Raw genomic sequence first — 115343 nt, 5'->3', positions numbered from 1 at the left:
GCGCTCGGCGAGCGCGGCGAGCACGGCAGCCGGCTCGACGGTCCGCTCGCCGCAGGACACGACGTCCGCGACGGGCTCCAGCGCGCGGCGCAGTTCGATCGGCGCTGCCTCGCAGGTCAGCAACAGAGGGCGGACCGCACCGCCGAACAGGCGAGCGTCCGGGTCGAGGTCGAGCCGGCCACTGACGACCGCGACCGGTGGGATCGGTGCGAGCCCGGCCGCGACGCGGATCTCCTGGCGCGCTGCCGGGACGGGCACCGGCCCGTAGTCCTCGGTCCGAACCGTGCCGGCGCCGACGAGCACCACATCGGCCAGCCAGCGCAGGGCGCGGAACACGCGGAGATCTGCCGGGCCACCGAGATCGCCCGACCGACCGTCGATCTCGATGGCCCCGTCGACGGAGGCCACGAAGTTGGACCGTATGTGCGGGATCCCCGCCGTCAGCTCGGGCAGCCCGTAGACGATATCGAGATCAACTTCGGTGGAGCCGGGCGCACTGGCGGGATATGCGTGCGCGTTCCTGGACGAGTCAGGAGGAACAGAAACGTCCGTGGACAGAAGAACGCGCATCTCCACGACTCTATCGGCCGCCGGCCGCCGGCCGCCGCGCCGACGCGGCTGACCCGCAACGGCGATCGACTCGGCCGGCCGCGCCGCGCACCTGCCGCGGACGGCAACCGCCGCGGTCGCCCGGGCGCCTGCCAGGATGGCACCGTGAACACGTACGTGGCGCTCCTGATCGGTGTTCTGCTCGTCAGCCTCGCCGGGCTCGCCCTGCTCTACCGCGGCCTGACCCGGGCGGCGGACCGCCGCCGGACCGGCCGCTGATCGGACCGGCGGGGATGGCCGGACCAGCGGGCCTGGCTGGAGCGGCGGGCCTGGTCAGTGCGCTGGCAGCAGCCGGACCACGACGACGGACTCGCCCTCCAGCTCGACCCGGCCCGGCATGTACGTGAACCCGGGGCTGGAGGCCGCCGGGGCGTCGAACGGCACCCCCTCCACGGGAACCGACTGCCGGTGCGCCGCGAGATTGCACACCACGGCGACGTCACCGGCTCCGGAGAGCCGGCGCAGCACGAACCAGCGTGCCTGCTCGTCGTACGAGCAGCTGACCGAGGCCAGCGCCGGGTCGCTGAGCTGGGGCAGCCGGCGGCGCAGGCTGATCAGACGGCGGTGCCAGTCGAACAGCGAGGCGTGGTCGGGCAGGTCCCGCTCGCTCCAGTCCAGCCGGGAGCGCTCGAACGTCGCCGGGTCCTGCGGGTCAGGGACGTCGTCGGGTCCCCAGCCGTGCGCGGCGAACTCCCCGCGCCGCCCGTTGCGCACGGCCTCGGCGAGCCGGGGGTCGGTGTGGTCGGTGAAGTACTGCCAGGGCGTGGTCGCGCCCCACTCCTCGCCCATGAACAGCATCGGCGTGAACGGCGCCGTCAGCAGCAGCGCGGCACCGATCCGCAGCTGGCCGGCGCTCAGCGTCGCCGGAGCGCGGTCCCCGGTCGCCCGGTTGCCGACCTGGTCGTGGTTCTGCAGGAACGTGACGAACCGGTAGGCGGGTGTCCGGGGCGGCACGGGACGTCCGTGGGAGCGGCCGCGAAACGTCGAGTAGCCGCCGTCGTGCACGAACGCCGACGTCAGGGCCTTGCTGAGGGTGTCGAACGAGCCGAAATCGCCGTAGTAGCCCTGCCGTTCCCCGGACAGCGCGGCCCACAGCGCGTGGTGGATGTCGTCGGCCCACTGCCCGTCCAGCCCGTGCCCGCCGGCTTCCGGAGCAGTGATCATCCGTGGATCGTTCATGTCGGACTCGGCCACCGCGAACAGCGGGCGGCGCTGTTGGGTGCCCAGCCGGTGCACCGCGTCGGAGATCTCCTCCAGCAGGTGCCGGGCCCGGTTGTCGACGAAGGCGTGCACGGCGTCGAGCCGCAGGCCGTCGCAGTGGTAGTCCCGCAACCAGGCGAGGGCGCTGTCGATGACGAACGCGCGCACCTCGTCCGACCCGGGGGTGTCCAGGTTCACCGCCGGGCCCCACGGGGTGCTGTACCGGTCGGTGAAGTAGGGCCCGAAGCGGCCGAGGTAGTTTCCGTCCGGGCCGAGGTGGTTGTAGACCACGTCCATGATCACGCCGAGGCCGCGGTGATGGGCGGCGTCCACGAAACGCTTCAGCCCGTCCGGCCCCCCGTACGGCTCGTGCACGGCGAACAGGCCGACCCCGTCGTAGCCCCAGCCGTGCCGTCCCGGGAAGGCGTTCACCGGCAGCAGCTCGACCAGGTCGACCCCCAGGTCCACCAGGTGGTCGAGGCGCTCGATGGCCGCGTCGAAGGTTCCCTGCGGCGTGAACGTACCGACGTGCAGCTCGTAGAGCACGCTGCCGGACAGCGGAACGCCGTGCCAGTGGACGTCCGTCCACGGGAAGCGGGCATGGTCGACGAACCGGGAGCGGCCGTGCACCCCGTGCGGCTGCCAGGCGGAGCGGGGGTCGGGCAGCTCCTCGCCGCCGTCGACGAGGTAGGCGTAGTCGGCTCCGTGCCGGGCCGACGGCACCTCGACGGACCACCAGCCGCCGTCGGTGCCGGTCATCTCGTGCACGGTGTCCTGCCCGGAGCCGGCGCTGGTCTCGCCGTCCGCGATGACCAGGCTGACCGTCTTCGCGGCGGGTGCCCACACCCGGAAGGAAGTCATGTTTCCTGTCTACCGGTAGCAGCTCGTCCCGGAACGTTCTTCGGCCCGGGTCTGGTGCCGGAGTACCCGCCGGCCTGCACACGGCGGGCACCCCCGCGGGGCCGCCGGCGGCACGGCGGCACTCTCAGGGGGTGCGGATCAGCAGGCTGACGGGGAAGTCGCGCAGCAGCCGCAGGACGTAGGCCGTCCCCCCGTCGTGCCGTCGGCCGGTCAGGACGTCGGCCCAGCGGCCCTCGGGAAGGGTCACGGTCGTGTCGCGCCAGCCGCCGCCGCGCCGCAGGCCCAGAACGAGCCGCGGCACCACCGTCACCACCGACTCGGTGCGGCAGAAGGCGACGACGTGCTCGGCGGCCGAACCGGAGGCCCACAGCGGCCGGTAGGTACCCTGCTCCCCGAACCACTCCGGGTGGTCCCGCCGTACCCGCAGCGACCGCGCCACCACGAGCAGCTTCGCCGCGCCGGAGTCGTCGAGCACCGGCGGGCGCCGCGGCGCCGCCAGCTCCGAGCCGGGCTCCACCCCGAGCTCGGTGAGCATCTTCGCCCGCTCGCCGAAGTTGACCGGCCGGCGGTTGTCCGGGTCGACCAGGGAGTGATCCCACAGCTCCTGCCCCTGGTAGACGTCGGGGACGCCGGGCATCGTGAGCTGCAGCAGCTTCTGCGCCAGGCTGTTCTGCCGGCCGAGCTCGACCAGGGTGGCCACGTAGGTGTCCAGCGCGCCGACGAACTCCTCGTCCTCCAGCGCGCTCTCGATGTAGTTGGTCAGCGCCGCCTCGTAGGCGGGATCGGTGTCCGCCCAGGTCGTGAAGAGCTTCGCCTCCCGCACGGCCTTGACCATGTACTGACTGACCCGCTCGGCCGAGATCGGCCAGGCGCCCACCAGGGTCTGCGCCAGCAGGTACATCGTGACCGGGTCGGGCCAGCCCGCCTCCGGGTCGGCGTGCCGCTCACCGAGCCGGGTCAGCCGGCGCAGGATGTCGGCCCAGCCGCGCGGGTCCTCCGACAGCACGGCGAGCCGGGCCCGGACGTCCTCGGAGCGCTTGGTGTCATGCGTGGACAGTGTGGTCATGGTCAGCGGCCATGCCCGCTGGGTGGTGATGTTGGCTTCGTGGAACTCGTTGACGGCGCTGCGGGGATGGCCCGTCGGGTAGGCCGGGAAGTCACCCGGGGCACCGCCGACCTCGTTGAGCGCGACCATCGGCACGTACCGGTAGAAGGCGGTGTCCTCGATGCCCTTGGCCATCACCGGCCCGCAGGTCTGCTGGAAGCGCACCACGAACTCGGACGGACCGGCGAGGGCGAGGTCCTCGATCAGGTCGATCTCGCTGGCCCGGCCCGGCAGCGCGAGCCGGGCCTGCTCGCACGCGCGGACGACGTGGCCGCGGGCCTCCAGGCTGGGTGTCCCGTCCGGCCGGATGTAGGCGCGGTACACCTCGAAGGCGGCGAGCACCTCGCGCAGCGCCTCGCGCAGGCCAGCCCGGGTGAGGTCGGCCCGGTCGCGCCGGGCCTCGGCCAGTGCCAGCCCGGTCAGGCGGTCGACCTCGGGTCGCAGGACGGTGGTGAGGACGTCCATCTTCGCCGCCCGGGCGACCGGCGCGAAGTCGGGCGACCGCCCGCTGACCTCGGTGTAAAGGGCGGCCATCGGGCGGGCGGACACCGGGTCCAGGAAGAGCCGGGTGATCCGGTTCAGCGTCTCGTAGCCGGTGGTGCCGTCGCAGGCCCAGCTGTCGGGCAGGGCCTCCTCGCGTTCGATGATCTTCTCGACGATCGTCCACACGCCCCCGGTGGCGTCCGCGAGCTGGCGCAGGTACTCCTCCGGGTCGGCCAGGCCGTCCGGGTGGTCGATGCGCAGCCCCTCCAGGTTGCCGGAGCGGACCTGCTCGATCAGCAGCCGGTGGGTGGCGGCGAAGACGTCCGGGTCCTCCTGGCGCAGGCCGGCCAGCGACGGGATGTCGAAGAAACGGCGGTAGTTCAGCTCCGTCCCGCCGACGCGCCACCAGCACAGGCGGTAGTACTGCGCGTCCAGGGTGGCCGCGACGTCGGCCGGGTCGGCGGTGCCCGCGGCGACCGGAAGCACGTGGTCGTAGTAGACGATCACCCACTCGCCGTCCTCGTCCTGCTCGACGGTGATCTCGTCGGCGGCGAGGCTGTCCGCGAGGGACTGGCCGAGCAGGGGCAGCAGCACCCGCCCCGGGTTGTCCGGGGAGTCCCAGTCGATGTCGAACCAGGAGGCGTAGGGGGAGTCCGGCCCTTCACGCAGCACGGACCACCAGGCGGTGTTCGTCGTGCCGGGGGCCAGCACGGCCATGTGGTTGGGCACGACGTCCACGACGATGCCGAGCCCGGCGCGCCGGGCCGCGGCCACCAGCCGGCGCAGGCCGCCGAGACCGCCGAGCTCCGGGCTGATCTGGCTGTGGTCGACGACGTCGTAGCCGTGCGTCGACCCGGGCGCCGCCTCCAGGATGGGAGACAGGTACAGGTGGGAGACCCCGAGCCCCGCCAGGTATGGAATGATCACGGCGGCGTCGGTGAACGAGAACTCCAGGTGCAGCTGGAGCCGGTAGGTCCCGCTCGGGACGACCCGGAGCTCGCCGCCGCCCAGCTCCTCCCGGCCCGCGCCCGGGGCGCCCTCCCGGCGGCGGTCGGCAGGCGGGTGGCGGTCGGGGCCGCCGGGCCGGTCAGCTGACACGGCGCAGCACGAGGGTGGCGCGGGCATCGACCTCGAGCGGGTCCTCGGCCTTGATCAACCGCTCGACGTCGATGGCGCCGAGCTCGGTGCCACCGAGCATCGCCGCGATCTCGGCGCTGGACGAGCGCGTGTCCACGATGATCTCCCAGGTGGTGCCGAAGTTGGCCGGTGGTGCCAGGAACCGGATCGGTTCGTGGTGGGCGTTGAAGAACAGCAGGAAGGAGTCGTCGACGATCGCCTCGCCGAGCGTGTTGGGGTCCGGGATGCCGTGCCCGTTGAGATAACAGCCGAGCGAGCGCGCCGTGCCGGACTCCCAGTCGGTGTCGGACATCTCGTTACCGTCAGGACGAAGCCAGACTATGTCCTTGGCGGCCACCTCGACGGCTTCCGCGCCGTCGGTCGACCCACCTGCGTTGTCCTCTCCACCGGCCGAGCCGCGGATCGACTCGCCCTGGAAGAACCGCCGCCGCCGGAACACCGGGTGCGCCCTGCGCAGGTGGGCGACCTGGGCGGTGAACTCGATCAGGTCGGCGTTGCGCTCGGCGTCGGACCAGTCCAGCCAGGAGATCGGGCCGTCCTGGCAGTAGGCGTTGTTGTTGCCGCCCTGGGTGCGGCCCATCTCGTCGCCCGCCACCAACATGGGCACGCCCTGCGAGAGCAGCAGGGTGGCGAGCAGGTTGCGGGCCTGGGCGTTGCGCAGCCGGTTGATCGCCGGGTTGTCGCTGGGACCCTCCACCCCGCAGTTCCAGGAGCGGTTGTCGTCCGAGCCGTCCCGGTTCTCCTCGCCGTTGGCCTCGTTGTGCTTGTCGTTGTAGGAGACGAGGTCGCGCAGGGTGAAGCCGTCGTGGGCGGTGACGAAGTTGATCGACGCGTACGGCCGCCGCCCGTCGTTCTCGTACAGGTCCGAGGAGCCGGTCAGGCGGGAGGCGAACTCGGCGATGCCGTGGTCCTGCCCACGCCAGAAGTCGCGGACGGTGTCGCGGTACTGCCCGTTCCACTCCGTCCACAGGGGTGGGAAGTTACCCACCTGGTAGCCGCCCTCGCCGAGGTCCCACGGCTCGGCGATCAGTTTGACCTGGGAGACGACCGGGTCCTGCTGGACGAGGTCGAAGAACGACGACAGCCGGTCGACGTCGTAGAACTCGCGGGCCAGGGTGGCGGCGAGGTCGAAGCGGAAGCCGTCCACATGCATCTCGGTGACCCAGTACCGCAGCGAGTCCATGATCAGCTGCAGGACGTGCGGGTGCCGCACCCGCATGCTGTTCCCGGTGCCCGTGTAGTCCATGTAGTACTGCGGATCGTCGTCGACCAGCCGGTAGTAGGCAGCGTTGTCGATGCCCCGGAAGGACAGCATCGGACCCATGTGGTTGCCCTCGGCCGTGTGGTTGTAGACAACGTCGAGGATCACCTCGATGCCGGCCTCGTGCAGGTTGCGGACCATGCCCTTGAACTCCTGCACCTGCCGCCCGTCGCCGCCCGCGGACGAGTAGCCGTTGTGCGGGGCGAGGAAGGCGATGGAGTTGTAGCCCCAGTAGTTGCGCAGGTTGCGGCTCACCAGATGCTCGTCGTGGACGAACTGGTGCACGGGCAGCAGCTCGATCGCGGTCACGCCCAGCCGGTGATAGTGATCGATCATCAGCGGGTGCGCCACGCCCGCGTAGGTGCCGCGGTACTCCTCGGGCAGGCCCTCGTGGCGCATGGTCAGGCCCCGCACGTGCGCCTCGTAGATGATCGTCTCGTTGTAGGGGCGGCGCGGGGGGCGGTCGCCGTTCCAGTCGAAGAACGGGCTGATCACCACCGACTTCATCATGTGCGGCGCGGAGTCGGCGGTGTTCACGCTCTCCGGGTCGCCGAAGTTGTAGCCGAAGACAGCCTGGTCCCAGTCGATCTCGCCGTCGACGGCCTTGGCGTACGGGTCGAGAAGAAGCTTGTTGGGGTTGCACCGATGCCCCTGTGCGGGATCATGGGGTCCGTGGACGCGGTAGCCGTACCGCTGTCCGGGCAGCACGGTGGGCAGATAGGCATGCCAGACGAAGGCGTCGCGCTCGCGCATCTCGATCCTGCGCTCGGCTCCCGAGGGGTCGAACAGACAGAGCTCCACGCGCTCGGCGACCTCCGAGAAGATCGCGAAGTTGGTACCCGACCCGTCAAAGGTGGCGCCGAGGGGATAAGGGCTGCCTGGCCAGACCTGGGACATACGCACGAAGCCTACGGCTCGGCACCCCCGCCGGGCCCGGGGGCGCGCGAAGCGCGGGCGGCTGTTGGCTGCAGCCATTGAGTTCTGATAGATCGTTGGAGTTCCGACCGCGGAGAGGTGCCATGGCGGACGAGGTCGTCTGGGTCATCGTGGCGGGTGTGCTCCTGGTCGGGGAACTGTTCACCCTGGACCTGATACTGATCATGTTCGCGCTTGCGGCGCTGGTCAGTGCGGGCCTCGCGGTCGCGGGCGCCGACCTGATCGTGCAGATCGTGGCCTTCGCCGGGGTTTCGGCCGGGCTCACCGCCGGCCTGCGCCCGGTCGCCCGCCGCCATCTGACCCGCGGCCCGCTGCTGCGGACCGGGACGGACGCGCTGGTCGGCGCCCCCGCCGTCGTCGTCGAGCGGGTCGACGGGGCGGACGGCAGGGTCCGGCTGGCCGGCGAGATCTGGTCCGCGAGACCCTTCCCGGAGGCGGAGGTACTGGACGTCGGCACCGCCGTCCGGGTGCTGCGCGTCGACGGCGCGCATGTGATCGTGCACCGTGCGGAGGGGATCCCGCCTCCCAGCGGGTAGGACGCCGCGCCGGGGAGCGGGACCTCGGCCATGACCAAGGAGTGAAGATGGGCGGAGTCATCGCCGCCGGGGTGGCGGCGCTGGTGGTCCTGATCTTCCTGATCCGGTCCGTGCGGATCGTTCCGCAGGCGCGCGCGATGGTGGTCGAGCGCCTCGGCCGCTACCACCGCACGCTGACCCCGGGCCTGGCGATCGTGGTCCCGATCGTCGACCGGATCCGGGAGCGCATCGACCTGCGCGAACAGGTGGTGAGCTTTCCGCCGCAGCCGGTCATCACCGAGGACAACCTCGTCGTGGGCATCGACACCGTCATCTACTTCCAGGTGACCGACCCGCGGGCGGCGACCTACGAGATCGCCGACTTCATCCGGGCGATCGAGCAGCTGACCGTCACCACCCTGCGCAACGTCATCGGCGGGATGAACCTGGAGGGGACCCTCACCTCCCGGGACCAGATCAACGGGCAGCTGCGTGGGGTCCTGGACGACGCGACCGGGCGGTGGGGCATCCGGGTGAACCGGGTCGAGCTCAAGGCGATCGACCCGCCGCGCTCCATCCAGGACTCGATGGAGAAGCAGATGCGCGCCGAGCGTGACCGGCGTGCCGCGATCCTGACGGCGGAGGGCGTGAAGGCCAGCGAGATCCTGCGGGCCGAAGGCGAGAAGCAGGCCGCGATCCTGCGGGCCGAAGGCCACCGGGAGGCCCAGATCCTCGCCGCCGAGGGCGAGGCCAAGGCGATCGGCACCGTGTTCGGCGCCATTCACGAGGGCGACCCGGACCAGAAGCTCCTCGCCTACCAGTACCTGCAGATGCTGCCACGGCTGGCCCAGGGGCAGGCCAGCAAGCTGTGGATCGTGCCCAGCGAACTGACCTCCGCGCTGGGCGGCCTCGCCGGGCCCGGCGGGCTGTTCGACGTCGAAGGCAGGGCCGGCCGCCAGAGCGGGCACGACGGCGACGGCGGCAGCAGCGAGCGCGGTGGTGAGCACGGCGGCGAGGGCGGAGGCGGGGACGGCGGGGGCCGGCCGGGCGGCGGTGACGGGAGCTGGCCCGCCGCTCCCGTCTGAGCCCCACCTGAAAGAACCAGTCCCTCGGTGGGGTGGGGGACACCACATGTGGCACCAGGGGAGGAGAGAGGTCTAGTCCTGGCCCGCTGGTCATGGCACGATCGACTGGTATCTGACGGGTCCGATGTGACGAGCCGCAGGGGAAGGCGTTCCTCGTCGACGGAGGTCCCGCGTGGTGGCAATGTCATCGACAGCTCGTGAGCTGTCATCCGGCTCGTCGTCCTTCGCCGTGCCGGGCAAGCTGGCGGTTCTCGCGTGCCCGCCGGCGCTGTGCCCGCACCTGGAGTTCGCCGTGTCCGGAGCCCTGACCGCCCCGGTCTCCCTGACCTGGACGGCGCAGCCGGGCGATCCCGGCTTCCTGTATGCCGGTCTGGAATGGCGCGCCGTTCCGGGGACGGCGGGCCGGCTGGCCTCCGTCCTGCGCCGGCTGGGGCATGTGACCTTCGAGACCGTCGAGGGTCCTTCCCCGGGCTGTGACGCCGAACGGTACTCGTTCACCCCCGAGCTGGGTCTGCACCGCGCCGCGATCGCCGCCAACGGGGACGTCGTGGTCGGCGAGGTCGCCCTGCTCGCCCTGCTCGAACGCGGTGAGGCGCGGGAGACCCTCTCCCGGGGCCTGCACCGCCTGCTCGGCACCGCCTGGGACGACGTCCTGGAACCGCTGCGGCGAGGGGCTCACGGCGCGCCCGTGACCTGGCTGCGGCGCACCGGGTGACGTCTCCGCACGGCTTGCTGAGCGCCCGCTCAGCTGTCTGTGGTCAAGCCCACACTGTGTTCGCGTGGGTCGGACGGGCACATACCCCCGGGGTCGTGCGTTGTGGGTTGCGCACGACGAGAGCACAACCATTCTGGGAGAACTCAGTGGCCACCGATTACGACACCCCCCGCACCACGGAACTCGAGGACTCCGAGCAGAGCCTGGAGGCCCTCAAGGCCCGGCGGGCGGACGCGGCGGCCGACCTCGGTGACGATGTCGATCCGTTCGAGACCGAGCTCGGCCTGCCCGGCGCCGACCTGTCCGGAGAGGAGCTGACCGTCCGTGTCCTGCCGCGGCAGGCGGACGAGTTCACCTGCACGAGCTGCTACCTCGTCCACCACCGCAGCCAGCTCTACGACGCCCGGCGCATGGTCTGCCGGGACTGCGCCGCCTGAAACCCGGCGCCCAGCACCACCGCGGTGCGAACCAGGCGGTACCGCGGTCTCCTGCTCCCCACCCCGGGGAGGTCAGGACGGTGTCCGCACGCCTGCCTCACGCATCCGGGCGACCGCGCGTTCGCGGTCGCCCTCGGTCAGTTCGACGAAGCGGGTGAGCGCCAGGGGGACGACGACGTCCAGCCCCTGCGCCCGCGCGTCGAGCGCGGTCTCGAGCACGCAGTAGTCACCCGCGAGGCCGACCACGACCACGCTGGCCACCGAGCCCGCGGCCAGCCGCTCGCCGAGCACCGTCGAGGACCGTGCACCCGACTGCGGGTCCCGCACGGAGAAGCCCGAGTAGCCGTCCGCGCCGTCGACGCCCTTGCGGATGACCTCCCCGGCGATCGTCACGCCGGGGTGGAAGGCTGCGCCGGGCGTGTCGCGCACGCAGTGGGGCGGCCACGGCCCGCCCTCGGTCACGAAGTGCGGCGTCGACGGGGGATGCCAGTCCTGGGTGTAGTAGACCGGGGATCCGGCCTCCGTCGCGGCCGCGATCTCGGCGTTCACCCCGTCGACGATCTCCTCTCCGCCGTCGACGTAGAGGCTGCCGCCCGCTGCCGCGAAGTCGTTCTGCATGTCGATCACCAGCAGCGCCACGCCGGGGCCGTACCGGGCATGGGCATGGGCGTCCGTGACCGTGGCGGCCCGGTCTCCAGGCCGACGCGCTCCGTGCGCGTTGGTCCGTTCCGCCGCGCCCTCCGCCGAGCTGCTTCCCACGGTGCCTCCCGACATCCACGGTGGTCACTTCGGGCCGCATGGCCACCCGGCCTGCACGGCCCGCGCCGCGGCGTGTCGTCGGGAATGCCCGCCCCTGTCCCACTGTAGGTTGCGGGCGTGCGCAGCCGCGACTACGGACCCGACATCCTGGCCCAGGCCAGGGCACGGGTACCCAGACAGCCACGGGTGGTCGAGATCGAGCCGGACCTGGTCGTCGAGGACGCTGACTCCGGGTACTGCGGGGCGGTCGTCGGCGTCGAGGCCGGCGGGGTGATGCTCGAGGACCGGAAGGGGCGCCGCCGGGTCTTTCCTCTYGCCCAGGGCGCCTTCCTGCTGGACGGCGAACGGGTCACACTCACCCGCCCCCGGCCCGCTGCCCCGTCCGCACCCCGGCGCACCGCCTCGGGCTCCCTCGCCGTGCCGGGCGCGCCCGCCCGCGTCGCGCGTGCCAGCCGCATCTACGTCGAGGGCCTGCACGATGCCGCCCTCGTCGAACGGGTCTGGGGCGACGACCTGCGGATCGAGGGTGTCGTCGTGGAGCCGCTGAACGGCGTCGACGACCTGCCCGAGATCGTCCGCGGTTTCCGGCCGCAGCCGGGGCGTCGGCTCGGCGTCCTCGTCGACCACCTCGTCCCCGGGTCCAAGGAGAGCCGGATCGCGGCCGCTGCCGCCGGGGAGCACGTCCTCGTGACCGGTCATCCCTACATCGACATCTGGCAGGCGGTGAAGCCGACCTCGGTCGGGATCCGGGCCTGGCCGCAGGTGCCGCGGGGCCAGGCCTGGAAGGAAGGCGTCTGCGCGGCCCTGGGCGTCAGCGAGCCGGCCGAGATGTGGCGCCGGGTGCTCGCGGCGGTCGACTCGTACTCCGACCTCGAACCCGGCCTGCTGAGGGCCGTCGAGGAGCTGATCGACTTCGTGACCGCAACCTGACGGAGCGTGGTGCCGGCGATCCGGGCCGGCCTGGCCGGACGTATATGGTTACGTACGGCCATTCCAGGCTCTTCGGCGCGAAGGTCGCTTCGGTCGCTGGTCGCCCCGGTCCGCTGGTCGCGTGGATCATGCGCGTGGATCCTGCGGTGCTGTGGTCTCTGGTTCGCCGAGGTCCCGACCGACGCTCCGAGACGCGGGGTCCGGTGCCTGACCGCATCCCGGCCGCCGGTGCCTGACCCGCGTCCGGGCCCGCCGGCGCCTGGACCGGCCAGGCCCGGAGGGGGGCGGAGGAGAAGCGGGGGCGCCATGCCCAGGAGCACGCCCAGGAGGGTGTCGCCCTACGCGCTGCTCGCGGCCGCGGCGGTCCTGGCCATTGCCGTGGCCGTGACCGGCATGGTGATCTGGCCCGGGGGGACCGAGTCCGACGGCGCTCGGCGGCCTGCTGCCGGGGTCACCGCGGAGGCGGACCCCCGCGCCCTGGCCGGGCGAACCGTGGTCATCGACCCCGGTCACAACGGCGGGAACAGCGCCGATCCCAGGGCCATCAACCGGCTCGTCGACGCCGGCGGTTTCCGCAAGGAATGCGACACCGTGGGTGCTGAAACCACGGACGGGTACGCGGAGCACGCCTTCACCTTCGACGTGGCGGTCCGCGCTGCCGAGGAACTGCGCGCGCGGGGCGCAACGGTGATCCTCACCCGCAACGACGACCAGGGTGTCGGGCCGTGCGTCGACGAACGGGCCCGCATCGGCAACGAGGCCGGCGCCGACGCCGTGGTGTCCCTGCATGCCGACGGTGGGCCGCCGCAGGGCAGCGGCTTCCACGTCATCGCGCCGGCGGCAAGCCCCGACGGAGGCAACGACGGCATCCTGCCGGCTTCGGGGCGGCTCGCCAACCTGCTCCGGGAGGCCTTCGGGTCGGCGACCGGTCAGCCGCCGGCCGACTACCTCGGCGAGGACGGGATCACGGTGCGGGCCGACCTGGGCGGCCTGAACCTTTCCCGCGTGCCGAAGGTCTTCCTCGAATGCGGCAACATGCGCAATCCCGGTGACGCCGCGCGGATCAGTGACCCCGCCTGGCGTCAGCAGGCGGCGGCGGGCCTCGTCCAGGGACTTGTCGCCTTTCTGACCGACGGCGGACCCCGTGACGGAGGCACCGCGCGTGCCGGCGGTGGCGGGGGCAGTTCAGGGGCCTCCGCCTCGCCCGGCAGCTGACCTGCCCGGCGGAACCCCTGCCCTCATCCGGCGCCAACTACGACAAAAGGCCGTTCCTCCATGAGGACGGCCTTCTGCGCTTTTCGCTACGGGTGGGCGATACTGGGATTGAACCAGTGACCTCTACCGTGTCAAGGTAGCGCTCTCCCACTGAGCTAATCGCCCGTAACTGGATCAGAGGCGGAGGCGGGAATCGAACCCGCGTACAGGGCTTTGCAGGCCCTTGCCTAAACCACTCGGCCACTCCGCCGTGAAAGGCCGTGATGGCTTCATCTCTGACCACACCGCTTCCGAGCGGACGACGGGATTCGAACCCGCGACCCTCACCTTGGCAAGGTGATGCTCTACCACTGAGYCACGTCCGCACGCTCCGCTGCCGCGCTCCTTGAAAGGAGTGCTCGGRCTGCCGATCGGATCGGCTTCCCGCTTGGCGGTGCAGGTAGYACTCTAGCGGACGATCGGGGCGGTCGTCGAATCTGCGCRCCGACGTGCCGGGATGTCGCCCGGATGTCGACCCTGTGTCGCTGACGCGTTGATCTGCCGGTCGCACACGGTGTCAGGCGTGTGTTTGCGCCCGGTGYGCCGGCACGGGGGGTGGCACCGGGTGCTGTCCGGCCGCCGGAGAGGGACGGGGGTCACGCCCGCGGGCGACAGGGGGTACCCGTGCGGGCGGCGTAGTCCCGTAGACGGCGGCGCGGGGGAGTCCCGCTCCGCTCCGGGTGCGCGGCGCGGCGACCTCGGGCCTCAGGCACGGTCGACGACGGCGGTACGGTGATCGGGATGATGGGCGCGAGCAGGGGCATCACGAGCGGGGGAACCACGGGCGGGGGCAGGACTGTCAGGAGCGGCGCGCATGTGTCGTCACAGCCGCGGGCGGTCGCGGTGACCGCCCCACGGAGGTTCCGGGGCCGGGAGTCCTACCTTCTGGCCGGTGGTCTGCTGGCCACCGGCGTCGTGGATGTGTCGGACGACCTCCGGGTGCTCGACCGCGGTGGCTTCTGGGGTGTTGTCCTCGACTTCGAGGGCGCGGCCCGCTGTGTCCGCTTCCGCGACGTGCGCCGCGCGCCCGACATCGCCAGCCTGGCGGCGGCTCCCTGGCAGGGCCCGCCGCACGACACCTGGGTGACGAGCCTCGACGCTGCCTCCTACATCGACGGAGTGCAGGCCGTGCGCGCGGAGATCGCCGCAGGTGAGGTCTACCAGGTGAACCTGTGTCGGCTGCTCTCGGCGCCGACAGCCACCGGAACGGGCGGAACGGACCTCGCGGGCCTGGCGGCCGTTCTGGCCGCGGGCAACCCCGCTCCCTATTCGGTGGTGTTCGACGCCCCGGAGGCCGGCCTGCGCATCGCCGGAGCCTCTCCGGAGCTGTTCCTCTCCCGGCATGGCGACCTCGTCCGCTCGGGCCCGATCAAGGGCACCGGCCGGACGGTGGCCGACCTGAGGGACAAGGACATCGCCGAGAACGTGATGATCGTCGACCTCGTCCGCAACGACCTGGGACGAGTGGCCCGGCCCGGGAGTGTCACGGTTCCGGCGCTGTGCGCGGTCGAGCGGCATCCCGGTCTGGTGCACCTGGTCTCGACGGTGCAGGCCCGGCTCGCGGCGGACGTCGGCTGGCCGGAGCTGATCGCGGCGACGTCCCCGCCGGGCTCCGTCTCGGGTGCGCCGAAGTCGAGCGCGCTGCGGATCATCAGGCGGCTGGAGCCGGTACCCCGCGGTCCGTACTGCGGCGGCATCGGCTGGGTGGACGCCGACACCGGCCGGGGCTGGCTGTCGGTGGGCATCCGGACGTTCTGGCTGGCCGACGAACGGATCTGGTTCGGGACCGGCGCCGGAATCACCTGGGGGAGCGACCCACAGGCGGAGTGGCAGGAGACGGAACTGAAGGCCAGCCGGCTGCTGTCACTGGCCTCGTCCACCCGGGACGGCCGGATCGCGCCGACGACGGCGCCGACGACCCACGGCCCCGCACGCGGCGAGGGGCGACTACGTCGTGGCAGTCCGCTGACGGCCCCGCGCCGGTGACAGCCTCTCCGCCAGCCGCCGGCAACGCGCCACTGTGACGAACGCGCGCCACTGGCGGCCGACAGCAAAGCGCCTGGTGGGGGAATCCCCACCAGGCGCCCGGGTGGACAGGAGCTGTCACGTGCCGGAAGTGCCCGCACCGGCCTGCCGGGGTCGGAGCGGTGCCGACCCCGGTGGTGTCACCGCTCGGGGCCGCCCCAGATCAACAGGGCCAGCTCGGCATCCAGGTCGATGACGTCGCTCTCCCCGCCGAGGGGTACAGCTGTGTAGGTCCGGCGAAGAAAAGCCAGTACCTCGGCCCGGGGCATTTCGAACAACGCATGGCCGGAAGGACTGGACAAGGACAGGCAGACGATCCGCCCCCCTGACTGCGCAGCGGGCCAGACCTGCACATCGCCGTCGCCGGCTGGACGTCGCACGCCGTCGCTCAGCAACTRCCGGGCGAACGTCCATTCGACGACCTCGTCGGCTCCGGTACGGAAGCCGATGCTGACCGCATAGGGGTCAGCGGGTTCGTAACGGACCGTGGCGGCGACCGGAACCGGAGCGCCACCGGGAACGACGAGCCGAAGGGCGAGTTCTGCGGTGATCGAATCGTGACGAATAGTCATCGGGCGGCCTCTCATGGTGCGTGGTGCGGGCGAGCACCCGTGTAACGAGATAGTTCCCTCTCTGAGTCCCGTTTGAAACAAGGTTATGTCAAGACAACATCCGTTACGGCGATTCGGGCGAGTTGCCCTACCCAGGAAGCCCGGCCGAAGTCCCCGAGAAGACCCGGTCGGTGTGGCCGTCGACCTTCGACCGAAGGTGGTCGAATGGTCGCCGTCCGCGTCCGACTGAGGGTTCCCCCGAGCACAATGGCCGTTCTGCCGAGGCCGTGCCACTCATAGCCTTCCCTGTCCGGACCCGTCTCAACCGCGGCGAGTCCCGGCCAACCCGCCGGTGTCCCGAGGTTCGGTCGGGGGTCAGACATGCCCGCATCCGTCCGGTGGCCACCCCCTGTCCGTTACCCGGTCGCGTCCGTGTAAGCTGAGACCAACCTCGGTGAGGACGCAACACGTCCGGTCGCTGGGGCTGGTCTGAGAGGCTTCGGGTGGCCCCGGGGTCTGGCACTGATAGGGTTCCGGTGCCAGGTCCGCAGGTCACGGGCCTGAAAGATCGCGCGGGCGTATAGCTCAGGGGTAGAGCGCTGCCTTCACACGGCAGAGGTCCGTGGTTCGAAACCACGTACGCCCACACTCGCGCATCTGCACTCTCTTCCCGTCGGGCCCACGGCCCGACGTTGTGCTTTTTTCTCGCATCTGGCGACGAATGTCGCGATTGTTCCGGTCGGGGCTTCGGCGTGATCGCGCTGTCCTTTTGTCCTGATCTGTTCTTGGCGCGGCTGTGGCGCCCATGGGGGATCGGCCGCCGCCCAATCTGTGGGTCGGTGGCACTTTGGTGGGGGTCGAGGGTCGTTGGTGATGCGGCGGGGCTGTGATCCCGGCCGCATCGAAGACCGTCGGCCGCGGTCGGGGACTGCCGATCGTGCGCCGGGCCCGCCCCGTGGTGATGCCGCCGGCCGCGGCGGGCCACCCTGGTGTGGCGTGCTGGTGGGTACCGTGGTGCCGGGACGGGAACGGCTGGTCGGTCGGTGCACCGGCGGCCGAAGATGACGGGCTCGCGGGCGCGGGAGGCGACAGCGTGGTGAGGGTGACGCACGTCGGATCAGCCCGCCGGCAGCCGGGCCGGGCACGTCCAGCGGACCCGGCCCGGTGAGCGCCACCGCCGCGCCGGACGGAACACCCCTCGACGAGCAGGCGGGTGTCGGCCATCCGGATGCGTTCCAACGGCTCTACACCCCGCACCGCATGGCCTACATCAAGGGTGAGGGGCGCTCGCCGGGCGACGAGTGTCCATTCTGTGCCATTGTCGCGCTGACCGACGAGGAAGGCCTCATCGTCGCCCGCGGAAACGCGGTCTACACAGTGCTGAATCTCTATCCCTACAATGCCGGCCACCTGATGGTCGTGCCTTACCGGCACGTCGCCGACTATGCCGAGATGACCTATGACGAGGCCGTTGAGATGGCGCTCTTCGTGCAGCATGCGTTGCGCGCGCTGCGGCTCGCCAGCGGTGCGCACGGATTCAACACCGGAATGAATCTGGGCACGGTGGCCGGCGCGGGTATCGCCGCACACGTGCACCAGCACGTGGTGCCCCGGTGGGGCGGTGACACCAACTTCATGCCCGTCATCGGGGCCACGCGGGTTCTGCCGGCGCTGCTCGGCCCCACCAGGGACCTGCTTGCCCAGGCCTGGCGCCGTACCGGAACCGACTGACAGCCGGGCGCCGCGCGCTCCGACGGTCCGGCGATCGGTCCCGGCACGGCGGGCGTCACACCGGCTCTTCGGCGACCCGGGCCACGAGGTGGTCGGGCAGCGGTTCGTAGCGGTGGTGCCGCCGGGTGAAGATCCCGGTGCCGCGGCTGACGGAACGCAGCTCCACTGCGTAACGGGTCATCTCCGCGGCGGGCACCTCGGCGTGGATCGCGGTGCGCCCCGGCCCTGACCCGGGCGGCGGCGCTTCGCCGGCCGCGCCGCCGGTACCGCCCGTCCGGCCGCCGGCGCCGTCGCTGCCCTCTCCGCCCGCGGGGGCCATTCCCACCACTCGGCCGCGGCGGGTGGAGATGTCGTTCATCACGGCTCCGACGAACTCGTCGGGAACGCTGACGTCGATCGCCAGGACCGGTTCGAGCAGGACCACCCCGGCGGCCCGCGCGGCGTCCCGAACCGCGAGCCCGCCGGCCGTCTGGAAGGCCATGTCCGAGGAATCGACGCTGTGGGACTTCCCATCGACCAGTCGCACGCGCAGATCGGTGGCCGGGAATCCGGCGGTCAGCCCCCGCTCGAGCTGAGCTCGCACGCCTTTCTCCACCGAAGGGATGAACGCCCGGGGAACTGCACCGCCGACCACCTCGTCGACGAACTCGATGCCGCTTCCGGCGGGCAGTGGTTCCACCACGATCCGGCAGACCGCGTACTGCCCGTGTCCACCGGACTGTTTCACCAGCCGCCCCAGGCCCTCGGCCGGGCCGCGCAGTGTCTCGCGCATCGGCAGCCGCAGCGGAATCTTCTCCAGGGTGACGCCGAACCGGTCGCGCAGGCGCTCGAGGACGACGTCGCCGTGGGCCTCGCCCATGCACCACAGGACGACCTGGCCGGTGTCGGGGTCCTGGACGACGGTCAGCGTCGGGTCCTCCGCGGCGAGGCGCCCGAGCGCGGCGGAGAGCTTGCTCTCGTCCGACCTGGCCTGGGTGTGCACGGCGATCGGGAGCAGCGGCTCGGGCATCGTCCAGGCGGGCAGGTACCGGGGGTCGGCCGGGTCGGAGAGTGTGTCTCCGGTCTCGGCGGTCGACAGCCGCGTGATCACACAGACGCCGCCTGCGGGGCACTCGTCGACCGAGTGCAGCGAGATCCCGACCGCCTGGGAGAGGGCACCGACCCGCTCGTCGTCATCATGGTCGGGATGGCCCGCGGCGCTCCGGCCGTGCCCGCTGACATGGACGGCCGCGTCGGGGCGCAGGGTCCCGGAGAAGACGCGGACCAGGGACATCCGGCCGATGTACGGGTCGGTGGTGGTGCGCACGATCTCGGCGACGAGCGGGCCGGACGGATCACCGACCGCAGGTGGGCAGGGGGATCCGTCCGGCCGGGTGAGGCGGGGCAGCGGGTGCTCGCTCGGCGAGGGGAATCCATGGACGAACAGGTCGAGCAACTCCGCGGTGCCCAGCCCGGGGGCCGTGGGGCGGGTGCCCCGCTCGGGCCCCGGCGGGGTGATGAGGGGGAGCACCGGGAAGAACGAACCGCCCGCGACGGCCGTCTCCAGGTCGTCCAGGAGGACCTTGGGGTCGAGTTCCGCGCCGTCGACGTAGCGTTCCAGCAGGTCCTCGTCCTCGCTTTCGGCGATCACCGTCTCCAGCAGCGCGCCGCGTGCAGCCGCGGCCGGTCCGGTGAGCTCGACCGGGCGGTCGTGCTCGTGGCGGCCGTCGGCCGAGTAGTCGATCAGGCGGCCGGTCACCAGGCCGACGAGCCGGTGGCCCGCGCCGGGTGCCTCGCCCGCGGCAAGGAGGTAGACGGGCAGGACGCCGGTCCCGAACGCCTCCTGGCACGCCAGCACCGTCGCCTCGAAGTCGGCGCGGGGATGGTCCAGCCGGGTGATGGCGATGGCCCGAGGCATGCCCACCGAGGCGCACTCGTCCCACAGCATCCGGGTCGAGCCGTCGATCCCTTCCAGCGCGCTGATGACGAACAGGGCGGCGTCCGCCGCCCGCAGGCCGGCGCGCAGTTCACCTACGAAGTCGGGATAGCCCGGCGTGTCCAGCAGGTTCACGGTCACACCACGGTGCCGCAGCGACGCGAGGATCAGGGAGACGCTTCGCTCGACGGTTTCTCCGCCGGAGGCGCTGCCCGCGCCGCCTCCGGCGGCACCGACCCCGGGCCAGGCCCCGCCGGCGGATGAGGTGTCCGCGTGCGGCCGGCCGCTGCCGCCCTTCGGGTGGTTGGTGCCCTTCGGGTGGTTGGTGCCCTTCGAGTGGTCCACCGGCGAGGGTTCCGGGGTGGGCAACGGGTCGAGACTGTCCGCTGTCCGGAGCAGGTGCTGCATCAGAGTCGTCTTGCCGGCACCGGTGTGACCGACGAGGACCACGTTGCGCACATCGCGTGACGTTGCTGACATGCCGCCTCCCAGGCAGGGGCTCTGCGGCGCCCGTGTGCATTCCGGCTCCGTTCCGGCCGGCGCGGGTCCGCCTGGCGGCCAGCACCGTCGCCGGCCGGCACCCGTGGCCCAGGGGGCGCGGGTGCCGGCCGAGGCGCTGGCACGTACCAGGAAGAGTCCCCCGATGTGACGGGGGGCACAACTCCTGCCTCGATCGTGACGAAAAATGAACGGATCGTGACGGCGGTACTGTGAGACCGCCCAACCCGGGCGGTACGCCACAGACGACGGGACGGACATGCTCGCAAGCAAGGCGCGACCCCAGCTCCAGAAGGTGCTCGATCCGTTGAGCCAGTGGGCCGCGCGGTCGTCGGTGTCGCCCGACCTGGTCACGGTGATCGGCACGATCGGTGTCGCCGGCGCCGCGCTCGGGTTCTTCACCCGCGGGGTCTTCTTCCTCGGCACCGTGGTCATCACGCTGTTCGTCTTCTCGGACCTGATGGACGGTGTGATCGCCCGCGCGCGTGGGATCTCGTCCAAGTGGGGCGCGTTCCTGGACTCGACCTCCGACCGGGTCGGTGACGGCGCGATCTTCGGCTCGCTGGTGATCTGGTACGCCGGCGACGGCGACTCGCTGCCGCTGGCCGGGGCCTCGCTGCTGTGCCTCGTCGCCGGCTCGGTGACCTCGTACGTCAAGGCCCGTGCGGAGGGGCTGGGTTTCAGCTGCAACGTCGGTTTCGCCGAGCGCGGGGAGCGGCTGCTGATCCTGCTCGTCGCGGCGGGCCTGTACGGCCTCGGGGTGCCCTACCTCCTTCCGGTGGCCCTGTGGTTCCTCGTCGGTGCCACGGTGCTCACGGTGGCCCAGCGGATCGTGCACGTACACCGCCAGTTCGTCCGCTCGGGCCGGCCGACCCTCGCGCCGCCGGCCGGCGCGCCGAGTACCGGGGCCGACGGGGAGCCGGCCGGTGGCGTGCCGTCCGACGCCGACCCGTCCGGAGCCTCGTCCGTCATGGCGTCGGCCGGTGTCGACGGCACCCACCTCGACCCGCCGTCCGTGACACCCACACCGGCCGCGTCGCCGCTGGTGTCGCCGGTGCCACGGGTCGCGCCCGGCCGCTGAGCGAGCGAGGGAACCGGCCGCCGATGGCGCTCGCTGGTCGGGTGACGCTGGTCGCCTACATCCTGGGGTGGCGGCTCGTCCGGCTGCTGCCGGAGTGGCTGGCGGCCTGGTGCTTCCGGCGCGCCGCGGACCTCGCCTGGCGCCGCCAGGGCCGCGGGGCGGTCCGGCTGCGTGCCAACCTGGCCCGGGTCGTCCCACCCGGCACCGACCTCGACGCGCTGACCCGCTCCGCGCTGCGTTCCTACGCCCGGTACTGGCTGGAGGTGTTCCGCCTCCAGGATCTGCCGGCCAGCCGCATCGTCGGCCGTATGCGAGTCCTGGACGAGGCCCGTCTGCGAGCCGCGCACGCGACCGGCCGCGGCACCGTCCTCGCACTGCCCCACATGGGGAACTGGGAGCAGGCCGGTGCCTGGTTGGTGGCGACGGGCGTTCCGTTCACCACCGTCGCCGAGCGGCTGCGGCCGGAGCAGCTGTTCGAGCGGTTCGTCCGGTTCCGCACCGCGCTCGGCATGGAGGTCATCCCACTGACCGGTGGAGAACGGCCTCCGTCCGGCCTGCTGGCCGAGCGGCTGCGCGCCGGTGGGGCGCTCTGCCTGTTGGCCGACCGCGACCTGTCCGCCGACGGCGTCACCGTCTCCTTCTTCGGCGCACCGGCGACCATGCCGCCGGGCCCGGCCGCCCTCGCACTGCGCACCGGCGCGACCCTGCTGCCGGTGACACTGTGGTTCGACGACGACGGATGGAGCGCGCGGATCCATCCCGAGGTGCCGCACACCGACATCCGGACGATGACCCAGGCGCTCGCCGACGAGTTCGCCGCGGGTATCGCGGCGCATCCGGCCGACTGGCACATGCTCCAGCGCATCTGGCGCGACTCCGGGACCGTGGGGGAGAGCCGGCTGTGAAGATCGGGCTTGCCTGCCCCTACACCTGGGACGTCCCCGGCGGGGTCCAGGCGCACGTGCGTGACCTCGCGGAGACGCTGCTGGACGCCGGGCACGACGTCTCGGTGATCACTCCGGTGGACGATGAGTCCACCCTGCCGCCCTACGCGGTGGACGCCGGGCGGGCAGTGCCGGTGCCGTACAACGGTTCGGTCGCGCGCCTGCTCATGGGCCCGGTGTCGGCCGCGCGGGTCCGGCGCTGGCTACGCGAGCACGACTTCGACGTGCTCCACGCCCACGAGCCGACAGCCCCCAGCGTCAGCCTGCTGGCCTGCATGCTCGCTGACGGCCCCCTGGTCGCCACCTTTCACACCGCCAACCCCCGCTCCCGGTTCCTCACCGCCGCCCAGAGCGCGCTGCAGCCCTCGCTGGAGAAGCTGCGCGCGCGGATCGCGGTGTCCGAGGCCGCCCGCCGCACGCTGGTGGAACATCTGGGCGCCGGCGCGATCCTGATCCCGAACGGGGTGGCGGTACGTGCCTTCGAAGGGGCCCGCGCGCTGCCCCGCTACCGGGCCGTGGTCGGCGTCGGTGACAGCGACGGCGGTGCCGAGGGCCACGGCTCCGAGGACGGAGACTCCCCGGGAGGGGACGGGCCCGTGGTCGTGTTCCTCGGCCGGATCGATGAACCCCGCAAGGGCCTTGACGTGCTGATGGCCGCCTTCCCGCTGCTGGTCGAGCAGGTGCCGGACGCGCGACTGCTGGTCGCGGGCCCCGGGGACACCGAGGCGGTGCGGTCGAGGATCGACCCGTCCCTGCTCGGGCGGGTCGACCTGATCGGCCTCGTTCCCGAGGCGGACAAGGCGGCGGTGTTCGCCTCCGGCAGCGTGTACTGCGCGCCGAACACGGGCCAGGAGAGCTTCGGCATCGTGCTGCTGGAAGCGATGGCGGCCGGCACCCCCGTGGTCGCCAGCGACATCGACGCCTTCCGGCGGGTACTGGACGACGGCCGCGCCGGTCGGCTGTTCGGGGTCGGTGAGCCGGCAGAGCTGGCAGCCAGGCTGGCCGAGCTGCTCCGCGACCCGGCGGAGCGGGCACGACTGGTCGAGCGCGGCCGTGCGGTGGTGGCGCGGTACGACTGGCGGGTCGTCGCGCAGCGCATCGTGGGCGTGTACGAGATGGTCTCCGGGGACTCCCCGGTGTCGGTCGCAGCGGACGACACCTGACCGCTGCACCGTGTCCTTCGCGTGGTAGGTCCCGGAGACGATCCGTCCACCGGGGTTGACTACGCTGCGCGAGATGACAGTCGTCGTGGTCGTGGTCGTCCTCGTGGTGGCGATAGCGACCTATCTGACCTGGCTCGCCAGCCGGCTGGACCGGTTGGCGAACCGGGTCGACGCGACGCGGGCCGGGCTGGTCGCGCAGCTCACGGCCCGGGCGGACGCCGCGCGGAGCCTTGCCCGCAGCTGCGGCCTGGATGATCTCGCCATCGCCGCGGAGCGGGCCAGAGCCGGTCACGCCACGCTGCTCGCCGAGGCGACGCTGGACGCCACCGCCGAGGATGCCGAGAACGCGCTGAGCCGGGCGCTGCGCTCGCCGGCTGTCGCCCTGGCAGTGGGACGGGCGGCCCCGGGTGACGTCCACGCCGTGGACGCGGCGGCGGCCCGGGTGGCCCTGGCCCGCCAGTTCCACAACGATGCCGTGGGCGACGTCCGCTCGCTGGCCGGGCGGCGCCTGGTGCGGCTGGTGCACCTGTCGGGACGGCGTCCGCTGCCGGCCTACTTCGAGATCGACGACGCGCCGCCGGTGCGCGAGGACGGCCCGCCCCGGCCCGAGAGCTCCGCGGAGATGCCCGGCGCCTGACCGCCGCACGCACGCCCACGCTCAGCCGCCCAGCCGGCCGACCGGGAGGGAGCTGCCCAGGTCAGGATCGGTGGTCAGGGGCGAGGGGTCAGGGCTCAGCGGTGATGCTGGCGTTGCGGGTGACGCCGCCACCGGGCCGGCCTCCGTCGTCGCCGGGCGGTCCGTCCTGGCCGGGGCCCGCGGGCACCTCCCCACGGGTGCCTGGCACCGGGCCGAGGCACAGGACGAAGTCCGTTCCGGGGCCGGTCTGCGTGTAACTGGCGGTGGTCCGCGCCCAGAGGTCACACAGAGCGTCGGACCTGCCGTCAATCCGGGTCAGGACGACGTACTGGGCGTCCGGTGACGCACACTCGACGACCGCGATGTCGTCCCCGTCCCGCCGGACGCAGTCTCCGGATCCGGCCTGGCCGGCGCCCGGCTGGCTCACCGCGACCGCCGCGATGAGGACCCCCACGACGGCGAGCGGGACGAGCAGGCCGAGCACTTCCGGCCGACGCGTCAGCGGGCGCTGCTCCGGCGGCCGCGGGGCCCGGGGCGGGCCGGGCGGCGGCAGCTTGGCGATCTTCGACCGCGAGGTGAGGTTCAGGCCGAGGACCACCGGCGTGATGAGCAGGGAGCCGATGCCCCACCAGCCCTGCCAGAGCGTCCGCGAGGTCATGGCACGCAGCAGTGCCGTGCCGCAGGTACGGCAGAACGGGCCGCGCTCCGCCAGGAACCGCATGAAGACGAGGAAGGACTGGTGGCCGCGGATCGTGACCTGAGCGGCCGGGCCGGCGCCACAGATGCGGCAGGGGGGTGCCCACCCGCCCGGCGCCGGCCCCCCGCCCGCGCCCGCCCAGCTGCCGGGGTGTGGCGATCCGGCGGAGGGGGCGGGCCAGCCAGGAGCGCCGGGACTGCCGACGTGCCCGGGCCGGCCGCCGTTCCCCGGCCACCCACCGGGGCCGTTGGACGGCGGTGGAGGCCCCGGCGGCGGCCAGCCCGGCATCGGGCCGGGGGGCGGTCCTGCCGGCTGCCTGGCGCCCGGCGGGGGCGCGGGCCAGCCGGGCCCCCCGCTTCCGCCGGGCGGGGGTCCGAAGTGACCCGGGCCGCCGGCCCCGCCCGACGCCCCGCCCGCACCTGCCCCGGTGGGACCTGGTGCACCGCCGCCCCATGGCGCGTGACCTGGACCGGGCTGGGCTCCGGGCGGCGGTGGGCCGTAGGGGCTTGTCATGATTCTCCTGGAGTGCTCCGGGTCGCGGCACGGCAGGATACTGCGCCGGCCGCCGGTTGCCTGGTCTCCAGGACGCACACGGATGCCCGGTATTCCCGCTCTGCCCTGCGGGTGTGCGGATTGCCACTGTCGGCAGCGATCGCAGTGATGCTGATGATGGGGTAGGACAGGCCCGTTCCGGCCGTACCATGGACCGGCATCCATGTCCGTCCGGGTCCGTCCGGCCCGGAACGACCGCCGGAGAGCCTGCTCCCCGCGCGGCCCGGCGCCAGACCGGTCGATCCCCGGCCACCCGGTCGATCCCCGGCCACAGGGTCCCGCCGCCACCGCGCGCGGGTCCGGTTCCGGGCACGGGCCGACGTCGTCGGTGGTCCGTCGGAACGCCGGCCGGCACCATCGCGGACCTTGTCCGGAGAACCTGTCCGTACTACCCGAAAGAGACACCACATGATGTCCGACGGCCCGACCGCTCCCGCCCCTGCCACGGGCGCTTCGCCATCCGGCCCCGTCGCACCGGGCGGCGGGGCGGAACGGCAGGCCGGCACCGGCAGGGTGAAGCGCGGCATGGCGGAGATGCTCAAGGGCGGCGTGATCATGGACGTCGTCACCGCCGAGCAGGCGCGCATCGCCGAGGACGCGGGCGCCGTCGCGGTCATGGCGCTGGAGCGGGTTCCCGCCGACATCCGCGCGCAGGGCGGCGTGTCGCGGATGAGCGATCCCGAGATGATCGCGGGGATCATCGAGGCGGTCTCGATCCCGGTCATGGCCAAGGCCAGGATCGGGCATTTCGTCGAGGCGCAGATCATCCAGGAGCTCGGCGTCGACTACATCGACGAGTCCGAGGTGCTCACCCCGGCGGATCCGCACCACCACATCGACAAGTGGGCCTTCACGGTTCCCTTCGTCTGTGGTGCCACCAACCTCGGAGAGGCGCTGCGGCGCCTCTCCGAGGGCGCGGCGATGATCCGTTCGAAGGGGGAGGCGGGCACCGGCGAGGTCTCCAACGCCGTGGTGCACATGCGCACCATCCGGGCGGAGATCGGCCGGCTGTCGGCGCTGCCGTCCGAGGAGCTGTACGCCGCCGCCAAGGAGCTGCGGGCACCGGTGGAGCTGGTCACCGAGGTCGCGCGGCTGGGTCGCCTGCCGGTCGTGCTGTTCACCGCCGGCGGCATCGCCACCCCGGCGGACGCGGCACTGATGATGCAGCTCGGCGCGGACGGCGTCTTCGTCGGCTCGGGCATCTTCAAGTCCGGGGACCCGGCGCGGCGGGCCCGGGCCATCGTCGAGGCCACGACGATGTACAACGACCCGGCGGTACTGGCCAAGGTCTCCCGCGGCCTGGGGGAGGCGATGGTCGGCATCAACGTCGGTGAGCTCCCGCCGCAGGCGCGCTTCGCCGACCGCGGCTGGTGAGCTCTCCTCGGATCGGCGTCCTGGCGCTGCAGGGCGATGTGCGTGAGCACGTGCGCGCGCTCACCGGGTCCGGCGCCGAGGCATGCGAGGTCCGCCGGGCGGCGGAGCTGGGATCATTGGACGGCCTGGTTCTGCCCGGGGGCGAGTCCACTACGATCGGTCGCCTGCTGCGTGTGTTCGACCTGCTGGATCCGCTGCGGGCGGTGGTCGCGGGTGGTCTGCCGGTGTTCGGTTCCTGCGCCGGCATGATCCTGCTCGCGCGGGACGTGATCGACGGTCGTCCTGACCAGCCGCTGATCGGTGGGCTCGATGTGGTCGTTCGCCGCAACGCGTTCGGCCGCCAGGTCGAGTCCTTCGAGACGGACCTGGCGGTGGCTGGCGTCGAGGGGCCGGCGGTGCACGCTGTCTTCATCCGGGCGCCCTGGGTAGAAAAGGCGGGGGACGGAGTGGATGTACTGGCGCGGGTCGGCGACCGTCCGGTCGCGATCCGGCAGGGCCCGCTGCTCGCCACGTCGTTCCACCCTGAACTGACGGGAGACATCCGGGTGCACCGGCTGTTCGTCCAGATCGTGCGATCCGAGCTCGGGCTCAAGAGGGGCAGGTCATGAGCGGTCACTCCAAGTGGGCGACCACCAAGCACAAGAAGGCGGTCGTTGACGCCCGCCGCGGCAAGCTGTTCGCCAAGCTGGTCAAGACCGTCGAGGTGGCGGCGAAGACCGGCGGCGGCGACCCGGCCGGTAACCCGACCCTGGCCGACGCGATCGCCAAGGCCAAGTCCCAGTCGGTGCCGAACGACAACATCGACCGGGCGATCAAGCGGGGCTCCGGCGAGCTCGCCGGCGGCGCGAACTACGAGGAGGTGACCTACGAGGCGTACGGGCCGAACGGTGTCGCGGTCCTCGTCGAGTGCCTCACCGACAACCGCAACCGGGCCGCGTCCGACGTCCGGGTGGCGATCACCCGCAACGGTGGCACCCCCGCCGACCCGGGCTCGGTGTCGTACCTGTTCAACCGCAAGGGCGTCATCCTGATCGACAAGACGCCGGAGCTGGGTGAGGACGACGTGCTGCTGGCCGTCCTCGACGCCGGTGCCGAGGAGGTGAACGACGTCGGCGAGGCCTTCGAGGTGGTCTCCGAGGCCACGGACCTGCATGCGGTCCGGGTGGCCGCGGGTGACGCCGGGCTTGCCGTCGCCTCCGCCGACCTGTCGTGGCTGCCCTCGGTGAGCGTCCCGCTGGACGCGGAGCCGGCCCGCAAGGTGCTCAAGCTCGTCGAGGCGCTGGAGGATCTGGACGACGTCCAGAACGTCTGGTTCAACGCCGACATCTCCGACGACGTCATGGAGCTCGTCTCGAGCTGAGCCCATGTCGCCGCACCCCCTCCGGGCAGGGCGCTTCGGTTCGGTGCTGCCCCGTACGGGTGCTTTGGGCGTCCGGTCGGCCGCCGCGGGCGTCCGGTCGGCGTGTCGTGGATGTCGGTGTTGCCCCGGCCACTAGGATCGAACGAATGTTCGTGACCGTGGCCGGGAGGCATCGTTGCGTGTTCTCGGGGTGGACCCGGGCCTGACCCGCTGCGGTATCGGCGTGGTTGACGGTGGCCCGGGTCGTCGGGCTGATCTGGTTGATGTCGGTGTTGTGCGCACTCCGGCGTCCGACGAGGTGGCGCAGCGGCTGCGCGCCGTCTCCGAGGGCGTGGAGGAGTGGCTGGACCGGCTGCGCCCGGATGCCGTGGCGGTGGAGAAGGTGTTCAGCCAGGCGAACGTCCGTACGGTGATGGGTACGGCCCAGGCCGGTGCCGTGGCGATTGTGGCGGCGGCCCGCCGCGGGCTGCCGATCGGCCTGTACACGCCCAGCGAGGTGAAGGCCGCCGTCACCGGCAGCGGGCGGGCGGACAAGGCACAGGTGGGCTTCATGGTGACGAGGCTTCTTGATCTTCCRGAGGCGCCGCGCCCGGCCGACGCCGCGGATGCGCTCGCGCTCGCCCTGTGCCACCTGTGGCGCGGGCCGGCACTCGCCCGGCTGCGCTCCGCGGACCCACGGCGAGCACGGGCATGACTCCGCGGAGCGTACGGGTATGACAGAGTCATGATCGCCTCGGTCAGCGGGACGGTGCAGGCGCTGTCGCCGGCGTCCGCCGTCGTCGAGGTGGGCGGGATCGGTGTGCTGGTCTGGTGCACGCCCTCGACGCTGGGTCGGCTGCGGGTCGGGGAGCGGGCACGGCTGGCTACGACCCTCGTCGTGCGCGAGACGGAGCTGACGCTCTACGGCTTCGCCGACGCGGACGAGCGGGACGTCTTCGAGATCCTGCAGGGCGCGGCGGGTGTCGGGCCGCGGCTCGCGCAGGCCGTGCTGGGTGTGCACAGTCCGGACACGGTGCGCCGGGCGGTCGCGGAGGAGGACCTGGCCACGCTGACCAAGGTCCCCGGCATCGGCCGCAAGGGCGCCCAGCGCATCGTGCTCGACCTGCGGGACCGGCTCGGCCCGCCGGCATTCCCGGTTCCGTCGGCGCGTGGCGCGGTGCCGCCCGGGGGCGGCCAGGCGCCGGCGTCCGACGCCCGGCTCGGCGGTCCGGGCGGTGAGCAGGTGCGCGATGCGCTGGTCGGCCTCGGTTACACCGCTCGTGAGGCGCAGGAGGCGGTCATCGCCGCCCGGGCCGACCTCGCCGTGGCCGGCGAGGCCGACAGCGACTCCGCGGGCGGACGGACGGCTGCCGCCGATGAGGCGACCGGCTCCGCCGGTACCGCCGCTGGTGCGGGGGCGGCGGTTGACGACCCGGCCGCCCTGCTGCGCGCGAGCCTGGCGATCCTGCGGCCGCGATGAGCGCGGTGAGCGCCGTGAGCGCGGCGGCCGGGGGCGAGAGCGACGGCAGGAGAACGAGCGCGGTGTCGCGGGAGGTGGCGTGAGCGAGGACGGCCTGATCTCGGCCACGGCCGCGCCGGAGGAGCGGGCCTTCGAAGCAGGCCTGCGCCCGCGGACGCTGGACGAGTTCGTCGGCCAGCGCAAGGTGCGCGAACAGCTCTCGATCATGCTGGAGGGCGCGCAGGGCCGCGGCCGGCCGCCGGACCACGTCCTGCTGTCCGGTCCGCCGGGACTCGGCAAGACGAGCCTGGCCATGATCGTGGCGGAGGAGCTCGGCGTCCCCCTGCGGATGACCAGCGGCCCGGCGATCGAGCGGGCGGGTGACCTGGTCGCGATCCTGACCGCGCTGACGCCCGGGGAGGTGCTCTTCCTCGACGAGATCCACCGCATCGCGCGGCCGGCGGAGGAGCTCCTCTACGCGGCGATGGAGGACTTCCGGGTGGACGTCGTCCTCGGCAAGGGCCCGGGCGCGACGGCGATCCCGCTGGACCTGGCCCCGTTCACGCTGGTCGGTGCCACCACCCGGTCAGGCCTTCTCACCGGCCCGCTGCGGGACCGCTTCGGCTTCACCGGGCACATGGACTTCTACGACGCCGACGAGCTGGCCCTGGTGCTGGCGCGCTCGGCACGGCTGCTCGGCGTGCGGCTCACCGACGACGGCGCCGTCGAGGTGGCGGGCCGTTCGCGTGGCACGCCCCGGATCGCCAACCGGCTCCTGCGCCGGGTCCGCGACTACGCCGAGGTCCGGGCCGACGGCGTCGTGTCGCGGGACGTCGCCCAGGCCGCGCTGCGCGTCTACGACGTCGATGCGCTCGGCCTGGACCGGCTCGACCGCGCGGTCCTCGACGCGCTCGTGCGCCGGTTCGGCGGTGGTCCGGTCGGTCTCGGCACCCTGGCCGTGGCGGTCGGGGAGGAGGTGGAGACCGTCGAGGACGTGTCCGAGCCGTTCCTGCTGCGCGCGGGGCTGCTGGTGCGTACCGCTCGTGGGCGGGTGRCCACCCCGGCGGCGTTCACCCATCTGGGAATGGAGCCGGTGTCGGACGCACTCGGCAGGTCACAGGCTCAGGTCGTGCTGTTCGCCGAGGAGCCGCCGCCGGTGTGAGCCGGCCCGTCGACGCGCTGGCGCACGGGCCGGCGCGACCTGAACCCACCCAGCGCGGGAACACACCGGCAGGCTGCCCGCGGTGGCTGTGACGCGGATACGTACGATCAGCCGCGACACCCAGGAGGGCAGGACGTGCAGGAACTCGCGATCTTGACGAGCGCGGCGGACAACGACGGCGGCAGCTCCATCAGTGGGCTGATCTTTCCGCTCCTCATTGTGCTGTTGATCGTTTATTTCTTCTCGACGCAGCGCCGCCGCGCGAAGGCACAGCAGCAGCAGCTCTCCCAGATCGTGCCCGGCACGCTCGTCGTGACCACTGCCGGTCTGTACGCGACCGTGGTCGAGCAGGACGGCTCCGACGTCCTCCTGGAGATCGCGCCGGATGTGGTCTGCCGGTTCGGCCGCAACGCCATCGCCCGGGTGATCAGTACTCCGGATTCCGAGAGTGAGAGCGACACCGCGGACGGCGACCATGCCGCGCCGGCCGGAACCACCCACGGCGACGCGAGCAGGGCGGCGGACGGGTCTGACGCGACTGACGAGACCGGGACGACGGGCACAGCGGGCTCTACGGGTCCGGCGAGTGACGGCGGTACCACCGGGTCCGCCGGTGACGATCCGCGCCCCGACGGTGACACCGAAGGCACGGGCGGGAATTCGAGCCCGCCGCGCAAGGAGCTCTAGACCGCCGTCCGGGCGCTGGGCGCTCGCCGTGCTCGTAACTCTCTGTGGTCCGGATCGAGGTCCGGCGCCGAGCATCCGGCGGGCGTCGGACCGCCTCTCCTCCCGCCTCGGGGCGCTGGCGGTCGGGCCCCGGGCCGGGTGAACACCGGTCGGTGCGACGGCATTCGGGGGCTCGGCGGATGCTGTGGTGCGGGCGTGGTGCCTGCCATCGTCGACCGTCACGCGCCCGTCGACGGCTGGTGGTGTCACGGCGGGCCTGTTGGAACGTACCCTCGGTGACACTCGTTCGGAATCGGTAGGCGCCGCCGGAATCGGTGACGGTGTGTGAGGAAGGACTTGGCGTTGGCACGTCGCTCGGCACGAGCCTCCGGAGGTATCTCCGTCGGCGCTCGGCTCGGGGCACTTGGTGCTCTGCTCGCCGTCCTCTACGGCCTCATGGCCCTCACCAGCACCTGGACGCCGAAACTCGGCCTCGACCTCCAGGGCGGGACGAGCGTCATTCTGACGCCCCGGTCGGTGACCGGCGGCTCGGTCGACGACTCCGCTCTCAACAAGGCCGTGGACGTCATCCGCGAGCGGGTCGACGGCCTCGGGGTGGCCGAGGCCGAGGTGCGCCGCGCGGGCGACACCATCGAGATCGCCGTCCCGGGCCGCGGGCGCAACGACGTCGTGTCGCTCGTCGGCCAGACCGCCGAGCTGCGCTTCCGCGAGGTGGCCGGGTCGGACATCGCACAGTCCGCCGCGCCGGCGACACCGGCGCCGGGCGCCACCCCCGCCCCGTCAGGGGCCCCGGCCCCGGGGGCGACGACCACTCCGGGGGGCACCGCACCGACCGGCGAGGCTCCGACTCCGGCGGCGACCGGGGCACCGACTCCGGCGGCGAGCGGGGCGCCCGCCAGCCAGCAGCCGGCCGCACTCGGCGTGCCCGGCAGCGGTTCCGGCTTCGCGGCCCAGCCCGCATCCTTCACATCCGGGTCGGACGGCGGGCCGCGGATCCAGCTCGCGGCGGCAACCGGCTCGTCCGGCACCGCGGCACCGGGTACCGCTCCAACACCGGGTACCGCTCCGGCCCCGAGCGCCGCCGTGACGGCTCCCGCGGCGCCGGCGTCTCCGGCACCAGCGGCGCCCGCCGCACCGTCCGCGGGCGGCGCGGACAGCCCACCCGCCGACGTCGCCGAGCGGTACGCGAACCTGACGTGCTCGGCCACCGGGGTGCGCAGCTCCACCGCCAGCCTGGACCGCCCGGAGGACTGGATCGCGGCCTGCGACCGCGACGGCACGACGAAGTACCTGCTGAAGCCCGCCGCCCTGGTCGGGACGGATGTCTCCTCCGCCTCGGCCGGCCTGCGCGGAGGCGGAGGCACGGCGAACGTGACGACCAACGAGTGGGCTGTCAACGTCGAGTTCACCGGCGCCGGCCAGGGCAAGTTCACCAAGCTCACCGAAGAGACCGTCGGCACCCAGGTCGCGATCGTGCTCGACGGGGTCGTCCAGTCCGCTCCGCAGACGAACGAGCGCATCGCCGGCTCGGCCGAGATCTCGGGTGACTTCACCCAGTCGGAGGCCGAGGACCTCGCCGACGTGCTGCGCTTCGGTGCACTGCCGCTGGCCTTCGAGCGCTCGCAGGCGGAGTCGGTCTCCCCGACGCTGGGCCAGGAGTCGCTGCACGGCGGCCTGCTGGCCGGCGCCATCGGCCTCGGCCTGGTGGTCATCTACTCGTTTCTCTACTACCGGGCACTCGGCGTCGTCGTGGTCACGTCGCTGGCGGCCAGCGCCGCGCTGAACTACGCGGCGGTCGTGCTGCTCGGCGACGCGATCGGCTTCACGCTGACCCTCGCCGGTATCGCCGGCCTCATCGTCTCGATCGGTGTCACGGCGGACTCGTTCGTCGTCTACTTCGAACGGATCAAGGACGAGGTCCGGGCCGGCCGCAGCATCCGCACCGCCGTCGACCGGGCCTGGCCGGCGTCCCGCCGCACCATGCTGTCCGCCGACACCGTGTCGTTCCTCGCCGCCGCGGTGCTCTACATCCTGTCGGTGGGATCGGTCCGGGGCTTCGCGTTCACACTCGGCCTGTCGACTCTCGTCGACGTTCTGATCATGTTCATCTTCACCCGCCCCCTCGTCACGGTGCTGGTGCGCCGTCCGCTGTTCAGCACCAGTCGGTTCTCCGGGCTGTCCGCATCTTCGACTGGCGGTACCGGGGCGCGTTCCGCGCGCCTGGTGAAGCGGGGGCCGGCGACTGCCGTCGGGGAGGCCGGCACCGCGCCGGGCGGCGACGGCGACCTTCCGGGCGAGGGGGATTCCGGCCCGCCGGGCTCGGTGCCCCAGCTGAGGAARCCGGCGGCGCGGCCGGGATCGGGCCGGCGTACTGCCGGGCAGAGGCGGGAGCACTGACATGTCGATGCTGGGTCGTCTCTACCGCAGCGAGTTCCACGTCGACTTCGTCGGCCGCCGGCGCGTCTGGTACGTCGTGTCCGGCGTACTGATCGCGATCTGTGTGCTGAGCATGATTGTCCGGGGCTTCACTCTCGGCATCGAGTTCTCCGGCGGGGCGGTGTTCCAGCTTCCGACCAACGGCGGCTCTGTCGAGCAGGTCGAACAGGTCCTGGCTGACAACGGGGTCGATCCCGCGGACAGCGTCGTCCAGCAGCTGGAGACGTCCGGGCAGTTCCGGGTGCAGACACCGACGCTGTCCGACCAGCAGACCGAGCAGGTGCAGAACGCCCTCGCCCAGACCTTCAACGTCGAGAACCCGGACGAGAACATCGCCGTGTCGACGGTCGGGTCGTCCTGGGGGTCGACCATCACGAACAAGGCGATCAAGGGTCTGATCGTCTTCCTGGTACTCGTGATGATCTATCTGTCGGTCCGGTTCGAGTGGAAGATGGCCGCGGCAGCGATGGCCGCCCTCGTCCATGACCTGGTGGTCACCATGGGCATCTACTCGCTCGTCGGGTTCGAGGTCAYGCCGTCCACGATCATCGCGGTCCTGACCATTCTCGGTTTCTCGCTCTACGACACGGTGGTCGTGTTCGACCGAGTACGGGAGAACACCGCCGGAATGGCGACGTCGACCCGGCGGACCTACGCGGAGGCGACGAACGACGCGCTGAACGAAACACTGGTCCGGTCGCTGAACACCTCGCTGATCGCGCTGATCCCCGTCGCCTCGCTGCTGTTCGTCGGTGCCGGCCTGCTGGGTGCGGGCACGCTGAAGGACCTCGCGCTCGCCCAGTTCGTCGGTATCGCGTCCGGCGCGTACTCCTCGCTGTTCTTCGCCACCCCGCTGCTCGTCGACCTCAAGCGGAACGAGGCGGACGTGCGCGCGCTCGATGCCCGGGTGGCCCGGGCACGGGCGAGCCGGGCCCGTTCGGAAGCCGGCCGGACCGGCCGCTCGGCGCAGGTCCGGCCAGACGAGGGCACGGCAGCCGCCTTGCAGTCGGACGATCCGGAGGCGCGGGGCTCCGGTGACGCGGTCGGGGTCGGGGGCGGGTTGCGCCCCGCGGCGGCCGGCGCCGGAAGCGCGGGTGGAGCGGGCCGGGGAACCGGATCGCTCGGCGGTTCGTCGGCTCGGCAGCGTGGCGCGAAGCCCAGACCCGGCGCAGGGCGGCGCCCCGGTGGTAAGAAGCGCTCGCGCTAGCACCCGTACCACCCCGCGGCCCGGTCCCGCGTGGCTCGCCAGAACCCGGTGGTGGTGCCCCCGGGATGGGGATCCGGCCCGGATCCGCTGTGGGTGGGCGGGGTCCGGCGGCGTAAAGCAGATCGAAGCCGGCACCACAGCGACGCGGACAGGGCCGCCCTGACGGGCGGCGACAACGAGGATCGGAGAGGCCACCACGATGACGAGCGTCGACAGCGGGCCGGAGCTGGGCACGGCCGCGGAAGTGCTCGCCGCCCACGTCCGTGACGTCCCGGACTTCCCGAAGCCCGGAGTCGTCTTCAAGGACATCACCCCACTGCTGTCCACCCCGGCGGCGTTCGGGGTGATCATCGGCGCCCTCGCGGACCTGGCCCGGGAACGGGGGGCCACCACCATCGCGGGCGTCGAGGCACGTGGGTTCCTGCTGGCTGCGCCGGTGGCCGACCGGATCGGGGCGAGCCTGGTGCCGGTGCGCAAGCAGGGCAAGCTGCCCGGGGTTACCCGGAGCGAGTCGTACGCGCTGGAGTACGGCACGGCCACCCTGGAGATTCACGAGGACGCCGTGCCTGCCGGGGAGCGGGTCCTGATCATCGACGACGTGCTCGCCACCGGCGGTACCGCGGTCGCCGCCCACAACCTGCTGCGTGGCTGCGGGGCGGATGTGCTCGGGCTCGCCGTCCTGATGGAGCTGACCTTCCTGTCAGGGCGAGACCGGACGGGTGTTCTCGACGTCACGTCGATCATGAAGCTCTGACCTTTCGTCCGGGTTGTGGCTTACGCCGCTCACGCACGGTGCTCCCAGGTCGCGTCCAGCGTCGGGCTACGGGCCCGCGCCGGTGACCGGCATGTGGCCGCGGGGTGGACTCGGCGGGGCTGCGGAAGGCAGCGGGCGGCAACAGCGTTAACCTCGACGTCAGGAGCCCTTCGCACATCCGTGCCGTGGCTCATGTGCTGAGCAGGAGCGGCCCGTGCCCGAGGCGCCGCCGGTGACCACCGGAGCTGTGCCGACGGCCGCGTCATCCGCCGGGGAGACGCGGCCGGTGCAGCCTGCCCCCGGCGGGGGCAGGCCGCCCACCGCCGGGGCGGGGGGCGCGGTCGGCGGGCGGTCCACCACAGGCGAGGTCTCCGGTCAGCTGACGGCCGGCATTCCGGCTGTCGGAACGGTCGCGGCCGGTGGTGCCGGCGGTGCCACGACCACCAACCTCGCGGCTGGTGGGCCGGCAGGCGGCTCTGCGGCGGCTGACGGCGGGCCCGAGGCGGACGACACCGACCCCGCGAGCGGGTCACCGGTGGTGCCCCGGCTCGGGCACGAGTCCCCGCCCCTGCCACGGCGGGTGCGCGGGCGGTTCGCCCGGCTCGGCACGCACCGGGCGACGCCGCCGTCCTCGCTGGACCCGGTGCTCCGCGGGCTGCTGGCGAACCATCCGCGGGCGGAGATCGGCCAGGTCCAGCGGGCGTTCGAGGTAGCCGACGCGGCGCACGCCGGCCAGGTCCGTTTCTCCGGGCACCCGTACATCACCCATCCGATCGCGGTGGCGAGCATTCTCGCCGACCTCGGCATGGACATTCCGACCCTTTGCGCGGCCCTGCTGCACGACACGCTGGAGGAGACCGACCTCCCGCCCGAGACGATCGAGGTCGAGTTCGGCCCGCAGGTGCTGCAGATCGTCGACGCGGTCAGCAAGCTGAACCGGGTCAAGGTCGGTGAGGCCGCGCAGACGGAGACCATCCGGCGGATGGTGGTCGCGATGGCCCGCGACCCCCGCGCACTGGTGGTCAAGCTGGCCGACCGGCTGCACAACATGCGGACCCTGCGGTTCCTGCCCGAGCACAAGCAGGAGCGCAAGGCGCGCGAGACGCTGGAGATCTACGCGCCGCTGGCACACCGGCTCGGCATGAACTCGCTGAAGTGGGAGCTGGAGGACCTGGCGTTCGCGGCGCTGTTCCCGAAGCGCTACGACGAGATCGTGCGTCTGGTCGCCGACCGGGCGCCCAGCCGTGACGTCTACCTGACCGAGACGTCCGCGCACGTGCAGGCGCAGCTCGCCGACGCGCGGATCAAGGCCGTGGTGACCGGCCGGCCGAAGCACTACTACTCGATCTACCAGAAGATGGTGGTCCGCGGCCGGTCCTTCGAGGACATCTACGACCTGGTGGGAATCCGCGTCCTGGTCGACTCGGTCCGGGACTGCTACGCGGCGCTGGGCACCGTCCACGCGAACTGGAAGCCGATTCCGGGCCGGTTCAAGGACTACATCGCGATGCCCAAGTACAACATGTACCAGTCGCTGCACACGACGGTCATCGGGCCCGAGGGCAAGCCGGTCGAGCTGCAGATCCGGACGCACTCGATGCACAACCGGGCCGAGTACGGCATCGCGGCGCACTGGAAGTACAAGGAGGACGGGTCGGGCGCGCGGACGTCCGGCTCCTCGCGCCGCGCTGCTGCGAAGTCCGGCGGCCCGGCCGGTGGCACCGCCCCCGACCTGCGGAACTGGCTGCGCCAGATCCTCGACTGGCAGCGGGAGACGGCAGACCCGGGGGAGTTCCTCGACAGCCTGCGCTTCGACGGCGCCGCGGACGAGGTCTTCGTCTTCACGCCGAAGGGCGACGTGATCCCGCTGCCGCTGGGTTCCACCCCGGTCGACTTCGCCTACGCGGTGCACACCGACATCGGCAACCAGTGCGTCGGGGCCCGGGTCAACGGCCGGCTCGCCGCGCTGGACACCGAGCTGGAGAACGGCGACGTGGTGGAGGTGTTCACCTCCCGAGCGCATTCCGCCGGCCCCAGCGAGGACTGGCTGATGTTCGTCCGCTCCTCGCGTGCCCGGACCAAGATCCGCCAGTGGCATGCGCGTGAGCGCCGCGAGGACGCGATCGTGGCCGGTCGGGACGCGATCGGCCGGGCGATGCGGCGCCATGGCCTGCCGCTGGCCCGGCTGATGACCGGTGACGCGCTGCTGACCCTGGCGAAGGACATGCGCTACGCGGACGTCACGGCCCTGTACGCGGCGGTCGGGGAGAACAACGTCAGCGCGCAGGCGGTGGTGAACCGACTGCTGCAGAGCCTGGGCGGCGCCGAGAGCGCCGAGGAGGACGCGGCCGAGACCGAGCTGCCGATCCGGGCCCTGCGCCGTGCCGGTGGYGATCCGGGTGTGCTGGTCACGGGCGCCTCGGACGTCTGGGTGAAGCTCGCCCGCTGCTGCACCCCGATGCCCGGCGATGACATCGCGGGCTTCGTCACCCGGGGGAAGGGTGTGTCGGTGCACCGTTCCGACTGCGTCAACCTCGACAGCCTGCGCGGCGGCCCGCACGACCGGACGGTCGCCGTCGAGTGGGCGCCGTCATCGGGTTCCGTGTTCCTTGTCGTCATCCAGGTCGAGGCGCTGGACCGGACCAGGCTGCTCTCCGACGTGACCCGGGTCCTGTCGGACCATCACGTCAACATCCTCTCCGCGTCGGTCACCACGACGCGGGAGCAGGTCGCGGTGAGCCGGTTCACCTTCGAGATGGGTGACGCCAAGCATCTCGGCCACATTCTCGACGCCGTCAGATCCACCGACGGCGTGTACGACTGTTTCCGGGTCACCTCGGACATACAGAGCTGACCGCGAGGGCGAGGGGGCACGCCGTGAATGCTGAGGCCGCGGGAGCGGGTCTTCCGGCGGGCGGCTTCTCGCCCGCGCTGGCACGGGCGGACGGCGACGTCGACTCCCGGACGGTGGCCGCCGCCCGGCAGGCGAGTATGCGCCTGGCGCATCTGGCCCGTCGGATGGCCGCGCCGCGCACCCCGCAGGTGCCCCCGGAGCTGCGGGACCTGGTCGAGGCGCACCGGGACTTCCATCCGAAGGCGGACATCGCCGCGGTGATCCGTGCCTACACGGTGGCGGACGACCTGCATGCCGGCCAGATCCGGCGCAGCGGCGACCCGTACATCAGCCATCCGCTCGCTGTCGCGGAGGTGCTCGCCGAGCTCGGTGTCGACACCACCACGCTCATCGCCGCGCTGTTGCACGACACGGTCGAGGACACCGGCTACTCGCTGGCCGCCGTGGCCGAGGAGTTCAACGGCGAGGTCGCGAACCTCGTCGACGGGGTGACCAAGCTCGACAAGATGCGGTTCGGCGAGGCCGCCGAGGCGGAGACCCTGCGCAAGCTGATCGTCGCGCTGGCCCGCGACTACCGGGTGCTCGTCATCAAGATCGCTGACCGGCTGCACAACATGCGCACGCTGGGATTCATGTCGGAGCCCAAGCAGCAGAAGATCTCGCGGGTCACCCTGGAGGTCCTGGCGCCGCTCGCGCACCGTCTCGGCGTGAGCGTGATCAAGCGGGAGCTGGAGGACCGGTCGTTCGCGGTGCTCAACCCCGAGGAGCACCGCCAGATCTCCGGGATGGTCGACGACTTCACTGCCGCGGAGCGGGCCAGCGGCGTCCTGGGCGGGATGGTCGCGCAGCTGCGCGGCGCGCTCGCCGAGGCCCGGGTCGGCGGCTCCGTGTCCATCCGGACCAGCCACATCTTCTCGATCCACAAACGGGCCCAGGAGCGCGGCCGGCCGCCCCGCGACTACAACGACATCGTCCGGGTGCTCGTCCTCGTCGACGACATCACCGACTGCTATGCGGCCCTCGGCGTCATCCACGGGATGTGGCGACCGGTACCGGGCCGGCTGCGTGACTTCGTCGCCACGCCCAAGTTCAACATGTACCAGAGCCTGCACACCAGCGTGACGGACGACGCCGGGCGCACCGTCGACATCCAGATCCGCACTCCGTCCATGCACCGCCTGGCCGAGACCGGCATCGTGGCCAAGCCGGTCGGCCCGGGCGCGGACGGCGCGCGTCTCGAAGGCCTCTCCTGGCTGCACAGCCTGCTCGACTGGCAGGTCGACACCGTCGACCCGGGCGAGTTCCTGGAATCCCTCTCCTCGGACCTCAACTCCGACGAGGTGCTGACCTTCACGCCGAAGGGCAAGATGATCGCGTTGCCGGCGCGTTCCTCACCGGTGGACGTCGCCTACGCGGTGCACACCGACGTCGGCCACCGGGCCATCGGAGCCCGGGTCAACGGCCGGCTGGTGCCGCTGCACACCCGGCTGCGCAACGGCGACGTCGTGCAGATCCTCACCTCGAATCTGCCCGGCGCGGGTCCGAGCGAGGACTGGCTGGAGTTCGTGCGGACGTCCCGCGCGCGGGTCCGGATCCGCAAGCGGTTGGCCCGCGCCCGCCGGGACGCGCAGGCTCGCGCGACCCAGGCCGGCGCTCCCGCCGTCTCCGCCGTTTCCGGTGTCTCGGGCGCTTCGTCGGGCGGGCCCGTAGCGCGGCCTGCGGGCGATGCCGGCTCCCGGGGCGGCGACCAGGTGCCCCCCGCCCGAGCGACAGGCCCGCACGGCGCAGTCGGCCGCCCGGGGGCGCCCGCGGGCATCCGCACCGGCGCGGGCGCGGCGGTAGCGCTCGCCAACGCCGCCACCGCCGGGGCTGTCGGCGGTGGCGGGGGAGCGACGTCCGGTCGACCGGCGGTTCTCGACGGCCCTCCGACCGAGGCCGGTTCCGCACCGGTCGCGGGGACGGGCGGAACTGACCAGACCGATGGGGCCGCGGAGACGGGGCCGGCCCGCGCCGGGCGCCGGGCGCGGCGCGCCGGGTCGGGAAGGCGCGAGGAACGGCCGGGCGCGGCCGGCGGCACGCGCGGACGTGAATCGGGCGGTGCTGCCGCAACGCATGCTTCCACCCGCCGCGGAACGCAGAACTGGGCGGGCTTCGCCGAGATCGGGGGCACTGACGTGCCGGTGCGTCTGGCCCGATGTTGCCTTCCGCTCCCCGGGGACACGGTGGTCGGCTTCGCGGGCAACAGCAGCGCGGTCTCCCTGCACCGCCAGGAATGCGCGAACGCCGCCGCGTCGGCGGCATCACGCGAACAGGTGACCGTACAGGGATGGACCGCTGCGGAGAGTCAGACCTTCCCCACCGAAATCGCGGTGGAGGCCTTCGACCGTTACGGATTGCTGGCAGATATCACCGAGGTCCTGTCCGACACCTCGGCCTCGGTACGGGCGGCGTCGACGTCGACGTCGGAGGACAGGGTGGCGCACGCCCGTTTCACCATCGAGGTCACCGGTCCTGACCAGCTTGACCGGGTGCTGGCAGCGGTACGGAGTGTCGGCGGGGTCTACGACTGTTACCGGGCGTGTCAGACGACGGGGTGACGTGGCGGGCGGGCGCCTGGGGATGATTTACGCGCTCCGTGTCGATTTGACCCGAAACAAGCGACCCGCCATTCCGGAACTAGTCGGGCTTGTATCTAATGTGCCACCCGCCGTCATCGGCAAAAAATCAACGGTCATGCTGGGTGTGCGATGTAGAGTATCCTGCGTAGCCATCGGTTATGGGTGGGAGTACGCGTGGGATACCTTCAGGTCATCACGAGCATCGACTCACCAGACGCCGCGGACCGTATCGGCAGAGCACTCGTCGAGCAGCGCCTTGCCGCCTGTTTCCAGGTGGTCGGGCCGATTCGGAGTACTTACCGGTGGAACGGCGAGATCGAGCAGTCCGACGAATGGCTGTGTCTCGCCAAAACAACGAGTGAGCGAGTGGCCGACCTGATCGCGGAGCTCGCCGCCGCGCACCCCTACGAGACGCCGGAGATCATCGCGACTCCGATCGTGTCCGGCCATGTCGACTATCTGGACTGGATCACCGCGGAGACCGCTCCGTCGATCCGGAGCTGATCCTCGCGGAGCCGGGCCGAGCGCGGGCTGACTCAGACCAGGGCTCGCAGCTGTTCGTCCAGATCCCGCACCGCCTGGGTGTTCTGCCAGGGGCGCAGATGTTCCCGCACACGCCGGATCCGGGTCAGCCCCAGCGAGAAGTCGGTCGCCGCGACGATGGCCAGCGACTCGGCCGCGTACTGGGTCGCCGCTTCGATCTCCCGCCGTTGGATATGGACCTCAGCGATGTCACCGAGCAGCAGGGATCGCTTCTTCGTGCCGCTGTGCGGGGAGGTCGCCCGTAGTGCCTCGGTCGCGGCGGCGTGGGCCGCTGCGGGGCGGCGCAGCCGGGTGTAGGTCGTGACCTTGATGCCGTCCAGCCGGCCGCGGTCGAAGAACTGCGTCCAGACCCGGTCGCCGTCGTCCGCGCGGTCGAACGACTCCTGGGCGCGGTCCAGGGCGGCGAGCGCGGCCCGGCCCTCGCCGCGGGCGGCCTGCTCCTCGGCCTCCCGCCCGGCGAGCCAGGCCTTCGTCATGACGGTGCTGCCGTTCGCGGCGCGGCGCTGGGCCTCGGCGAGCAGCGCGCAGGCCTGGTCGTGCCGGCCGATGCCGGCGCTGTGGTAGCTCTCGTAGCCCAGCACGCAGGCCCACAGCGCGCTGTCGTCGGCCTCCCGGGCCGCCTCGATGGCGACCCGGTAGTAGGCCAGCGCGGAGGGAACGTCGTTCATGTCGAACGCGAGCCAGCCGGCGAGCGCGGCGGTCTCCCCCGCCGTGGAGGCGAGGTCGCGGCGGGCCGGGGAACGGCCGCTGGACTCCAGGAGCTGGGTGAGCGTGCCGAGATGCCCGGTGACCCGAGGGAACAGGGCCCGGGCTGGAACGCGCTCCTCCAGGCTGTACAGCCCGGCGGTGCACCGGCTCAGCTCGTCGGTCAGCTCCGGGGTGACGGTGGTGCGCCGGCGCAGGGCGGCGGACAGCCGCTCCCACGGCGCGTTGTCGGCGCCGGCCGTGCTCAGCGGGACGACGGCGACGCCTCCGGCGGCGGCGAACAGCCGGAGGAAGCCGCGGCGCTCGACGGGAATGTCACCGGCCGGATCGGCCCCGTTCTCGGTCTGGATGAGAAGTGTGCCGGCAGGGCTGCCGATCTCCCGGGAGGCCCGCTCGGCGGGGGCGGCGCGGAGGCCGGCCAGACCGGTGCTGGGATCGTCGTCGACGAAACCGAGCTCGGCCGAGGAACGCTCGAACAGGGCGCGCAGCAGTCGTTGGTAGCGAAGACTGGGCTTTTTGTCGCCCTTTTCCCATTTGCAGATCATATTTCCGGTCACGCCGGCCTCGCGGCCCTCGTGGATGACCGAGAAGCGCCGGATCTCGCTCGCCAGACGTTCCTGGGACCAGCCGCGTTCCTCCCGTGAGGTGCGTAGCCGGACGTTCGGGGTACGGGCCACGCCGGCGGTTGCCGGTCTGCGGTCGTTCGGCTGCGTCGTCCTCGGCGAGGTATGACCCGCCGACGATCCTGCCGGGCGCTCCATCGATACCTCCGAGTCAAGCGGTTGACGTCAGGAGCTTAACCTTGCGTTAGCAAAGTCGGTGATACCCCCTGTGTGGTCCTTCGATGACAGGAAACCGACAAATCATCGTACGGACCAGACCGGACTGCTGCGGGCAGTGACGGGCGCGCGGCGCCGTCGGCCGGTCGGTGCGCGGCCATAGAGTCTCATGTCGTGAGAGCTGGTCCCCTGCCCCAAGGTCCCCGTGCGCGTGCGGGGGCCCGGCCGCTGCGGGCGTGGCAGCGCGCCGCCCTCGACATCTACCGGTCACGCGGCGCATCCGGGGGCCGCGACTTCCTCGCGGTGGCGACCCCGGGCGCCGGCAAGACGACGTTCGCCCTGGAGATCGCCGCGGAGCTGYTGACCGCCGGCGAGATCCGGGCGGTGACCGTGGTCGCGCCCACCGACCACCTCAAGCGGCAGTGGGCGGTGGCCGCGGCGGCCGCCGGGATCGACCTGGACCCGACCTTCCGCAACGCCGCAGGTGCGACCGCGTCCGACTACACCGGCGTGGCGGTCACCTACGCCCAGGTCGCCGCGCACCCGGCGCTGCATCGCATGCGTACCGCCGCGCGGCGCACCCTGGTGATCCTGGACGAGATCCACCACGCGGGAGACGCGCTCTCCTGGGGCGAGGCGGTCCGGGAGGCCTTCAGCCCGGCCGCCCGCCGGCTCGCGCTGACCGGAACGCCGTTCCGGTCGGACGTCAACCCCATCCCGTTCGTGACCTACCTGCCCGACGCGGAGGGGGTGATCCGCAGCGTCGCGGACTCGAGCTACGGCTACGCCGAGGCGTTGCGCGACGGTGTGGTCCGTCCGGTGCTCTTCCTGGCGTACTCGGGGGAGATGTCCTGGCGCACCAGCGCCGGCGCGGAGCTGAGCGCGCGGCTCGGGGAGCCGCTGAACAACGAGCAGACCGCGGCCGCCTGGCGCACCGCCCTCGACCCGCGGGGCGACTGGATGCCCGCGGTCCTGGCCGCTGCCGACACCCGGCTCTCCCAGGTCCGCCGCGGTGGCATGCCGGACGCCGGCGGGCTCGTCATCGCGACCGACCACACCAACGCCCGGGCCTACGCCGGCCTGCTGCGCCGCATCACCGGGACGTCCCCGGTCGTGGTCCTCTCCGACGACCCCACCGCCAGCACGAAGATCGCCTCGTTCCGCGAGTCCGCCGACCGGTGGATGGTCGCGGTCCGCATGGTCAGTGAGGGTGTGGACGTTCCCCGGCTGGYGGTGGGTGTCTACGCCACGTCGGCCTCGACCCCGCTGTACTTCGCCCAGGCCGTCGGCCGGTTCGTCCGCGGGCGCGGGCGCTCGGAGACGGCGTCCGTCTTCCTGCCCAGCGTGCCGTCGCTGCTCGCCCTGGCTGGTGAGATGGAGGCCCAGCGCGACCACGCGCTGAACAAGCCCCAGCGGGAGCCGGACGCCTTCGACGACGACGCGCTGCGCGAGGCGAACCGGCGGCGCGACACCCCCGACAAGCAGGACACGCTGTTCACCGCGCTCAACTCGTCCGCAGAGCTCGACCGGGTGATCTTCGACGGTGGTGAGTTCGGTACACCGGCCCAGTCCGGGTCGCTGGAGGAGGAGGACTTCCTCGGCCTGCCCGGCCTGCTCGAGCCCGACCAGGTCGCGACGCTGCTACGGCAGCGGGAGGCCGCCCAGCGCGCAGCCGCCGCACGGTCCTCGGCGGCACCCCCGGCGGCTTCGGCCGGGCCGGGTATCCCGGCGGCCAGGGCGGGCGAGGCCGCCGACGAGGCGGAGCAGCGGCCCGTCCACGAACGGATCGGTGAGCTGCGGAAGGACCTGAACAAACTGGTCGCCGCCCATCACCACCGCACCGGCAAGCCGCACGGCATGATCCACGCCGAGCTGCGCCGGGCCTGCGGCGGCCCGCCGAGTGCGCAGGCCAGCGCCGCCCAGCTGCAGGCCCGGATCGACACCGTCCGCCGCTGGGCGGGATAGCGGCGGACGGCCTCTGCGTCGGACGGTGTCCCGGTGGACGGCCTCTCGGACAGACGGGTCGTCCCAGACGGGTCGTCCCAGGCGGGTGGCGTCCCAGCCCGGCAGGGACCCTGCCGGGCTGGGACCATCCAGCGCTCTGCTGCCGACGGAGGGCGGGCGCCGGGAGGGTCAGGGCTCCTGGGTGATCTGGATCGACTGGATCTTCGCCCCGCTCGTCGGCGCACCGTCGGACCCGCCGCCGCTGACGCCCGGGGTGGTCAGCTTGTCCAGCACGTCGAGGCCCTCGGTGATGTGGCCGAAGACGGTGTAGCCGCCGGCCAGGGCGGACGCCCCCTGCTGGGAGGGGTCGGCGTAGTTGATGAAGAACTGGCTGCCGTTGCTGTCCGGCTGGCTGCTGTGCGCCATGGCCAGCACACCCCGGTTGTAGTTCACGCCCTCGGTGTTCTCGTTGGCGTAGCCGAAGCCGGGCCCTCCCGTGCCGGTCCCGGTCGGGTCGCCGCACTGCAGGACACTGATGCCGGCGTCGGCGCCGCCGGTCTGGCGGTGACAGGGGGTGTCTGTGTAGAAGCCCGCCTCGGCGAGCGTGCGCAGCGCGTTGACGGTGCAGGGGGCCTTGTCCGTGTCCAGCGTGGCCGTCATGGTGCCCTGGTCGGTGGTGATGACCATCGTGGCCGGGCTGCGGTTCACCGCCGGCGCGGCTGCGGGCAGCCCGACCTCGCGGGAAGGCGCCTCACCGGAGGCCGTGTAGACGCAGTCACCCACCTTGCTCGTCTCGCCGGCCGGCAGGGCCGGGGCGGCCGACGCGTTCGGGGCGGACTCGGGGGTGGCTGTGACCTCGTCGTCGTCCGATCCGGCGGTGACAAGGAGCAGCGCCGTGACCGACGCCACGATGGCCACCAGGACCACCGCGGCGACCACGCTCAGCCGGCGTCGTCGTCGCTCCACGGCCCGTTGCCGGCGCTCCGCCTGTCGTGCCATCCGCGCGGCGGCCAGTTCACGCGCCCGCCGTTCCCTCGTGCTCGACACCCTCGCAGGCCTCCCGCTCCGTGTTCGTCTGAGGCGTCCGTCCGAGGCGTCCGTCGGTGGCGGCCGTGCGAGGCGTCCGTCCAGGGCGTCCGTCCGTAGCCCACTTCCGTCACACAGGGTACGGCGGCGGTCGTGACGTGGCTGATAGCGTCGCCCCAGGATCCGACGCGAAGGCTGACACGAACTGATGCTCGACAAGCGCTTCATCCGGGAAAATCCCGACGTTGTGAAGGACGCCGTCCGTCTCAAGGGCGTCGACCTCGACGTCGACGAGCTTCTCCAGCTCGACCAGGAGAACCGCAAGCTGCAGTTCGAGGTCGACGAGGCTCAGGCGCGCCGCAAGTCCTTCGCCAAGCAGTTCGCCAAGGCCGACGAGGCCCGCCGGGCGGAGCTGCGCRCCGAGCACACCGAGTTCGACCGCCAGCTCCGCGAGCTGCGCGAGCAGCTGGCCCGCACCAGCGCCCGGCTTGCCGAGCTGATGCTGCTGGTGCCGGGTATTCCCTGGGTGGGCGCGCCGGTCGGGCCGGACGAGTCCGCGAACGTGGTCATCCGCACGGTGGGGGCCAGGCCGGAGTTCGACTTCACGCCGCTGGACCACACCGAGCTCGCCRAGCGGCGCGGCTGGGCCGAGTTCGCCCGTGCCCGGCGGATCTCCGGCGAGCGGGCCTACGCCCTGGTCGGCGATCTGGTCATGCTGGAGCGGGCGGTGCACTCCTACGCGCTGGACCTGCTGCGTGGCCAGGACTTCACCCCGGTGTCGGTGCCCGCGCTGGTGAAGGAGGCGCCGCTGGTCGGCACCGGCATGCTGCCGAAGGGCCGCGACGAGATCTACGAGATCCCCGCCGACAACGCCTTTCTCGCCGGTACCGCCGAGGTGGCGCTGGTCGGTCTGCATGCCGGGGAGATTCTCGAGGCCAGCCAGCTGCCGATCCGGTACGCCGGTATCTCGCCGTGCTTCCGCCGAGAGATCGGCAGCRCCAGCCGGGATGTCCGCGGGCTGCTGCGGGTGCACCAGTTCGAAAAGGTCGAGCAGTTCGTCCTGTGCGTGAACGACCCGGCCGAATCCGCCCGCTGGCACGCGGAACTGCTCGCCACCGCGGAGCGGATTCTGACCGATCTCGGCCTGCATTACGAGGTCGTCGAATGCGCCACCGGGGACATGGGCCTCGGCAAGTACCGGATGAACGACATCAACACCTGGTTCCCGACGCTGGACCGTTTCCGGGAGACGCACAGCTGCTCGACGCTGCACGACTGGCAGGCCCGGCGGGCGAACCTGCGGTACCGCGACGCCGAGGGGAACATCCGTTTCGCGCACACGCTGAACAACACGGCGGTGGCGACCCCGCGGCTGCTGGCGGCGATCCTGGAGAACTTCCAGACCGCGGACCAGCAGCTGCGTGTCCCGGAGGTGCTGCGGCCCTACCTGGGCGGGCGCGACCTGCTCTGATCCGCGCGGCGCGGAGGCGGGTGGCACGGGGCTGAGGGCCGGGCGGCCGGAGGCCGGGGCCGGGGGCCGGCTAAGCCACACCCGGCTCCGCCCGGTCCGGTTTCAGTCGGACCTGGTTCGGTCGGACCCGGCCCGGCGGGAGCGGGCGGCCCGGACGAGCCCGGGGCCGGCGACGGCCAGACGCCGGCCCGCCCCGACGGTGACCCGTCGGTCCAGGATCTGGTAGTCGGCCCGCTCGATCTCGTCGAGGATGCCGCCGTACAGACGGAACGCCGTCCAGACGCAGTCCCGGGACGTCGGGTGTAACAGCCGGATGCCAGGCCGGGCGGAGCGGAACAGCTCCCGGGCGCGGGCGATCTCATGGGCGAGCAGGCGCCGTACCGGCCCGTCGACGACGCCGGTGGCCAGACGCTCACGGGTGACGCCGAACAGGTCCAGCGACGTCTGCGGCAGGTAGACCCGGCCGCGCCGCAGGTCCTCACCGACGTCCCGAAGGAAGTTCGCAAGCTGAAACGCCACGCCAAGGTCACGAGCGTACGGCTCCGCCGCGCCGTGGACGGGTTCGAGGATCGGCAGCATCTGCAGGCCGATCACGACCGCCGAGCCGTGGATGTAGACCATCAGGTCGTCCCAGGTGGCGTAGCTGGACACTGTCAGGTCCATGGCCATCGACGTCAGGAAGGCCTCGAAGTAGTCCGCCGGCAGGCCGAACCGGCGGGTGGTGTGCAGGACGGCCGGCAGCACGGTCGGCTCCGCCGTGCCTGGCAGCCCGCCAGCCCCCGCCCCGCCGCCGGTACCTGCCGTGTCGCCGGTGCCGCCGATGCCGCCGACGTCGTCGGTGCCGGAGCGTAGCGCGGCGAGGAAGGTGTCGCCCCACTGCCGCAGCCGCTGYGCCCTGGCCTCGTCGGACAGGTCCGCGTCGAGATCGTCCACGATCTCGTCCGCGTACCGGGCGAAGCCGTACAGCGCGTGCACGTGCGGGCGCTTCCACCTGGGCAGCAGCAGCGTGGCCAGATAGTAGGTGCGGCCGTGGGCGGCGTTCAGCTCGCGGGCGCAGCGGTACGACGCCCGCAGGTGCTCCCCGGAGATGCCGGCGGCGTCCAGCTCGCCGCGCAGACCGCCCACAGCAGCCAAGCGTAGCCGGCCGTTCCGTCCGTCAGGGCAGGCGGGAGGCGAACGCCAGGGAGAGGGCCGCCGCGCCCATCCCGAGAAGGAAGGAGAGTCCCACGAACCAGCCAGTGATCTCGCGGTACTCGGTGCGGTAGCCGATCGAGCTGCCCAGGCCCCGGTAGACCGACTCCAGCTCGTCACCGGACGTCGCCCGGTGGTAGGAACCGCCGGTCTGCTCGGCGAGCTCGCGCAGCGCGTCCTCGTTCACCGGTACGGGGATCTCCTGCCCGCCGACGTCGAGGCTCCCGTCGGAGGTGCCGTAGGCGATGGTGTCCACGGGGATCTCGGCGTCCCTCGCCGCCGTGGCCGCCTGGGCGTTCGGCCGGCCGCGGGTGGTCTCGCCGTCCGAGAGCAGGATGATGGCCGCGGGGGGCGGCGGCTGGCCCTCGTCCGACAATCGCTGCCCGGCGGTGGCGATCGCCTGCAGGGAGGCGAAGATGCCCTCGCCGACGGCGGTCGCCGGGCCGAGCTGCAGCCCGCGGATGCCGGAGCGGATGGCCTCGCGGTCGGTCGACGCGGGGACGAGGACGGCCGCCGAGCCGGCGAAGGAGACGAGCCCGAGGTTGATGCGCGGCGGCAGCTGGTCGACGAAGGCCTCGGCGCCCTGCTTGGCGGCCTCGAGTCTGGTCGGTTGAATGTCGGTGGCCGCCATCGAGTTCGACACGTCGATCGCCAGGATGATCGTCGCGCGCTCGCGGGGGACCCGTTCGGCCCGCGCCGGGCGGGCCAGCGAGATGACCAGGCCGGCCAGGGCGAGCAGCAGCAGCGCCGCCGGAACATGCCGACGCCACCACTGCGGCCGCCGCGGCAGCACGCTCGACAGCAGCGCGGTCGACGACATCCGGGCCGCGTACACACGGCGGCGCCGCGACAGGACGATGTAGGCCGCGGTGAGCGCGGCCACCAGCACGAACAGCCACAGCCAGTGGCCAGCCAGGAAGCTCAAGGAAGGGCCACCCGCCCGGCGAGGCCGCGGGGGCGGCCGGCGGCACCGGAGCGGGCCGCCGGCGTCGGTACCCTCCCGGTGCCTCCGAGGTTCCCGCGGTCGGCCGGCGCCCGGCGCGCGGCGCCGCGGGTCGTCCGGCTGGTGGAGACGAAGCGCACGATGTCGACCAGCCAGTCCGAGTCGGTCCGCAGGACCAGGTGTGCCGCGCCGACCCGGCGCAGCGCGAGCTCCACCTGGGCCCGGTGCTCGGCTGCCGCCTCGCGGTACCGGTCGCGCACCCGCCGGGATCCGGTCGGGATCTCCACCAACGCGCCGGTCTCGGCATCCACGACAGGCAGCAGACCCACCGATGGCAGGATCAGCTCGGCCGGGTCGAGGACCTCCACGGCCAGCAGCTGGTGGCGGGCGGAGAGCACCCGCATCGGCCGCTCCCAGCTCAGGTCGGTGGAGAGGAAGTCGCTCACGACCACGGCGAGACCACGGCGGCGGCGCGGGCGGTCCAGCTCGGCGATCGCCGCCGCGAGGTCGGTGGCCGCGCCGGCATCGGGCTGCCGGGCCGGCCGGTCGTGAGCGCCTTCCGGGACGGAGAGCAGGGTCCGCAGCAGGCTCCGCAGCCCCTGGCGGCCCGGCCGGGCGGGAATCAGTTGCGGGCCGGTCGGGGTGAGCGCGACGGCACCCATCCGGTTGCCGGTCCGGGCGGTCAGGAAGCCGACCGCGGCGGTGGCGGCGATCGCCAGGTCCCGCTTGCGCAGGGAGGTGGTGCCGAACTCCTGGCTGGCCGTCAGATCGACCAGCGCCCAGGTCTCCAGCTCCCGGTCGGCGACGAGGTCGTGCACGTGCGGAACGGTCGTCCGGGCAGTGACCGCCCAGTCCATCCGGCGGACGTCGTCGCCGACGTGGTACTCGCGGCTCTCGGCCTTCTCGGTGCCCTGCCCGGGGAGCAGGCCCAGGTGCTCGCCGAGCAGCATCCCGTCGAGACGGCGGGTCACGGCGATCTCGAGCCGGCGCAGCGTGCGCTCCACCGACGGCGAGGTGACCGACGGCTGGACGAGCACGCCCGGCCGGGACGGGGGCGGCGCGTGCCTGGGAGCCGACGCATGGCCGGGAGCCGGCGCATCGCCTGGGGGCGGTGCATCGTCCGGGGGCGGTGCCTCTGGCCGGGTCCCGCGGCGCCGCCCGGCGGGGGTGGTCACTGGGCCGGCCCGCTGTCGAAGTACTCGGGGAAGCCCGTCCTGGGGTCGGTGCGCCAGCGGCCGGAGTGGGTCGTCGGCGGCGGGGGGAAGTGCCCGCCGCGGTCCGCGGCGCTCTGCTGGCGGGGGGCGATCTGCGGGTGGGGCAGCGCCTCGAGGATGCGGCCGGCGATCTCCTCGGCGGTCAGCCCTTCGGCGAGCGCCTCGTAGGAGAGCACCAGGCGGTGCGGGAGGACGTCGAGACAGACTGCGGCCACGTCGTCGGGGACGACGTAGTCCCGGCCACGGAGCAGGGCGAGTGCCCGGGCGGCGGCGATGAGGCCGAGCGAGGCACGCGGCGAGGCGCCGTAGGCCAGGTGCCCGGCGAGGTCGGGCAGGTTCACCTCGGCGGGTGCGCGGGTGGCGAGCACGAGGCGCACGGCGTACTCGGTGATCGCGTGGTGCACGAACACGTCGTCGGCGCGGTGCTGCAGCCGGAGGAGCGCCTCCGGGTCGAGGACGGGCTCGGCGGTCGGCGGCCGCACCCCCATCCGCCGGACGATCTCCAGCTCCTCGCCGGACGTCGGGTAGGGAACCGTCACCTTCATCAGGAATCGGTCGCGCTGGGCCTCCGGCAGCGGGTACACGCCTTCGGACTCGATCGGGTTCTGGGTGGCCAGGACGAGAAAGGGAAGGGGTAGCGGATGGGTTACCCCGCCGAGCGAGACCTGCCGTTCCGACATCACCTCGAGGAGTGCCGACTGCACCTTCGCGGGAGCCCGGTTGATCTCGTCCGCGAGAACGAAGTTGGCGAATACGGGGCCGAGCTCAATGTCGAACGTCTCGCGGCTGCTGCGGAAGATCCGCGTTCCGATGATGTCGGAAGGAACCAGATCGCTGGTGAACTGGATCCGCACGAAGGAGCCGCCGACCACCGTCGCGAGCGTCTGCACGGCCAGGGTCTTGGCCACCCCGGGCACGCCTTCCAGCAGGCAGTGCCCGCGGGCGATCAGGGCGACCAGCATGCGCTCGACCATGTGGTCCTGGCCGACGATGACCTTCTTGACCTCGAAGAGGGCCCGTTCCAGCAGCGCGGCGTCGTCGGCCGCGGCGTTCGTGGGCGGATCGGGCCGGCGGGTGCCCGCCGAGCCCGTTGCGGCGGGCGCCCGCACCTCGACGCCGGATGCCGCCACGCCGGGATCGGTCGTCCACTCGTTCATGGCGTCATCTTCCCAGACAGCAGACGGAATTGAGTGCCCAAGGACTCGGGATAGTGCGGTGGGAAGGCTCTTCTAAGGTGGCCTTCAGGAACTTCTCACTTAATACCGGCGGGAAACGCGCTGGACACCTGCCGGAATCAGCTGATGTCGATCAGTGCCCGTGACCGGTAGCCGTGGTCGCGGCCCAGCACCCGTTCCGCCGCCAGCCGGCCGGATATCAGCACCATCGGCACCCCCACCCCGGGGCGGGTGCCGCTCCCGGTGAAGACCACGTTCTCCAGGCCCGGCGCCAGGTTGCCCGGTCGGAACGGGCCGGTCTGGGAGAACGTGTGGGCGGCCGCGAACGGGGCGCCCGCGGCCATGCCGCGCTCGCGCCAGTCCGCCGGGCTGGTGACCTGCTCCACCTCGATCGCCGCGCCGAAGCCGGGATAGCCCGAGCGCTCCAGGGTGGCGACGACCTCGTCGCGGTAGCGCGGGCCGAGGACCGACCAGTCCAACGGCGCCGTGAGGTTCGGGGTGGGGAACAGCACGTAGTAGCTGTGCGCCCCGGCCGGTGCGGCGGACGGCTCCGTCACCGAGGGGGTGCTCACCAGGAAGGACGGGTCGCTCATCAGCTCGCCGCGCCGGATGATTTCCTCGAAGGTGCGCCGCCACGCGTTGCCGAAGTGGATCGTGTGGTGGGTGGCCTCCGGGTGGGCCACCCGCGCCCCGGCGAGCAGCAGGAAACAGGACGGCGAGTACCGCAGCCGCCCGAGTCGCGCCGGCGCGGCCGACGGGGGAAGTAGATCCCGATAGGCCACGGGGAGGTCCGGGTTGAGGATCACGACGTCCGCCGCCACGCGGTCGCCGTCGGCGGTGTGGACGGCCACGGCGCGCCCGCCGCGGACCTCGACCCGGCTGACCTCGGTGCCGTAGCGGAAGGTCGCCCCGTGCCGGGTCGCGGCGGCGGCCATGGCCACCGCCACCGCGTGCGGCCCGCCGTCGACGTGGTAGACCCCGGCGACCGAGTCCATGTAGGCGATCACGGCGTACAGGGCGAGGGCCTCGTGCGGGTCCAGGCCCGCGTACATCGCCTGGAAGGAGAACAGCCGGCGGGTCCGCGGATCGCGCAGGTAACGCCCGACCACGGTGTCCAGCCGCCGGAACCCGCCGAGTGCCGCCACCCGGGCGAGCGAGGGGYGCAGCAGCGCGAGGGGTGAGTCGACCTGGGCGTCGATGAAGTCCCGCAGCTGCGCGCGGAACATGCGGGTCGCGAAGCGGGTGAACCGGCGGAAGCCCGCGGCCTCCGCCGGCCCGCACAGGTCGCGGATCTCCTGCTCGGTGTCCGCCGGGTCGGCGCGGACGTCCAGCACCGAGCCGTCGGCGAACCGCGCCCGGTACATCGGGTCGAGGCGGCGCAGGTCCAGCCACCGGTCAAGATCCTCGCCCACGCAGTCGAAGGCGTCCGCGATCAGCTCCGGCATGGTGAGGACGGTGGGCCCGGTGTCGAAGCGGTAGCCGCCCAGCCGGAGCTCACCTGCCCGCCCACCCGGCGCGTCGCCCCGTTCGAGCACGGTCACCCGGCGGCCCGCGCCGGTCAGCCGCAGCGCGGCCGACAGCCCGCCGAGCCCCGCCCCGACGATCACCACATGGTCCGTCGGCCCGGCCACCGTTCGCATGGACGTCCTTCCCGCCGTTCTGGGCACCGGAGCGCCTCCCGCCTGCGCGGGTCAACGGAGTCTCCGCCACCTCCGTGGCCACCTGGGAGCGGGGGTCGCCCCGGCCGGGTTGCCACCTGCGAGGGACCCCGCCGCGCCGTTCCGGCGGGCGGGCCGGCCGCGTGGGCTGGCCTTCCCCGGGCGGGAGGTGGGAACGGGCGGGGGAGCTGAACCTCTCACCCGTCGGCGGGCCGGCCGGCACGGTCCGCCGGCCGGGGGAAAGAGTAGCGTTCGACCGTCGGCGAACAGGCGGGCCCGCCGAGGGTTCCGGCGTCCGGAGGTGTCGTGTCCGATCTCGTTGTCGTCGTGCTCGGCATCGTGCTGCTGGTGGTGGCCGCGAGCGCCTTCGTCCTGCTCCACATGCCGCCGGAGCGGCTGGAGACCACGGTGGACGAGGTGCGGGCCGTCGAGGTGCGGCTCGCCGCCGGCCGGGTGGAGATCGGCGAGTACGACCGCCGGGACGTCCGGATCGAGCTCACCGCGAAGCGACGGCCCGGCCGGGCCCGGCCCGCCATGACCCGTTCGGGTGAGGTGCTGCGGCTGGACGGCAAGGCGAGCGACGCGGTGGCCAAACTGAAGCTGCCGCGGGGGACGAAGGTCCGGGCCGAGGTCCGGACGGGGGAGATCACTCTCTGGGGTGCCGCCGGTGATCTGCTGCTGGTCACCGAGAGCGGCGGCATCACCGGGCGTGAGCTCACCGGCTCCCGGATCAACGCCCGCAGCCGGTCCGGCGACGTCAACCTGCACTTCGACGGGCCACCGGACAACCTCTCCGCGGTGAGCGACGACGGCATGGTGACCCTCGTCCTGCCCGAGGCCGACTACGGGATCGAGGTCGAGACCGGCAACCCGCAGCTGGCAGGCGTCGAGCTGCCGAGCGTGCCCGGGTCCGGCCGCCGGGTGCTCGCGCGCAGCCTCGCCGGCAGGGTCCGGATCAGGGCCGCCTCGCCCCAGGGTCCCGTCCGGATCTGACGCCCGCGTCGTTGCTGGGGCCGGGCGGATCAGCGTCCCGCTTCCGCGCTGGGCTCCACGCCGGGTTCAGTGCTGGTCTCAGCGCCGGGCTCCGCCCGGATCTGCCTGGCCTCAGGGGAGTTCCGGGTGCCGGTCCGCCGCGGCGGGCGCCTCGGGCGGAGCCGCCGAGGGAGCCGTGCCCGGAGCCGGCGGGCCGTGTCCGGACATCACCGCCGCCGGATTACTCTCTTCTGCATGAAGGGCTCCCTCTCATGACGGCGGTCGGGAACATGACGCGGGCGACGACCAGGACGGTGGCCGAGTGTCTGGCGTCGGGTCGTACGTCCTTCTCCTTCGAGTTCTTCCCGCCGAAGACGGCCGAGGGCGAGCGGCAGCTGTGGACGGCGCTGCGTGAGATCGAGGCCCTGCACCCCACGTTCGTCTCCGTCACCTACGGCGCCGGCGGATCGACCCGGGACGGGACGATCCGGGTCACCGAGCGGATCGCCACCGAGACGACCCTCACTCCGATCGGGCACCTCACCGCCGTGAACCATTCGGTCGCCGAGCTGCGCCGGGTCATCGGGAGCTACGCGGGCGCCGGTGTGCGTAACGTGCTGGCGCTGCGCGGCGACCCCCCGGGCGACCCGCAGGCGGACTGGGTGCGCCACCCCGAGGGCCTCGCCTACGCCGAGGACCTGGTCCGGCTGGTCCGTTCCCTGGGCGACTTCTGCGTCGGGGTCGCGGCGTTCCCCGACAAACACCCCCGGTCGCCAGACCTGGACACCGACGCGCGTTACCTGGTGAGAAAGCTCGACGCCGGGGCCGATTTCGCGATCACCCAGTTCTTCTTCGGCGCCGACGACTATTTTCGGCTGGTGGAGCGGGTCCGTCAGCTGGGGTGTGAGGTGCCGATCATTCCGGGTGTCATGCCGGTCACCAACGTCGCGCAGATCAAGCGGATGGCGCAGTTGTCCGGGGCGGATTTCCCGGCGGCGCTGGCGGCGCGGCTGCACGCGGTCGCTGACGATCCCGCCGCGGTGCGTGCCCTTGGAATCGAGGTCGCGACCGAGCTTTCCGAGCGGCTGCTCGCCGGCGGCGCGCCCGGGCTCCACTTCATCACGCTCAACCGGTCCAGCGCGACGCGCGAGATCTACCAGGCAATCCGCCCCTGACCTCCGGCACGTTCATCCTTCACCCGCAGGCTTGCTTGCCCTTCCCGTGCCCACAGCCTGGTGGCCGCGGTTCGCGCGGCCCCGGGCGGAACGGGCGCGGCGGTACGGAACGCCGCGATCCGCCTGCCCTGGCGCCCCGTCGCGGGACCGGTTCGCACCCGGTCCCGCGCGGCCACCAGGTGTCAGGAACCGATGTCTTTCCGTGCCTGTACGGGTCGGATCAGTCCTGCTCCTCGTAGGCGTCAAAAACACAGAGTAGCCATTCGTCGCGGAACGTCTGTTCCCGCACGAGAGCGAATCCCGCGTGGTTCGCCGCGTCGACCACGGCGGTGACCAGACCGAGATCGAGAGTGTTGAAGACCGGGGTGATACGCACGGCGAGGATCACCTGGTCGCGGTGGGCGCTGAATACACGATCGGGGTCCAGATCCTCAATGGACTCGACGACACCGGTCGGCTGGTCGGATACCACGACGGAACCTTACGGCGCGGGCACGATGGACGGCGTGCGTACCCCAGTCCCCGATCGGGAGACCTACCTGGTCGAATGGGCCGCGTTGCACGGTGGTTACGATCCGCGAACCGGTCCGGCCATGATCCGTATCTGGTTGACGCTCACATATCGCCTGGCCAGGCCGCTCGCGGCGGCTGGCGTGGCGCCGGGGGCGGTGACGGCGGCTGCGGCCGCCGCCGCGATGCCGGTGATACCCGCCGCATGGGCGGGGGGCCGTTGGGTGCTGGTCTGCCCGCTGGTCGTGATCCTCAGCGGGCTGCTGGACAACCTGGACGGCGCGGTGGCCATCCTGCGCCGCAGGGTGACCGGCTGGGGCTACGTGCTCGACTCGGCCACCGACCGGGTCTGCGACGCCGCCTGTCTGGTCGCGCTGTGGCTGGTCGGCGCACCGGGCGGGCTGGCCACCGCGGCCGGCGCCGGGCTGATGATGCTGGAGTACGTCCGGGCGCGGGCGTCCGGGGCCGGTCACGGCGAGATCGGCACCGTGACGGTCGGGGAACGCCCCACCCGTGTCATCCTCGCGGCGATGGCGCTGGCGGCGGCCGGTCTCGTGCCGGACCACGCGGCCACCGTGGCCACGGTGGGCGCCGTCGCCACCGCGGCGGTGTGCGCCGTCGGGCTCGTCCAGTACCTGGTGTCGGTGCGGGCGGCGCTGACCGCCTCAGGCTGGCCCGATCATCTCCGAGACGATCTTCGCTGACAGGGTGACCAGCGGCAGCCCGCCACCCGGATGGGCCGAGCCGCCCACCAGGAACAGCCCGGGCACCGGGGAGCGGTTGCGGGGCCGCAGGAACGCCGAGCGTGGCCCGTTGGACGACACGCCGTAGATCGCCCCGCCCGGCGCACCAGTCGCGCGGGCCAGGTCGGCGGGAGAGATCGCCCGGTACCAGCGCAGCCGCTCCCGGACATCAAGCCCACGTTCCGCCAGCAGGTCGAGGATCCGGCGTGCGTAGGCGTCGACGAGCCCCGGACGGTCCCAGTCCAGGCCGCCGCCACTGTCGCCGTCGTCGCCGCCACTGTCGCCGCTCCGCGGGCGGGTGTGCGGGCTGGCGTTCACCAGCACGAACCAGGCCTCGTCGCCCGGTGGGGCGGTCACGGGGTCGTCCGGCGCAGCGACGTAGACCGTCGGGTCCCGGGGCAGCCTGCCGCCGAACACCGCGTCGAACTCGGCGTCGTAGTCGGCGGGGAAGAGCACGGTGTGATGGGCCAGACCGGGCGTCCGCCCGCGGAGCGCCAGCAGCAGGACGAAACCGGACAGCGAGGGGGCGAGCCGCCGCAGCCGCCGCCGGCTGGCCGGATGATCGACGAGCGGGCGAGCGCCCCGCCGTCCGGGGCGCTCGGCCGGCGCCCCGTCGTAGAGCCTCGCCGCGTCGACCCCGGAGATGACGATGTCGGCCGGCAGCAGGATGCCGTCGGCGAGGCGGACACCGTCCACCCGCCCGCCGGGTGTCCGGGTGATCTGGGCGACCGGGGTACCGGTGCGGATCACCGCGCCACGCTCGGCGGCCCGCCCGGCGATCGCCCGCCCCAGCAGGCGCAGCCCGCCCGGGATGTACCAGCCGCCGAACCGGCGCTCGGCATGCGGCACCGTGACCAGGACCGCCGGGGCCCGCCGCGGGTCGGAGCCGGTGTAGGTCGCGTACCGGTCCAGCATCATCCGCAGCCGGGGGTCGGTGAGGTACCGGCGGCCGAGGCCGCGCAGGGTGGCGCCGGGGGCGACGGCCGCCAGCGCCCCCGGGCGCCGCACCGCCAGACCGGCCAGTGCCGGCAGCGAGACCGGGTTGTGCAGGAACGGCCGTTCGGACGCCGCCCAGGCACGGTGCGCGCGGGCGTCGAGGCGGCGCCACTGCTCACCGGCGCCGGCCCCGAGCCGCGCGTCCAGCTCCGCCAGGAAGGCGACTTCGTCGGAGTGGGCATCCAGGGTGGTGCCGTCCGCGAAGCGGTAGCGGGCGATCGGGTCCAGGCGGCGCAGCGTGACAGCGGCCGCGAGCGGACCGCCGGTCGCGGTGAACAGGTCCTCGAAGACCTCGGGCATGGTCAGCAGGGACGGCCCGGTGTCGAACCCGTAGCCGTCGCGTTCGTACCAGCCGAGCTTCCCGCCGACACTGTCGGTGGCCTCGCAGACGGTGACCCGGTGCCCGGCGGCGGCGAGCCTGGCCGCGGCTGCGAGCCCGCCGACACCCGCTCCGACCACCACGACCGCCGCCATGCTCCCGACCCTACGCACGGCTGTTCCGGTGGCTCTCCCGGTTCCGCCTGTCCTGCCGTTTCCGGTTGCGCTGGCCCGGGCCGCAGCGGACGTCCCTTCCACTGCGCAGTGCTGCGCCCGCGTCGCCACCATGACAGCACCGTCAGGTGGCCCAGCAGGCAGACGGACAACGGATGGGCCACCGCGTCGGGCCAGCAGCGCCCGCCGGTGCGGCGGGCGGCGATGGCCCGGCTCACCAGACCGGCCAGACAGCCGATCAGACCGGCCCGCGAACCCCGCGCGGCGGCGACGGCAGGACCCACGAAGATCCATCCCAGTAGCGCCAGCTGCCCCGCGCTCGCCGCCGGGCTGCCGCCCGCGGCCCACAGCGACTTGGCGTATCCGTCCCGCAGCGCCGGCCAGCCGTCGTACATCCAGGTGACCGCCAGCTCGGTGCCGTCGGTCACTACCCCCCGACCACCGGAGCGCTTCACCGCGCGCAACAGCGCCAGATCGTCCAGCACCGCGCCGCGGACGGCGGCGTGCCCGCCGGCCCGGGCGTAGGCCGCCGCGTCCACGCACAGGAACTGGCCGTTGGCCGCGGTCAGTGACGGGCGGGCGGAACGCTCCGCGGCCCGCAGCGGCAGCAGCGCCAGCCACGACCACTGCAGCAGCGGCTGGACGAGGCGCTCCGCCGCGGTGACGGCGACCTGCCGCGGATAGGGCGAGACGAGATCCAGACCGGTGCTCCGCAGGAGGCCCGCCGCGCGGGCGAGCCCGTGCGGCGCGACCGTCACATCGGCGTCGACGAAGACCAGCACCGAGCCGGTGGCATGGCGGGCGGCCCGGGCACAGGCGTGCGGCTTGCCCAGCCACCCCGCGCCAGGCTCAGGCCCGGTCAGCAGCCGCAGGCGGCTGTCCCGGGCGGCCAGCTCGCGCAGGACCGCACCCGTCCCGTCCGACGAGTGGTCGTCGTAGACGAGGACCTCCAGATCCGGGACGTGCCGGGAGCCGAGAAGGGCCGTCACGCAGGTGCGGACCCGCGCCGCCTCGTCACGTACCGGCAGGATCACACTGACCCGTTCCCGGACCGGGGCGGAGGGCCCCGGGGTCCGCAGCAGCAGGGCGTTCACCGCGGTGTGCGCGGCGACGGCCACCGCACCGGCGACGCCCGAGCGCACCGCCATCCGCACCGCGACCCGCGTGGCCGGGCTCCCTGCCACCGCCCGCCCCGTCCGTGGCCTCAACGAACCGCACCCCTCTCCCCGGCGGGTGTAGGACTTCGAATCCTCTCCCGCGATCATCCGGGGGAGGGCGTCAGGTCCCAGAGCGTGCCAGGTTCCCTCGCCGGGCGGCACCGCGGCGGTCCGGCAGGACGCTGAGACCGAGCAGCATCCCCATCGCCATACCGCCGGCGAGGGCGACACCCGGGCGGCCGAAGAAGGCCAGATTGGCCAGCACCGAGGACAGGTAGGTCCAGACGAGCAGCACCATCAGCACCCGGCGGCCCGGGTCTGCGGGAACGCCGGCACTGCCCGTGCGTCCGCGCCCGCGTGCATGGGCGGCCGGACCGCCCGGCCCCTCCGCCGCCGACGACGCTGTGGCGTTCCTCTCTGGTAGCAGCGCGGCGAGGGCTCCGGTGACCACGATGCCCACGAGCAGCCACCCCGCCGCGTTGCTCACCGGAATGCCGTTGAGGGCCGGGCCGCCGCCCGACTGCCACGACCAGTAGTCCTCCGCGACCATCTGGGGGTCGAGGAAGAGGTCCCAGGCGGTCAGCGTGGCGCCGCCGGCCAGCGCCGTCACCGCCGCCTGCCGCGCCGTCACCGCCCGCCGTGCTGTCGCCCGCCGTGCTGCTGTCGGACGTGCTGCTGCCGGACGTCCGGTGCCGTCGAGGCGGGCTGCGTAGCGGCGGCCGAGCATCAGCGCGGGCAGGCCCATCATCGTCCAGGCGAGGGGGACCACCACCGGCACACCGGCCAGCTTCGGGCCCAGCGCGGTCCCGTACGAGTAGTCACCGAACGGCCAGCCGCTGTGGACTCCCACCGATTCGACGAGCAGCCCGATGCCGCCCGCCGCGGCCGCCGCGGCGGCGGCTCGGGCCGGGCCGTGGCTGATGGCCGTCGCGCTGACCGACGCGGTGAAGAAAGCCACGACCGAGAACACCGTGACGGCAGCCCGCTGGTCTCCGGACGTCAGCGGGTAGCCGATCTGGAGCCCGATGGTCGCCGCGGCTGCGACCCACGGCACCACGCCGATCCGCATCCGCAACGGAAAAGGCCCGCGCCCGACGCGGACGAGGCCGAAACGGAAGGAGGCTGGGCCGGACGAGGCCGAGTGGGACGGGTCGGAAACGGGGGAGTCGGGAACGGGGGAGGAGGTCAAGGCACCTGGGCAGGCTGCTGCCCGGTCTCCGTGCTCCGGCACGGGTCGGACGGCGCAGGCCCGGGCAGCTCCTTGGCGAGCACCGCGTACTCGGTGAAGCTCCCGGGGAACCGGAAGTGCGACAGCAGTGGCACGAAGCCCTCGCTGGTGTACAGCCGGCGGGCGCGACTGCCGGGCAGCTCCAGTGCCGACAGCGCCGCCGTCCGCTGCGGGACGTCCCGCAGCAGCTCGCGCAGCAGCTCGCGGCCGATCCCACGGCCCTGGTAACCGGGCAGCACGTGCAGCTCGACCACTTCCATGCAGTCGGTGAGCCAGTGGACCGCGTCCTGGGGCGGCAGCGCGCCGGCGACGACGTCGTGCCACCACTGGCCCACCTCGCCGGGCAGGCCGTAGGTCATGCCGACGACCTCCTCCTCCGCCGTCACCGCGACCACGGCATGCAGGTCGTGCCGGTCGAAGTGGCGCCGTGCGTGGATGGCACGGTCCCGTGCAGCCCGCACCGGGTCGTCCTCGTGGAGGTCGAGGAACGCGGCTTTGTAGACGGCGATGACGTCATCCAGCCGGGCCCGCATCCGGGCCGGCGACCACCGCACGATCCGGACGTCGTTCACGAGTTCTCGCCTCCTGTCGCACCGGGCCATCCGACGATAACGCGCTGCGGATGCCCGCTGCCTGTTGGCTGGGACCGGTCTGGCGAACAGTGCTATTGCGGCCTGGCATCAGGCCTGGCACCGCCGCTGTCGGTCTGGCCACGAGGTCTGTACCCGGGCCTGGCGGGTGTCACCGGTACTGGCCCCGGTGCTCCGCCGGGCATGGTCCACAGGGGTCCGCGCCGCGGACCGTCCCCCGCGAGTCGAGCACGGCGAAGCGGGCGAACAGCTCCTCGGCGTACCAGCCCGCGCGGGGGGTGCGCCGGACCACTGCTGCATGGGCCTGCCCCTGGTAGGCGAACGCACGCAGGGCGGCGGTGTCCCGCCACACGCTGAAGGTGCCCTGGAAGCCGATCGGGGCCTCGCCGATGCCGGCGGCGAACAGCAGCCCGCCGGCGCCGTGCAGCTCCGCCGCCACCGGCGGGACGGCGCGCCAGAAGGTCGTGGCCCGCCGCGCTGTCAGCCGCGCCCGGGTGACAACCACCACTGGCGCCTCGTTGTGGTCTGCGCGCTCCTTCGTCGACCGGTGGTACGTGCCGGCGCCGGATGTTCCGGGCGGCACGTCGAACGGTGCACGGCCCGCCCACAGCCCGCGCGAGGCCAGCGGGCGCAGGTCGACCTGCCAGCGTTCGTCGGCGATGCGGGCCCAGGCACGGATCGCCGACGAACGCTCGAACTCCCGCGCCGCGGCGGGGGCGTCCCAGACCGCCAGCAGCGCCCACCGCGACGGGTCGGCGTCGAGGGGAGTGAAGCGCTGGCCGCTGCCCGTCCCGAGCAGCCTGCTGAAGGCGAGGCCGGGTGTCCGGCGCAGCGCAGGGCGGTCGAGCGCCATGCGGGCCGCGGCCTGCGCGGCCCGCCGCCGGGGGACATGCCAGAGGTCGAAGGTGACGAACATGACGACCCCTCCCACACCCGGGCTGGCGCCGGTCTCCGGCGCTGCACCAGCGATCCTGCCGCTCGGCGTGATCCTGCCGCCTTCCGGTGGTGAGCCAACGGCCCGATGGTGCGGCAGCCGGTGGTTGACGGTCCGTTGACCCACCATTATCTTCGAACATGAGTTCGATAAAGGTCGGGGCCGGGTGATCCGGCTCCGGGGCAGGCCGGCACCGGAGAGGTGATCCCAGTGGGCGCGGTTCGGAAGAGCGTGGTCGAGGGGAACGTCGTCGAGAGGAACGCGGCGGTCGGCGGCCAGCACGAAGATCGGGGCGTGTCCGGCCACGGCACCGTTGCGGGTCGGCGCGACGGGGCCGGTCGGCCGAGGCCGGCCGGCCCCACGCAGGCCCCCCGGCCGAGCACGCCCGCCGCTCGTGGGCAGGTGCCAGACCGGCCCGCGGGCCGGACCATGCTTCCCGCCGCGGGGCTGCCGCGGCGCTCGCGGGACGAGCTGCTGTCCTCGGCCCGGCGAGGGCTGGCCGAAGCTGCCCTCACCCGCCCGGCGGGTGAGCGCTACGCGCTGGCGCACCTAGCCGCGTTGCGTGCCGCAGCCGCTGTCCTCGCCGACCGTGCCCAGCCCCGCCCCGGCCACCGGGGCCGCCCGGCGAGCGCCTGGCAGCTGCTTGCGGTGGTGGCTCCGGAGCTGCAGGAGTGGGCGGCCTTCTTCGCCGCGGGTGCCGGCCGGCGGGCGGCTGCCGAGGCAGGGCTCCCCGTCGTGACGACCAGAGATGCCGACGATCTCGTCCGTGAGGTGGAGCTCTTCCTGGGGATCGTCGAGGCGGCGCTCGGCGTCCCCTCCCAGCCCTCGCTGTCCCAGGCGGCCCCTACCGAGGTGTGGACGTGGCGCTGAGCGCTCTCCAACAGATCGCGGACCGTAAACGCCCGTGAAGCCGACCGTGAGACCTGCACGAGCGGGCAGGTGGCTGGGAAGCGGGAACCTGGCACGGCCAAGGCCGGTCAGACCAGGGGTGCCGGCGCGCAAGTGCCGGCGGCGTGAACGACGAGCGCTATTGCTCATCGATCCGCAACGGCTGTCGCCCAGGCCCGGCCGGACCGGCTTGAAGGCATGGTGTTCGGCGCCGACGTGTCGGTGGTGGCGGCCCTGCTCCCGGGGATGAGCGAGGCGGAGACCGTGGTCGCCGACCTCTGGGCCACCGGGACCACCCCGGGCTGCTATCCCACCGAGATCGTCCGCGATCGGCTGGACGAGCTGGGAGTCGTCGTCGCGCGGCGGTTGCGGGACCTCGAGTCGGGGCGGCGGGTGCTGGTCGCCGGGGTGGTGACGCATCGGCAGCGTCCCTCCACCGCGGGCGGGACGACCTTCGTGAGCCTCGAGGACGAGACCGGGCTGGTCAACGTGATCTGTTCCCGCGGGGTGTGGGCCAGGTACCGGTCGGCGGCGAGATCGGCGGCGGCGTTGATCGTGCGCGGGCGGCTGGAGAGCGCGCAGGGTGTGGTGAACGTGATCGCCGAGAGCCTGCGGGTGCTGCCGCTTGCGGTGGGCGCGCGATCGAGGGACTTCAGATGACGACACAGCCCTTGCGCGTAACCAGGAAAGCAGTCACTATCAGTTACTTTCAAGGTTGGAGTGATTACTGAGAGTGGTGATGCCTGATGGTCATCGCTGGTGCGGGCGTCGAGGAGCACGAACGGCGGACGGGTGCGCCGCCACAGCCGCTCAGGGTGCGGCAGGGCGCCGAGGGACAGCAGAACCCCAGGGTGCGACAGCGCAACGCCTGGCTCAGGCGGATGGTCGGGCTCTCGGCCGGCAGCCTCGTCGCCGGTCTGGTCATCGGCTTCCGGCTCCCGCGGTAGGGGCGTCGTGACGACGGGCGCGCCTCGGGCGGCGGGGAGCCACATCCTGCATGTCGACATGGACGCGTTCTTCGCCTCGGTCGCGGTCCGCGACACCCCCGAGCTCCGGGGGCGCCCGGTGATCGTCGGCGGGGGAACGCGGGGCGTGGTGCTGTCCGCGACCTACGAGGCCCGCGCCTTCGGGGTGCGCAGCGCCATGCCGATGGCGCGGGCGCGCCGGATGTGCCCGACGGCCGTCGTCGTGCCTGCGGATCACGGCCGGTACCGCGAGGCCTCCCGTGCGATCATGGGCGTGTTCCGGGACGTCACCCCGCTGGTGGCCCCGATCTCGCTGGACGAGGCCTTCCTCGATGTGAGCGGCGGGCGGAGGCTGTTCGGGGGGCCCGTGGAGATCGCGCGGGGAATCCGGGCCAGGATCGCCGTCGAGCAGGGCCTGACCTGCTCCGTCGGGGTGGCGCCGTCGATGTTCGTGGCGAAGATCGCGTCGGCCCGGTGCAAGCCCGACGGCCTGCTGGCCATACCGCCCGAGGGGGTGCTCTCCTTCCTGCACCCGTTGCCGGTCGCGGCGCTGTGGGGGGTGGGGCCGCGCACCGAGGAGACGCTGACCAGGCTCGGACTGCGCACCATCGGCGACATCGCACGGACACCCACGGACACGCTGCAGCGGGCACTCGGGAGGGGCTCGGCCGATCACATGATCGCGCTGGCGCACGGGCGGGACGAGCGCCGGGTCGATCCGGACGGCGCCGAGGTGTCCCTCGGTGCCGAGGAGACCTTCCCCGCCGACCTGGCTGACCCGGAGCGGCTCGACCGTGAGTTCCTGCGGCTCAGCGAGCGGGTCGGCGGCCGGCTACGGGCCCGCGGCCAGGCCGCCCGCAACATCTCGATCAAGGTCCGCTATGCGGACTTCACCACCGTGACCCGCGCCCGGACACTCCCCGAACCGACCGACGTCACCTGGATGATCTACCGGTCCGCCCGGGAGCTGTTCGCGGAGCTGCGGGGCGATTCCCGCCCGCTGATCCGCCTGGTCGGTGTGCGTGCGTCGCGGCTGGCCGCCGCCACGCGCGGCGGGCGCCAGCTGGCCTTCGACGAACGGCCCGCCGGGTGGGCGGAGGTCGACCGGGYCACCGACGGGGCACGCAGCCGGTTCGGGGAGGCGTCCGTCCGGCCCGCGTCCCTGCTGCCCGGCCGAGCCCGGCAACCGCCGCCGCGGGCGGGTCCCGGATGATCACGGAAATCCATGATCGTAGGATGAGCGTGGCATGAACGACGATGGCCCGGGCAAGAGCCCAGTACGCCGAATCGCTCTGGTCGGGGACGGTTCGGACCGGCTTGGACACAGCATGACCAGTTGCCTACCGCCTCGGCCCCGCACATGCCTATTCTTGGGTGTCAGGTTCCGTCCGGCGGGCCTGAAGGTCGTGGGAGGAGCGTCGATGCCGCTCTCGGAGAACGAGCAGCGCCTACTGGAGCAGATCGAGCGCGCTCTCGTCGAGGACGATCCGAAGTTCGCGAGTACGGTCCGATCGACCAATCCCCGGACCTACCTGCTCAGGCGGGTCCGGCGCAGCGGGGGGCTGTTCCTCCTCGGTCTCGTGGTCCTCGTCGTGGGCGTGGTCATCAACCAGGGGCCCCTCACGGTGGCCCTCGGGATCCTGGGGTTCGTCACCATGCTCTTCGCCGCCCTGCGCGGCGCGGCGGACCTGCGGAGGATGAGTGGCCGCGGGCAGGAGTCGGGGCGTCGCCCACCCGGGGCGAGGGGCAGGCCGAGCTCTGGTGGGAAGACGCGCCAGTCCCGGTCGTCGTCGTTCATGGAGCGGGTCGAGGAGCGGTGGCGCCGCCGCTGGGAGGACAACTCCTGAGCTGAGCCCCCGGCGCCGGTCCGACGGACGGTGCGTCGGGGGTCCGATCCGTCGGGGGCCCGATCCGCCGGGCTCGATGGGCGTTGTGCTCGCGTACCGGACAATCCGTGGAGCGCTGGAGCGCTGGAGCGCTGGAGCGCTGGAGCGCTGGAGCGCTGGAGCGCGGTTCCGCGCCGTGGTTCCCTGCGGCCGGTCACGGCACCGGCTAGGGCCTAGGACCTAGGACCGCCTTCCGGCGCCGGATTCTGCAGTGGTGCCGCTGAGGGCCAGGTCGTCCTTCGCGGTACCGGAGCGTCGGCGCCGGACCCAGTCGACGACCTGGCGGACCTGGATTCCCTCGATCCGCCGCAGCATGGAAGGCGGGGCGACGAGTGCCAGGGCCCGCTGGCTGCGCGGGGTCACCGACCACAGCACCCGGCGCACCAGTGCCAGATCATTCAGGAGGGACGGATCCGGGGTGTAGGTGCCCGGCGGGGCGTAGCGGGCCTGCTCCTGCGCCGTCGCCAGTCGGATGAGCGCCTCGCTGGCCGCGTTGACCTCGGCGGACCCCTCCTCGGGACCGGCCTCGAGGTAGGTGATCAGCCGCTGCACTCCGGACCGCGGCGAATCGCTCCTGCGCAGCCGGATCCTCAGATCGGCGGCTACGTCGACCAGCTCCGCCCAGGCCGCGTCGACCTGGGCCACCGCCGCCGCATTCATGATCGTTTCTGTGTCCTCCGCGCCCGGTGCGCCCGGCCCGGTGAAGGCGGCGTTCGGCCGAAGAACGCGAGTGGTCCGGCGCCGCCCGGCAGGGGACATCCGACGCTGGCTGACGGGAGACATGCGGCGTCGCCGCAGGATGAGCCGGGTCAGCGCCGGGATGCTGAACAGACTGAGCACGCCGAGCCCCAGCAGGACCCACACGAGCCAGGCCGGGGTGGCCGCGCCCTTCTCGGTGTCCTCCGGTGCCGCCTCCGCCTCCATGGCCGGATCCTGCCCGGCGGCGTCCGGCTCGGCGGGAACCGGCGTCACGACCGGGACCGGAGCGACCTCGGTCTCCACGGCGGGTTCGCTTTCGGCCGAGGCGTCCGGACCAGCGGGCTCGTCGGCTGACGGTGCGTAGGCGGGCGCCGGGGTCGTGCCGTCACCCCGCTTGGTCGGCTCGAACGGGATCCAGCCGAGGGTCGGGAACCAGACCTCGGGCCAGGCGTGGGCCTGCTTGTTCGTGATCAGCCAGGTTCCGTCGGTCTGCAGCATGCCGTGGGTGAAGCCGATCGCCACCCGGGACGGCAGCCCGAGCAGCCGCACCAGGACGGCCATCGCGGAGGCGAACTGCTCGCAGTACCCCCGCCGGCTGGTGAACAGGAAGTCCGCGAGGGCACCTTCCCGCACGGTGGGCGCACCGCTCAGGTCATAGGTGAAGTCCGGCCCGCGCAGGAAGTTCTGGATCTCGACGACCTTGTCGTAGTCCGAGTCGATGCCCTCGGTGATGTCGGCGAGCAGCCCGGGTAGCCGCGAGTCGAGGGACGCCGGCAGCGCGGTGACGACGTCCATCGAGGCGGGCAGGGGCCCGCGGGCCGCGCTGATCTGCTCGGGTGTCGGGGCGGGGATCTGCGCGTGGACGGTGTAGTTCTGGCCGGAGGTGGACGTGCGGGTGGAGAAGACGGTGCCGGTCGGGCTGGCAAGCCGCCAGTCGCCCTCCAGGCCGGTGAAACTGGTGGGGATGCCCGGGACGGGCAGGTACCGCTCCGCCATCTCGCGGCTGACGGACACCTCGGTGACCGCCGGGATGGTCCGGATGTCCTCCTCGGGGCCGGGCAGGGTTCGGTCCACCCGGGCGTCCTTGGTCGCGTTCAGCGCCCGCAGGGTGAAGCGCTGACCGTCGAAGTTCTCCAGCGCGGTGAGCCGCAGGTTCTGCGGGGTCGCGGTGGTCACCCGCAGCAGCGGCAGGTCGCGCTCGTCGTGGATCTGCTGGAACAGGGAGACGATCGGCTGGATGACGCTCGCGGAGTTGCGCCCCGAGCCGGAACCGGACCCGCCGTTCGCGGAGATCACGCCCTTGCCATCCAACGACGGCAGCACCAGGGGGAGCAGGGACGCGATGACCAGGGACCCGGCGGCGATCTGGACGCCGAGTGCGGCGAGGCCGCTGCTGATAGCCCTGGTGGGGCGGTCGCCCACCGGACGGCCCCATCTGGTCACCATCCGCCGGCCGTCCAGGAGCATCAGCGCCACGAAACCGACGGAGCCGAGGATGAACGGCAGCGTGCCCACACCCGCGGGGAGGACAGTGGCCGGGACGAGGAACACGGCGAGCAGCGGGATACCGGCCAGGGCCGGCCGGTCCGCGACGACGACGAGCAGGTCGACGGCCATGGCGACGATGTAGGTGGCCACCAGCACCAGGACGACCAGACCAGGGCGTTCCGGGACGGGTACCGCGAGCTCCCGCACCTCGTTCATGGTCGGGTCGACGAGATCGGCCAGCGCCGTCGCCGTGCCCGGGGTGGGGATCACACCGAGGATGGCGGTGTCCCGGGCGCCGACCGCTGTCACGGCCACCGCCAGACCGATCAGGCTCGTGCTGAAGCCGGTGAGCGCCGGCAGGCGGAGGCTCCGGCCGATCAGGCGGCCCAGCACCGCCGTTCCGACGGCCACCACTGTCGCGATCAGCACCGGCCGGAACCACCAGAGGATTCCCTCGAACAGCGGCGCCAGCGCCGTGCTGGCCAGCAGGCAGGCCAGCCCGCCGAGTGCCGCCGCGACCGGGCGGGGGCTCAGCATCCCCTGCCCGCGGGCGCGGTCGGGCCGCCGGTGGCGGTCGCGGGTGCGGGCGGCTCGTGCGGCGAGCCGGGGCGGTAGAGCGGACCGGTCGGGGCCGGCTGTGACGGCGGGGTCCGCTGTTCCGGACTGGCGGGCCGTGTGGCGCGGCGGGCCCGTCGCCCGCCCTTGTCCGCGGGTCCCGCTCCGGCCCCGTTCGCTCCGGCCCCGTTCGCTCCGGCCCCGTTCGCTCCGGCCCCGTTCGCTCCGGCCCCGTTCGCGCCGGAACCCCTTCCGCTGGAACCGTTCGGGCTGGTGCCGTTCACGGAGCCGCCGTCGCGAGGGATCCCGGCGGTGGAACCGGCTGACCTGGCCCGGCTCGACGCGTCTGTCGGAGCTGCTCCGGCCCAGGCCGCCGCGGCCGGGCCGGAGCTGCCGTGCCTCGGGGGCTCCGGCGCGGCAGCGGCGGCCGAGGGCACGCGGGTTGCCCGGCTCGCGCCGCTCACGCCCGCGTCATCGATGCCGCGTGTGCCGGGACGATGCGTGCCGGCACGTTGTGCGCCGGGGCTGCCGAGGTGGTGCTGCCCGTTGGCCGCGCCCGGCCGGAAGATCGCGGGCCAGGTGTCCGCGAGGCGGGTGGTGCGGTCGGCGACCAGGACCGTCCAGCCGTGCCTGGACAGCAGGCTTCGGGACAGCTCGATGTCGGAGCTGACCGCGGGGTCGTCCGCACCGTCCCCGTAGGCGGTGTCGACCAGGACGGCGATGGCGGGCGCGTTCCGCGGCCGCGCGCCGGCGACGAGGGAGGCCGTCGCCTGGTCGGTGCGGCCGAGGACCGCGACGACCAGGCCGGAGTGCTCCGCGGACCGCAGCAGGGACAGCGCCGGGTTCAGCGCCGTCACCGGAGCCGGCATGATCACCGCGAGCTGGTCGAGCAGCGCACCGACGGCGTTGCCGGGCCCGGTCGCGGCGACCCGGGAGTCGGTGATCAGCCGGACGCCGTAGCCACTGCGCGCGAGGTTCACCGCGATGGAGCCGGCGGCGCTGACCGCCCGGGAGAACGGGTCGTCCGGGTGGTCGCTCTGGGGCCAGGCCCCGGCCCGGGTGTCGAGGAGTACGGCGGCGGCGCCGGTGAGTGGCCGCTCGTCGCGGCGCACCACGAGCTCGCCGAGCCGAGCCGTGTTCTTCCAGTGCACCTTGCGTAGATCGTCGCCGGAGCGGTAGGGCCTGGTACTGGACTCCTCGTCGCCGATCCTGGCCGTGGCGCGGCGCACCTTGTTGTTCAGGGCTGACAGCCCGACGGGGGGCACCAGGGGCAGGCGTTCCAGCGCGGGCGCGACGGTGAGGTCGTCCTTGCTGCGGAAGCTGCGCTCCAGCTCGCACAGGCCGAACGGGTCGGTGAGCCGGATCGTCAGCGGGCCGACCTGGTAGCGGCCGCGGGTCTCGGCACGCATGGAGTACGACAGGTCGCGGGAGCCGCCCGGCTCGATCCGGTCGACCACGAAGCGGGCCCGGTGGCCGAGGTGGGGGGTGACGTCCTCGACGCGCAGCACGGACGACCGCAGCCGGGAGACGTTGTCGAGCCTGATCCRCACCGAGACCGTGTCACCGGCGGTCACCCGGCCGGGCTCCAGCCGGCGGGTACAGGCCAGCCGGTAGCGCGTCCGCGCGACAGTGGCGGCCGCCAGCAGAGGCAGCCCGGCGAGCAGGAGGGCCACGGCGATCAGGTCCTGTTCGCCGATCACGACGGCCGCAGCCACGCTGGCGCCGCCGGCGGCGAGGAACGCGCAGCCCCGCACCGTCAGCCCGCGCACCGCGGAGAGATAGTCGCGCACGTGTTTCTAACGCCCGCGGCGGGTCGGGCGTGCCGAGGCCGACCGGGCGACCGGCACCCGCGCGATCAGATCTGACACGATCCGCGCGGCGATGTCGTTCGTCGGCTCGCCTGACAACGTGATCTCGGGATGGAGTAGCAGCCGGTGCGAGAGGACGTCGCTGGCCAACGCCTGGACGTCGTCCGGGAGCACGTAGCCGCGCCGGTCCATGGCGGCGCGGGCTCGAGCGGTGCGAATGAGGTGCAGCGCCGCCCGGGGCGAAGCGCCAAGTGTGATCTCCGGGTGTCTCCGGGTGGCACCGACCAGGTCGACGATGTACTGCCGAACCTCGTCCGAGACGTGCACGGCGCGGACCACCCGGGCCAGCTTCGCCACCTCGGCGGCGTTGGTCACGGGCACGACGCCGGTCAGCGGGTCGGAGCGCCCGTGGTTGTCGAGCATCGCCAGCTCGGCGGTGGGCGACGGGTAGCCCATCGAGACCCGGGCGATGAAGCGGTCGCGCTGCGCCTCCGGCAGGGCGCGGGTACCGTCCATCTCGATCGGGTTCTGGGTGGCGATCACCATGAACGGTGCCTCGAGGCGGTAGGTGACCCCGTCCACCGTGACCTGGTGCTCCTCCATGCACTCCAGGAGCGCCGACTGGGCCTTAGGTTCCGCCCGGTTGATCTCGTCGCCGACGACGATGTTGGCGAACACCGGGCCGGGCCGGAACTCGAAGTCGCGGGTGCCCTGGTTGTAGACGCTCACCCCGGTGACGTCGCTGGGCAGCAGGTCCGGCGTGAACTGGATCCGGCGGACCCGGGCGTCGATCGACCGGGCGAGCGCCTTGGCCAGCATCGTCTTGCCGACACCGGGCACGTCCTCGATCAGGAGGTGGCCCTCGGCGAACAGCACGACCAGAGCGGTGTTGATCACGTCTGACTTGCCGTCGATCACGGTCTCCGCCGAGCGCCGGATGCGATCGGCCACCTCGTAGAGATGGTCGATGTCGGCCGCGGGGGCATGCCAGTGCAGAACTCCCGGCTCCGTCGCCACGGTGTCGGCCTCCTCTGGATCTCTCGTCCCGGTCGCCGCCCCGTTACGGGGATGTTGTCCCGTGGCGTCCCTGCTCGTCTCCCGGGGGTCCCGGAGCCGTCTGGACATGATCGCGACGCGCCGTGCTGCCCCTTCAGTGTGACATCCGTTCGGGGGCGGCCGGAGGGGCTGGCTGTCGATCGTCTCCGACAGAGGGGTGGACAGGGGAGGGCTGATGCTCCCGGACGGTGCCAGGATGCGCATTCACGGCATTTGTCGGACGCGTTCTGTCGTCTATCAATCATCTTTCGGCCGCTTTATACCACCTTCGGATCGATGGCCAGGGCTGGAGCCGGTCCGGAGTGGGGCGGGTGGGGTGGAGCGGGGTGTCGTGGGGGTGTGAGGTGGGGGGGAGTGGAGTAGAGTGGCGCGCAGTGGGGGAGGGGAGCTTGCGGGTAGCCGTCGCCTGGTGAACCGGCCGTTGTCTGGTTGCCGTGGCACGTCGTCGGGCCTGGCGGGGAGGTGCCGGTGTTTCTCGGCAGCCACACGCCCAGGCTGGACGACAAAGGGCGGCTGACCCTGCCGGCGAAGTTCCGGGAAGAGCTGGAGGGGGGGCTTGTGATCACGAAGGGGCAGGAGCGTTGTCTCTACGTGTTCCCCCTGGCAGAGTTCACGCGGATCAGTGAGTCCCTCCGTACCGCTCCGGTCACGGCAAAGGCGCTTCGTGACTACAGCCGTGTCTTCTTCTCCTCGGCGTCGGATGACGTTCCCGACCGGCAGGGGCGGATCACCATACCGCCGCCACTGCGCACCTACGCGGGTCTGGCTCGCGAATGTGTGGTGAACGGAGCCAACACCCGGGTCGAGATCTGGGATTCCGGACGCTGGGAGACCTATCTGGCGGACCAGGAGGAGACCTTCGCCGAGCTGTCGGAGGAGGTTCTGCCCGGGGTCATCTGAGTTTTCGCAGGCACCATGTGATCATCTGGTCGTCTGTCGAGGTCTCCCCCCGCTCCCACCGGACGCCACTTCCCCGGCGTCCGGCGGACTGAGCGGGGCGGGACCTGGGCGTACGACCTGACCGGCCGTTCTCGTCCCGATGGTCGCTCAGCGCGCCATCGGCGGCGCCCCCCGTCACTGAACCGGTAGGCAGGTTCGGGGGAAGTTCCAGATTCGACAAACGGCCGAGGGGTTGGCAGTGGACGTCACGCATACGCCGGTGCTCATCGAGCGGGTCGTCGACCTGCTCGCGCCGGCGCTGCGACGTCCGGGCGCGGTGGTGGTGGACGCGACCGTCGGGCTGGGTGGCCATTCCCTTGCACTGCTGGAGGCTTTTCCGCACGTCCGCCTGATCGGTCTCGACCGTGACACCCGAGCCCTGGAACACAGCCGGCTACGCCTGACCGGGCTCGGCGCGCGGGTCGACCTCGAGCACGCCGTCTACGACCGGCTGCCCGACGTACTGGAACGGCTCGGGGTGCCCGCGGTCGACGGGATTCTCTTCGACCTGGGCGTCTCCTCCATGCAGCTCGACCTGGACGAGCGCGGCTTCGCCTACTCCCGTGACGCGCCCCTGGACATGCGGATGGACCAGGAGCGCGGTCCCACCGCAGCCGACGTCCTCAACACCTACGACGTCAACGCGCTGACCCGTGTGCTGCGGGACTACGGGGAGGAACGCTTCGCCCGCCGGATCGCGCAGGCGGTGGTGACCCAGCGGCAGGCCGCACCCTTCACCACCTCCGCGCGGCTGGTGGACCTGATCCGCGATGCCATCCCCGCGGCTGCCCGCCGCACCGGCGGCAACCCGGCGAAGCGCACCTTCCAGGCGCTGCGGATCGAGGTGAACGCGGAGCTGGAGGTGCTCGGGCGGGCGGTGCCCGCCGCCTTCGACGCGCTCGCCGTGGCGGGCCGGATCGTCGTCCTGTCCTACCACTCGCTGGAGGACCGTCTGGTGAAGCGGGCACTGGGTCCGCGGGCGGCCCCGTCCGTGCCGCCGGACATGCCGATAGTGCCCGAGGACGCCCAGCCGACCCTGCGGTGGTTGACCCGCGGCGCCGAGGCGGCGTCCGAGCAGGAGATCGAACAGAACGCGCGCGCCGGATCCGTCCGGCTGCGCGCTGCGGAACGCACTGCGGCCGAGCCGGGCCGCACCCAGCATCCGACCGGAGGTGTCCGATGACCGCTCCCGCGCAGCCGCTGCCTCGCGGTCACGGCCGCCCGGCTCATCGGGTGGCCGGCTCCGGCGGCCACGGGATGGACCGCAGCGCCGCGCCGTTCCATGGCGCCGAGTACGCGCACGACAGCACCGCGTATGACCATGCGGTGTACGAGGCGGCGTATGACAGCACCGCGTACCCCGACGGTGCATACCCCGACGCCGGGTATGCCGACGCCGCGTACCCCGATGCCCCGTACTCCGATGCCCCGTACCCCAATGCCGCCTATGACGGTGCCGGCTACGAAGGCGCTGCTTACGCCGACGCCGGGTACGAGAGCGCCGGGTACGACGATGCCGCGCAGGGCGGCACAGCCCATCGCGGCGCCGGGTACGAGGGTGCCGTTCATGCCGGTTCCGCATACGAGGGTGCCGGGTATGCCGGCGTCGGGTTTGCCGGCGGCGCGGACGGCGCCGCATATGGCGAGGTGGGATACGCCGAGAGCGGCGACGAAATGCCCGGCACCACGAACACGGCCGGCGAGGCGGCGGAATACCCGCCCGCCGGTTCCGAGGTCGCTGTTCACGACATCGGTGCAAACGAGGATGCCCATTTCGGATACGCCGGTTCTGAAACGGCGGATTTCGCCGGCGCCGGCTTCGAGGCGACCGGGTATGTCGACGAGGTAACCGCCGGGTATGTCGGCACTGCTACGGCCGTGTATCAGGCCGGTGTTTCCCGTGCCACCGTGTCGGCCCGCGAGGCCAGTTCCGGCCAGGCCCACGAAGACGCGTTTGGGGGAACCCGCGAGCGGGTAACGGCGGGCGCCGGCGCGGCTTCTCGGGCGGCTGCCGCGGCGGCGCGTGGCTCCTCGTCCGGGCGGTCGGGAACGGCGACCCGGACGGACACCGCACGGTCGCGCGCGGCCCGTTCCAACACGGGCCGTTCCGACCCGCCCCGTTCCGACGCTGCGCGTTCCGCCGCCCCGCGGACCGGCACGGGTCGGTCCGCGACCACGGCGCGGCAGAGCACGGCCCGGCAGACCACGGCGCGGACGGGCACGGGTCGGGCGACGGTGCCGCGGCCTGGCGGCGGGCGGCTCTCCGCGGCGATGGCGGTCGGCACGACCACGATGCCGCTGCTGGACTCGCCGCTGCGGCGCCCCGCCCGGCCGCGTCTCGTGCCGCTGCGGGTGCCGCGGTCGACCGCGCCCCGTGGCCCGTTCGTGGCCCTGCTGCTGGTGCTGATGGGTGCCGGCCTGCTGGCGCTGCTTCTGCTGAACACCGCGCTGATGGAGAACGCCTTCCGCGTGAACCGGCTGGAGCGGGATGCCGTCACGCTCAGCAGCCAGGAGAAGGAACTGTCGCTTCAGCTGGACGAGCAGGCCGACCCCGGTCAGCTCGCCGCCCGCGCCAGCCAGCTCGGGATGGTCCCCGGCGGGATGCCCGAGTACCTGCCGCCGGGTGCGCCGCTGCCGCCGGGGGCGCGTGTTCTCACCCGGGAGGAAGGCGGTGGCATGCTGCTGGTAGTCGTCCCCCCGCCGGCGGCGCCCGCCAGCGGAACGGTGCCCGAGGGCACGTCGCCGGCCGGCGACGGGACGGCCCCCGAGGACGACCCGGCAGCCGAAGCCCAGCCCCAGACCCAGGCACAGCCCCAGGGTCAGCCTGCGCCGGGCGAGCAGACCGCCGGCGACGGCCAGACCGCCGGCGGTCAGACGTCCGCCGGTGGCGAGGGTGCCGCTGGCGGCGGAGCGACGGCGGGCGGTGGATCTCAGGACGGCGTCCGGACTGACGGAGAGGCGGTAGCTGGTCAGTGAGTTCGACGGGCCGGGGGCCGGCGGCCGGCCGTGGACGTTCCCGACTGCGCCTGGTCACCGGCCCGCCCTCGGGGTCTCCGGACCCGCGGTCCGGTGGTGACGACCTGCTTGACCCGTCCGTCCGGAGGTTCTCCGGCCGCGACCCGGAACGCGGGCCCGAGCGGGCGACGCCCGGCCGGCGGCCCGCGCCACGCGGCTCCGGCGCTCCGCCGGCCCGCCGGGAACCGCCGCGCCGCCGGCCCGAGCCCGACGGCCATGATCCGGACACGGAGTACTGGTACGCCGAGGGCCGGGAGGCCCACGAGGCTGTCGTCGAGGAGTACGTCGACGACCCCCAGGGCGACCTCGACGCACCCTCCAGCCGCCGATCCGGAACCGGGCCCACCGCGCGCGAGCGCCGGACCGGCGCGGGCCGGACCGGCGCCACGGGCCGGACCGGAGCAGGTACGGCCAGGTCCGGCCGCACCGGCGCCGGTCAGCCCGGGTCCAGTCGGACCAGAGCCGGCCGGGCGGCAGAGGGACGGGACGTCGCGGACAGGACCGCGGCGGGCCGTGGGGCGCGTCCCACGGCGCCACGTGGTGGAACGTCACGCGGTGCCACCGCGAACCCCCGTAGCGACACCTCCCGCACCTCCCGCGCGACTCCCCACGGCGCGACACCGCGGGTTGGCACCGCCCGCGGTGGTACTACCGCCCGCACTGGCACGACTCGCGGTGGTACCGCCCGTGCCGGGGCGCAGCGCGGCACGGGCGTTGCACGCAACCCGACCCGCGGAACCGCGAGCCGGGCGGAACCGGTACGGGTTCATCCGGCCCGCCGGGCCCAGCCGGCGCGCGGGGGGCCGCCGCGGGCACGGGCCGGCGCGGCGCGGCGCGGTCTGGGCGGGGCGGCGGCGCGCACACCGCGGCCGTTCGTCCTCGCGAGCCCCCGCCGCCGGGTGCGGGTCGCCGTCGTCCTGATGGTGGCCGTGCTGGTCGTGATCGCCGCTCGGCTCGCGCAGCTGCAGGGCTTCGCCTCATCCACCTATGCCGAGCAGGCCGAGCAGCAGCGGCTGCGCAAGTCCGTGCTGCCGGCGGACCGAGGCATGATCACCGACCGGCACGGCGATCGCCTCGCGCAGGACATCGAGCAGCGGGCGGTCTACGCCGACCCGCTGCTGATGACCCCCGGCCAGATCAGCGATGCCGCGCGCCGGCTGGCCCCGGTACTCGGGAAGTCCGAGAACGAGCTGCGTTCGTCGATGACGTCCAACGRGAAGGCGCGCTTCGTCTACCTGGGCCGGGGCCTGGACCGGTCGGTGGGCGACGAGGTGACCGAACTCGATCTGCACGGCATCGGGGTTCTGGAGGAGCGGGGCCGCTGGTACTCCCTGCGGACGCTCGGTGCCAACTTCGTCGGCTTCACCAACTACGGGGACAACGACGCGATCGTGGGCCGCGCCGGGCTGGAGCTGGCCTACGACAGCGTGCTGCGCGGCACGGACGGCCGGCGCCAGATCGAGGCCGACCCGTCCGGCCGGGAGATCCCCTCGGCGCAGAGCATGGAGAAGGAGCCGCTCGACGGCTCGACGCTGCGGCTGACCATCGACAACGACATCCAGTGGCAGGCACAGAGAGAGCTCGCGGAGGCGGTCCGCACCTCCGAGGCCGACGGCGGGACCATCGTGGTGATGAAGCCGAGGACCGGCGAGCTGCTGGCGATGGCCGACGCCCCGCAGTTCGACCCGAACAACATCACCGAACGGGACATGGACGCGATCGGGAACCGCTCCACCGGGCAGGCGTTCGAGCCCGGCAGCGTCAACAAGGTCATCACGATGGCCGCGGCGCTCGACCGGGGCCTGATCGACGCGATGACGCCGATCACGGTGCCGCCGTCCATCGAACGCGGCCGGTACACCATCACCGACTCGGAGAAGCACGGGACCGAGCACCTCACCGCGGCCGGGGTGCTCGCGCGCTCCAGCAACATCGGCACGGTGCTGGTGGCGGAGAAGGTCGGGAAGCAGCCGCTCGAGGAGATGATGCGGGCGTTCGGGCTCGGTGCGGTCACCGAGCTCGACTTCCCGGGCGAGACGGCGGGCGCCCTGACCTCGGCCTCGCAGTGGTCCGAGAGCCAGGCGGCGACCATCGCCTACGGCCAGGGGATGTCGGCCACCGCCCTGCAGATGGCCTCGGTGTACGCCACGGTGGCCAACGGCGGCATGCGTGTCGCCCCCCGGCTGGTGGACGCCGTCATCAAGCCGGACGGGGAGGTCCAGGAGACCTCGCACGCGCCCGAACGGCGGGTGGTCTCGCCGGAGACGGCGGCCACACTGACCCGCATGCTCGAGGCGGTCGCGACGGAGGAGGGCACCGCCCCGCTCGCCGAGGTCGCCGGGTACCGGGTGGCCGGCAAGACCGGTACCGCCACGCGGTACGACCCGGTCAGCCACCGCTACGACGGGTACGTGTCGTCCTTCGTCGGCTTCGCGCCGGCGGACGACCCGCAGGTCGTGGTCGAGGTCGTCCTGGACAACCCGCGTACGGTCTACTACGGCGGGCAGGTCGCCGCGCCGGTCTTCGCCGAGGTGATGAAGTTCGCCCTCACCACCCTGGGCGTGCCGCCGCCGGGGACGCGGCCGGACCAGCTGGACCTCGACCTGGACCGCTGAGTGCCCCGCAGGCCACGAGGCGCGGCGCCCGGTTCGGGGCAGGCTGTCCGGAGACGGCCAGATCATCCCGGTGGACCGGCGGCGTCGACGACGCCCGTGCGGATCCCCCGACCTGCCTCCCACTAAGGTCGTCTCCGTGACCACCCCGGCACTACGTCCGGCAGCCCACTCGCCGCGGTCGCTCAGCGAGCTGCCTGGTGTCCTGCGCCCCAGCCCAGTCGCTGTCGCGGCCGGCCTGCCTGGCCCGTCCAGCATCTCCAGCCCGTCGGGCCCGGCCGACCCGGCCGCCCTGGCGAGCCTGTCCGTCCTGCTCAGCGGCGTCACCCACGACTCCCGTGCGGTGCTGCCCGGTGACCTGTACGCGGCCCTGCCCGGCGCGCACGCGCACGGCGCGGACTTCGCCCAGGCCGCCGTGGCGGCCGGCGCCGTCGCCGTGCTGACCGACCCGGCGGGCGCGGCCCGGCTGGCGGGCCGCGGCCTCGGTGTGCCGGTGCTCGCCACCGACGACCCGCGCCGTGACCTGGCGCCGGTCGCCGCCTGGGTCTACGGCCGGCCCTCTGACACCCTGACGCTCCTCGGGGTCACCGGCACGAACGGCAAGACCACCACCGCCTTCCTGCTGGAGGCGGGCCTGCGCGCCGCCGGCCACACCACCGGCCTGCTCGGCACGGTGCAGACCCGCATCGCCGGGGCGGCGGTTCCGGCGGTGCGCACCACCCCCGAGTCGCCGGACCTGCAGGCCCTGCTCGCGACGATGGTCGAGCGCGGGGTGACCGCGGCGGCGATGGAGGTCTCCAGCCACGCCCTGGCCCAGCACCGGGTCGACGCGCTGCGCTTCGCCGGCGCGGCGTTCACGAACCTCAGCCAGGACCATCTCGACTTCCATCCGACGATGGAGGACTACTTCGCCGCGAAGGCGGCGCTGTTCGACTCCGACCGCAGCGCGGCCGCCGTGATCTGCGTCGACGACGAGTGGGGGCGCCGGCTGGCCGGCCTGCGCCCCGACGCGCAGACCTGTTCGGTCGCCGGCAACCAGGCCGACTGGTGGCCCGAGGACGTCGTCGCCGGCCCGGCCGGCACGGTGTTCCGCGCTCTCGGTCCGGACGGCGCGAAGGCGGACGTCTCGGTGGCCCTGCCCGGCCGGTTCAACGCGGCGAACGCGCTGACCGCGCTGGCGCTGCTGAGCGCCACCGGTGTCCCGCTGGAGGCCGCCGCCGAGGGGATCTCGGCGCTGACCGGTGTCCCCGGCCGGATGGAGCGGGTGGACGGCGGCCAGCCGTTCCTCGCCCTCGTCGACTACGCGCACACCCCCGACGCGGTCGCCACCCTGCTGGCCGCGGTGCGGCCGCTGGTGACCGGGCGGGTCATCATCGTCCTCGGCTGCGGCGGGGACCGTGACCGTGCCAAGCGGCCACTGATGGGCGCTGCCGCCGCCCGGCTCGCGGACCTGTCGGTCTTCACCAACGACAACCCGCGGTCCGAGGACCCGGCGCTGATCCTCGACCAGATCGTCGCCGGCGCCCGCGGCGTGCCCGCCGGTGCCGGCGGCGGGCCCGGTCGGTTCGTCGTGGAGCCCGACCGGGCGGCGGCGATCGCGCTGGCCGTCGCCGAGGCCGGGCCGGCCGACGCCGTCGTGGTCGCCGGCAAGGGCCACGAGAGCGGGCAGAACGTCGCCGGTGTGGTGACCCCGTTCGACGACCGCGAGGTGCTGGGCGCCGTGCTGCGGTCGGCGGCCGGCAGATGATCACACTGAGCCTGGCGGACGTCGCCGCGGCGACCGGCGGCCGGCTCGCCGGCGGCGCGGACCCGGCGGCCCCGGTCACCGGCGTGGTGATCGACTCCCGCCACGTCGTGCCGGGCGCCCTGTTCGTCGCCCTGCCCGGCGAGCGGGTCGACGGGCACGACTTCGCCGCCGCCGCGCAGGGAGCGGGCGCCGTGGCGGTGCTGGCCGTCCGGGAGACGGGCGTGCCCGCGGTCGTCGTCGCCGACCCGGCGGCGGCGCTGGCGGCGCTCGCGTCCCGGGTGCGTGACCTCGCGCCGGCCACCGTCATCGGCGTGACCGGCTCGGCGGGCAAGACGACCACCAAGGACCTGCTGGCCGACCTGCTGGCCGGCCTCGGCCCGACGGTCGCGGCCGAGGGCTCGTTCAACAACGAGATCGGCCTGCCGCTGACCATGCTGCGCACCGAGGCCGACACGCGCTTCGTGGTGCTGGAGATGGGCGCCCGCGGCATCGGGCACATCGCCGCGCTGTGCGCGCTGGCCCGTCCGCATGTCGGGCTGGTGCTCAATGTCGGGTCGGCGCACGTCGGCGAGTACGCCGACGGCCGGCGTGGCATCGCGGTGGCGAAGGGGGAGCTGGCGGAGGCGGCCGGCACCCTGGTCGTGCTCAACGCGGACGATCCGCTCGTCGCACCGATGGCGGCCCGCGCCCGCGCCGCGGTGGTCACGTTCGGGACCGGCGCCGGGGCGGACGTCCGCGCCGGGCAGACCGAGGTGGACGGAACCGGGCGGGCCGCGTTCGACCTGCTCGCCGGTGGTGAGCGCCACCGCGTGCGGCTGGGCCTCGTCGGCGCGCACCAGGTCCCGAACGCGCTGGCCGCCGCGGCGGTGGCGATCGGCCTCGGCCTCGCGCCGGCGGACGCGGCGGCGGCCCTGGAACGGGCCCGCCCGCGCAGCCGGTGGCGGATGGAGGTGACGACCACGCCGGACGGTGTGGTCGTGCTGAACGACGCCTACAACGCGAACCCGGAGTCGATGCGGGCGGCGCTGACCGCCCTCCTCGACATTCGCAGCGGGGGTCGCGCGTGGGCGGTGCTGGGCCCGATGGGCGAGCTGGGTGCCGTGGCGGACGAGGCGCACCGCGCCCTCGGGAGCCTCGTCGCCGAGCTCGGTGTGCCGCGGCTGGTCGCGGTCGGGCCCGGAGCGCGGGGGGTGCACGATGCCGCTGACGGAACAGCCGGCTGGCGGGGGGAGTCGGCCTGGGTGCCCGGCGTCGAGGAGGCGGTGGCCCATCTGGCCGGGCGGGTCCGCAGCGGTGATGTCGTTCTGGTGAAGGCGAGCCGGTCGTTCGGGCTCGAAAGGGTGGCCGCGGGTCTCGCCGCGGGTGGTGGTGCCGGCCGTGAGGGCCGGCGGGACGGCGTCCCGGGCGCCGCGATCGAGGGGACCTAGTACACGTGGAACACGGTGGGACACTCCGGCGAACCTGGCACGCGCGGGTGACGCTCGGGTGAGAGGCGTTCTCTTCGCCGCACTGGTCGCGCTGGTCATCTCCCTGCTGGGCACCCCGTCGGTGATCCGTTTCTTCCGGCGGCAGGGCTACGGGCAGGAGATCCGCGAGGACGGCCCGTCGAGCCACCTGACCAAGCGCGGGACGCCCACGATGGGCGGCACCGTCATCATCCTCGCCACGCTGGCCGGCTATTTCGTCTCGCACCTGGTGACCGGGATCGGGTTCACCGCCTCCGGGCTGCTGGTGCTGATGGTGATGACCGGCCTGGGCCTGGTGGGCTTCCTGGACGACTACATCAAGATCCGCAAACAGCGCAGCCTCGGGCTGACCGCGCGGACGAAGTTCGCCGGCCAGGCCGCCGTCGCGCTGGCCTTCGGCCTGCTGGCCGTGCGGTTCAAGAACGACGCGGGGCTGCTGCCCGGCTCGACGTTCATCTCGGTGGTGCGCGACACCGGGTTCTCGATCGGGCTGATCGGCTTCCCGCTGCTGGCCTGGATCATCATCGCCGCGACCTCGAACGCGGTGAACCTGACCGACGGCCTGGACGGGCTGGCGGCCGGGACCTCGGCGATGGTGTTCGGTGCCTACGTCGTGATCTCGTTCTGGCAGTTCGGCAACGTCTGCGAGGCCGGGGCCCTGACGGAGGGCTGCTACTACGTCCGCGACCCGCTCGACGTCGCGCTGGTCTCCGCCGCCGCGATGGGGGCCTGTTTCGGCTTCCTGTGGTGGAACGCCAGCCCAGCGAAGATCTTCATGGGTGACACCGGCTCCCTCGCGCTTGGCGGAGCCTTCGCCAGCATCGCCATCGTCAGCCGGACCGAGCTGCTGCTGTTCGTGCTCGGTGGCCTGTTCGTGATCGAGACCCTGTCGGTGATGATCCAGGTGGCGTTCTTCAAGGCGACCAGACGGCGGGTGTTCAACATGGCGCCCATCCACCATCACTTCGAACTCGCCGAATGGCCCGAGACGACGGTGATCATCAGGTTCTGGATCGTCTCGGGCCTGGCCGTCGCGTTCGGGCTGGGCCTGTTCTACGCCGAGTATCTCTCCCATGGGGGCGGTTGACGATGATCACGTCCGAGGCCCGGCACGACCCGGCCGACCCGTCCGCGCTGTCCGGGACGGACGTCCTGGTGGTCGGGGCCGGGACGTCGGGCGCCGCGGCGGCGGACGCCCTGGCGGCCCGCGGCGCCCGCGTGCTCGTGGTCGACGCGGCCGACGGCCCCGCCCAGCGCGCCGCCGCCGAGCGGCTGCGGCGGAGCGGGATCGAGGTGCGCCTCGGCGGCCTCCCCGCCGAGGCCGGACCAGCCTCACTGGTCGTGACCTCGCCGGGGGTGCCGCCCACCACGCCGCTGCTGCGGGCCGCCGGGGCCGCCGGCGTGCCGGTGTGGGGGGAGGTGGAACTCGCCTGGCACTGGCGCGGGCTGTCCCGGTGGCTCGCGGTCACCGGCACCAACGGCAAGACCACCACCACCGAGATGCTCGGTGCGATGCTCCTGTCCGGTGGCCGGCGCGCCACCACCGCCGGCAACATCGGCACGCCGATCGTGACGGCGGTCGGGGCCCGCCCGCCCTACGACGTGCTCGCCGTCGAGCTGTCCAGCTTCCAGCTCCACTACACGTCGACGGTCGCGCCGCACGCCGCGGCGATCCTCAACGTCGCCCCCGACCATCTCGACTGGCACGGCGGCGCCGAGGCCTACGCGGAGGCCAAGGCCCGGATCTGGGCTGCCCCGCAGACCGTGGCGGTCGGCAACGCCGACGACCCCGCCAGCCTGGCGCTGCTGGCGCGGGCACCCGGCCGGCAGGTGACCTTCGGCCTGGACCCCGACGGCGACCCCCGCCCCGACCTGACCGTCGTCGGCGGCTACCTCGTCGACCGGGCCTTCTCCGGCGGACGCCTCATCGCGGTCGCCGATCTCGGTGCGGCCGGCCACTCCCCGGGGCGGAACTCCGGGCCGCGGGCCGCGGGTGGCTCAGGTGTCGCAGGCGGCTCAGTCGGGTCCGGTCTGGGCGGGCGGGCCGGGGCGCAGGGGTTCGGCGCCGGCCCGGCGCCGGCGGTCGGCGCCGACCTGGGGCCGCACAACATCTCCAACGCGCTGGCCGCGGCCGCGCTGGCCCGCGCTGACGGGGTGGATCCTGCGGCCATCGGCGCCGCGCTGGCGATGTTCCGGCCCGGCGCACACCGCAACGTCACGGTCGGCCGCCTCGCCGGCGTCCGCTACGTCGATGACAGCAAGGCCACCAACCCGCACGCGGCCGCGGCGTCGCTGTGCGCATACCCGTCGGTGGTGTGGGTCGCCGGTGGCCTGAACAAGGGCCTGGAATTCGACGATCTGGTGGTCAGGGCCCGCAGCGGCCTGCGCGCGGTGGTGCTGATGGGCCGCTGCGCCGATGAGATCGCGGCCGCTCTCGCCCGACACGCCCCCGATGTCCCCGTAGAACGCGCCGACGGCATGGACGATGCGGTGGAGGCCGCCACCAAGCTCGCGGCACCGGGCGACACGGTGCTGCTCGCACCGGCGGCTGCCTCGATGGACATGTTCCGTGACTACGCGGAGCGCGGTGACCTGTTCGCCGCGGCCGTGCGGGTGCGGGGAGGCTGACCGGCAGGCGGGACCCGTCCCCACCGACGCGCCGGGGATGGGGAGCGTGAGAGAGCGCATGACCGGCGCGCGGACCACCGGACCACACAGGGTCCCCAGCGGAGCCACGGCCGGGGCCGCCACCACGGCGACCCCCGTCCCATCGGTCGCCGGCGCGGGCGCCACCCCCGCGCCGCCCGGCACCGGAGCGTGCGGTGCGGCGGCCGGCGCCGGTGCGGCGAATCACGCGGGCGCCAGCAGCCGTCCGGCTGGTGCCGCGCGTGCGGCCGGTGCGGCTGGTGCGGCTGGGGTCGGGAAGGACGAAGCCGGCCAGAGCAGTGCTGGCCCGGACGGTGCCGGCCAGGCCTGGGCCAGCGATCCCCGGACCCCGGTCCTCGACCGCCCGATGGCCTCGTACTACCTGCTGCTCTCCTCGGCCGGCCTGCTGCTGCTCCTCGGCCTGGTCATGGTGCTGTCGGCGTCCAGCGTGCGGTCGTTCCAGGACTTCGGCTCGTCCTACACGCTCTTTCTGCGCCAGGCGACCTGGGCGGCGATCGGCATCCCGCTGCTGATGATCGCCAGTCGGCTGCCGGTGCGGGTCTTCCGGGCGGCGGCGTACCCGTTGCTCGGTATCACGCTGGTGCTGCTGCTGGCGGTACTCGTCCCCGGCATCGGGCATGTCGAGAACGGCGCCCGGCAGTGGATCCCGATCGGCCCGTACACCATTCAGCCGAGCGAGTTCGCCAAGATCTCGCTGCTGCTGTGGTGCTCCGACGTGCTGGTCCGCAAGCGCCGGCTGCTGGTGGACTGGAAGCACCTGGTGATCCCGGTGGTGCCCGGCTTCCTCTTCGTCGACCTGCTGCTCATGCTCGAGCCCGACCTGGGCGGCGCCATCTGCGTGACGGTGGTGCCGCTGGCGGTGCTCTGGGTGATCGGCACCCCGCTGCGGATCTACGCCAGCCTGCTCGGCGGCATGGTCGCCTGCGCCACCATCCTCGCGGTCAGTGCGCCCTACCGGCTGGAACGCCTGATGTCGTTCCGGGACCCGTTCGCCGACCCGGACCGCACCGGGTTCCAGGCCGTCCAGGGCATCTACGCGCTGTCCTCGGGCGGCTGGTGGGGTGAGGGGCTGGGCGCCTCCAAGGAGAAGTGGCCGGACCTGCTGCCCGCCGTGCACACCGACTTCATCCTCGCGATCATCGGGGAGGAGCTGGGCCTGCTGGGCAGCCTGGTGACGGTGGGCCTGTTCGGGGTGATGGGCTACGCCGGCCTGCGCATCGCGCACCGCACCGACGACCTGTTCGTCCGGCTCGCCGCCGCGGGGGTGACCGCCTGGCTCGTCGCGCAGGCCGTGGTGAACATGGGCGCCGTCGTCGGCCTGCTGCCGATCACCGGGGTGACCCTGCCGCTGGTGTCGTTCGGCGGCTCGGCGCTGCTGCCGACCATGGGGGCGCTCGGCATGCTGCTGGCCTTCGCGCGGTGCGAGCCGGATGCCGCCAGCTACCTGGCCGCGCGCGCCGAGGCCCGACGCGCCGGCCGGACGGGCCGCTGGCTGCGTCGCCGCCGGGCCGAACCCGCCGCGAGCGGCGCGACCGCCGCGACCGGCGAGGGGGTCGTGGCGGCCGGTGCCGGAGGTGTCGCGCTCGACGCCGGCTGACGCCGGTCTCGGCGCGCCGACGCTCTCGGGCGACCATGTTGCGTGTGGGCGGTCCCGATGTGGAATCGTCAGGGCCGATGTTGCGAAGTGTGCTGCTCGCCGGCGGCGGAACTGCCGGCCACGTGGAACCAGCCCTCGCGGTGGCTGACGCGCTGCGCGCGGACGAGCCCCGGATCCGGGTGACCCTGCTCGGCACCGAGACGGGCCTGGAGGCGAAGCTCGTCCCCGCCCGCGGGTACGAGCTGGCGACCGTGCCGAAGGTGCCGATGCCCAGGCGTCCGACCCCGGCACTGCTGACGGTGCCGAACCGGCTGCTCGCCGCGGTGTCGGCGGCGCGCGCGGCGGCGCGGGACGTCCGCGCCGACGTCGTCGTCGGCTTCGGCGGCTATGTCTCGGTGCCCGCCTACCTGGCGGCCCGCCGGCTGCGGCTGCCGATCGTGGTGCACGAGGCGAACCCGCTGCCGGGGCTCGCGAACCGGCTCGGCGCGCGGCTCACGCCGTTCGTCGCCACCTCGTATCCGGCCACCCCGCTGCGGGGCGGCACGCTGACCGGGATCCCGCTGCGTGCGGAGATCCTCACCCTGGACCGTTCGGCGCCGGCCGCCCGCGCGGCGCGGGCCCGCTACGGCCTGGACCCGTACCGGGCGACGCTGCTGGTGTTCGGCGGCTCGCAGGGCGCCCGCTCGCTCAACACCGTGCTCACCGGGGCGGCGCGGGAGCTGACCGGGGCCGGGATCCAGGTCCTGCACGCGGCGGGGCCCAAGAACTACGACGAGGTCGTCGCCGCGCTGCCACCGGGCCTGCCGGCGCCCTACCGGGTGGTGCCCTACCTGGACCACATTCCGTCCGCCTACGCCGCCGCCGACATGAGCCTGTGCCGCTCCGGCGCGATGACCTGCGCCGAGCTGGCGGCGGTCGGGCTGCCGGCCGTGTACGTCCCGCTGCCGCACGGCAACGGGGAGCAGCGCCGCAACGCGCTGCCGACGGTCGAGGCGGGCGGCGGCCTGCTGGTCGAGGACGCCGAGCTCAGCCCCGGCTGGCTGACCGCCAACCTGCTCCCGGTGCTCACCTCACCCGAGCGGCTGGCGAAGATGTCCGCCGCCTGCGCGGGCACCGGGCACCCGGACGCCGCCCGCGCGATCGTCGCAATGATCAGGCAGGCGGAGGCGGGCCGCCGGCACGCCGGACCGCGGCACGCAGCAGGCTGAGGGCCGCGGCGTGGTGGCGCGAGATCTCCCCGACGGCTGGCGGCGGGTACATCTCGTCGGCATCGGCGGGGTGGCCATGAGCGGCCTCGCCCGGCTGCTGGTCGCCCGGGGCGCGGTGGTGTCCGGCAGCGACGCGGTCGAGTCCCGCCAGCTGGCGACGCTGCGCGCGCTGGGGATCCCCATCACCGTCGGCCGCGATCCGGCCGCCGTCGACCCGGCCCGGTTCGACGGCGTGGAGCTCGTCGTCGTCGCACCCGCGGTGCGCCTCGACGACCCCCAGCTCGCCGAGGCGCGGCGGCGCGAACTTCGGATCCTGACCCGGTCCGCGGCGCTGGCGGGGCTCATGCAGGGGCACCGCGGGGTGGCGGTCGCCGGCTCGCACGGCAAGACGACGGTGGCGATGATGCTGACCGCCGCGCTGCAGGCCGGCGGGGAGGATCTCACCTTCGCGGTCGGCGGGGACCCCGGCGAGGCCGGTTCGCACACCCACGCGGGCAGCTCCGACCTGATGGTGGTGGAGGCCGAGGAGGAGGGCGCGGCCTTCTGGCAGCTCCAGCCGCACGGCGCGGTGCTGACCGGTGTGGCCCCCGAACATCTCGACTACTACCGGACGGTGCCCGCCCTGCGGGCGTCCTTCGCGACCTTCCTGCACCGGATCGAGCCCGCCGGATTCCTGGTCGCCTGTGTGGACGACGAGGCCGGCTGGGCCCTCGCCACCGCGGCCGCCCGCGACGCCGCCGCAGCCCTCGCGCCCGGCGACGGTGCGGCTGGACGGCCGTCCTGGCTGATCGGGTACGGCTTCGGCCCGTCGGCGGACGTCCGGCTCTCCGCAGTGGAGATCTCGCCCGCCCGGACCAGCGCCCAGGTCGTGGCGCACGGCGTCCCGCTCGGCCGGATGGTGCTGAAGGTCCCCGGCCGCCACCATCTCCTCGACGGCGCGGCGGCGCTCGCGACCGGGCTCGCGCTCGGTGCCCGGCCGGAGGGCCTGCTGACCGGCCTGGCCTCCTTCGCCGGGGTCCGGCGCCGGTTCGAGCCACTGGGGTCGGCCCGCGGGGTGCGGGTCGTCGACGACTACGCCAACCACCCCGACCGGGTCGCCGCGGCGATCGCCACCGCGCGGGCGCTGGCCGGCGGCGGCCGGGTCGTGGTCGCCTTCCAGCCGCACCTTTACACCCGCACGGCGCTGCTCGCGGAGGACTTCGGTGCCGCGCTGCGCCCCGCCGACGTGGTGGTGGTGATGGACGTCTACGGCGGTGCCCAGCGGCCCGAGCCAGGCGCGGGCGGTGCCCGGGTCGCGTCTGCCGCCCGGGGCGGGACGGCCGAGGTCTTCTACGAACCGTCGTGGTCCGCGGTCCCCGGCGTCCTGCTCGACCGGGCCGCCCCGGGCGACCTCGTCCTCACCCTCGGCGCGGGCGACGTGACGCAGATCGGCCCCGAGCTGCTGCGTCTGCTGGCGGGCCGCACCAGCTAGCCGATGCTGGTCGTCGTCGCATGGCGGTGGGCGACGCTCCCGGCGCAGCCGCGGCCGTCCTGCTCAGGGGAGCCGGGTCAGGACGACGACGGGGATCTCCCGGGTCGCCTGATCCTGGTGGGTGCGCAGCCCCGGCATGCCCTCGACCAGCGCCGCGTAGAGACGGTCGCGTTCCGGCCCGGTGGCGGTGGCTGCCTCGGCGTCGAACCGGTCGGCCTCGAGCTCGACCGTGACCTTCGGCTGTGCCAGCAGGTTGCGGTACCACTGCGGGTGCTCCGCGGCCGCCATGTTCGAGGCGTAGACGACGAGACGACGCCCGGCTTCCGGTGCGTCGACGGCTTCCGGTCCGTCCACGACCACCGGTTCGTCGACGCCTGGTTCGTCGACGCTCGCCGGTTCGTCCACGACATAGCCCAGCGGAGTGGTGTGTCCGCGGCCGGTGCGTTCGCCGACGGTGGTCAGCAGCAGGAGCCGCGAACCGGCCAGGGTCTTCTCCAGCTTCCCGCCGGTGGCCCGGTACTCGGTGATCACCGCCTGGTTGACCACCCGGAAGTCGAATCCGCGGCTCTGCGCGTCACGCGTCTCGGTCATCGTCGGGTCCTCACCTTCGCCGTCGGGCTGCCGGGAGGGCTGGCACACGCCCGCTCACCTGTGAACGTCACGCGGCGCAGTCAACCATTGACGTGGGGAGGTGCTCCGCAGGGTCAGGCCGGCAGGCCGGTCGCGTCCTGGGACTCTGTCCCGCTGCCTCCCGAATGAGCGGCTCCGGCGGGCTGCGCGAGCCGGTCGAGCAGGACGGGACCCACCGTGGTGACCGTGCCCGCCCCGAGGGTGAGGAGCAGGACGCCTCCGGGCGCGTCGCCCGCCGCGGCGTCGAGGTCCGCGAGCAGCCGGCCGGGCAGGTCCGGCCACGGCACGTAGCCGGTGTCCGCCGGCTCGCTGATCCTTGCCGTCAGGTCGGCCGCGTGCAGGCCGAGGTCGTCGGTCTCCCGCGCCGCGTAGATGTCGGTCACGTAGACGCGGTCGGCGTCGCCGAAGGACGTCGCGAAGTCGTCCAGCAGCGCCGCCAGGCGGCTGAACGTGTGCGGCTGCGCCACCGCCCAGACAGGCCGCCCGGCCGCCCGGTCGCGGGCCGCCCGCAGGGTGGCGCGGATCTCCGTCGGGTGGTGGGCGTAGTCGTCGACGATCTCGACCGGGGTGCCGGCCGGCGTGACCGCCCGCCCGATGGTGTCGAACCGCCGCGCGGCACCCGTGTACGTCGCCAGGGCCTCCAGGGCCCGGCCGGGCGGCACGCCGAGCTCCACGGCGGTGGCGAGGGCGGCGAGGGCGTTGAGGGCGACGTGCGGGCCGGGCAGCGCCAGCGACAGCTGCCCCACCGGGGCGCCGGCACGCAGCACGGTCGACACCGACCCCCCGCCCGGACGGGGGGTGTAGTCCACCGCCCGCCAGCTCCGCCCCGCCTCGAAGCCGTAGTCCACCACCCGGGCTCGGCCCGCCGCGCCGCCCGGACCGGCCGCGCCGCCCGGACCGGCCGCGCCGCCCGGACCGGCCGCGCCGCCCGGACCGGCACGCCGGTCGAGCCGGTCGAGCACGGCGACGACGCCCGGGTGGTCGCCGCAGACGACGAGCCGCCCGCCCGGGCGGACCCGGGCCGCGAAGTCGGTGAACACGGCCTGGACGGAGGCCTCGTCGGGGAAGAGGTCGGGATGCTCCCACTCGACGTTGGTGATGATGGCGAGCTCGGGGTCCAGCCCGGCGAACGCGCCGCCGTACTCGTCGGCCTCCAGGACGAACACGTCACTCGTCCCGGTGACGGCGCTGCCGCCCAGTTGGGCCACCTCGGCTCCGATCACGGCGGTGGGATCCAACCCGCCGTTCTGCAGTACCAGAGTGAGCATGGCGGCCGTCGTGGTCTTGCCGTGCGAGCCGGCGACCGCGACCAGCCGGTAGGCGGCGGTCAGCTCCGGCAGCCAGTCGGCGCGGCGCCGCACGGGGATGCCCAGCGCGCGGGCGGCGACAACCTCGGGGTGGTCGTCACGCAGGGCGCTCGAGGCCACGACCACCTCGGCTCCGCTCAGCTCCGCGGCGAGCGCCGCCGGGCCGGCGGCCGGGCCGACGCGTACCGGGACACCCAGCGCCCGCAGCGCGGCGATCCGCGGCGAGTCCTCCTGGTCGCTGCCGGAGGCCTGACCGCCGCCGGCCAGGTGAATCCGGGCGAGTGGCGACAGGCCCGAGCCGCCGATGCCGAGGAAGTGCACGCGCCTCCCGTGCCTGCCGGCACCGTGGGCAGCGGGGCCCGGACTCGCACCAGGGCCCGTGCCCGGGCCGGAGCCCTGGCTGGGAACGGGGCTGGCGGCCGGCTCCGCGGAGCGGACCGAGGGGGCTTCGGTCGAGGGGCTGGCGGGGGCCGGCCGCGGGGTCGTCGCGGCGGGCGGGTCCGCGGAGTTCTGACCGGTCACGCCACGCAGTACACACCACCCAGCCGGGCCTGTGCGAAGGCGCYCGGGCGAGCCAGGACCGGTGTGACGAAGGGGACGTGAATCCCATCGGTGTGACGCGCCGACAGCGTCCTTGACCACTGCCGAAGCCGTGCCTACTGTCCGATCCACAGTCGGAAGTTGACATAACTGTAACCGTCTAGCTGACGGTGAAGGTTGAGGCTGCTCGGCTGCTTCCCCGCTCCATCGGCCTCCAGAGGCCGCGGGCTCCGGAGCCGGGGAGCCCCCTGCCTGCCCACCCGACGCCGCTGGAGGACCGACACCGCATGGCAGCCCCCCAGAACTATCTCGCGGTCATCAAGGTCGTCGGGATAGGCGGAGGCGGCGTGAACGCCGTCAACCGGATGATCGAAGTCGGGCTCAAGGGTGTCGAGTTCATCGCCATCAACACTGACGCCCAGGCGCTGTTGATGAGCGATGCCGACGTCAAGCTCGACGTCGGCCGTGAACTCACCCGGGGCCTCGGCGCCGGCGCCGACCCCGAAGTGGGTCGGCAGGCCGCTGAGGATCACCGCGAGGAGATCGAGGAGGTCCTCAAGGGGGCCGACATGGTCTTCGTCACGGCTGGCGAGGGCGGTGGCACCGGTACCGGAGGCGCACCCGTGGTCGCCAACGTGGCGCGGTCGCTCGGCGCGCTGACGATCGGCGTCGTGACCCGCCCGTTCACCTTCGAAGGCCGCCGCCGCGCCACCCAGGCCGATACGGGTATCGACACTCTGCGCAACGAGGTCGACACCCTCATCGTTATCCCGAACGACCGCCTGCTCGCGATGACCGATCGCGACATCAGCGTCCTGGACGCCTTCCGCAGTGCCGACCAGGTACTGCTCTCCGGTGTCCAGGGCATCACCGACCTGATCACCACTCCCGGTCTGATCAACCTGGACTTCGCCGACGTCAAGACCGTCATGTCCCACGCGGGCAGCGCCCTCATGGGTATCGGGCGGGCTCGCGGCGACGACCGGGCGACCGTCGCCGCCGAGCAGGCCATCGCCTCACCCCTGCTCGAGGCCAGCATGGACGGCGCCCAGGGCGTCCTGCTGAACATCTCCGGCGGGTCCGACCTGGGCCTGTTCGAGATCAACGCCGCGGCGGAACTGGTCGCCGACGCGGCGCACCCCGAGGCGAACATCATTTTCGGTGCGGTGATCGACGACGCGCTGGGTGACGAGGTCCGGGTCACGGTGATCGCCGCCGGGTTCGACACCGTCCAGGACCGGCGTACCCGAACGCTGGCCAACCAGCGGCGCCCACCAGGCCCCGGGGGTACAGCGCCGGCGGGGCCGCCGCAGCCGGGTGCGCCGGGCCCGGGTCCGGGTCCGGGTCCGGGTCCGGGTCCGGGTCAGGGTCCGGGCCAGCCGCCGCAGACCGCGGCGCCGAGCACCACCGTGCTGCCGCCCATTCCGGGTATGCCCGTGGCTGCGCGGCCTGTGCCGGCCCACTCGACCTACCAGCCGCCGTCCGGCGGGTCCGCCGGCCACTACGTGCCCGAACCGCTGCCGGACGGTCGCCCCGCGGCCCCGGCCGGGGGCGGCGGCCAGCCGGGTGGTGCCGGCGACCAGCGGCCCGCCGGCGGGCCGCCGCGCCGGGAGTACTCCGGTCCGGGTGCCGACGCGGGGTTCGCCCGGCCGCCGGCCACGGCCGGCGTTCCCGGGGGCCAGCCGGGCATCGCCGCGCCGGCCACGGCGTCGGGCATGCCGCCTCGGCCCGGCTTCGCCCACGGTGCTCCGCCGAGCGGCGGCGGTGCGGCGGGTGTGGGCGGTGCCGGCGGGCAGGAGCCCGGGCCGGCCGCTGTCGCCGCGGCCCAGCGGGCCGAGGCGGCCCGGCCGGGCCCGCGCCCGACCTACCCGCCACGCCGCCCGGTGCGTCCCGTGGCCGACGATGACGAGCTGGACGTCCCGGACTTCCTGAAGTAGCCGGCCGTGCCCGTTCTGGTGACCTCGCGTGGTGGTGGAACGAGCGGACCGCCGTACACAGGGCTGAACCTGGGTGACCACGTCGGTGACGAGCCGGCCGCCGTCGCCGAGAACCGGCGGCTGGTCGTGTCCCGCATCGGTCGGCCGGTCCAGTTCATGCGGCAGGTACACGGCGCGCAGGTCAGCCTCGTTCGCGAGGCTGGCCCGCCGCCGGAGGCCGACGCGATGGTGACGGACGTGGCCGGGGTGGCCCTCGCCGTCCTGGTGGCCGACTGCGTGCCGGTGATGTTCGAGTCACCGGCCGCTGTCGGCGTGGCCCACGCCGGACGCCAGGGGATGGCTTCGGGTGTCCTCGCGGCCACGCTGGCGGCCTTCGACGAGCTCGGCGTGGACCGTGGCACCCTCAGGGTCACCCTCGGGCCCGCGATCTGCGCGCACTGCTACGAGGTGCCCGCGCTGATGCGTTCCGATGTCGAGCGGGTCGTCCCGGGCAGCGCGGCGACAACCCGCGCCGGTACCCCCTCGCTCGACCTGCGGGCTGGTCTGCGTGGCCAGCTCGCGGCGGCGGGCGTCGGGGCGGTGACGGTCTCCGACCGGTGCAGCGCGGAGTCCGACGATCTTTTCTCGTACCGCCGGGACGGGCGGACCGGACGTTTCGCCGGCCTCGCCTGGCTGGCCTGAGTGTCCGGGTCGGCCTGAGTGCCCGGGCTGGATGCGCGCCGGGTGGAGGGACTGCGTTCCCGCCTGACAGTCGTCCGGGACAGGCTCGTGACTGCCGCGCGGACTGCCGAACGCGACCCGGACGCGCTGACGCTGATCGCGGTCAGCAAGACCTGGCCGTTCGAGGATGTGGTCGCACTGTGCTCCCTTGGGGTCCGGCACTTCGCCGAGAACCGGGAGCAGGAAGCCGGCCCCAAGGCTGCGGCGGTCCACGCGGCCCTGGCCGGGGCCGGGGTGCCCGCGCCCGGTGACCAGATCCGCCGTCCGGGCCTCCCCGACGGCACGCCGGGGGCATGGTTTCCGTCACGTGCCGACGGTCCTGCCACCCTCGGGTCGCCCGGCGTGCTCGATGTGCCGGTCTGGCATTACGTCGGCCAGCTTCAGCGCAACAAGGCCCGAGCCGTGACCGGCTGGGCGCACTATGTGCAGTCCGTGGACAGAGCGCGACTGGTCGAGACCCTTTCCCGGGCAGCTACAGAGCGTGGCTATATCACTGCTGTTTGTATTCAGGTCAATCTCGACCAGGAGGCGTCGCCCGGGGTGCGGCCCGGGCCTGGGGTGCAGAAATCCCTTCCGGGTGGGGAGAACGCGCCTGTCGCGGGCGCAGGCGGGGCGGCGCGCGGCGGGGCGCTGCCGCGGGACGTGCCGGCGCTCGCCGAGCTCGTCGCCCGGGCGGAGGGGCTTGTTCTGGCCGGCGTGATGGCCGTGGCGCCGCGCGGGGTGCCGCCCCGGCCTGCCTTCGCGCGGCTGCGTGAAGTATCCGAGCGGTTGCGTTCCGACTTTCCGGCGGCGACGATGGTGAGTGCTGGAATGTCCAGTGATCTTGAAGATGCGGTCGCGGAAGGCGCGACACACCTTCGGATCGGCACCGCTTTGTTCGGTGAACGGCACGGTGTCCCTTAGAGTCGCGCCCATGGGGCTCGGTCGCAGGGCGATGGTCTACCTCGGGCTCGCCGAGGAGGACGAGGACTACCTCGATGACGACTATGACGATGACGGGCACGACGCCGCCCGAGGTGCCGTCAGGGACGATCGACGGACCACGCTGGACCCGGTCCCGATAGACCGGTCGGTCCGCCGGCTCGACGTACGTGAGGAGCCAGTCGCCATGCCGCGACGTCCGCCGGTGGAGCATCTGCGACCGTCCGCGCCCACGCCGATGCGCCGGGTCGCGCCCATCGAGGAGCCCCGGCCGTACCGGATCACGACGCTCCAGCCGCGCAGCTACAATGAGGCGCGTCAGATCGGTGAGGAGTTCCGTGACGGCACGCCCGTTATCATGAACCTCACCGAGATGGACGACGTCGACGCCAAGCGGCTGGTCGACTTCGCCGCAGGGCTGATCTTCGGCCTCCGGGGCGACATCGAGAAGGTGACCAACAAGGTTTTCCTGCTCTCGCCGCACAACGTCGAGGTCACCGAGACGGACAAGCGACGCATCCGTGAGGGTGGGTTCTACAACCAGTCATAGTCAGGGCGTGACCGTCCGGTAGGGTCGCCCAGAGGCTTCCCCTCGCTACCCCGGGAGAGAGCACCATCAGCGCACTAGGAACACTGATTTTTTGGGTGCTGACGGCCTACCTGTTGCTCCTGATCGCCCGGGCGGTCATCGATCTGGTGCGAACCCTCAACGGGTCCTTCCGGCCGAGCGGCCCCCTGGTTCTGTTCTTCGAGATCGTGTACACGGCGACTGACCCTCCGCTGCGCTTCATCCGGCGTTTCCTTCCGCCGTTGCGGGTAGGTAGCGTTGCTCTTGACCTCGGTTTCATGCTGCTCGTCGTAGTGATCTTCATACTGCAGGGCTATGCGCAGAGGCTGTGACGAGGTCATGTGCACACCGCGAGAGCGGGCACGGCAGACTGCCCGCAGACCGCCCTCTCTTCGGGGAGCGGCGATGCCGCACGAGGAGGCGACGTGGCGCTGACACCGCAGGACGTTCAGAACAAGGTCTTCAGCCCAACACGGTTCCGTACGGGCTACAACGAGGACGAGGTGGACACCTTCCTCGATGAGGTCGAAGCCGAGCTGACGCGTCTGCTGGATGAAAGCAGCGACCTGCGCAGGCAGCTCGACGAAGCCCGTCGCTCGGGTGGCGGTGGTCCCGGCGTCCCGGCGCATCTCCTCGAGGAGAACCAGCAGCTCCGGCGCCAGCTGGAGGAGTCCCGGCGGCACCTGTCCCAGGCGCAGGCCCAGGCGGCCCAGGCGGCCCAGGCCGTCCGTGAGCGCCCGCAGCCCGTGGGCCCCCCCGGCCCGCAGGCGGGGCCGCCCGTCGGCGCGCCCGGCGGCCCGGTCGGTGCTCCGCCCGTCCCGGGTGGCCCCACCACCGTCATGCCGGCCCTCGTCGGCGGCGGCGGGCAGGGCCCGGCCCGGACGGGCCCCGGCGCCCCCGGCCAGACCGACGCCGACATCGAGCAGCGGGTCGCCCGCACGCTCGTCCTCGCGCAGCGCACCGCCGACGAGGCCCTGCGGGAGGCGCGGGCGGAGTCCGAGCGGGCCCGCCGCGAGGCGCGGGCGGACGCCGACCGCATCATCGGCGAGGCACGCGCCCACGTGGCCGAGCAGCTCGGTGGGCTTGAGGACGACAAGCGCCGGCTGGAAAGCCAGGTGGAGCAGCTGCGCGCCTTCGAGCGCGAGTACCGCACCCGGCTGCGCGCCTACCTCGAGATGCAGCTCCGCGACCTTGACGGCATGCCGACCCAGCCGGCCGTCGGCCCCGGCGGTCCGTCCCGGCCCGGCCTCAACCCGGGTGCGTCGAACCCCACGCCGGTTCCGGCGAACGTCGGAGGTCCGCAGAACGCCGGCCCCGGCCAGCCACCCCAGCACGTCGGGGCGCAGGCCTTCCAGACTGCTCCGCCGATGGGCGCACCTGCCCTCGCCCGCGAGAGCAACGGCCACAATGGACGTCCGGACCTCGACCCGGGCCGGCGGGACGCAGCCGGTATGCAGGAATTCTGATAGTTGCTCCGCGTGCCTCCGACGTCCTGCCCCAGCACTCACGGGCCGGGCGTCGGAGGCGTTCTGTGGTCTTTTCGGTGGCTGAGCTGAGAGTCGGTGCGGCATGGTCATGGTCAGCGGTGCTCTGATAGCGGTCGCCGCGGTACTCGCGGTCGTCGGCCTGTTCGCCGCGACCACCTGGACCTACGCCTCGCTGGTGCTTCTCTGCCTCGCCGCAGCGCTGCTGCCGGTCGCCGCAGCCCGTCGGGCCGGCGTCGTAGGGTCGGGCGCGGGCGCTGGCGCCGGAGGGTCGGGCGCGGGATAGTTCGGCGCGGGCGCCGGTCGGTCGAGCGGTCAGTCGGAATCGGGAGCCAGGCCTCCGCCCGTCGACCCGGCGAGGTGCGCGCAGCTCCGCGCCTGCTGTCCACCCCTCCCTGCCGGCCCGGCCCGGTGGGAAGCCGGGTCGGGCCGGGTGGCGGAGTGTTGCCGAGGGCGGGGCCGGCTCGGGTCAGCCCGCGGCGGCGGGGGTCGCCCGGGTGAGCGTGAACGTCAGACCGAGCTCCGCGGAGGCGCCCTCGTAGCGTCCGGTACCGCCGGCCGTGCCCGCCGTCTCGGTGGACGTCGCGGCGCGGGTCTCCGCGGGCGTCGCCGCGTCCGCGGGTGCCTCCTCGAAGGCGGTGGCGAGGATCTCGTCGGCCACGGTGCCGCCGTGCTCGCGCAGGGCGGCGGCGGTCTCCTCCCGGCTGGCCGACCAGCGCAGTGTGACCCGGTCGGTGATCTCCAGTCCGGCCGCGCGGCGGGCGTCCTGAAGCACCCGCACCACGTCGCGGGCCAGACCGGCGCGGGCAAGCTCGGGAGTGACCGTCAGGTCCAGGGCGACCGAGAGCCCTGACTCGCTGGTCACCGACCAGCCCTCCCGCGGCGTCTCGGTGATGATCAGCTCGTCGCCGCCCAGGTCGATGGCCTCGCCGTCCACCGTGACCGTCAGCCGGCCGTCCACCGGCGTGCCGGCGGTGGCGACGGCGGCGGCGACCGCCTTGGTGCGGCTGCCGAACCGCCGGCCGAGTGCGCGGAAGTTCGGCTTGACACTGATGTCGACCAGGTCGGAGGTCGCCGCCTCGACGGCGACGACGTTCAGCTCCTCGGCGATCTGAGCCCGCAGCTCGTCCGGGAGGTCGCCGAACGCGGACGAGCCGACCACTGCGCGCGGCAGGGGCTGGCGGGTCCGCACCCCGCTGGCGGCCCGGGCCGAGCGGCCCAGCTCGACGACCCGGCGTACCAGGTCCATCCGGTCGGAAAGGCCCGGCTCGACCAGTTCCGGCGGCAGCGCAGGCCACGGCGCGAGGTGGACGGAGTCCGGCGCGCCGGGCAGCACGCCGGCGAACAGGCGTGACCAGAGCCAGTCGGTCAGGAACGGGGTGAACGGCGACATCAGCCGGGTCAGCCCGTCGAGGCAGGTGTAGAGGGTGGCCAGCGCGTTCGGGTCGCCCGCCCAGAAACGGCGCCGGGACCGGCGGACGTACCAGTTGGACAGGTCGTCGACGAAGCGAGCGATGCGCCGGCCGGCCCGCAGCGAGTCGAAGCTCTCCAGAGCCAGGTCCACCTCGGCGACGGTGTCGGCCAACTCGGACAGCGCCCACCGGTCCAGCACGGGTCGACGCGCCGGCTCGTCGGCCGCGGACCCGGCCACCGGGGCCGCGGCCGGCTCCAGCCCGTCCGTGGCGGCCCCGGCCGTCTCTGCCGCCCCTGGCGCCGTGGCCGGGAAGCCGGTGCCGGTCCCGTCCGCGGCCGTGGGGCGCCAGTTCGCCGCGCCGGCGTAGAGGCTGAAGAACGACGCGGTGTTCCAGTAGGTGAGCAGGATCTTGCGGACGATGTCCTCGATCGCCTCGTGCCCGACCCGCCGGTCCGACCAGGGGGAGCCCCCGGCCAGCATCAGCCACCGGACGGCGTCGGCGCCGTGCCGTTCGAACAGCTCGAACGGGTCGAGGACGTTGCCCACGTGTTTGCTCATCTTGCGGCCGTCGGCGTCCAGCAGCAGGCCCAGGCACAGCACCGTGTCGTAGGACGACCGGTCGAACACGAGGGTGCCGATCGCCATCAGCGTGTAGAACCAGCCGCGGGTCTGGTCGATCGCCTCGCAGATGTAGCGCGCCGGGTACTGGCGGGCGAACTCCTCGGCGTTGCGGTGCGGCGCGCCCCACTGCGCGAACGGCATGGCGCCGCTGTCGTACCAGACGTCGATCACCTCGGGGACCCGCCGGGCGACGCCGCCGCAGGTCGGGCAGGGCAGCGTGACGTCGTCGACGAACGGGCGGTGCGGGTCGAGCCCGGAGTGGTCCTCCCCGGCGAGCTCGGAGAGTTCGGCGAGCGAACCCACGCAGGTCACGTGGGACGGGTCGGCCTCACAGCGCCAGACCGGCAGCGGCGTGCCCCAGTACCGGCTGCGCGACAGCGCCCAGTCGACGTTGTTGCGCAGCCACTCCCCGTAGCGGCCGTCGCGGATCCGCTCCGGGTGCCAGTCCGTCCGCGCGTTCTCGGCGATCAGCCGGTCCCGGACGGCCGTGGTGCGGATGTACCAGGAGGGCAGCGGATAGTAGATCAGCGGGGTGTGGCAGCGCCAGCAGTGCGGGTAGCTGTGCGTGAACGTCGACGCCCGCCACATCAGGCCGCGGGTGGTGAGGTCGGTGGACAGCGGCGCGTCGGCGTCCTTGAAGAACAGCCCGCCGACCAGCGGCACGTCTGGCAGGAAGCGGCCATCCCGGCCGACCGGGTTGACCACACCCAGGCCGTTGGCGCGGCAGACCGTGAGGTCCTCGGCGCCGAAGGCGGGCGACTGGTGGACGAGACCGGTGCCGTCCGTCGTCGTCACGTACTCGGCGAGCACGACCGAGTGCAGGCGGGCCGGACCCGCGGGCCCCGCCACGGACGGGCCGGCTCCCGCCGCCCCGGTGCCGCGACCCAGGCCGGCGACGACCTTCGCCGCGGACTCCTCGAACCGCGCCAGGGGGATCAGCTCGAACGGCCGGGCGTAGCGGGTGCCGGCGAGCTCGGTGCCGGTGAACCGGTCGAGGATCTCGGCGTCCTCGCCGACCGCGGCGGCCACCAGCGGCTCGGCGACCACCAGAAGCTCGCCGCCGGCGGCCCGGGTGAGCACGTAGGTGACCTCGGGGTGCACGGCCACGGCGGTGTTCGAGACCAGCGTCCACGGGGTCGTCGTCCACACCAGCAGGTGCGCGCCRCGTGCGGCGAGGTCCCGGGGGCCGTCCAGGACGGGGAAGCGCACGTACACCGACGGGTCGTCGGTGTCGCTGTAGCCCTGGGAGACCTCGTGGTCGGACAGCGGCGTCTCGTCGCGCGGGCAGTAGGGAGTGACCCGGAAGTCCTCCACCAGCAGGCCCTTGTCGAAGATCTGCTTCAGCGACCACCAGACGCTCTCGATGTACTCGGTGTCCATCGTGCGGTAGGCGGTGTCGAGGTCGACCCAGTAGCCCATGCGCTCGGTCATGGCGGAGAAGTCCGCGACGTGGCGCAGCACGGACTCGCGGCACTTCGCGTTGAACGCGGCGATGCCGTAGTCCTCGATGTCGCCCTTGCTGGTGAAGCCGAGTTCCTTCTCGACCGCCAGCTCGACCGGCAGGCCATGGCAGTCCCAGCCGGCGCGGCGGGGGACGTGGTAGCCCTTCATCGTCCGGTAGCGCGGGAACAGGTCCTTGAACACCCGCGCCTCGACATGGTGGGCGCCCGGCCGGCCGTTCGCGGTCGGCGGGCCCTCGTAGAACATCCACAGCGGGCGGTCGGCGCTGGCCTGCAGCGACCGGTGGAAGACCTTGGAGTCCTTCCAGCGCTCCAGCGTCTCGCGCTCGAAGGCCGGCAGGTCGACCCGCGCGGGCAGCGGCCGGAACGCGGGCTGGGGTACGTCGGGGGTGGCGGTCATCGTGGCGGTCTCCGTCGGCGGGTGCGGCTCTCCGGCGGAGGGACGACGCCCCGCACCACCGCTGCGGCTCCGGCCGGCGGCGGTACTGGGGTACCGCGGTACCACCCTCCTTGCGCGCCCCGGACCAGGCCGCCCTCGCGGGCAGCCGGTGGAGCGGCCACTCTTGTCCTGCCGCGGCGGCCGGATCTACTGGGGGCCCTCGGGGCCCTGTTCTCCCGGCGGCTCAGGGGTGATCTTCGCGCCGCGCTGGCCACCGGGCTCGCACCGCCCCCGGCTCGCTGTGGCTGCGCCCGCCGCTACTCGTCCCGTCAACGCCTTTCCGCGCCCCCAGCGTAGCCGACGGCGTTCCGGCAGCGCCCAGGCGCGGCGGGCCGGGGCCGGGCGCGGGATGGGCACGAGATGGCAGCGGGTCCCGTGATGGTCAGCCGGTGATATGACACCCGTAGAGTGGTGGTTGTGGTCGCCGAGCCAGGAACAGAGCGGGGCGCCCGGCGCGGGCGTGACGTGCCGGGCCGTGCGCCGACCCGCGACGATGCCGGGCCGGGCCCGGCCCTCCCCGGGGCCGCGTCCGTCGCCTCCCCCGCGTCCGCCCGGCGGGCGCCCGTTCCGCGGGTCGCCTCGCGCCGCGCGGTGCTCATCGTCGCGCTGACCGCGGCCTGTCTCATCGTGCTGGACGTGCTGACCAAGCTGCTCGCGGTCGCCGAGCTTTCCGGCCGCAGGCCGGTGGAGATCATTCCCGGCATCCTCGACCTGCGGCTGACCCGGAACTCGGGGGCCGCGTTCAGCCTCGCCGGCGGGGCCACGGTGATCCTGAGCCTGGTCGCGCTGGTGGTCGTCGGGGTCGTGGTCGTCACAGCGCGCCGGCTCGCCTCGGTCGGGTGGGCGTTCGTCTTCGGCGCGATGGTCGGCGGCGCGGTCGGGAACCTGATCGACCGGGTCTTCCGGTCGCCGGGGCCCCTGCGCGGCCATGTGGTCGACTTCGTCCACATCCACCACTGGCCGATCTTCAACCTGGCGGACTCGGCCATCGTCTGCGGCGGTGTGCTCGCTGTGATCCTCTCGCTGCGCGGCATCGGCCTGGACGGGACGAGGCTGACCGCTGTTCCCGCGGAGCCGGCCGCGACGAACCCCACCGCCACGAACCCAACTGCCACGAACCCCACCGGCGCCGGAAGTGCTGCCGGTGCCGCTGGTGGTGGGGCCGACAGTGATGCCGGCCCCGGCCGGAGCGCCGGTGCTGCGCCGGGGGAGCGTCCCGACGCGCCGGGCGGGCGCCACGAGGGGCCGGGTGCCCGATGACGACGGCCTACACGGACCGCCGCTCGCTGCCGGTTCCCGACGGTCTTGACGGCATCCGCCTGGACGCCGCCCTCGCCCGCATGTTCGGGCTCTCCCGGACGGCGGCCGCCGCGCTGGTCGACGACGGTCAGGTGAGCGTCGACGGGCAGGTCCGGGGGCGCTCCGACCGGGTCGCCGGCGGTGCCTGGCTGGAGGTAGACCTGCCGGCCCCGCCGCGGCCGGTGTCGGTGGAGGCCACCCCGGTCGAGGGCCTGGGCATCCTGCACGACGACGACGACATCGTGGTGGTCGACAAGCCGGCGGGAGTCGCCGCCCATCCGGCACCGGGGTTCACCGGGCCGACAGTCATCGGCGCGCTCGCCGCGGCCGGCTTCCGGGTCTCCACCTCGGGCGCGGCCGAGCGTCAGGGCGTGGTGCACCGGCTCGACGTCGGCACCACCGGCGCGATGGTCGTAGCGAAGAGCGAGCGCGCCTACACACTGCTCAAGCGGGCCTTCCGCGAGCGTGAGGTCGAGAAGGTGTACCGCGCGGTCGTCCAGGGGCACCCGGATCCGCTGCGCGGCACGGTCGACGCCCCCATCGACCGGCACCCGCGGCGCCCCGGTCTGTTCGCGGTCGTCGCGGACGGCAAGCCCAGCGTGACCCACTACGACACGGAGGAGGCGTTCCGCGCCGCCTCGCTGCTGTCCGTGCGCCTTGAGACCGGGCGCACCCACCAGATCCGGGTCCACATGTCCGCGCTGCGCCATCCCTGTGTCGGGGACCTCGCCTACGGTGCCGACCCCACCCTGGCAGAGCGGCTGGGTCTGACCCGCCAGTGGCTGCATGCCGCCCGGCTCGCCTTCGAGCATCCGGCGGACGGGTCCTGGGTCGAGTTCGTCAGCCCCGATCCCGACGACCTGGCCGAGGCGCTGAAGCGGCTGAACGACCAGACATGACGGCGCCGCAGGCCGCCGACCCGCCCCGTCCGTCTCGGCAGTACGAGCGGGCCCGGTCGCGCCGCCCGCTGCGTCTGCTCGACCGGGTGGACGACGCCGCGCTGCCGGTGGCCGGCCGCGTGCTGGCCCGGGGTGCGGATCTCGCGAGTGCCGCCCGGGGCCTGCCCGGGGTACGGGTGCGCCTGGCGGGGGAACCGCCCACCGATCGAACCGTCGTCGATGCCGCCCTGCCACCGGCCAGCGGGACGGCTGCCCCGCCGAACGGCGACGCGGCTGCCCCGCCGAACGGCGACGCGGCTGCCCCGCCGAACGGCGACGCGGCTGCCCCGCCGAACGGCGACGCGGCTGCCCCGCCGAACGGCGACGTGGCTGCCCCGGCGGCCGACGGCGTGGCCGACCCGCCGGACTCCCGCACCTCCACCACCGCCAGCGTCGTGGGGGGCACCCTCCGGCTGCTCGTCCTCGGCCTGGTTGTCCTGATCATCGTCGGCGCTGTCAGCACGATGCTGCGCGGCCCCGATCCCGGCAACAGCAGCAGCGGGATCCCGGGCCCCGGGCCGGGCGGCGCACCTGCCGGCCCCGCCACACCGACCACCACGGTGGGCCCGGTCGCAGGCGACGACGCCGCGGGGTATGCCGCCGCGGCCAGGGCGGAGCTTGAGTCGCTGGCCGGCGCGGCCCCGCAGGCCGACCTCTACGCGGTGGTCAGCCTGGCCGGCTACCGGACGCCGGAGGAGCTGCATCGGCTGTTCGCGACCTTCCGGATCAGCGAGGTGTTCTTCCGCGTTCCGCCGGACGGTGTCGTGCTCTCCGCACCCGTCCGTGATCCCGTCGCCGATGTGGAGGCGGCCTTCGCCAGCGCGGGCGATGCCGCCGAGACCCGCTCCCGCGACGCCGGCGAGGGCCTCGGTACCGACGCCGACGCGGGTGCCGCCCGGACCGGGCGGGATGATCAGTCGGGCGAGAGTCAGCAGGCGGCGAACCAGCAGGCGGCGGCGCTGCGGGCGCGGTGCGCGTGCCTGTTCGGAGTGGTCGTGCGGGCACCGGCGGCGCGCCTGCTCGAGCTCGCCCGGGGCAGCCAGGTGAGGGTCGTGGATCCGGCTCCACCGGGCCTCGCACCGCCGGCGGTGCGTTTCGTGCCGTTGGAGCCCGAGCGGCCCTGACCAACCCCGACGAACCCTCGGCAGCCCTGACCGGAACCCCTGCCAGCCTGACCGGGCGGAGCCGGACCGCTCCGAGGTGCCTGTCCGCGCACGTCGGGGCAGGCACGCCTGGGCCGGCCCGGCAGGCCCCGCAGCGGTCTGCGCGGCGTCGACCACGTGTGTTCCCGGTGTGTCCCGGGTGGCACCGGCCGGTCGTCCACCGGGGGCGTCTTCCGCCCGCCACGGGGGACAGGGCAGGATTGCCCCAGGCGCCTCGGCCGGGCGCCGGCGCGGTGTGGCTGACGAAGGAGGACTTTCGGGTGAGGTTGGCAAAGGGCACCCGGGAGGTCTTCGACGCGGAGAGCCTGCTGGAGGAGTACCTGGGGCCGCGCCGGCGTGGCCTGCGCTACGCCTACCCGTACTACGACGGGCTGGTCACCAACGGTGACCCCGACCTGCTGTGCACCAGCGATCTCCTTTCGCCCTGTCTGCTCGGCGTCAATGTGGACCTCGACCGGATGCACACCCTGACCGCGCTGACGCCGCTGCTGCAGCGCGCGCTCGACCGGCTTCCCCCGGGCATCGAGCTGATCGAGGCGGACGAGGTCACCCTCGACCTGGTCGCGGCCCTCTACGACCCGCTCGACGACCCGGACGTCGCGGACCGTGACGTCAAGGGCTCGCTGATCGCGAAGGTGCTGCACCGCAAGCGGCCGGCGCTGGTCCCGCTGTTCGACTCGAAGGTGCGGATCTTCTACCAGCACGAGGACTGTGTTCCGCCGTCGCCGCGGGACGGGCGGTCCTGGCGCCAGTACATGGAGATGCTCGTCCGGGCCATGCAGCACGACCTGCGTGAGAACGCCGACGAGTTCCGCCGCCTCGCCGGGCTCGTTCCGCCCGGCGGCCCGCCGGTCACCCCGTTGCGGATCCTCGACATCGTGGTCTGGATGAGCAGCGCGGTCTGACGCCCGCCGGCCCGTGCGCGGTGTCCGCCCGTCTCCGGAGCGCCCGGTGATGCGCTGGCGGGTGTGCCCTGGTGTGGCTTCCGTTGTGGGTGTGACGTCGGCGGCATCGGCCCACGGCCTCGCCTCGGCGTGGCGGCTGCGAGAATGGCGACCGTGCTGAGCTACGCCGTGCGTGGCCTCACCCGGCAGCACGGTGCCGGGGAGTGCGCCGTCCTCGCCAACGACCGGATCGATCTCGATGTCCGTCCGGCCGAGGTCTTTGGCGTGCTCGGCCCCAACGGGGCCGGCAAGACCACCCTGGTCCGTCAGCTCATGGGCCTGATCCGGCCGGACGCCGGCTCCATCACGATGTTCGGGCATGACGTCGTCAGCCGTCCGGGTGTCGCTGCCCGGATGGCCGCCTACCTGGGCCAGGACGATCTCGCGCTGGCCGAGCTGCCGGTCGGCCTCGCGGTCGAGACCACCGCGCGGATGCGCGGCCTGTCCCGGGCCGGCGCGCGGCGCGAGCGTGCCGCGGTCATCGAGGAGTTCTCCCTGGGCGAGGTCGTGAACCGCCCGCTCGGGCGCCTCTCCGGCGGGCAGCGCAGGCTTGCCTGCGTGGCCACCACACTGGTCGGCGAACGCCCGGTGCTGGTGCTCGACGAGCCGACGACCGGTCTGGACCCGGTGGCCCGCCGCGCGGTGTGGGCGGCGCTGGAACGCCGCCGTGCCTCGCACGGCACCACCGTCGTCCTGATCACCCACAACGTGCTGGAGGCGGAGACGGTCCTCGACCGCGTCGCCGTCCTGGAGGCGGGCCGGGTGATCGCCTGCGACTCGCCCGGCAGGCTCAAGGCGTCCGTCTCCGCCGACGTCCGGCTCGACCTCGTCTGGCGCCACGACCCGCCGGTGGACGACCCGACGGTGGCCCGGCTGGCCGCGACGGCGCGGGTCACCGGCCGCCGGTGGACGACCCGGCTGGCGCAGGCCGAGGCCCGTGACGCGCTGGGCCGCCTCACATCCGGGCCGGCGTTCGCCGCCCTGGACGATTTCAGCCTCGCGACTCCGTCGCTGGAGGACGTGTATCTCACTCTCGGCGGAACCTGCCGTGACCTGGAGCGGACATGACCTTGGCGACGCCTCACCCCGCCACCGGAGCGGGCGCGGCCGCGCTGTCGCCCGCGCTTGCTCCCGGAGCGCCCGTCGTGCCGACTGACTCCCGCGAGGCGGACCAGGAGGGCGCCGTCCCGTCGGCCCTCACCGTCGCCCCGCTGCCACACGGCACGGCCTTCCCGGCCGCGCTGGCGGCCGTGTACCGGGGCCAGCTGGCCCGCGCCCGGGTGGCCCGGGTGCCGTTGCTGTTCGTCGCCGCCTTCCAGTCCCTCGGGATCATGATCCTGCTGCGGGGCATCGTGGACGTCGACGACGACTCGGCGGCGGCCTCGGTCGTCGCCGGCTCCACGGTGCTCGTGGTGRCCTTCGTGGCACTCAACCTGCTGGCGCAGCGGTTCGGGGCGCTGCGGGCCGCCGGCGCGCTCGACTACTACCTGACCCTGCCGATCCCCGGCGCGGCGGTGGTGCTCGGGACGGCGGCGTCGTACGCGACGTTCGCCGTACCCGGCACGATCGTGACCGTTCTGGTCGGCTCGGTACTGTATGGCCTGCCGATGTCCGGTCTGTGGATGCTGGTTCCGGTCACCGCGCTGGCCGGTGCCAGCCTGGCCGGTATCGGGGCCGCGATCGGGCTGCTCGCACCCAAGCCCGAGCTCGCCACGGTCGCCGGTCAGCTGGGTATGAGCGTGGTGCTGTTCCTGGGGGTCATCCCGGCGAACCGGCTGCCCGGCATCGGGCGGCTGGCGCGTGACCTGCTGCCCAGCAGCTACGCGGTGGACGCGCTGGCGGAGGCGTTCGCCCCGTCGATCGACTGGGCCGGCGTGCTGGCCGACCTGGCTGTCTGCGCCGCGGTGGCGGCCGTCGCGCTGCTGGTGGCCGCGCAGGCCCTGCGGCGCGTCGCCCGGTCCTGACCGGGCGGCTGCCGGTATCCCCGGTGCCCGGGCGGAGCGCAGTGACAGGTCGGCGCGGACGGGTCGGCGAGGCCGCGGCAGGCGGGGGCACTGCGCCTGCGGGTACGGTCGACCCCTGGGTCTGATGTCAACGGGGGGTCGGGTCGCCCTGGAGATCCGGGCCGGTTAACCGGTGTGGCTGGCGAGGAGACGGACGGGTCGTGGCAGAGAGGCCGGGCGGCACCCGGGATGCCGGAGAGTGTTCCGGGCCGCAGGCGGACGGGCGGTCCGACCGCGGTCCTGTCCCGGGCACGCCGGTGCCCGCGGCCGAGAGCTCCGCGCCCGCCCCAGAGCGCACACCGTCGGTGGTCTCCCGCCCGACAACCGAGCCGTTCGCCCCAGCGCCTCCAGCGCCGCCCGGTGAGCGCGGCCTGCCCGCCGACGAGTCGCTGGCCGGCCCGGCCGCCGCGGTCGGAACGCCTGCGCCACTCGAGCGGGAGCGCGCCCGGGCCGAGCCGGAGGGTACCCGGGCTCGGCTGCTCGCCGGGCTGGTCTGCGCCCTCGCGATGGTCGTGGCCGGCCCGCTGCTGGGCCTGCTGTGGGCCGCCACCGCACCCCGCCTCGACGTCGACGCGGCGCTCGCCGGCGCCATGTCGGTGTTCGGCGCGCAGAGCACGACCGACCTTTACTTCGCGCTGATCTGCGCGGTCGCCGGTGTGGTGGGCGGCCTTCTCGCCGGCTGGCGGGCAGCCGGCGCGGGCTGGCCGGTCCCGGTCGGTCTTGCCGCCGGCGGGGTGGTGGGATCGCTGCTGGCCGGGTGGACCGGCCAGCAGCGCCGCTCCGGTGAAGTGCTCGCCTCGCTGCCGCCCAATGCCACGGCGCTGCTGCGCGACCTGGCCGAGTTCCACGTGCGGGCCACCGGGCTGTACCTCGTCCTGCCCGGGATGGCGGTGCTCGTGCTGGCGCTGTTCCTGTGGGCCGGCGGGACCACGCTCGGCTGGCCCTGGCGCCGCCGCTGACCGCCTGCCCGCGGCATGACGGGCACGCTCAGCTCAGAGCCCGCCCGAAACCCTCGGCGCGGAGCCTTCCCATCACAGCGTCGTCGATCTTACGGCGCCGTCTCGCGGGCCGTCCTCGGCGGGTGTCTTTCCGGTCATCCGTCGGAAACGCTGGCGGTACTCCCCGGGTGTGATTCCGAAACACTTGCGGAAAGCGATGTGGAAGCCGACCGCACTTTTGTAACCGACCTTCTGGGGTATCACGCCGAGCGGGATGTCGCTCTCCGCGAGTAGACGCGCGGACTCACGCATCCGGCGGAGGGTGAGATGGCTGGATGGGCTCTCGCCGACGATCTCGCGGAAACTGGCCGCGAAGGCCGATCGGGACATGCCGACCTCCCGGGCCAGGGACTCGATCGTCCAGGGCTCGACGAATCGCGTGTACATGATCAACAGGGCTTTGCTGATGGCCGGGTCCTTCAGCGCGGTGATCACCTCCGGACGATCCATCATGCCGCGCAGCAGGGGGTGGAGGGTGAGAATGAAGAAGACCTCGAAGATCCGCAGGGTGATCAGGCGCGGCCCRGGCCCGCCGTCCCGGTCCGTGACGAGCTGGTGGATGATGTCCCGCAGCAGTGGTTCCGCCTCCACGGCCTCCCGCTCGAGCGTGAGCATCCACGGCAATGCGTGGTAAAGGGATGACACGGTGTTGGTGTCGTAGTAAAGGCCCGCGCAGAGGATCCGTGTCAGCTCRCCCTCTCCGCCGAGAGCCAGCTRGCTCGAGATCCCCGGCGAGCGGTCGGCGAGCAGGGTCCGCAGCGGCACGCCCCGCCGATCAGGGWGGTCTGAGACCCGGTGCGACCGCCCGGTGGGGAATACCGCCAGATCCCCCTCCCGCAGGAGGACCGGCCTGGCCCCCTCGGTGCCGATCCAGCACGAGCCCTCGATGACGTAGTGGAGTACGACGCAGTCCGATTCGGAATCGCCTTCGATCGACCAGGGAGAATTCAGGAGCCAATGGCTCTGGAACACTCCGGTCAGACGAATCGGACGTAGAAGCTCACCAAGCAGATCATTGTCCTGGTCCGCTACCTGCACGGGCATGTCCCCGCTCCCTCGGTACTGGCGGCTCGCTCCATTGGACGGTACCTGCGGAACACCTGGATTCGACCGGGTCATCCGCCGTACATCAGTTTCCCGAGCCTAACCTGTACACAACCGCCAGATTCAGGTCTGCGCTTGGTCGCGAAGGCGACAATATCACCCTGATCGGGAACCGTGTGGTCCTCGAGGGCTCGGGTCCGGGTCAAGCTCTCCGGTCGCGCGCCCGCCGAACCAGTCCAACCGTCCAACCAGCCGCGATTCTCCTCCGCCACAGGGCGGCCCATATCTGGTGACCCAAGCGGCGAGATGTGGTGTCAGGGTGTGCATACTATCGGACATCCGAGGATGTACGGGCATCGAGCAGCCCCGGGCGCATGGACGTTTGTTAAGTAGCCCTGGTCGATTCCTTATTGCCTCCCCGGTTCGGGTGGAGAACCGTTGTCGTGGGCCGGTTCTCGACGGGCACGGCCGGAACTTCTGGAGCAGCTCGTCGAGAGGTGCATGCAGGGCTACGACCTTCCCGCCGTGCCCGCGACGACGAGCTAGCCGAAACAGGTGATCTCTTTTGGGAAAATCTGCCCGTAGTTCCTTGACGCTGCTCGTCGGCACCCAGTTTCTTCTTATTCTGGACACGGCGATCATAAATGTCGCGGCGCCGTCGATCGGGGACGACTTCGACGTCTCGGCGACGACGCTGTCCTGGGTGGCCAACGCCTATCTGGTGACGTTCGGCGGTCTGTTGCTGCTGAGTGGTCGTCTGGCGGACCTGCTCGGGCGCAGACGGCTGTTCCTCACGGGTCTGGCCGTCCTGGTCGCCGCGTCGCTGACCGGCGCGGTGGCGCAGACGGCTGCCTGGCTGATCGCCGCCCGAGCGGTGCAGGGTGCTGGCGCGGCTCTGGCTGCGGCCGCGGCGTTCGCGCTGCTGCTCAGCCTGTTCCCGGACGGCCCCGACCGTCATCGGGCGCTGGGTGTGTTCGCGGCAATGGCCGGCGCGGGCGGCGCCGCGGGAACCGTGCTCGGCGGCGTGCTCACAAGCTGGTTGACCTGGCGGTCCACCTTCGGGCTGAACGTGGTCGCCGGCCTCGTGCTCGTCGGGTCGGCACTTCGGGCGCTGGCGCCGGACATGCGTCCGCCGGCACGTCGCGGCTTCGACCTCGGTGGCGCGCTGGCCGTCACCTCGGGGCTCGCGCTGCTCGCCTACAGCCTGGTGAACACGGGCGTGGCCGGCTGGACCTCGCCGCGGACCCTCCTACCCGGCGCGACGGCGGTGGCGCTCCTGGCGGTCTTCGTCTGGCTGGAGGGCAGAGTAAGCGTTCCCCTGGTTCCGGCCGCGGTCGTGCGCAGGCCGGTCCTACGGCGGGCGAACCTTCTCTCGGCGCTCGGGCAGGTCGTGCTCTTTCCGATGTTCTTCCTCGTCAGTGTGTATCTGCAGGATGTTCTCGGTTACTCACCGGTCGCGGGCGGCAGCGCGCTGCTCCCGTTGTGCGTCGTGGTCATTCTGGTGGCTTCCAACGCGGAGCGGCTGATCGGCGGCCTCGGGCTCCGTCCGGCGATGATCGCGGGCTTCGTGCTCGTGGCCGTCGGCATGGCATGGCTGTCGCTGCTGTCTCCCGACGGCTCGTTCGTCGGAGATCTCTTCCTGCCCAGCCTGATCCTCGGAGTCGGCCTGCCGCTGGTTGCCATCACCACGAACGTCGCGGCGACCGCGGACGCCGGCCCGGAGGAGATCGGCCTCGCCTCCGGACTGATCAACACCARCCAGCAGTTCGGCTCGGTGATCGGTCTCGCGGTGCTGAGCGGTATCGCCAGCGCGCGTGTCACCGCCGAGGGCGGTCCGGACGATCCCGCGGCGCTCACCAGTGGCTTCGCCCTCGCCTTCATCGCCGCCTCCGCCATCGCGCTGCTGTCCGCCCTCTACGCGGCGGTGCCACGGATGGCGAGGCCCCAACAGGAGCCGACCCGGGAAGGACCACCGGTGTCGATGGCTGCACCGGGAGACAGGAAGAGCTGAGCCCCCTGGGGGCGCATGACCACACAACGACCGGTGCGTCCGGGACCGCCGCCGGCCCACGACAGCACAGCGACGAAAGGGCGAGAAAAGGCATGTCAGAGGACCGCACTTATCTGGTGATCGGAGCGCGTGGCTTCCAGGGAGCCGCCGTGGCCCGAGCCCTGCTCGCCGAGGGCCTCGATGTCCGCGGGTTCGCCCGGGGCTCCGGTGCGCCGGTCGCCGGCGCACCGGAGCTTCCGACGGTTCTGGGTGACCTCGCCGAGCTCGACGACGTCCGCAAGGCCTTCGTCGGCGTCACGCACGCATCCGTGGTGCTGCCGCTGGTCTACGACGTGGGGCTGGTCCAGACCTATGCGCGCAATGTGGCCGCCGCCGCGCGTGAGGCGGGCGTGACCCGACTGGTCCACAACACCAACACCCCGTTGCCGAGGCAGGTCACCCCGTATGCGGCCTATGAGACCCGCCGCACCGCCGAGGCCGTGCTGGCGGACGGTGTTCTGCCGACGGTCGTGCTGCGCCCGCCGGTGTACCTGGACAACCTGTTCAGCCCGTGGAACGGGCCCGCGCTGATCAACGACGGGGTGCTGGCCTATCCGCTGCCCGAGGGGCGCAGGGTCTCCTGGCTCTCGCACGCGGACCTTGCCACCGCCACCCTCGCGGCCCTGCACGGTGAGGGGCTCGAGGGAACGGTGCTGTCGTTGGGCGGCCCCGACACGGTGACGGGAGGAGAGCTGGCCCAGGCCTTCGCCGCCGCGCTCGGCAGGGACGTCGCCTACGTTCCGCTGGAGGCGGACGACTTCGAGGCGGGGCTGCGGACGGTGCTCGGCACGCCTGCCGCGGCAGGCGTGGCGGGAATCTACCGGTGGGCCGGCACCGGCGGTGACGCCGAGCTCTTCGTCGCCGACCACGACGAGGTCGAGCATGTCCTGGGCGTCCGCCTCACCCCGATCAACGAGTGGGTCGCCGCCCAGCCCTGGAGCACATGGGCGGCCGTTCGCTCGAACGGCGCCGGGCCGCCGGATCCGGTCAGAGCCGACCATGGTGGTTGAGCGTCCCGAGGAGAGGCGGGAGGGCTTGGTCACCGTCGAAGGCCGGGAGAGCGCCGTCGCCGTTGTCGGCATGGGCTGTGAGCTGCCGTCCGCCCGTGGCCCGCGGGAGCTGTGGCGTCTGCTCGCGCAGGCGCGCGACGCGGTCGGCCCGGGCCGGGCCGGGACCGGTCTGCGGCAGGCCGGTCACATCGACGGCGCCGGCTGTTCCGACCTGACCCGTTTCGGTATCGATCCCGACGAGGCGGCCTGGCTGGATCCCCAGCAGCACCTGCTGCTGCGGGTCGCGTACGACGCCATCGCGGACGCCGGCCTCGACCCGGCCGGCATCGCCGGGAGCCCCACAGCCGTCTGCGTCGGCCAGTCCGCCTCGGACTAYGGGGCCGATCGGCGGTAGGTGAGGAAGAGCGCACCGCTCCTGAGGGCGGTGTGGTCGGTCAGCTCCCAGGTTCTCGGGTCGAAGGCGGCGGTATGGGAGAACAGGGGGATGCCGGTGCCGAGCGTCAGCGGCCCCAGCTTGACGACGAGTTCGTCGATCTCCCGGTAGAGCGTGCCGGCGAGCTCGCCGCCGCCGACAAGCCAGATGTCCCTGCCGTCCTGCCGCTTCAGCTCCCGGACCGTCGCGGCCGGGTCGGTGGCGACCAGTTCCACGCCGCGATCCGGGCTGGTGGTCAGCGTTCGTGAGAAGACCAGGTGCCGCAGGTGGGGAAAGGCGTTCGTGAGGCCGGCCCGCAGCCCGATCTCGTAGCTGCGGCGGCCTTCCAGAACGGTGTCGAAACGGGTTCCCGGGGCGGTGATGCCGAGGGCGGCCCGAGCCGGGCCGGGCAGCGTCTCCGGGTACTCGGCGGTGAGGTGCTCGAGGTAGTCCTGCGGTACCGGCCAGAACCCGCCAGGGCCGGTCGGGTCGGCGCCATCCGGACCCGCGACGAACCCGTCGACAGTGGACGCCACGAAGTAGACCAGACTGCGCACGCGCCACTCCTCGATGTCGGCAGCCGACCGGCCGCCACTCGACGGCCCGGACATCTACAGGGCCAGTTCGGCTGGAGTCGCTGCGCAGCGGAAATGATCTGCACACTACCGTCAGCCGGCCGGTCAGCCGGAGAGCTGTGCCTCCGAGGCGACTACACAGGCCTCCGAGGCGACTGCACAGTCTGCCCGGTCGCCTCGACCAGGAGCGCGGTGAGCTCGTCGGGGTGCGTGAGCATCGGCTCGTGGCAGGCGTCGACAAGCCGACGATGGAAGTGCGGGTCGGACTCGGCACGCGCGCGTTGACGTGCCACCTCCACCGCGGGAAGCCGACTCGGAGTGCACTCGATCATCGTGCCCGGGTGCGACCAGGCCCGGTCGGTGGGGCCGATCCGGTCGAGGTAGGTCCTCATCGGCTGCGGGGTTGTCTTGGAGTTGACCCAGGCGATCTGGTCGGGATCGCTCAGACCCCACCAGCTGGCGTCGGAGGTCGGCACATACCAGCCCTCTCCGTTCTCCGCGGCCATCTTCTTCATCTGGGCGGCTCGCTCCTCGCCGATCAGCTCGAAGATCGACTCGCCCTCGCGCGGAAGGTGTGCGTCGACCCAGACAACGGTGCGTACGCGGTCGAAGACCTTCTGCATCGCACCCGCCACCGGCATGCCGCCGTAGCTGTGAGCGACCAGGACGACGTCGCTCAGGTCCTCGTACTCGAAGACCCCGACCAGGTCGTTGACGTGTGTCTCGAGGCCAATCTCCGGGCGCAGAAGGTGTGCCCGCTCACCGAGGCCGGTCAGGGTCGGCGTATACGTCGGGTGGCCGAGGGCGCGGAGTCGAGAGGCGACGTCGCGCCACGCCCAGCCGCCGTGTCGGCCGCCGTGGACGAGGACGAATCCAACGTGCTGTGTGCTGGCCATGAGTCTTCCTTCGCGGACGCTGTGGGCGTGCCCGACAGCGGACTCGACGGGTTGTGACAGAACAGGCGTGGACGTCTGCCGCCGACCACCGACAGCTCGCGTCAGGCGGCGTGCCGGGGAGGGTCGAAGATCTGGAGGAGTTCCTCGACGTCGTCCAGCTCGTCGACGGCCTGGGAGATCCGAACCAGGCGGTCGATGTCGACTGTGGGCAGGGCATCCGCCCACTTGTCACGCAGATCGTCCCAACCGATGGGATCTCCCGTGCTGTGACCTTTGGGCTGGTTGACCCGCTCCGAAAGCCTCGAGCCGTCGCGCATCACGAAGGTCACCCGGGCACCGCGGCCGTTCGGCTGCTCGGCGTCCAGCTCGGGGTCGGGCCGAAGATCGATGCGTCCCCTCATCGCCTGGAAGGCGGGGTCCGACAGAAGGAGCGGAAAGGGGCTCTCCCGCAACCGGTGCCCGCCCTGCACGATCGCCGCGCCAAGCATGTCCTGAAGGCAGATGTTGTGCATGGCGCGGTTGTCGACCACCCGGAGCGCATGGGTGGGCATTCCGACCTCGACCGCGTCGATCTCGGCCGGCTGGATTCGGTGGTCGTGCAGCACCGTCATCGCTGCCTCGACCGCCGCGTGGATCGGGTAGCCCGCGTTGATGAACTTGAAGTTCGCGCCCATCACGGCGTGGTCGTGGCCGAGCCCGTCGATCAGCGAACTTGCGGCGTCGTCGAGGCCCCACGCCGCGAGCAGACCGTTCTCCGCGCCGAGCACGTCCTCGCATCCTTCCAGCCCGGCATTCGCCATCAGCGCGGCCGAAACGCCGGCGAAGGCGTACTGGCCGTTGCAGAACGACTTGCTGATGTGCCGCCGCTCCTGGAAGAGCGCGACCAGACCGTTGGCCTGGAAGGTCGCGAGCGCCATCGCGTCGGCGTACGCTTTCGGGCCGAGGTCGAGCACGCGGCACGCCGCGACGGTGGCACCGATCGTGTGCAGAAAGTCCGCGTGCAGGTGAAGGCGTGACTTGACCCCGAAGACCCCGCCGCACGCGCGGATGAGCCGGTTGCCGATCTCGTAGCCGAGAACGACGGCATTGAGCAGAGCGTCGCCCGTCGCCCGTCGGTGCTCGGCAATCGCCGCCACGGCGTGGACGATTGTCGCCCCGGGATGCCCACCGACGACATGAGCGCCGTCGACCTCGTCGGCGTGTCCGGCCGTGCCGTTCGCGAGAGCCGCGTAGGGCGCGGTTGTGCGGTGCTCGGTTCCGAGAACGCGGCACGTCCCGGCTCCGCCCATCGGGACCGCGTAGCCGGTGGCGAGCTTCCCCGGTGTCCGGGTCTGTCCGAAGGCCGCGCAGGCAAGCTCATCCATGATGATGAGACGCCCACGCTCCCGAACGTCGGCGGGTAAGGCGTCGACCGACGTCGAGGCGGCGTACTCCGCGATGATTCCTGTGATGTTCACCGGGCCGGTGCCCCTGGTCTCGTTCGTCT

General features: G+C 73.0%; 94 protein-coding genes, 4 tRNA genes and 1 pseudogene (2 of these 99 cut by a window edge). 65 read left to right on the top strand and 34 right to left on the bottom strand.

Features of this window, described 5'->3' with window-relative positions; translation table 11 throughout:
• From CC117_RS06455 to glgX, 4 genes are all read right to left on the bottom strand, one after another.
• Nucleotides 1-570 carry the 5' portion of a pyrimidine reductase family protein gene (locus tag CC117_RS06455; RefSeq protein ID WP_071082873.1) on the bottom strand. It extends 219 nt beyond the left edge of the window, so only the first 570 of its 789 coding nucleotides appear in the window; its start codon is at nucleotides 568-570; its stop codon lies beyond the left edge, outside the window.
• A 312-nt stretch (nucleotides 571-882) separates the two neighbouring features.
• On the bottom strand, nucleotides 883-2670 hold the full coding sequence (gene treZ / locus CC117_RS06450; protein ID WP_071082818.1) for a malto-oligosyltrehalose trehalohydrolase: 1788 nt from the start codon (nucleotides 2668-2670) through the stop codon (nucleotides 883-885).
• Between the two features lie 124 nt (nucleotides 2671-2794).
• On the bottom strand, nucleotides 2795-5356 hold the full coding sequence (gene treY / locus CC117_RS06445; RefSeq protein ID WP_241829878.1) for a malto-oligosyltrehalose synthase: 2562 nt from the start codon (nucleotides 5354-5356) through the stop codon (nucleotides 2795-2797).
• Nucleotides 5346-7553, bottom strand: a complete 2208-nt coding sequence (gene glgX / locus CC117_RS06440) for a glycogen debranching protein GlgX (protein ID WP_071082817.1) — start codon at nucleotides 7551-7553, stop codon at nucleotides 5346-5348. The genes treY and glgX overlap by 11 nt, the downstream gene beginning before the upstream one ends.
• 122 nt (nucleotides 7554-7675) lie before the next feature.
• On the opposite strand from glgX, the gene CC117_RS06435 reads away from it, so the two are divergent.
• From CC117_RS06435 to CC117_RS06420, 4 genes are all read left to right on the top strand, one after another.
• A complete protein-coding gene (locus CC117_RS06435) occupies nucleotides 7676-8128 on the top strand; it encodes an NfeD family protein (RefSeq protein WP_071082816.1) in 453 nt (150 codons plus the stop codon).
• Nucleotides 8129-8175: 47 nt separating this feature from the next.
• Nucleotides 8176-9192, top strand: a complete 1017-nt coding sequence (locus tag CC117_RS06430) for an SPFH domain-containing protein (protein WP_071082815.1) — start codon at nucleotides 8176-8178, stop codon at nucleotides 9190-9192.
• A 181-nt stretch (nucleotides 9193-9373) separates the two neighbouring features.
• Nucleotides 9374-9907 (top strand): DUF3145 domain-containing protein, encoded by a 534-nt coding sequence (locus tag CC117_RS06425; protein ID WP_071082814.1) that lies wholly within the window; start codon nucleotides 9374-9376, stop codon nucleotides 9905-9907.
• Nucleotides 9908-10053: 146 nt separating this feature from the next.
• On the top strand, nucleotides 10054-10344 hold the full coding sequence (locus CC117_RS06420; RefSeq protein ID WP_018634941.1) for a DUF4193 domain-containing protein: 291 nt from the start codon (nucleotides 10054-10056) through the stop codon (nucleotides 10342-10344).
• Between the two features lie 72 nt (nucleotides 10345-10416).
• Here CC117_RS06420 and CC117_RS06415 read toward each other — a convergent pair whose 3' ends face one another.
• Complete coding sequence (locus CC117_RS06415) at nucleotides 10417-11103, bottom strand: isochorismatase family protein (protein ID WP_084131638.1); 687 nt, start codon at nucleotides 11101-11103, stop codon at nucleotides 10417-10419.
• Nucleotides 11104-11220: 117 nt separating this feature from the next.
• Between CC117_RS06415 and CC117_RS06410 the strand changes: the two genes are divergently transcribed.
• On the top strand, nucleotides 11221-12033 hold the full coding sequence (locus tag CC117_RS06410; protein WP_071082813.1) for a DUF3097 domain-containing protein: 813 nt from the start codon (nucleotides 11221-11223) through the stop codon (nucleotides 12031-12033).
• Between the two features lie 306 nt (nucleotides 12034-12339).
• Nucleotides 12340-13248 carry an N-acetylmuramoyl-L-alanine amidase gene (locus CC117_RS06405; RefSeq protein WP_071082812.1) on the top strand — a complete coding sequence of 303 codons (909 nt, stop codon included), beginning with the start codon at nucleotides 12340-12342 and terminating at the stop codon, nucleotides 13246-13248.
• Nucleotides 13249-13341: 93 nt separating this feature from the next.
• Here CC117_RS06405 and CC117_RS06400 read toward each other — a convergent pair.
• From CC117_RS06400 to CC117_RS06390, 3 genes are all read right to left on the bottom strand, one after another.
• Nucleotides 13342-13413, bottom strand: a tRNA-Val gene (locus CC117_RS06400).
• Between the two features lie 13 nt (nucleotides 13414-13426).
• A tRNA-Cys gene (locus CC117_RS06395) sits at nucleotides 13427-13498 on the bottom strand.
• A 43-nt stretch (nucleotides 13499-13541) separates the two neighbouring features.
• Nucleotides 13542-13613, bottom strand: a tRNA-Gly gene (locus CC117_RS06390).
• A 490-nt stretch (nucleotides 13614-14103) separates the two neighbouring features.
• On the opposite strand from CC117_RS06390, the gene CC117_RS06385 reads away from it, so the two are divergent.
• A complete protein-coding gene (locus CC117_RS06385) occupies nucleotides 14104-15273 on the top strand; it encodes a chorismate-binding protein (protein ID WP_071082811.1) in 1170 nt (389 codons plus the stop codon).
• A gap of 179 nt (nucleotides 15274-15452) precedes the next feature.
• Here CC117_RS06385 and CC117_RS06380 read toward each other — a convergent pair whose 3' ends face one another.
• Nucleotides 15453-15884: an SsgA family sporulation/cell division regulator gene (locus tag CC117_RS06380; protein ID WP_071082810.1), complete on the bottom strand. Its 432-nt coding sequence runs from the start codon at nucleotides 15882-15884 to the stop codon at nucleotides 15453-15455.
• A gap of 553 nt (nucleotides 15885-16437) precedes the next feature.
• Between CC117_RS06380 and CC117_RS06375 the strand changes: the two genes are divergently transcribed.
• Together CC117_RS06375 and CC117_RS06365 are read left to right on the top strand one after the other, a co-directional pair.
• Nucleotides 16438-16509 (top strand) — tRNA-Val (locus tag CC117_RS06375).
• A gap of 518 nt (nucleotides 16510-17027) precedes the next feature.
• On the top strand, nucleotides 17028-17594 hold the full coding sequence (locus CC117_RS06365) for an HIT family protein (protein ID WP_018634957.1): 567 nt from the start codon (nucleotides 17028-17030) through the stop codon (nucleotides 17592-17594).
• A gap of 55 nt (nucleotides 17595-17649) precedes the next feature.
• Here the strand turns inward: CC117_RS06365 and CC117_RS06360 are convergent, their stop codons facing one another.
• A complete protein-coding gene (locus CC117_RS06360) occupies nucleotides 17650-19989 on the bottom strand; it encodes an elongation factor G-like protein EF-G2 (protein WP_071082808.1) in 2340 nt (779 codons plus the stop codon).
• Nucleotides 19990-20266: 277 nt separating this feature from the next.
• On the opposite strand from CC117_RS06360, the gene pgsA reads away from it, so the two are divergent.
• From pgsA to CC117_RS06340, 4 genes are all read left to right on the top strand, one after another.
• Nucleotides 20267-21088: a phosphatidylinositol phosphate synthase gene (pgsA, locus tag CC117_RS06355; protein ID WP_071082807.1), complete on the top strand. Its 822-nt coding sequence runs from the start codon at nucleotides 20267-20269 to the stop codon at nucleotides 21086-21088.
• A 23-nt stretch (nucleotides 21089-21111) separates the two neighbouring features.
• Nucleotides 21112-21993 (top strand): phosphatidylinositol mannoside acyltransferase, encoded by an 882-nt coding sequence (locus CC117_RS06350; protein ID WP_071082806.1) that lies wholly within the window; start codon nucleotides 21112-21114, stop codon nucleotides 21991-21993.
• Nucleotides 21990-23195, top strand: a complete 1206-nt coding sequence (locus tag CC117_RS06345; protein WP_071082805.1) for a glycosyltransferase family 4 protein — start codon at nucleotides 21990-21992, stop codon at nucleotides 23193-23195. The genes CC117_RS06350 and CC117_RS06345 overlap by 4 nt, the downstream gene beginning before the upstream one ends.
• A gap of 73 nt (nucleotides 23196-23268) precedes the next feature.
• Nucleotides 23269-23832, top strand: coding sequence for a hypothetical protein (locus CC117_RS06340; RefSeq protein WP_071082804.1), 564 nt, complete (start codon nucleotides 23269-23271; stop codon nucleotides 23830-23832).
• 88 nt (nucleotides 23833-23920) lie between these two features.
• Here CC117_RS06340 and CC117_RS06335 read toward each other — a convergent pair whose 3' ends face one another.
• The gene (locus tag CC117_RS06335) at nucleotides 23921-24553 is read right to left on the bottom strand and encodes an LppU/SCO3897 family protein (RefSeq protein ID WP_071082803.1); all 633 of its coding nucleotides are present in this window, start codon (nucleotides 24551-24553) and stop codon (nucleotides 23921-23923) included.
• Nucleotides 24554-25492: 939 nt separating this feature from the next.
• Between CC117_RS06335 and pdxS the strand changes: the two genes are divergently transcribed.
• The 13 genes from pdxS (at nucleotide 25493) to cutA (ending at nucleotide 41475) form a co-directional block, all read left to right on the top strand.
• A complete protein-coding gene (gene pdxS, locus CC117_RS06330; protein ID WP_071082870.1) occupies nucleotides 25493-26455 on the top strand; it encodes a pyridoxal 5'-phosphate synthase lyase subunit PdxS in 963 nt (320 codons plus the stop codon).
• Nucleotides 26452-27063: a pyridoxal 5'-phosphate synthase glutaminase subunit PdxT gene (gene pdxT / locus CC117_RS06325; protein ID WP_071082802.1), complete on the top strand. Its 612-nt coding sequence runs from the start codon at nucleotides 26452-26454 to the stop codon at nucleotides 27061-27063. The genes pdxS and pdxT overlap by 4 nt, the downstream gene beginning before the upstream one ends.
• Nucleotides 27060-27815 carry a YebC/PmpR family DNA-binding transcriptional regulator gene (locus tag CC117_RS06320; protein ID WP_071082801.1) on the top strand — a complete coding sequence of 252 codons (756 nt, stop codon included), beginning with the start codon at nucleotides 27060-27062 and terminating at the stop codon, nucleotides 27813-27815. The genes pdxT and CC117_RS06320 overlap by 4 nt, the downstream gene beginning before the upstream one ends.
• A gap of 175 nt (nucleotides 27816-27990) precedes the next feature.
• A complete protein-coding gene (ruvC, locus tag CC117_RS06315) occupies nucleotides 27991-28509 on the top strand; it encodes a crossover junction endodeoxyribonuclease RuvC (protein WP_026310593.1) in 519 nt (172 codons plus the stop codon).
• 30 nt (nucleotides 28510-28539) lie between these two features.
• Nucleotides 28540-29274, top strand: a complete 735-nt coding sequence (gene ruvA / locus CC117_RS06310; protein ID WP_071082800.1) for a Holliday junction branch migration protein RuvA — start codon at nucleotides 28540-28542, stop codon at nucleotides 29272-29274.
• A 79-nt stretch (nucleotides 29275-29353) separates the two neighbouring features.
• Nucleotides 29354-30415 (top strand): Holliday junction branch migration DNA helicase RuvB, encoded by a 1062-nt coding sequence (gene ruvB, locus CC117_RS06305; protein WP_071082799.1) that lies wholly within the window; start codon nucleotides 29354-29356, stop codon nucleotides 30413-30415.
• 135 nt (nucleotides 30416-30550) lie between these two features.
• The gene (gene yajC, locus CC117_RS06300) at nucleotides 30551-31102 is read left to right on the top strand and encodes a preprotein translocase subunit YajC (protein ID WP_071082798.1); all 552 of its coding nucleotides are present in this window, start codon (nucleotides 30551-30553) and stop codon (nucleotides 31100-31102) included.
• Between the two features lie 342 nt (nucleotides 31103-31444).
• A complete protein-coding gene (secD, locus tag CC117_RS06295; RefSeq protein WP_071082797.1) occupies nucleotides 31445-33499 on the top strand; it encodes a protein translocase subunit SecD in 2055 nt (684 codons plus the stop codon).
• 1 nt (nucleotide 33500) lies between these two features.
• Nucleotides 33501-34745 carry a protein translocase subunit SecF gene (secF, locus tag CC117_RS06290; RefSeq protein WP_071082796.1) on the top strand — a complete coding sequence of 415 codons (1245 nt, stop codon included), beginning with the start codon at nucleotides 33501-33503 and terminating at the stop codon, nucleotides 34743-34745.
• 199 nt (nucleotides 34746-34944) lie between these two features.
• Nucleotides 34945-35499 (top strand): adenine phosphoribosyltransferase, encoded by a 555-nt coding sequence (locus tag CC117_RS06285; protein ID WP_071082795.1) that lies wholly within the window; start codon nucleotides 34945-34947, stop codon nucleotides 35497-35499.
• Nucleotides 35500-35713: 214 nt separating this feature from the next.
• Nucleotides 35714-38353 (top strand): RelA/SpoT family protein, encoded by a 2640-nt coding sequence (locus CC117_RS06280; RefSeq protein WP_071082794.1) that lies wholly within the window; start codon nucleotides 35714-35716, stop codon nucleotides 38351-38353.
• Nucleotides 38354-38376: 23 nt separating this feature from the next.
• A complete protein-coding gene (locus CC117_RS06275) occupies nucleotides 38377-40950 on the top strand; it encodes a RelA/SpoT family protein (RefSeq protein WP_071082793.1) in 2574 nt (857 codons plus the stop codon).
• A 195-nt stretch (nucleotides 40951-41145) separates the two neighbouring features.
• A complete protein-coding gene (gene cutA / locus CC117_RS06270; RefSeq protein ID WP_071082792.1) occupies nucleotides 41146-41475 on the top strand; it encodes a divalent-cation tolerance protein CutA in 330 nt (109 codons plus the stop codon).
• Nucleotides 41476-41507: 32 nt separating this feature from the next.
• Here cutA and CC117_RS06265 read toward each other — a convergent pair whose 3' ends face one another.
• A complete protein-coding gene (locus CC117_RS06265) occupies nucleotides 41508-42980 on the bottom strand; it encodes a helix-turn-helix domain-containing protein (RefSeq protein WP_071082791.1) in 1473 nt (490 codons plus the stop codon).
• A gap of 192 nt (nucleotides 42981-43172) precedes the next feature.
• Here CC117_RS06265 and CC117_RS06260 point away from each other — a divergent pair, with 192 nt between their 5' ends.
• The gene (locus CC117_RS06260; RefSeq protein WP_071082790.1) at nucleotides 43173-44963 is read left to right on the top strand and encodes a DEAD/DEAH box helicase; all 1791 of its coding nucleotides are present in this window, start codon (nucleotides 43173-43175) and stop codon (nucleotides 44961-44963) included.
• Nucleotides 44964-45131: 168 nt separating this feature from the next.
• Here CC117_RS06260 and CC117_RS06255 read toward each other — a convergent pair whose 3' ends face one another.
• Entirely contained in the window at nucleotides 45132-45989 is an 858-nt protein-coding gene (locus tag CC117_RS06255) for a peptidylprolyl isomerase (RefSeq protein ID WP_071082789.1), read from the bottom strand.
• Nucleotides 45990-46176: 187 nt separating this feature from the next.
• Here CC117_RS06255 and serS point away from each other — a divergent pair, with 187 nt between their 5' ends.
• The gene (gene serS, locus CC117_RS06250) at nucleotides 46177-47439 is read left to right on the top strand and encodes a serine--tRNA ligase (RefSeq protein ID WP_071082788.1); all 1263 of its coding nucleotides are present in this window, start codon (nucleotides 46177-46179) and stop codon (nucleotides 47437-47439) included.
• A 102-nt stretch (nucleotides 47440-47541) separates the two neighbouring features.
• Here serS and CC117_RS06245 read toward each other — a convergent pair whose 3' ends face one another.
• The 5 genes from CC117_RS06245 to crtI all read right to left on the bottom strand — a co-directional run bounded on the left by CC117_RS06245 (nucleotide 47542) and on the right by crtI (nucleotide 53602).
• The gene (locus CC117_RS06245; protein WP_071082787.1) at nucleotides 47542-48564 is read right to left on the bottom strand and encodes a phytoene/squalene synthase family protein; all 1023 of its coding nucleotides are present in this window, start codon (nucleotides 48562-48564) and stop codon (nucleotides 47542-47544) included.
• 31 nt (nucleotides 48565-48595) lie between these two features.
• Nucleotides 48596-49555, bottom strand: coding sequence for a VWA domain-containing protein (locus CC117_RS06240; RefSeq protein WP_071082786.1), 960 nt, complete (start codon nucleotides 49553-49555; stop codon nucleotides 48596-48598).
• Nucleotides 49552-50610 carry a DUF58 domain-containing protein gene (locus CC117_RS06235; protein WP_071082785.1) on the bottom strand — a complete coding sequence of 353 codons (1059 nt, stop codon included), beginning with the start codon at nucleotides 50608-50610 and terminating at the stop codon, nucleotides 49552-49554. The genes CC117_RS06240 and CC117_RS06235 overlap by 4 nt, the downstream gene beginning before the upstream one ends.
• 134 nt (nucleotides 50611-50744) lie before the next feature.
• Nucleotides 50745-51944, bottom strand: coding sequence for an AAA family ATPase (locus tag CC117_RS06230; RefSeq protein WP_071082784.1), 1200 nt, complete (start codon nucleotides 51942-51944; stop codon nucleotides 50745-50747).
• 137 nt (nucleotides 51945-52081) lie between these two features.
• The gene (gene crtI, locus CC117_RS06225) at nucleotides 52082-53602 is read right to left on the bottom strand and encodes a phytoene desaturase family protein (RefSeq protein ID WP_071082783.1); all 1521 of its coding nucleotides are present in this window, start codon (nucleotides 53600-53602) and stop codon (nucleotides 52082-52084) included.
• A gap of 324 nt (nucleotides 53603-53926) precedes the next feature.
• Here crtI and CC117_RS06220 point away from each other — a divergent pair, with 324 nt between their 5' ends.
• The gene (locus CC117_RS06220; protein ID WP_071082782.1) at nucleotides 53927-54613 is read left to right on the top strand and encodes a DUF4097 family beta strand repeat-containing protein; all 687 of its coding nucleotides are present in this window, start codon (nucleotides 53927-53929) and stop codon (nucleotides 54611-54613) included.
• Between the two features lie 251 nt (nucleotides 54614-54864).
• Nucleotides 54865-55767 (top strand): methylenetetrahydrofolate reductase [NAD(P)H], encoded by a 903-nt coding sequence (gene metF / locus CC117_RS06215; protein ID WP_071082781.1) that lies wholly within the window; start codon nucleotides 54865-54867, stop codon nucleotides 55765-55767.
• Between the two features lie 220 nt (nucleotides 55768-55987).
• On the opposite strand, the gene CC117_RS06210 is transcribed toward metF, so the two are convergent.
• On the bottom strand, nucleotides 55988-56239 hold the full coding sequence (locus CC117_RS06210) for a hypothetical protein (RefSeq protein WP_018634988.1): 252 nt from the start codon (nucleotides 56237-56239) through the stop codon (nucleotides 55988-55990).
• A gap of 25 nt (nucleotides 56240-56264) precedes the next feature.
• On the opposite strand from CC117_RS06210, the gene CC117_RS06205 reads away from it, so the two are divergent.
• Nucleotides 56265-56981 (top strand): CDP-alcohol phosphatidyltransferase family protein, encoded by a 717-nt coding sequence (locus tag CC117_RS06205; protein WP_241829877.1) that lies wholly within the window; start codon nucleotides 56265-56267, stop codon nucleotides 56979-56981.
• Here CC117_RS06205 and CC117_RS06200 read toward each other — a convergent pair.
• The 5 genes and pseudogenes from CC117_RS06200 to CC117_RS06180 all read right to left on the bottom strand — a co-directional run bounded on the left by CC117_RS06200 (nucleotide 56943) and on the right by CC117_RS06180 (nucleotide 62399).
• Entirely contained in the window at nucleotides 56943-58490 is a 1548-nt protein-coding gene (locus tag CC117_RS06200) for a phytoene desaturase family protein (RefSeq protein WP_071082779.1), read from the bottom strand. The genes CC117_RS06205 and CC117_RS06200 overlap by 39 nt on opposite strands.
• 503 nt (nucleotides 58491-58993) lie before the next feature.
• Nucleotides 58994-59656: pseudogene (locus CC117_RS38720) on the bottom strand (glycosyltransferase family 2 protein); the annotation flags it as partial.
• 130 nt (nucleotides 59657-59786) lie between these two features.
• Entirely contained in the window at nucleotides 59787-60719 is a 933-nt protein-coding gene (locus CC117_RS06190) for a carotenoid biosynthesis protein (protein ID WP_241829876.1), read from the bottom strand.
• Nucleotides 60720-60850: 131 nt separating this feature from the next.
• Nucleotides 60851-61465: a GNAT family N-acetyltransferase gene (locus CC117_RS06185; RefSeq protein ID WP_116287709.1), complete on the bottom strand. Its 615-nt coding sequence runs from the start codon at nucleotides 61463-61465 to the stop codon at nucleotides 60851-60853.
• A 169-nt stretch (nucleotides 61466-61634) separates the two neighbouring features.
• Entirely contained in the window at nucleotides 61635-62399 is a 765-nt protein-coding gene (locus CC117_RS06180) for a spheroidene monooxygenase (protein ID WP_071082869.1), read from the bottom strand.
• 228 nt (nucleotides 62400-62627) lie between these two features.
• Here CC117_RS06180 and CC117_RS06175 point away from each other — a divergent pair, with 228 nt between their 5' ends.
• From CC117_RS06175 to CC117_RS06155, 5 genes are all read left to right on the top strand, one after another.
• Nucleotides 62628-63287, top strand: coding sequence for an SAV_6107 family HEPN domain-containing protein (locus CC117_RS06175; protein WP_241829875.1), 660 nt, complete (start codon nucleotides 62628-62630; stop codon nucleotides 63285-63287).
• Nucleotides 63288-63503: 216 nt separating this feature from the next.
• Entirely contained in the window at nucleotides 63504-63965 is a 462-nt protein-coding gene (locus tag CC117_RS06170) for an OB-fold nucleic acid binding domain-containing protein (RefSeq protein ID WP_071082776.1), read from the top strand.
• A gap of 86 nt (nucleotides 63966-64051) precedes the next feature.
• Entirely contained in the window at nucleotides 64052-64252 is a 201-nt protein-coding gene (locus tag CC117_RS06165; protein ID WP_071082775.1) for a hypothetical protein, read from the top strand.
• A gap of 7 nt (nucleotides 64253-64259) precedes the next feature.
• A complete protein-coding gene (gene dinB / locus CC117_RS06160) occupies nucleotides 64260-65483 on the top strand; it encodes a DNA polymerase IV (RefSeq protein ID WP_084131636.1) in 1224 nt (407 codons plus the stop codon).
• A 208-nt stretch (nucleotides 65484-65691) separates the two neighbouring features.
• The gene (locus CC117_RS06155; RefSeq protein WP_071082773.1) at nucleotides 65692-66117 is read left to right on the top strand and encodes a DUF3040 domain-containing protein; all 426 of its coding nucleotides are present in this window, start codon (nucleotides 65692-65694) and stop codon (nucleotides 66115-66117) included.
• Between the two features lie 219 nt (nucleotides 66118-66336).
• On the opposite strand, the gene CC117_RS06150 is transcribed toward CC117_RS06155, so the two are convergent.
• From CC117_RS06150 to CC117_RS06140, 3 genes are read right to left on the bottom strand one after another with little or no spacing between them, the layout of a single operon-like run.
• Complete coding sequence (locus tag CC117_RS06150) at nucleotides 66337-68880, bottom strand: transglutaminase family protein (protein WP_071082772.1); 2544 nt, start codon at nucleotides 68878-68880, stop codon at nucleotides 66337-66339.
• A complete protein-coding gene (locus CC117_RS06145) occupies nucleotides 68874-70688 on the bottom strand; it encodes a DUF58 domain-containing protein (protein WP_071082771.1) in 1815 nt (604 codons plus the stop codon). The genes CC117_RS06150 and CC117_RS06145 overlap by 7 nt, the downstream gene beginning before the upstream one ends.
• 6 nt (nucleotides 70689-70694) lie before the next feature.
• On the bottom strand, nucleotides 70695-71723 hold the full coding sequence (locus CC117_RS06140; RefSeq protein WP_071082770.1) for an AAA family ATPase: 1029 nt from the start codon (nucleotides 71721-71723) through the stop codon (nucleotides 70695-70697).
• A gap of 507 nt (nucleotides 71724-72230) precedes the next feature.
• On the opposite strand from CC117_RS06140, the gene mraZ reads away from it, so the two are divergent.
• From mraZ to murC, 11 genes are all read left to right on the top strand, one after another.
• Nucleotides 72231-72662 (top strand): division/cell wall cluster transcriptional repressor MraZ, encoded by a 432-nt coding sequence (mraZ, locus tag CC117_RS06135; RefSeq protein WP_071082867.1) that lies wholly within the window; start codon nucleotides 72231-72233, stop codon nucleotides 72660-72662.
• 238 nt (nucleotides 72663-72900) lie between these two features.
• Entirely contained in the window at nucleotides 72901-73884 is a 984-nt protein-coding gene (gene rsmH / locus CC117_RS06130; RefSeq protein WP_071082769.1) for a 16S rRNA (cytosine(1402)-N(4))-methyltransferase RsmH, read from the top strand.
• The gene (locus tag CC117_RS06125; protein ID WP_071082768.1) at nucleotides 73881-75677 is read left to right on the top strand and encodes a hypothetical protein; all 1797 of its coding nucleotides are present in this window, start codon (nucleotides 73881-73883) and stop codon (nucleotides 75675-75677) included. Before rsmH ends, CC117_RS06125 begins: the two co-directional genes overlap by 4 nt.
• Complete coding sequence (locus tag CC117_RS06120; protein WP_071082767.1) at nucleotides 75674-78331, top strand: peptidoglycan D,D-transpeptidase FtsI family protein; 2658 nt, start codon at nucleotides 75674-75676, stop codon at nucleotides 78329-78331. The genes CC117_RS06125 and CC117_RS06120 overlap by 4 nt, the downstream gene beginning before the upstream one ends.
• A gap of 136 nt (nucleotides 78332-78467) precedes the next feature.
• Entirely contained in the window at nucleotides 78468-80075 is a 1608-nt protein-coding gene (locus tag CC117_RS06115; protein ID WP_071082766.1) for a UDP-N-acetylmuramoyl-L-alanyl-D-glutamate--2,6-diaminopimelate ligase, read from the top strand.
• Entirely contained in the window at nucleotides 80072-81502 is a 1431-nt protein-coding gene (locus CC117_RS06110) for a UDP-N-acetylmuramoyl-tripeptide--D-alanyl-D-alanine ligase (protein ID WP_071082765.1), read from the top strand. Before CC117_RS06115 ends, CC117_RS06110 begins: the two co-directional genes overlap by 4 nt.
• A 58-nt stretch (nucleotides 81503-81560) precedes the next feature.
• Nucleotides 81561-82628, top strand: coding sequence for a phospho-N-acetylmuramoyl-pentapeptide-transferase (gene mraY, locus CC117_RS06105; RefSeq protein ID WP_071082764.1), 1068 nt, complete (start codon nucleotides 81561-81563; stop codon nucleotides 82626-82628).
• 2 nt (nucleotides 82629-82630) lie between these two features.
• Nucleotides 82631-84169: a Mur ligase family protein gene (locus tag CC117_RS06100; RefSeq protein ID WP_071082763.1), complete on the top strand. Its 1539-nt coding sequence runs from the start codon at nucleotides 82631-82633 to the stop codon at nucleotides 84167-84169.
• Between the two features lie 58 nt (nucleotides 84170-84227).
• Nucleotides 84228-85805, top strand: a complete 1578-nt coding sequence (gene ftsW, locus CC117_RS06095; protein ID WP_071082762.1) for a putative lipid II flippase FtsW — start codon at nucleotides 84228-84230, stop codon at nucleotides 85803-85805.
• Nucleotides 85806-85882: 77 nt separating this feature from the next.
• Nucleotides 85883-87013: an undecaprenyldiphospho-muramoylpentapeptide beta-N-acetylglucosaminyltransferase gene (gene murG, locus CC117_RS06090; RefSeq protein ID WP_071082761.1), complete on the top strand. Its 1131-nt coding sequence runs from the start codon at nucleotides 85883-85885 to the stop codon at nucleotides 87011-87013.
• Between the two features lie 10 nt (nucleotides 87014-87023).
• Entirely contained in the window at nucleotides 87024-88484 is a 1461-nt protein-coding gene (gene murC / locus CC117_RS06085) for a UDP-N-acetylmuramate--L-alanine ligase (protein ID WP_071082760.1), read from the top strand.
• A 63-nt stretch (nucleotides 88485-88547) separates the two neighbouring features.
• Here the strand turns inward: murC and CC117_RS06080 are convergent, their stop codons facing one another.
• Nucleotides 88548-89075 carry a nitroreductase/quinone reductase family protein gene (locus CC117_RS06080; RefSeq protein ID WP_071082866.1) on the bottom strand — a complete coding sequence of 176 codons (528 nt, stop codon included), beginning with the start codon at nucleotides 89073-89075 and terminating at the stop codon, nucleotides 88548-88550.
• A gap of 113 nt (nucleotides 89076-89188) precedes the next feature.
• Nucleotides 89189-90742: a UDP-N-acetylmuramate--L-alanine ligase gene (locus CC117_RS06075; protein WP_084131634.1), complete on the bottom strand. Its 1554-nt coding sequence runs from the start codon at nucleotides 90740-90742 to the stop codon at nucleotides 89189-89191.
• A gap of 58 nt (nucleotides 90743-90800) precedes the next feature.
• Here CC117_RS06075 and CC117_RS39750 point away from each other — a divergent pair, with 58 nt between their 5' ends.
• The 8 genes from CC117_RS39750 (at nucleotide 90801) to CC117_RS06040 (ending at nucleotide 96877) form a co-directional block, all read left to right on the top strand.
• On the top strand, nucleotides 90801-90935 hold the full coding sequence (locus CC117_RS39750) for a hypothetical protein (RefSeq protein WP_256385358.1): 135 nt from the start codon (nucleotides 90801-90803) through the stop codon (nucleotides 90933-90935).
• A 313-nt stretch (nucleotides 90936-91248) separates the two neighbouring features.
• Nucleotides 91249-92898, top strand: coding sequence for a cell division protein FtsZ (gene ftsZ / locus CC117_RS39745; protein ID WP_071082758.1), 1650 nt, complete (start codon nucleotides 91249-91251; stop codon nucleotides 92896-92898).
• Nucleotides 92899-92904: 6 nt separating this feature from the next.
• A complete protein-coding gene (gene pgeF / locus CC117_RS06065) occupies nucleotides 92905-93579 on the top strand; it encodes a peptidoglycan editing factor PgeF (RefSeq protein WP_071082757.1) in 675 nt (224 codons plus the stop codon).
• Nucleotides 93580-93666: 87 nt separating this feature from the next.
• The gene (locus CC117_RS06060) at nucleotides 93667-94521 is read left to right on the top strand and encodes a YggS family pyridoxal phosphate enzyme (RefSeq protein ID WP_321572585.1); all 855 of its coding nucleotides are present in this window, start codon (nucleotides 93667-93669) and stop codon (nucleotides 94519-94521) included.
• A gap of 10 nt (nucleotides 94522-94531) precedes the next feature.
• The gene (locus tag CC117_RS06055) at nucleotides 94532-95089 is read left to right on the top strand and encodes a cell division protein SepF (RefSeq protein ID WP_018635019.1); all 558 of its coding nucleotides are present in this window, start codon (nucleotides 94532-94534) and stop codon (nucleotides 95087-95089) included.
• A gap of 95 nt (nucleotides 95090-95184) precedes the next feature.
• Nucleotides 95185-95439, top strand: coding sequence for a YggT family protein (locus CC117_RS06050; protein WP_071082755.1), 255 nt, complete (start codon nucleotides 95185-95187; stop codon nucleotides 95437-95439).
• 93 nt (nucleotides 95440-95532) lie between these two features.
• Nucleotides 95533-96573: a DivIVA domain-containing protein gene (locus tag CC117_RS06045; RefSeq protein ID WP_071082754.1), complete on the top strand. Its 1041-nt coding sequence runs from the start codon at nucleotides 95533-95535 to the stop codon at nucleotides 96571-96573.
• Nucleotides 96574-96676: 103 nt separating this feature from the next.
• Complete coding sequence (locus CC117_RS06040; RefSeq protein WP_071082753.1) at nucleotides 96677-96877, top strand: hypothetical protein; 201 nt, start codon at nucleotides 96677-96679, stop codon at nucleotides 96875-96877.
• 183 nt (nucleotides 96878-97060) lie between these two features.
• Here CC117_RS06040 and ileS read toward each other — a convergent pair whose 3' ends face one another.
• Nucleotides 97061-100486, bottom strand: a complete 3426-nt coding sequence (gene ileS / locus CC117_RS06035) for an isoleucine--tRNA ligase (RefSeq protein ID WP_071082752.1) — start codon at nucleotides 100484-100486, stop codon at nucleotides 97061-97063.
• Between the two features lie 447 nt (nucleotides 100487-100933).
• On the opposite strand from ileS, the gene lspA reads away from it, so the two are divergent.
• The 7 genes from lspA (at nucleotide 100934) to CC117_RS06000 (ending at nucleotide 107831) form a co-directional block, all read left to right on the top strand.
• Nucleotides 100934-101785 (top strand): signal peptidase II, encoded by an 852-nt coding sequence (lspA, locus tag CC117_RS06030; RefSeq protein WP_407673478.1) that lies wholly within the window; start codon nucleotides 100934-100936, stop codon nucleotides 101783-101785.
• Entirely contained in the window at nucleotides 101782-102723 is a 942-nt protein-coding gene (locus CC117_RS06025; protein ID WP_071082751.1) for an RluA family pseudouridine synthase, read from the top strand. Before lspA ends, CC117_RS06025 begins: the two co-directional genes overlap by 4 nt.
• Nucleotides 102720-103886, top strand: coding sequence for a hypothetical protein (locus tag CC117_RS06020; protein ID WP_071082750.1), 1167 nt, complete (start codon nucleotides 102720-102722; stop codon nucleotides 103884-103886). Before CC117_RS06025 ends, CC117_RS06020 begins: the two co-directional genes overlap by 4 nt.
• Before the next feature lie 299 nt (nucleotides 103887-104185).
• A complete protein-coding gene (locus tag CC117_RS06015; protein WP_071082864.1) occupies nucleotides 104186-104830 on the top strand; it encodes a DUF6308 family protein in 645 nt (214 codons plus the stop codon).
• Between the two features lie 144 nt (nucleotides 104831-104974).
• On the top strand, nucleotides 104975-105937 hold the full coding sequence (locus tag CC117_RS06010) for an ABC transporter ATP-binding protein (RefSeq protein ID WP_071082749.1): 963 nt from the start codon (nucleotides 104975-104977) through the stop codon (nucleotides 105935-105937).
• The gene (locus tag CC117_RS06005; RefSeq protein ID WP_071082748.1) at nucleotides 105934-106833 is read left to right on the top strand and encodes an ABC transporter permease; all 900 of its coding nucleotides are present in this window, start codon (nucleotides 105934-105936) and stop codon (nucleotides 106831-106833) included. The genes CC117_RS06010 and CC117_RS06005 overlap by 4 nt, the downstream gene beginning before the upstream one ends.
• Before the next feature lie 200 nt (nucleotides 106834-107033).
• Nucleotides 107034-107831 (top strand): hypothetical protein, encoded by a 798-nt coding sequence (locus tag CC117_RS06000; protein ID WP_071082747.1) that lies wholly within the window; start codon nucleotides 107034-107036, stop codon nucleotides 107829-107831.
• A gap of 72 nt (nucleotides 107832-107903) precedes the next feature.
• Here CC117_RS06000 and CC117_RS05995 read toward each other — a convergent pair whose 3' ends face one another.
• Complete coding sequence (locus CC117_RS05995; protein WP_071082746.1) at nucleotides 107904-108914, bottom strand: AraC family transcriptional regulator; 1011 nt, start codon at nucleotides 108912-108914, stop codon at nucleotides 107904-107906.
• A gap of 565 nt (nucleotides 108915-109479) precedes the next feature.
• On the opposite strand from CC117_RS05995, the gene CC117_RS05990 reads away from it, so the two are divergent.
• From CC117_RS05990 to CC117_RS05980, 3 genes are all read left to right on the top strand, one after another.
• Entirely contained in the window at nucleotides 109480-110925 is a 1446-nt protein-coding gene (locus tag CC117_RS05990) for an MFS transporter (RefSeq protein ID WP_071082745.1), read from the top strand.
• Between the two features lie 92 nt (nucleotides 110926-111017).
• Nucleotides 111018-111974, top strand: a complete 957-nt coding sequence (locus CC117_RS05985; RefSeq protein ID WP_071082744.1) for an SDR family oxidoreductase — start codon at nucleotides 111018-111020, stop codon at nucleotides 111972-111974.
• Nucleotides 111964-112368, top strand: a complete 405-nt coding sequence (locus CC117_RS05980) for a beta-ketoacyl synthase N-terminal-like domain-containing protein (RefSeq protein WP_241829872.1) — start codon at nucleotides 111964-111966, stop codon at nucleotides 112366-112368. The genes CC117_RS05985 and CC117_RS05980 overlap by 11 nt, the downstream gene beginning before the upstream one ends.
• Here the strand turns inward: CC117_RS05980 and CC117_RS05975 are convergent.
• From CC117_RS05975 to CC117_RS05965, 3 genes are all read right to left on the bottom strand, one after another.
• A complete protein-coding gene (locus CC117_RS05975) occupies nucleotides 112347-112943 on the bottom strand; it encodes a dihydrofolate reductase family protein (protein WP_071082742.1) in 597 nt (198 codons plus the stop codon). The two genes, CC117_RS05980 and CC117_RS05975, sit on opposite strands and share 22 nt — an antisense overlap.
• 152 nt (nucleotides 112944-113095) lie before the next feature.
• On the bottom strand, nucleotides 113096-113857 hold the full coding sequence (locus tag CC117_RS05970) for an alpha/beta fold hydrolase (protein WP_071082741.1): 762 nt from the start codon (nucleotides 113855-113857) through the stop codon (nucleotides 113096-113098).
• A gap of 101 nt (nucleotides 113858-113958) precedes the next feature.
• Nucleotides 113959-115343: the 3' portion of an MmgE/PrpD family protein gene (locus tag CC117_RS05965; RefSeq protein ID WP_071082740.1), read on the bottom strand. It continues 55 nt past the right edge of the window; only the last 1385 of its 1440 coding nucleotides appear in the window; the start codon falls outside the window, past its right edge; the stop codon is at nucleotides 113959-113961.

The sequence above is a fragment of the Parafrankia colletiae genome (genome assembly GCF_001854655.1).
Taxonomy (GTDB): Bacteria; Actinomycetota; Actinomycetes; order Frankiales; family Frankiaceae; genus Parafrankia; species Parafrankia colletiae.
This window is presented reverse-complemented; position numbering and strand designations above follow the sequence as displayed.

What these genes read in the sequence shown, in the direction of transcription:
- CC117_RS06230 (WP_071082784.1), bottom strand. Translation starts at nt 51,944, where the DNA reads ATGAACGAGTGGACGACCGATCCCGGCGTGGCGGCATCCGGCGTCGAG.
- pgsA (WP_071082807.1), top strand. Translation starts at nt 20,267, where the DNA reads ATGCTCGCAAGCAAGGCGCGACCCCAGCTCCAGAAGGTGCTCGATCCG.
- CC117_RS06265 (WP_071082791.1), bottom strand. Translation starts at nt 42,980, where the DNA reads ATGGAGCGCCCGGCAGGATCGTCGGCGGGTCATACCTCGCCGAGGACG.
- CC117_RS06100 (WP_071082763.1), top strand. Translation starts at nt 82,631, where the DNA reads ATGATCACGTCCGAGGCCCGGCACGACCCGGCCGACCCGTCCGCGCTG.
- CC117_RS06025 (WP_071082751.1), top strand. Translation starts at nt 101,782, where the DNA reads ATGACGACGGCCTACACGGACCGCCGCTCGCTGCCGGTTCCCGACGGT.
- CC117_RS06170 (WP_071082776.1), top strand. Translation starts at nt 63,504, where the DNA reads ATGGTGTTCGGCGCCGACGTGTCGGTGGTGGCGGCCCTGCTCCCGGGG.
- CC117_RS06425 (WP_071082814.1), top strand. Translation starts at nt 9,374, where the DNA reads ATGTCATCGACAGCTCGTGAGCTGTCATCCGGCTCGTCGTCCTTCGCC.
- CC117_RS06080 (WP_071082866.1), bottom strand. Translation starts at nt 89,075, where the DNA reads ATGACCGAGACGCGTGACGCGCAGAGCCGCGGATTCGACTTCCGGGTG.
- CC117_RS06430 (WP_071082815.1), top strand. Translation starts at nt 8,176, where the DNA reads ATGGGCGGAGTCATCGCCGCCGGGGTGGCGGCGCTGGTGGTCCTGATC.
- CC117_RS05985 (WP_071082744.1), top strand. Translation starts at nt 111,018, where the DNA reads ATGTCAGAGGACCGCACTTATCTGGTGATCGGAGCGCGTGGCTTCCAG.
- CC117_RS06340 (WP_071082804.1), top strand. Translation starts at nt 23,269, where the DNA reads ATGACAGTCGTCGTGGTCGTGGTCGTCCTCGTGGTGGCGATAGCGACC.
- CC117_RS06165 (WP_071082775.1), top strand. Translation starts at nt 64,052, where the DNA reads ATGGTCATCGCTGGTGCGGGCGTCGAGGAGCACGAACGGCGGACGGGT.
- CC117_RS06285 (WP_071082795.1), top strand. Translation starts at nt 34,945, where the DNA reads ATGACGAGCGTCGACAGCGGGCCGGAGCTGGGCACGGCCGCGGAAGTG.
- CC117_RS06180 (WP_071082869.1), bottom strand. Translation starts at nt 62,399, where the DNA reads ATGTTCGTCACCTTCGACCTCTGGCATGTCCCCCGGCGGCGGGCCGCG.
- murG (WP_071082761.1), top strand. Translation starts at nt 85,883, where the DNA reads ATGTTGCGAAGTGTGCTGCTCGCCGGCGGCGGAACTGCCGGCCACGTG.
- CC117_RS06020 (WP_071082750.1), top strand. Translation starts at nt 102,720, where the DNA reads ATGACGGCGCCGCAGGCCGCCGACCCGCCCCGTCCGTCTCGGCAGTAC.
- CC117_RS06010 (WP_071082749.1), top strand. Translation starts at nt 104,975, where the DNA reads ATGGCGACCGTGCTGAGCTACGCCGTGCGTGGCCTCACCCGGCAGCAC.
- CC117_RS05970 (WP_071082741.1), bottom strand. Translation starts at nt 113,857, where the DNA reads ATGGCCAGCACACAGCACGTTGGATTCGTCCTCGTCCACGGCGGCCGA.
- CC117_RS06205 (WP_241829877.1), top strand. Translation starts at nt 56,265, where the DNA reads ATGGACGGCGTGCGTACCCCAGTCCCCGATCGGGAGACCTACCTGGTC.
- ruvA (WP_071082800.1), top strand. Translation starts at nt 28,540, where the DNA reads ATGATCGCCTCGGTCAGCGGGACGGTGCAGGCGCTGTCGCCGGCGTCC.
- metF (WP_071082781.1), top strand. Translation starts at nt 54,865, where the DNA reads ATGACGGCGGTCGGGAACATGACGCGGGCGACGACCAGGACGGTGGCC.
- CC117_RS06040 (WP_071082753.1), top strand. Translation starts at nt 96,677, where the DNA reads ATGGTCATGGTCAGCGGTGCTCTGATAGCGGTCGCCGCGGTACTCGCG.
- glgX (WP_071082817.1), bottom strand. Translation starts at nt 7,553, where the DNA reads ATGTCCCAGGTCTGGCCAGGCAGCCCTTATCCCCTCGGCGCCACCTTT.
- ftsW (WP_071082762.1), top strand. Translation starts at nt 84,228, where the DNA reads ATGACCGGCGCGCGGACCACCGGACCACACAGGGTCCCCAGCGGAGCC.
- treZ (WP_071082818.1), bottom strand. Translation starts at nt 2,670, where the DNA reads ATGACTTCCTTCCGGGTGTGGGCACCCGCCGCGAAGACGGTCAGCCTG.
- CC117_RS06435 (WP_071082816.1), top strand. Translation starts at nt 7,676, where the DNA reads ATGGCGGACGAGGTCGTCTGGGTCATCGTGGCGGGTGTGCTCCTGGTC.
- CC117_RS06055 (WP_018635019.1), top strand. Translation starts at nt 94,532, where the DNA reads ATGGGGCTCGGTCGCAGGGCGATGGTCTACCTCGGGCTCGCCGAGGAG.
- CC117_RS06110 (WP_071082765.1), top strand. Translation starts at nt 80,072, where the DNA reads ATGATCACACTGAGCCTGGCGGACGTCGCCGCGGCGACCGGCGGCCGG.
- CC117_RS06150 (WP_071082772.1), bottom strand. Translation starts at nt 68,880, where the DNA reads ATGCTGAGCCCCCGCCCGGTCGCGGCGGCACTCGGCGGGCTGGCCTGC.
- CC117_RS06200 (WP_071082779.1), bottom strand. Translation starts at nt 58,490, where the DNA reads ATGGCGGCGGTCGTGGTGGTCGGAGCGGGTGTCGGCGGGCTCGCAGCC.
- CC117_RS06350 (WP_071082806.1), top strand. Translation starts at nt 21,112, where the DNA reads ATGGCGCTCGCTGGTCGGGTGACGCTGGTCGCCTACATCCTGGGGTGG.
- CC117_RS06335 (WP_071082803.1), bottom strand. Translation starts at nt 24,553, where the DNA reads ATGCGGTTCCTGGCGGAGCGCGGCCCGTTCTGCCGTACCTGCGGCACG.
- CC117_RS06360 (WP_071082808.1), bottom strand. Translation starts at nt 19,989, where the DNA reads ATGTCAGCAACGTCACGCGATGTGCGCAACGTGGTCCTCGTCGGTCAC.
- CC117_RS06125 (WP_071082768.1), top strand. Translation starts at nt 73,881, where the DNA reads ATGACCGCTCCCGCGCAGCCGCTGCCTCGCGGTCACGGCCGCCCGGCT.
- CC117_RS06405 (WP_071082812.1), top strand. Translation starts at nt 12,340, where the DNA reads ATGCCCAGGAGCACGCCCAGGAGGGTGTCGCCCTACGCGCTGCTCGCG.
- ftsZ (WP_071082758.1), top strand. Translation starts at nt 91,249, where the DNA reads ATGGCAGCCCCCCAGAACTATCTCGCGGTCATCAAGGTCGTCGGGATA.
- pdxS (WP_071082870.1), top strand. Translation starts at nt 25,493, where the DNA reads ATGTCCGACGGCCCGACCGCTCCCGCCCCTGCCACGGGCGCTTCGCCA.
- CC117_RS06320 (WP_071082801.1), top strand. Translation starts at nt 27,060, where the DNA reads ATGAGCGGTCACTCCAAGTGGGCGACCACCAAGCACAAGAAGGCGGTC.
- CC117_RS06155 (WP_071082773.1), top strand. Translation starts at nt 65,692, where the DNA reads ATGCCGCTCTCGGAGAACGAGCAGCGCCTACTGGAGCAGATCGAGCGC.